The organism is Streptomyces sp. NPDC054932, from assembly GCF_053610205.1.
Genome location: NZ_JBSGXU010000006.1, coordinates 1 through 95,630 on the forward strand (window position 1 = coordinate 1; position 95,630 = coordinate 95,630).

Annotated in this window: 81 protein-coding genes, 1 tRNA gene, 1 pseudogene and 1 riboswitch; of the genes and pseudogenes, 37 read left to right on the forward strand and 46 right to left on the reverse strand. The window is 73.0% G+C overall.

What is annotated here, in order from left to right; all coding sequences use genetic code 11:
- Positions 1-32: 32 nt before the first annotated feature.
- Both ACWGE1_RS02870 and ACWGE1_RS02875 read right to left on the reverse strand, forming a co-directional pair.
- Positions 33-117, reverse strand: a tRNA-Leu gene (locus tag ACWGE1_RS02870).
- A gap of 194 nt (positions 118-311) precedes the next feature.
- Positions 312-1,253 carry a beta-ketoacyl-ACP synthase III gene (locus ACWGE1_RS02875; RefSeq protein ID WP_453418785.1) on the reverse strand — a complete coding sequence of 314 codons (942 nt, stop codon included), beginning with the start codon at positions 1,251-1,253 and terminating at the stop codon, positions 312-314.
- Positions 1,254-1,458: 205 nt separating this feature from the next.
- Here ACWGE1_RS02875 and fdhD point away from each other — a divergent pair, with 205 nt between their 5' ends.
- Positions 1,459-2,286 (forward strand): formate dehydrogenase accessory sulfurtransferase FdhD, encoded by an 828-nt coding sequence (gene fdhD, locus ACWGE1_RS02880; protein WP_453418786.1) that lies wholly within the window; start codon positions 1,459-1,461, stop codon positions 2,284-2,286.
- Positions 2,287-2,296: 10 nt separating this feature from the next.
- Here the strand turns inward: fdhD and ACWGE1_RS02885 are convergent, their stop codons facing one another.
- The 6 genes from ACWGE1_RS02885 to ACWGE1_RS02910 form a co-directional block, all read right to left on the reverse strand.
- Positions 2,297-3,403 (reverse strand): patatin-like phospholipase family protein, encoded by a 1,107-nt coding sequence (locus ACWGE1_RS02885; RefSeq protein ID WP_453418787.1) that lies wholly within the window; start codon positions 3,401-3,403, stop codon positions 2,297-2,299.
- Positions 3,400-4,500 (reverse strand): hypothetical protein, encoded by a 1,101-nt coding sequence (locus ACWGE1_RS02890; RefSeq protein ID WP_453418788.1) that lies wholly within the window; start codon positions 4,498-4,500, stop codon positions 3,400-3,402. Before ACWGE1_RS02890 ends, ACWGE1_RS02885 begins: the two co-directional genes overlap by 4 nt.
- A complete protein-coding gene (locus ACWGE1_RS02895) occupies positions 4,497-5,924 on the reverse strand; it encodes a hypothetical protein (RefSeq protein WP_453418789.1) in 1,428 nt (475 codons plus the stop codon). The genes ACWGE1_RS02890 and ACWGE1_RS02895 overlap by 4 nt, the downstream gene beginning before the upstream one ends.
- Positions 5,914-8,259: a dynamin family protein gene (locus ACWGE1_RS02900; protein WP_453418790.1), complete on the reverse strand. Its 2,346-nt coding sequence runs from the start codon at positions 8,257-8,259 to the stop codon at positions 5,914-5,916. Before ACWGE1_RS02900 ends, ACWGE1_RS02895 begins: the two co-directional genes overlap by 11 nt.
- Before the next feature lie 161 nt (positions 8,260-8,420).
- Positions 8,421-8,849 (reverse strand): (2Fe-2S) ferredoxin domain-containing protein, encoded by a 429-nt coding sequence (locus tag ACWGE1_RS02905; RefSeq protein ID WP_453418791.1) that lies wholly within the window; start codon positions 8,847-8,849, stop codon positions 8,421-8,423.
- 9 nt (positions 8,850-8,858) lie between these two features.
- Complete coding sequence (locus ACWGE1_RS02910; RefSeq protein ID WP_453418792.1) at positions 8,859-9,899, reverse strand: bile acid:sodium symporter family protein; 1,041 nt, start codon at positions 9,897-9,899, stop codon at positions 8,859-8,861.
- 129 nt (positions 9,900-10,028) lie between these two features.
- Here ACWGE1_RS02910 and ACWGE1_RS02915 point away from each other — a divergent pair, with 129 nt between their 5' ends.
- From ACWGE1_RS02915 to ACWGE1_RS02940, 6 genes are all read left to right on the forward strand, one after another.
- Positions 10,029-10,886, forward strand: a complete 858-nt coding sequence (locus ACWGE1_RS02915; RefSeq protein ID WP_453418793.1) for a LysR substrate-binding domain-containing protein — start codon at positions 10,029-10,031, stop codon at positions 10,884-10,886.
- Positions 10,887-10,988: 102 nt separating this feature from the next.
- Positions 10,989-12,812, forward strand: coding sequence for an AMP-dependent synthetase/ligase (locus ACWGE1_RS02920; protein WP_453418794.1), 1,824 nt, complete (start codon positions 10,989-10,991; stop codon positions 12,810-12,812).
- 159 nt (positions 12,813-12,971) lie between these two features.
- Positions 12,972-14,240 (forward strand): ABC transporter substrate-binding protein, encoded by a 1,269-nt coding sequence (locus ACWGE1_RS02925; protein ID WP_453418795.1) that lies wholly within the window; start codon positions 12,972-12,974, stop codon positions 14,238-14,240.
- A 9-nt stretch (positions 14,241-14,249) separates the two neighbouring features.
- On the forward strand, positions 14,250-16,976 hold the full coding sequence (locus ACWGE1_RS02930) for an ABC transporter permease subunit (RefSeq protein ID WP_453418796.1): 2,727 nt from the start codon (positions 14,250-14,252) through the stop codon (positions 16,974-16,976).
- Positions 16,973-17,749: an ABC transporter ATP-binding protein gene (locus ACWGE1_RS02935; RefSeq protein ID WP_453418797.1), complete on the forward strand. Its 777-nt coding sequence runs from the start codon at positions 16,973-16,975 to the stop codon at positions 17,747-17,749. Before ACWGE1_RS02930 ends, ACWGE1_RS02935 begins: the two co-directional genes overlap by 4 nt.
- A 132-nt stretch (positions 17,750-17,881) precedes the next feature.
- Positions 17,882-18,730 carry an aldo/keto reductase gene (locus ACWGE1_RS02940; RefSeq protein WP_453418798.1) on the forward strand — a complete coding sequence of 283 codons (849 nt, stop codon included), beginning with the start codon at positions 17,882-17,884 and terminating at the stop codon, positions 18,728-18,730.
- 28 nt (positions 18,731-18,758) lie between these two features.
- Here ACWGE1_RS02940 and ACWGE1_RS02945 read toward each other — a convergent pair whose 3' ends face one another.
- Together ACWGE1_RS02945 and ACWGE1_RS02950 are read right to left on the reverse strand one after the other, a co-directional pair.
- The gene (locus ACWGE1_RS02945; protein ID WP_453418799.1) at positions 18,759-19,523 is read right to left on the reverse strand and encodes a class I SAM-dependent methyltransferase; all 765 of its coding nucleotides are present in this window, start codon (positions 19,521-19,523) and stop codon (positions 18,759-18,761) included.
- A complete protein-coding gene (locus ACWGE1_RS02950) occupies positions 19,523-19,828 on the reverse strand; it encodes a 4a-hydroxytetrahydrobiopterin dehydratase (RefSeq protein WP_327265290.1) in 306 nt (101 codons plus the stop codon). Before ACWGE1_RS02950 ends, ACWGE1_RS02945 begins: the two co-directional genes overlap by 1 nt.
- A gap of 174 nt (positions 19,829-20,002) precedes the next feature.
- On the opposite strand from ACWGE1_RS02950, the gene ACWGE1_RS02955 reads away from it, so the two are divergent.
- Both ACWGE1_RS02955 and ACWGE1_RS02960 read left to right on the forward strand, forming a co-directional pair.
- A complete protein-coding gene (locus ACWGE1_RS02955; protein WP_453418800.1) occupies positions 20,003-21,790 on the forward strand; it encodes a hydroxysqualene dehydroxylase in 1,788 nt (595 codons plus the stop codon).
- 24 nt (positions 21,791-21,814) lie between these two features.
- On the forward strand, positions 21,815-22,603 hold the full coding sequence (locus ACWGE1_RS02960; RefSeq protein WP_453418801.1) for a helix-turn-helix domain-containing protein: 789 nt from the start codon (positions 21,815-21,817) through the stop codon (positions 22,601-22,603).
- Here ACWGE1_RS02960 and ACWGE1_RS02965 read toward each other — a convergent pair.
- Positions 22,589-23,011, reverse strand: coding sequence for a hypothetical protein (locus tag ACWGE1_RS02965; RefSeq protein ID WP_453418802.1), 423 nt, complete (start codon positions 23,009-23,011; stop codon positions 22,589-22,591). The genes ACWGE1_RS02960 and ACWGE1_RS02965 overlap by 15 nt on opposite strands.
- Before the next feature lie 256 nt (positions 23,012-23,267).
- Between ACWGE1_RS02965 and ACWGE1_RS02970 the strand changes: the two genes are divergently transcribed.
- The gene (locus ACWGE1_RS02970; RefSeq protein ID WP_453418803.1) at positions 23,268-24,290 is read left to right on the forward strand and encodes a hypothetical protein; all 1,023 of its coding nucleotides are present in this window, start codon (positions 23,268-23,270) and stop codon (positions 24,288-24,290) included.
- Between the two features lie 420 nt (positions 24,291-24,710).
- Positions 24,711-26,225 (forward strand): NAD(P)/FAD-dependent oxidoreductase, encoded by a 1,515-nt coding sequence (locus ACWGE1_RS02975; RefSeq protein WP_453418804.1) that lies wholly within the window; start codon positions 24,711-24,713, stop codon positions 26,223-26,225.
- Between the two features lie 74 nt (positions 26,226-26,299).
- Here ACWGE1_RS02975 and ACWGE1_RS02980 read toward each other — a convergent pair whose 3' ends face one another.
- Positions 26,300-27,169 (reverse strand): bifunctional 5,10-methylenetetrahydrofolate dehydrogenase/5,10-methenyltetrahydrofolate cyclohydrolase, encoded by an 870-nt coding sequence (locus ACWGE1_RS02980; RefSeq protein ID WP_453418805.1) that lies wholly within the window; start codon positions 27,167-27,169, stop codon positions 26,300-26,302.
- Positions 27,170-27,196: 27 nt separating this feature from the next.
- Positions 27,197-27,297: riboswitch (ZMP/ZTP riboswitch) on the reverse strand.
- Between the two features lie 57 nt (positions 27,298-27,354).
- Between ACWGE1_RS02980 and ACWGE1_RS02985 the strand changes: the two genes are divergently transcribed.
- Both ACWGE1_RS02985 and ACWGE1_RS02990 read left to right on the forward strand, forming a co-directional pair.
- The gene (locus ACWGE1_RS02985; protein ID WP_453418806.1) at positions 27,355-28,116 is read left to right on the forward strand and encodes a class I SAM-dependent methyltransferase; all 762 of its coding nucleotides are present in this window, start codon (positions 27,355-27,357) and stop codon (positions 28,114-28,116) included.
- 213 nt (positions 28,117-28,329) lie between these two features.
- Positions 28,330-29,916 (forward strand): RNA polymerase sigma factor, encoded by a 1,587-nt coding sequence (locus ACWGE1_RS02990; RefSeq protein ID WP_453418807.1) that lies wholly within the window; start codon positions 28,330-28,332, stop codon positions 29,914-29,916.
- A gap of 74 nt (positions 29,917-29,990) precedes the next feature.
- Here ACWGE1_RS02990 and ACWGE1_RS02995 read toward each other — a convergent pair whose 3' ends face one another.
- From ACWGE1_RS02995 to ACWGE1_RS03020, 6 genes are all read right to left on the reverse strand, one after another.
- Positions 29,991-31,808: a vWA domain-containing protein gene (locus ACWGE1_RS02995; protein ID WP_453418808.1), complete on the reverse strand. Its 1,818-nt coding sequence runs from the start codon at positions 31,806-31,808 to the stop codon at positions 29,991-29,993.
- A complete protein-coding gene (locus ACWGE1_RS03000; RefSeq protein ID WP_453418809.1) occupies positions 31,805-32,866 on the reverse strand; it encodes an ATP-binding protein in 1,062 nt (353 codons plus the stop codon). The genes ACWGE1_RS02995 and ACWGE1_RS03000 overlap by 4 nt, the downstream gene beginning before the upstream one ends.
- Before the next feature lie 114 nt (positions 32,867-32,980).
- Positions 32,981-33,421 (reverse strand): SRPBCC family protein, encoded by a 441-nt coding sequence (locus ACWGE1_RS03005; protein WP_453418810.1) that lies wholly within the window; start codon positions 33,419-33,421, stop codon positions 32,981-32,983.
- Between the two features lie 42 nt (positions 33,422-33,463).
- A complete protein-coding gene (locus tag ACWGE1_RS03010) occupies positions 33,464-34,867 on the reverse strand; it encodes an amino acid permease (RefSeq protein ID WP_453418811.1) in 1,404 nt (467 codons plus the stop codon).
- A gap of 75 nt (positions 34,868-34,942) precedes the next feature.
- Positions 34,943-37,099 (reverse strand): phage holin family protein, encoded by a 2,157-nt coding sequence (locus tag ACWGE1_RS03015; RefSeq protein ID WP_453418812.1) that lies wholly within the window; start codon positions 37,097-37,099, stop codon positions 34,943-34,945.
- 99 nt (positions 37,100-37,198) lie between these two features.
- Positions 37,199-37,603, reverse strand: a complete 405-nt coding sequence (locus tag ACWGE1_RS03020; RefSeq protein ID WP_453418813.1) for a hypothetical protein — start codon at positions 37,601-37,603, stop codon at positions 37,199-37,201.
- Between the two features lie 120 nt (positions 37,604-37,723).
- Between ACWGE1_RS03020 and ACWGE1_RS03025 the strand changes: the two genes are divergently transcribed.
- Both ACWGE1_RS03025 and ACWGE1_RS03030 read left to right on the forward strand, forming a co-directional pair.
- A complete protein-coding gene (locus ACWGE1_RS03025; protein WP_453418814.1) occupies positions 37,724-38,500 on the forward strand; it encodes an MBL fold metallo-hydrolase in 777 nt (258 codons plus the stop codon).
- Positions 38,501-38,580: 80 nt separating this feature from the next.
- Positions 38,581-39,126: a DedA family protein gene (locus tag ACWGE1_RS03030; RefSeq protein ID WP_453418856.1), complete on the forward strand. Its 546-nt coding sequence runs from the start codon at positions 38,581-38,583 to the stop codon at positions 39,124-39,126.
- On the opposite strand, the gene ACWGE1_RS03035 is transcribed toward ACWGE1_RS03030, so the two are convergent.
- Positions 39,115-40,074 (reverse strand): virginiamycin B lyase family protein, encoded by a 960-nt coding sequence (locus tag ACWGE1_RS03035; protein WP_453418857.1) that lies wholly within the window; start codon positions 40,072-40,074, stop codon positions 39,115-39,117. The genes ACWGE1_RS03030 and ACWGE1_RS03035 overlap by 12 nt on opposite strands.
- Positions 40,075-40,231: 157 nt before the next feature.
- Positions 40,232-41,518 (reverse strand): serine hydrolase domain-containing protein, encoded by a 1,287-nt coding sequence (locus tag ACWGE1_RS03040; protein ID WP_453418815.1) that lies wholly within the window; start codon positions 41,516-41,518, stop codon positions 40,232-40,234.
- A 223-nt stretch (positions 41,519-41,741) separates the two neighbouring features.
- On the opposite strand from ACWGE1_RS03040, the gene ACWGE1_RS03045 reads away from it, so the two are divergent.
- Together ACWGE1_RS03045 and ACWGE1_RS03050 are read left to right on the forward strand one after the other, a co-directional pair.
- Positions 41,742-42,203: a MarR family winged helix-turn-helix transcriptional regulator gene (locus ACWGE1_RS03045; protein ID WP_453418816.1), complete on the forward strand. Its 462-nt coding sequence runs from the start codon at positions 41,742-41,744 to the stop codon at positions 42,201-42,203.
- A 129-nt stretch (positions 42,204-42,332) separates the two neighbouring features.
- A complete protein-coding gene (locus tag ACWGE1_RS03050; RefSeq protein WP_453418817.1) occupies positions 42,333-42,911 on the forward strand; it encodes a TIGR03086 family metal-binding protein in 579 nt (192 codons plus the stop codon).
- Between the two features lie 50 nt (positions 42,912-42,961).
- Here the strand turns inward: ACWGE1_RS03050 and ACWGE1_RS03055 are convergent, their stop codons facing one another.
- The 3 genes from ACWGE1_RS03055 to ACWGE1_RS03065 form a co-directional block, all read right to left on the reverse strand.
- Complete coding sequence (locus tag ACWGE1_RS03055) at positions 42,962-44,050, reverse strand: MBL fold metallo-hydrolase (protein ID WP_453418818.1); 1,089 nt, start codon at positions 44,048-44,050, stop codon at positions 42,962-42,964.
- A 30-nt stretch (positions 44,051-44,080) separates the two neighbouring features.
- Positions 44,081-45,298, reverse strand: coding sequence for an aminotransferase class I/II-fold pyridoxal phosphate-dependent enzyme (locus ACWGE1_RS03060; RefSeq protein WP_453418858.1), 1,218 nt, complete (start codon positions 45,296-45,298; stop codon positions 44,081-44,083).
- A gap of 133 nt (positions 45,299-45,431) precedes the next feature.
- Entirely contained in the window at positions 45,432-46,004 is a 573-nt protein-coding gene (locus ACWGE1_RS03065) for a TIGR03086 family metal-binding protein (RefSeq protein WP_453418819.1), read from the reverse strand.
- Between the two features lie 199 nt (positions 46,005-46,203).
- Between ACWGE1_RS03065 and ACWGE1_RS03070 the strand changes: the two genes are divergently transcribed.
- On the forward strand, positions 46,204-47,025 hold the full coding sequence (locus tag ACWGE1_RS03070) for a methyltransferase domain-containing protein (RefSeq protein ID WP_453418820.1): 822 nt from the start codon (positions 46,204-46,206) through the stop codon (positions 47,023-47,025).
- A gap of 49 nt (positions 47,026-47,074) precedes the next feature.
- On the opposite strand, the gene ACWGE1_RS03075 is transcribed toward ACWGE1_RS03070, so the two are convergent.
- From ACWGE1_RS03075 to ACWGE1_RS03105, 7 genes are all read right to left on the reverse strand, one after another.
- Positions 47,075-49,042: a DUF5107 domain-containing protein gene (locus ACWGE1_RS03075; protein ID WP_453418821.1), complete on the reverse strand. Its 1,968-nt coding sequence runs from the start codon at positions 49,040-49,042 to the stop codon at positions 47,075-47,077.
- A gap of 65 nt (positions 49,043-49,107) precedes the next feature.
- Entirely contained in the window at positions 49,108-50,007 is a 900-nt protein-coding gene (locus ACWGE1_RS03080) for an arginase family protein (protein ID WP_453418822.1), read from the reverse strand.
- Positions 50,008-50,011: 4 nt separating this feature from the next.
- Complete coding sequence (locus ACWGE1_RS03085) at positions 50,012-50,590, reverse strand: GNAT family N-acetyltransferase (protein WP_453418823.1); 579 nt, start codon at positions 50,588-50,590, stop codon at positions 50,012-50,014.
- Positions 50,591-50,738: 148 nt separating this feature from the next.
- The gene (locus ACWGE1_RS03090) at positions 50,739-52,757 is read right to left on the reverse strand and encodes a prolyl oligopeptidase family serine peptidase (protein ID WP_453418824.1); all 2,019 of its coding nucleotides are present in this window, start codon (positions 52,755-52,757) and stop codon (positions 50,739-50,741) included.
- Positions 52,758-52,770: 13 nt separating this feature from the next.
- Positions 52,771-54,204, reverse strand: a complete 1,434-nt coding sequence (locus ACWGE1_RS03095; protein WP_453418825.1) for a M20/M25/M40 family metallo-hydrolase — start codon at positions 54,202-54,204, stop codon at positions 52,771-52,773.
- On the reverse strand, positions 54,197-55,030 hold the full coding sequence (locus tag ACWGE1_RS03100; RefSeq protein WP_453418826.1) for a M55 family metallopeptidase: 834 nt from the start codon (positions 55,028-55,030) through the stop codon (positions 54,197-54,199). The genes ACWGE1_RS03095 and ACWGE1_RS03100 overlap by 8 nt, the downstream gene beginning before the upstream one ends.
- Positions 55,031-55,232: 202 nt before the next feature.
- Positions 55,233-55,676 (reverse strand): SRPBCC family protein, encoded by a 444-nt coding sequence (locus ACWGE1_RS03105; protein ID WP_453418827.1) that lies wholly within the window; start codon positions 55,674-55,676, stop codon positions 55,233-55,235.
- A gap of 154 nt (positions 55,677-55,830) precedes the next feature.
- Between ACWGE1_RS03105 and ACWGE1_RS03110 the strand changes: the two genes are divergently transcribed.
- The 3 genes from ACWGE1_RS03110 to ACWGE1_RS03120 all read left to right on the forward strand — a co-directional run bounded on the left by ACWGE1_RS03110 (position 55,831) and on the right by ACWGE1_RS03120 (position 59,005).
- A complete protein-coding gene (locus tag ACWGE1_RS03110; RefSeq protein ID WP_453418828.1) occupies positions 55,831-56,862 on the forward strand; it encodes an Rv2578c family radical SAM protein in 1,032 nt (343 codons plus the stop codon).
- A 112-nt stretch (positions 56,863-56,974) separates the two neighbouring features.
- Entirely contained in the window at positions 56,975-58,555 is a 1,581-nt protein-coding gene (locus tag ACWGE1_RS03115) for an alpha/beta hydrolase (RefSeq protein WP_453418829.1), read from the forward strand.
- 12 nt (positions 58,556-58,567) lie between these two features.
- On the forward strand, positions 58,568-59,005 hold the full coding sequence (locus tag ACWGE1_RS03120; RefSeq protein WP_453418830.1) for a RidA family protein: 438 nt from the start codon (positions 58,568-58,570) through the stop codon (positions 59,003-59,005).
- Between the two features lie 68 nt (positions 59,006-59,073).
- Here ACWGE1_RS03120 and ACWGE1_RS03125 read toward each other — a convergent pair whose 3' ends face one another.
- A complete protein-coding gene (locus ACWGE1_RS03125; protein ID WP_453418831.1) occupies positions 59,074-59,625 on the reverse strand; it encodes a HEAT repeat domain-containing protein in 552 nt (183 codons plus the stop codon).
- A 395-nt stretch (positions 59,626-60,020) separates the two neighbouring features.
- Between ACWGE1_RS03125 and ACWGE1_RS03130 the strand changes: the two genes are divergently transcribed.
- From ACWGE1_RS03130 to ACWGE1_RS03185, 12 genes are all read left to right on the forward strand, one after another.
- Complete coding sequence (locus ACWGE1_RS03130) at positions 60,021-61,820, forward strand: 3-hydroxyacyl-CoA dehydrogenase family protein (protein ID WP_453418832.1); 1,800 nt, start codon at positions 60,021-60,023, stop codon at positions 61,818-61,820.
- Between the two features lie 163 nt (positions 61,821-61,983).
- On the forward strand, positions 61,984-62,796 hold the full coding sequence (locus ACWGE1_RS03135) for a TetR family transcriptional regulator (RefSeq protein ID WP_453418833.1): 813 nt from the start codon (positions 61,984-61,986) through the stop codon (positions 62,794-62,796).
- 404 nt (positions 62,797-63,200) lie between these two features.
- Positions 63,201-64,538 carry a crotonyl-CoA carboxylase/reductase gene (gene ccrA, locus ACWGE1_RS03140; RefSeq protein ID WP_453418834.1) on the forward strand — a complete coding sequence of 446 codons (1,338 nt, stop codon included), beginning with the start codon at positions 63,201-63,203 and terminating at the stop codon, positions 64,536-64,538.
- Between the two features lie 31 nt (positions 64,539-64,569).
- Positions 64,570-66,651, forward strand: coding sequence for a protein meaA (locus ACWGE1_RS03145; protein ID WP_453418835.1), 2,082 nt, complete (start codon positions 64,570-64,572; stop codon positions 66,649-66,651).
- Positions 66,648-67,622, forward strand: coding sequence for an HpcH/HpaI aldolase/citrate lyase family protein (locus tag ACWGE1_RS03150; RefSeq protein ID WP_249768874.1), 975 nt, complete (start codon positions 66,648-66,650; stop codon positions 67,620-67,622). The genes ACWGE1_RS03145 and ACWGE1_RS03150 overlap by 4 nt, the downstream gene beginning before the upstream one ends.
- 5 nt (positions 67,623-67,627) lie before the next feature.
- A complete protein-coding gene (locus tag ACWGE1_RS03155) occupies positions 67,628-68,140 on the forward strand; it encodes a MaoC family dehydratase (protein WP_030010163.1) in 513 nt (170 codons plus the stop codon).
- Positions 68,141-68,142: 2 nt separating this feature from the next.
- Complete coding sequence (locus tag ACWGE1_RS03160) at positions 68,143-69,348, forward strand: acyl-CoA dehydrogenase family protein (RefSeq protein ID WP_189967951.1); 1,206 nt, start codon at positions 68,143-68,145, stop codon at positions 69,346-69,348.
- A 186-nt stretch (positions 69,349-69,534) separates the two neighbouring features.
- Entirely contained in the window at positions 69,535-70,191 is a 657-nt protein-coding gene (locus ACWGE1_RS03165) for a phosphatidylserine decarboxylase (protein WP_030010161.1), read from the forward strand.
- Positions 70,178-71,038, forward strand: coding sequence for a CDP-diacylglycerol--serine O-phosphatidyltransferase (gene pssA / locus ACWGE1_RS03170; protein WP_383193602.1), 861 nt, complete (start codon positions 70,178-70,180; stop codon positions 71,036-71,038). Before ACWGE1_RS03165 ends, pssA begins: the two co-directional genes overlap by 14 nt.
- A 316-nt stretch (positions 71,039-71,354) precedes the next feature.
- Positions 71,355-72,839, forward strand: coding sequence for an AlkA N-terminal domain-containing protein (locus tag ACWGE1_RS03175; RefSeq protein ID WP_453418836.1), 1,485 nt, complete (start codon positions 71,355-71,357; stop codon positions 72,837-72,839).
- Positions 72,840-72,851: 12 nt separating this feature from the next.
- A complete protein-coding gene (locus ACWGE1_RS03180; RefSeq protein WP_453418837.1) occupies positions 72,852-73,361 on the forward strand; it encodes a methylated-DNA--[protein]-cysteine S-methyltransferase in 510 nt (169 codons plus the stop codon).
- An 87-nt stretch (positions 73,362-73,448) separates the two neighbouring features.
- Entirely contained in the window at positions 73,449-73,838 is a 390-nt protein-coding gene (locus tag ACWGE1_RS03185) for an SHOCT domain-containing protein (protein ID WP_453418838.1), read from the forward strand.
- 10 nt (positions 73,839-73,848) lie between these two features.
- On the opposite strand, the gene ACWGE1_RS03190 is transcribed toward ACWGE1_RS03185, so the two are convergent.
- Positions 73,849-74,277: a hypothetical protein gene (locus ACWGE1_RS03190; protein WP_453418839.1), complete on the reverse strand. Its 429-nt coding sequence runs from the start codon at positions 74,275-74,277 to the stop codon at positions 73,849-73,851.
- 35 nt (positions 74,278-74,312) lie between these two features.
- Positions 74,313-74,813 (reverse strand): NUDIX domain-containing protein, encoded by a 501-nt coding sequence (locus tag ACWGE1_RS03195; RefSeq protein WP_453418840.1) that lies wholly within the window; start codon positions 74,811-74,813, stop codon positions 74,313-74,315.
- A gap of 383 nt (positions 74,814-75,196) precedes the next feature.
- On the opposite strand from ACWGE1_RS03195, the gene ACWGE1_RS03200 reads away from it, so the two are divergent.
- Positions 75,197-76,345, forward strand: coding sequence for a glycerate kinase (locus ACWGE1_RS03200; RefSeq protein WP_453418841.1), 1,149 nt, complete (start codon positions 75,197-75,199; stop codon positions 76,343-76,345).
- 222 nt (positions 76,346-76,567) lie between these two features.
- On the opposite strand, the gene ACWGE1_RS03205 is transcribed toward ACWGE1_RS03200, so the two are convergent.
- On the reverse strand, positions 76,568-77,149 hold the full coding sequence (locus ACWGE1_RS03205; RefSeq protein ID WP_453418842.1) for a cysteine hydrolase family protein: 582 nt from the start codon (positions 77,147-77,149) through the stop codon (positions 76,568-76,570).
- A 107-nt stretch (positions 77,150-77,256) separates the two neighbouring features.
- On the opposite strand from ACWGE1_RS03205, the gene ACWGE1_RS03210 reads away from it, so the two are divergent.
- Entirely contained in the window at positions 77,257-78,252 is a 996-nt protein-coding gene (locus ACWGE1_RS03210) for a GlxA family transcriptional regulator (RefSeq protein ID WP_453418843.1), read from the forward strand.
- On the forward strand, positions 78,249-81,077 hold the full coding sequence (locus ACWGE1_RS03215; RefSeq protein ID WP_453418844.1) for a SpoIIE family protein phosphatase: 2,829 nt from the start codon (positions 78,249-78,251) through the stop codon (positions 81,075-81,077). Before ACWGE1_RS03210 ends, ACWGE1_RS03215 begins: the two co-directional genes overlap by 4 nt.
- Positions 81,078-81,114: 37 nt before the next feature.
- Here the strand turns inward: ACWGE1_RS03215 and ACWGE1_RS03220 are convergent, their stop codons facing one another.
- The 4 genes from ACWGE1_RS03220 to ACWGE1_RS03235 form a co-directional block, all read right to left on the reverse strand.
- Positions 81,115-83,181 carry a SpoIIE family protein phosphatase gene (locus ACWGE1_RS03220; protein ID WP_453418845.1) on the reverse strand — a complete coding sequence of 689 codons (2,067 nt, stop codon included), beginning with the start codon at positions 83,179-83,181 and terminating at the stop codon, positions 81,115-81,117.
- 110 nt (positions 83,182-83,291) lie between these two features.
- Complete coding sequence (locus tag ACWGE1_RS03225; protein ID WP_453418846.1) at positions 83,292-84,395, reverse strand: molybdopterin-dependent oxidoreductase; 1,104 nt, start codon at positions 84,393-84,395, stop codon at positions 83,292-83,294.
- Positions 84,396-84,727: 332 nt separating this feature from the next.
- Positions 84,728-85,972, reverse strand: coding sequence for an amino acid aminotransferase (locus ACWGE1_RS03230; protein WP_453418847.1), 1,245 nt, complete (start codon positions 85,970-85,972; stop codon positions 84,728-84,730).
- Positions 85,965-86,942 (reverse strand): DMT family transporter, encoded by a 978-nt coding sequence (locus ACWGE1_RS03235; RefSeq protein WP_453418848.1) that lies wholly within the window; start codon positions 86,940-86,942, stop codon positions 85,965-85,967. The genes ACWGE1_RS03230 and ACWGE1_RS03235 overlap by 8 nt, the downstream gene beginning before the upstream one ends.
- Before the next feature lie 135 nt (positions 86,943-87,077).
- On the opposite strand from ACWGE1_RS03235, the gene ACWGE1_RS03240 reads away from it, so the two are divergent.
- Positions 87,078-87,563 (forward strand): Lrp/AsnC family transcriptional regulator, encoded by a 486-nt coding sequence (locus tag ACWGE1_RS03240; RefSeq protein WP_314252288.1) that lies wholly within the window; start codon positions 87,078-87,080, stop codon positions 87,561-87,563.
- Positions 87,564-87,579: 16 nt separating this feature from the next.
- Here the strand turns inward: ACWGE1_RS03240 and ACWGE1_RS03245 are convergent, their stop codons facing one another.
- From ACWGE1_RS03245 to ACWGE1_RS03280, 8 genes and pseudogenes are all read right to left on the reverse strand, one after another.
- On the reverse strand, positions 87,580-88,098 hold the full coding sequence (locus ACWGE1_RS03245; protein ID WP_453418849.1) for an O-acetyl-ADP-ribose deacetylase: 519 nt from the start codon (positions 88,096-88,098) through the stop codon (positions 87,580-87,582).
- Complete coding sequence (locus ACWGE1_RS03250; protein WP_453418850.1) at positions 88,098-89,516, reverse strand: phytoene desaturase family protein; 1,419 nt, start codon at positions 89,514-89,516, stop codon at positions 88,098-88,100. Before ACWGE1_RS03250 ends, ACWGE1_RS03245 begins: the two co-directional genes overlap by 1 nt.
- 101 nt (positions 89,517-89,617) lie before the next feature.
- Positions 89,618-90,442 (reverse strand): inositol monophosphatase family protein, encoded by an 825-nt coding sequence (locus tag ACWGE1_RS03255; protein WP_453418851.1) that lies wholly within the window; start codon positions 90,440-90,442, stop codon positions 89,618-89,620.
- A gap of 165 nt (positions 90,443-90,607) precedes the next feature.
- Positions 90,608-91,609, reverse strand: coding sequence for a TIGR03842 family LLM class F420-dependent oxidoreductase (locus ACWGE1_RS03260; RefSeq protein ID WP_453418852.1), 1,002 nt, complete (start codon positions 91,607-91,609; stop codon positions 90,608-90,610).
- A gap of 20 nt (positions 91,610-91,629) precedes the next feature.
- A complete protein-coding gene (gene hydA / locus ACWGE1_RS03265) occupies positions 91,630-93,030 on the reverse strand; it encodes a dihydropyrimidinase (protein ID WP_453418853.1) in 1,401 nt (466 codons plus the stop codon).
- Positions 93,031-93,039: 9 nt separating this feature from the next.
- Complete coding sequence (locus ACWGE1_RS03270; protein ID WP_453418854.1) at positions 93,040-94,335, reverse strand: aspartate aminotransferase family protein; 1,296 nt, start codon at positions 94,333-94,335, stop codon at positions 93,040-93,042.
- Entirely contained in the window at positions 94,332-95,174 is an 843-nt protein-coding gene (locus ACWGE1_RS03275; RefSeq protein ID WP_453418855.1) for a nitrilase-related carbon-nitrogen hydrolase, read from the reverse strand. The genes ACWGE1_RS03270 and ACWGE1_RS03275 overlap by 4 nt, the downstream gene beginning before the upstream one ends.
- 176 nt (positions 95,175-95,350) lie before the next feature.
- Positions 95,351-95,630: pseudogene (locus ACWGE1_RS03280) on the reverse strand (hypothetical protein); the annotation flags it as partial.

Sequence of the window (95,630 nt, forward strand, 5' to 3'; positions counted from 1 at the left end):
GAGCCCCACACGATGTGTGGGGCTCTTGCTTGTGTCCGAGGGGGGACTTGAACCCCCACGCCCGATAAAGGGCACTAGCACCTCAAGCTAGCGCGTCTGCCATTCCGCCACCCGGACCAGGTGGTCGGCCCCGGTTTCCCGCGGCGACATGGACAACAATAGCAAAGGATCGGCGGGGTTCCGACCACATATCCGGGCGGGAACCGTCCGCCACGCCGTGCTGACCTGCACGCATGCGCCGACGGCCTTAGCAAGACGGGTCGTCTCGCCGTCGGCGGGCGCGAGCGGGCCGCACGCCACCGCCGCCGCGGTCACGGGCAGTGGATGACCTGGCCCGCGTAGGAGAGGTTGCCGCCGAAGCCGAAGAGGAGGACCGGCGCGCCGGAGGGGATCTCGCCGCGCTGGACCAGCTTCGACAGGGCCATCGGGATGCTGGCGGCCGAGGTGTTGCCCGACTCGATGACATCGCGGGCGACGACGGCGTTGACGGCGCCGATCTTCGCGGCGAGCGGCTCGATGATCCGCAGGTTCGCCTGGTGGAGGACGACCGCGGCCAGTTCCTCCGGGGCGACCCCGGCCTTCTCGCACACCTTGCGGGCGAGCGGCGGGAGCTGGCTGGTGGTCCAGCGGTAGACGGACTGGCCCTCCTGGGCGAAGACCGGCGGCGAGCCCTCGATCCGGACCGCGTTGCCCATCGCCGGGACCGAACCCCACAGCACCGGGCCGATGCCCGGTTCCTCGCAGGCCTCGACGACGGCCGCGCCCGCGCCGTCACCGGTGAGCACGCAGGTGGTGCGGTCGCTCCAGTCGGTGATCTCGGTCATCTTGTCGGCACCGATGACCAGGGCGCGGGTGGCGGAGCCGGCCCGGATGGCGTGGTCGGCGGTGGCCAGGGCGTGGGTGAAGCCCGAGCAGACGACGTTGATGTCCATCACGGCGGGGCCGCCGCCCATGCCCAGCTTGGCGGCGACGCGCGCGGCCATGTTGGGGGAACGGTCGATCGCGGTCGACGTCGCGACCAGGACCAGGTCGATGTCGTCCGGCGTCAGGCCGGCGCCGGCCAGCGCCTTGCCCGCCGCCTGGTAGGCCAGCTCGTCCACCGGTTCGTCCGGGCCCGCCATGTGGCGCGTGCGGATGCCGACGCGGGACCGGATCCACTCGTCGGTGGTGTCGACCATGGCCGCGAGGTCCTCGTTGGTGAGCACTTTCGCGGGCTGGTAGTGCCCTAGCGCCACCACGCGTGAACCGGTCATGGGCGGGGTCCCCCCTTGTACGGAAGTCAGGATCACCCAGCTTTGCCTGCTACTGATGGGTACGTGTGCGTGTGACCCGACAGGATTCCGGCCCCGGATTCTGTAGCTTCCCGAGGATCTTCCTGCCGGGGGCGCCGAGGGAAGCGGAACCGGGACAATGAGGTCGTCGGACACCGGCGAGAACAGAAGGGGTGGGCTGATCACCATGGGACGGGTCACCGAGCGCCGTCGCGTCGTCCGGATCCGGAACGGCACGGCGGGCGTCCGGCCGGACACACTGGTGGCCGAGGAGCCGCTGGAGATACGCCTGAACGGAAAACCGCTGGCCATCACCATGCGGACGCCGGGCGACGACTTCGCCCTGGCGGTGGGATTCCTGGTGAGCGAGGGGGTGCTGGCCGCAGCCTCGGACGTGCGTGCCGTCACCTACTGCGAGGGGGCTGCCGAGGACGGATCGAACACCTACAACGTGGTGAACGTCCAGCTGGCCGCCGGGGTGCCGGTGCCGGACATCACACTGGAGCGGAACGTCTACACCACCTCCTCCTGCGGCCTGTGCGGCAAGGCCAGCCTGGACGCGGTCCGTACGGCGACCCGGTTCCCGGGGATCGACGCCGATCCGGTACGGGTACCCGCCAAGGTCCTCTGCGAGCTCCCGGACCGGCTGCGCGCGGCCCAGAAGGTCTTCGACCGTACGGGCGGACTGCACGCGGCGGGGCTGTTCACGGCGCAGGGCGAACTGCTCGACCTTCGGGAGGACGTGGGCCGGCACAACGCGGTGGACAAGATCGTGGGCCGGGCCCACCAGGACGGCCGGCTCCCGCTGACGGGCTCGGTCCTGCTGGTGTCGGGCCGGGCCTCCTTCGAACTCGTGCAGAAGGCCGTGATGGCGGGCATCCCGGTGCTGGCGGCCGTTTCGGCGCCGTCCTCGCTGGCGGTGGACCTGGCCCTGGAGTCGGGGATGACGCTGGTCGGCTTCCTGCGCGGGCCGGACATGAACATCTACGCGGGCGAGGAGCGGATCACCCTCTGAGGCCCGGGGGTCACCCGGGCTCCCGGTCCTCGTCCTCCAGGCGGGCCACGGCGTCCAGCATGCGGCTCTGTGCGTCTCTCGCCCCTTCCACCGAGGACAGTGCGGCGCGCAGGGGCTCCATGACCCACCGGGCGTCCTCGAAGCCCTGGCTCCGCAGACGTCCGAGGCGTTCCGGGGAGAGGTCGAGCAGGGCCGTCGCGCCGCCGAGCGGGCCGGCCGGGCGGATGCGGCGGCGGGGGCGGATCTCGATGACGCGCAGCGTGGGATGGTCGTGGGCGTCCCACAGCGCCCCGTCGCCGAGGTGGACGACGATCACGATGTCGCACCCGGCGGACCGGGCGAGGGCCCCTGCCGGGGTGTTGTCGGCCATCCCGCCGTCCCGGTAGAGGCGGGTGCCGACGCGGCGGGGCGGGAGCACGACGGGGAGTGCCGCGCTGGCGAGCACCGACCGGTGCCGTTCCTGCCGCGGCAGGGCGTTGACGTGGAGCCACTCGGCGCGCGCCCCCAGGCCGGAGCGCACCACGTCGAGGGTCCAGCTCCAGCCGCGCAGCGAGTCGATCTCCTCGAGCGCCGGGAACACGGAGACCCAGAGCGGGATTCCGGCACCGAGCCGGTCCGGGTCGACGTGGGCGGCGACGAGCTGTTCCAGGGCCGACGGGTCGAGGGCGGGCGCGGCCAGCCGCGGCAGGAGCCGGGCGAGCTGCTCCAGGGTCGTCTCCTGCGGAGGCGAACCGTCCGCCCCGCCCGCCGGTCCGGTGGGGCCGGCCCGCCACGCCACCTCGTCCCACACGGCGGCGAGTGCGGCGGCGCCCTCGGCGGGGGTGCCCGCGGCGGCGAGGACCGCGCCGTTGAGGGCGCCGATGCTGGCCCCGGCGATGGCGTGGACGCTGGTGCCGACCGACGCCAGGTACTCCACCACCCCGACGTGGTAGGCGCCCTTGGCTCCGCCGCCCGACAGCACCAGGCCGATCCTGGGCGGCCGGTCGGCCGCCCGGTCCGTGGCGGGAGCGCGGTCCGGGACGGTCTTCGCCGGCCCGCCGTCGGCGCCTCCGGCGGTGTCCGGCCCGGCGGTGGCCGCCCGGCGGGCGGCGGCGGCGAGGTCCGTGAGGCCGGTCATGCCCGTTCCTGCGGGATCGAGCCCGACCGGCGGCTGCCGCCCGGCCCGGGTGCGTACACGGCCGGCAGGGGCGCGGGGCCCGCGTGGGCCGCCCGTTCGCGCAGGGTACGGGCGGCGGTGGCCTGCTCGGTCACGACCCGTTCGACGAAGTGGCGGGCCGTGCCGGTGCGCGGGGTCCACCAGCCGTGCCGTCGCTGTACGAGGGCGGCGGCGGTCTCGGTCGGGCGCGGCGGGCGGGCCGCTCCCGGCAGGGCCCACAGTTCGACGGCCGTTGCGGCGACGGCGCTGAGCGGGCCGGCCGGTGCGGCGAGCGAGGGCGCCAGACCGCTGCCCAGGATCTCGGCGGCCAGCCGCAGCCGGTCCGGCGCCGCCGTACCGCAGCCCTCGTCGAGCAGGTCCGCGAGGGTGAAGCGGCCCTGGGGAGCATCGGGTCGGGAGACGTTCAGGACGGCGTTGACCAGCCGCTCTCCGTAGGCGTCGCGGCCCGAGCGGAAGTTGTGGGCGCCGGCGGGCCCGGCGGCGATCTCCGCGGAGAGCAGCACCACCTGCACGGACCACGGGAGCCCGCTGTAGGACTGGCCGGCCGTCCAGCGCCCCAACGAGAGTGCGAGGGCCTCCTCCGCCTCGAGCCTCAGCTCCGTGGCCGCCTGGTGCTCCTCGAGGGCGGCGAGGCGGCTCTCCCCCTCGGTGAACCTGATCTCGCACGCCTCGGCGATCCGGGCCACCACGTCGGCGAGCTCGGTCAACCGCGCGGACGTCTGCCCGCTGACCTCCTCGACGCGGCGTCGGGTCGCTCCCAGGCATTCGGCGACGCGCGCCAGTGCCAGGTCCGTTATCCGGGCCTGGCCGGAGAGCTCGGTGGCCCAGGTGACCAGGGAGCGCTGCCCGTCGACCAGGGCCCGGGTCGTCAGCAGCTCGCGCTGTCGTTCCCCGCCGACGATCCGGGCGAGCAGGGCGCCGGAGAAGGACTGCTCACGCCGGTACCTCGTGAGGTCCTCGGCCACCACCATGCTGTTGGCCAGTTCGAGCAGCACCCGGTCGGTCAGCAGGGGCATCTCCAGGGCGAGGCTGCGCAGGTCCTCCGGCAACGGTGTCACCTCCATTCGATCGCCAGGCCGGCGAAGTGGCTCCGGGCGGCGTCGGCCACCCGCCGGCGGCGGTCGGCCAGGACCTCGAGGTCGTCCGCGGGGGTCCGGGGAGCGGTGGTCCGCCCCGGCGGCGGGGGCGGACCCGCGAGCGGGGCGAGCCGGGCCAGCAGCCGTGCCAGCGCCCATCCTCCGGGGGCACGACCGCGGTCGTGGACGAAGGACGCCATCACCGAGGGCATGCCGGAGCGGTCCCAGGCCCGTTGGGCGAGTGCCCGGGTCTGCCGGGCGAGCATCGTGTCCACCCGGTCCTCCCAGTCGAGCGGGAAGAGACCGCGCAGGAGCTCGACGGCCGCCGCGTGCTGCGCCGTGGCGCTCTGCCCGCCGTCCGCCCGCGGCCACAGCACGGATGCCGCGGCGAGCGCCTGGCGGGCGGCGGTCCGGCCGGTACGGTCCGCCGCGCCGTCGGCGGGGACCGCGGGGCCGGTCACCTGTGCGACCTGCTCGGCGGGCACCAGATCCGTCCTGTTCAGCACCGTGAAGGCGGGGGCTCGTCCGGTGCCGGGGGCCGCTTCGGCGAGGAGCCGGTCGACGCCCGCCTCGGCCGTGGCGCCGCGGCGCGTCGCGTCACGGACGACGAGGACCTCGTGGGCGTGGCGGACCTCGTGCGCCACGAAGTGGTTGAGGACACCGGGCAGCAGTTCCTCGTCGGGCCCGGGGGTGTCGACGAGGACCAGCCGACCGCCCTCGGGGGCCGAGGCCAGCCAGGGCACGGGAACGACCGCCTCGGGGGCGCGCAGGGCGAGCACCTCGCGCAGCGCGACCTCCTCGGGGAGTACCAGGAGCGCCAGGCGCAGCAGGTCGTTCAGATGGGCGAGGGCCCGGCGGACGGTGTCCGTCCCTTCGCCGCGCGGGTCGCCGGTGCCCGGAGGGGCGGGCGGCGCGTGGGCGGCGGAGGCGAGCTGGGGATGGCGGTTCACCGCGTCGGCCACCGCCGCGCGGCGCCCGGGTGCGCGGAGCTGCGCGGCGAGGCCGTCGATGCGGGCGGCCGTTTCGGGCGCGAGGGTGAGGACGGGTCCGGGGACGGCGTGGTGGGCGACGGGGACGACCCGCGTGGGCAGCACCGTCATCGCCGGTCCGCGCGAGGGCAGCAGTTCCTGGCAGACGATCGCGTTGAGCAGGGTGGATTTGCCTGCTTTCATCGGGGCGATGAGGGGGACTCGGTAGTCGAGACGTCCGGAAGGCGCCTCGGACAGCTCGGGAAGCAGCGCCCTCAGCTCCCCCGCCGTCGGTTCGGGCAGCGCCGGCCGGCGGCGGTCGTGGGTGCCGAGGGCGCGGACGGCCGCCGCGCTGAGCCCGCTGAGCATCCGGCACAGCTCCCGGGGCAGGGGGGCCGGTGTGGGACGGGTCCTGGTCGGGGTCCCGCTAGACGGCACGGACGTTCTCCACCTCGGCCCGGAGGTCGCGGACGGTGGTCAGGAAGGAGTGCAGGTTCTCCCGGAGTTCGTTCTGCATCAGCTCTTCCAGCTCGTTGTCCTCGGCTGACTGCTGGAGGATCCCCCGGTAGCGCTGGAGGAAGGCTTCGACTCCGTCGTAGTAGTGGTCCACCTGCAGGGTGACCATCTCCCGGACGTGACCGCGCAGGGCTTCCTCGATCTCGTGGACGCACATGTGGAAGGACTGCTGGAGGCTGTCGGCGAGGGCGTCCGCGGCGACGATGTACGCGTGCTCCTCGGTCACTTCGGTGACGGTCTTGAGGTAGGTGGTCCGCCAGAGCCACGCGGTCCGCCAGGAGCGGCCGTAGACCTCCCGTTCGACCTCGACGGTCGTCTGCCGCGTCTCTGCCTCGGGGACGATGGGGGTCTCCGACACGCCGGAACCCTGCAGCTCCAGTTCGGGCACCGTGAAGGTGAGGTCGAACTCGTCCTTGACCCGTGCCGCGGCCCGCTCCACGACGGGCCGCACGAGCTCGCTCTCCTGCTGCACCAGCCGCTGCGCGGAGGCTCCGAGGGACGACTCGATCTGCTTCCGGCTGCGCTCCAGGATGCTGTCCAGGCGTGCTTTCGGCTCCAGGGTCCGGAAGAGGATGAAGTTCCCCGCGTCCTCGGCGGAGGTGAACTCGAAGGCGTCCTCGCCCCTGCGGAAGACCGTCTTGACCGCCCTGTCGATCAGTCCGGTGCTCTCGGAACGCGCGGCCGTCTTCAGGTCGTTGCGGAACCTCTTGACGACCTTGTCCCCGTCCTCCTGCGCGTGGCGCAGCTGCCTGCGCAGGTCACCGGCGAGGCGGTCGGCCAGCTTCGCGGGTGCGGTGACCTGGCTGCGGAATCCGGCGATCTCGGCCATCTCGTCGGTGATCTGCTCCACGGCCCGCGCCAGGTCCTGGGACCTGCGGCCGATCAGGTCCCGGCGCGAGGCGGTGGCGATCTCCAGATCCGCGAGTTCGGAGGCGGCCTTGGTGAGGGCCGCTTCGATGGCGAGGCGCAGGGCGCTGCGGCGCAGATAGGTGACGGCGGAGGCCAGGAACGGCTCGATCCGGCTGTACTCCCAGGCGCGTCGGGCCTTCCCGGCCAGCTGCTTGGTGGTGATGTCCTCCAGCTCTTCCTGCCAGTCCATGGGGAACACGAGCTTCAGCAGCCGGGCGGCGGACTCGTCGAGGGCGGGGACGAAGTCGTCCTGCGCGGCCCTGAGGCTGGTCAGCGTCCGGACGGCGGCGATCGCCCACTCGGCGGAGGTGGTGAAGATGCGTTCCCCGGCCGTGGCGTCGGACAGTCCGAGGTTGGCGGTGACCGACCGGACGATGCCGTCGATGTCGAGGTCGGTCTCGTGGCGCTTCTGATCGATCTTGTTGACCACCGCGAAGAGCTTCTCGGGGCCGATGACGTCCAGCAGCGGCCCCATCAGTTCGCGGATGCGGGCGTCGGACTGTCCGCCCATCTTCGTGTAGTCGAGGACGACGAGCACGATGTGGCTCTCGCTGAGCTGCCGGCTGACGACGTTCCCGAGCATCTCGGACAGGTCGTGCTCGTCCGGGCCGGGCGTGTCCACGACGACCAGGCGGCCCGGGCCGTCGCCCTCGCCCGCGCCGGGCGCCCAGTACGGCGTGTGCACGACGGGGACGTCCGAGAGTTCGACCCGCCATCCCGCGGGCAGGACCCGGCCGGCCAGCCGCATCAGGTCGTTGAGCAGGGTCAGGGCCTCCTGGACCTCACCGCGCCCCTGGTAGCGGTCCCGCGTCGGGGGTAACCGGTCGGCGAGGATGTCCTCGATGAGGGGTACGAGGTGCGGGTACCGCGCCTTTTCCTGCTCGGCCTGGGACGCGGACAGCTGGGTGCGGAGCGCCTTCACCAGCATGTCGAACCGCACCGCGTCCTGCTCGCGCAGTACCAGTACGGGGCAGAACGCCTCGGCGCCCCGCTCCGCGAGCTCCGCCTCGGTCAGGCAGCGGTCGAGCACGATCCGCGTGGGGAGCGTGGTCATCGCCGCCGCTCGGGCGGGCAGGAGTTCGTAACCGGCGATGGCGTTGACGAGGGTGGACTTCCCGGCCTTCATGGGGGCGACCACCGACATGCGGAGCTCTCCGCCGCGGACCGCCTCCGACTCCTGGCGCATGGCGGCCACGGCTCCCGCTTCGCCGTTCACGTGACCGCTCCAGGAGAGGTCCAGGTCCTGGGCCTGCGTGAGCACGTGCACGACCTGGTCGATCAGTTCCATCGCGTCCGTCGCACGGGCCGCTTCCGTGCGCTCGTCCCTGTTTCCTGCAGCGTTCGCCATTGATTCGTTGACGTCCGGCATCCGTACCCCCACGCCCGCACCCCGAGAGACGCCGATCGGGCGCGAGTGAGTCGGCCCGTCGGCAACAACTGGTCGTGACGTTACCGGTCCTACTCGGCCGGGGTGGCCGGTTCGCAGGACTCCCGCGAACCGCTCGGGGATCAGTTCCTGCGGCCCCGGCGGGCAACGGCCTTGGCCGGCTTCGGCGTCGGGGGGTCGATGCGGTGGAGGTCCAGGGTGGGCGGGAGCGGGGTGGCGCCCGGGCCGCCGGATGCCGCCCAGGCGATGATCTCGTCGGTCGCCGTGTCGTCGAGCACCCAGCCGAACCAGGTGGCGCGGGCGCCGCGGCGGCGGGCCTCGGAGGTGGGCTGGACCACGATGACGTTGGCCTGGGCGCACGGGCCGAGGCAGTCGGTCGTACGGACGGCCAGGCGGCCGTCGGAGGCGGCGGCGGCCTCGCGCAGCCGGGCGAGTTGACCGGCGTGGTCGGAGCCCGGGTTCTTGCGGGGGTCGCCGCAGCAGCAGCCGCGGCAGACGACCAGGGTGCAGGGGCGTTCGGCGTGGGCGGCGAGCGGGCGTATCCAGGTCACCACCGAACGTTAACGGGCGCGGGGCGCGGGCCGCCCGGCCCCGGGCGAGACGTCCGCCACATGGCCGGCGGCGGGTTCGGGTACCGGATCCTGCGCGCGGCGCCGGGCGATGACCGCGCAGACCATCAGCTGCATCTGGTGGAAGAGCATCAGCGGGAGCACGGCGAGGGCGGCGTGGGCCCCGAACAGCACGCTGGCCATGGGGAGTCCGGCGGCCAGGCTCTTCTTCGACCCGGCGAACTGGATGGCGATGCGGTCCGCGCGGCCGAAGCCGAGGCGCGCCGCGCCGTACTGGGTGACGAGGAGCATGACGGCGAGGAGTACGGCCTCCACCAGCATCAGGGCGGCGAGTTGCGGGAGGCTCACCCGGTGCCAGATGCCCGCGACCACGCCCGCGCTGAAGGCGGCGTAGACGACGAGCAGGATCGAGCCGCGGTCGACGCGGCCGAGGACCTGCTTGTGGCGCACGAGGAAGCCGCCGACCCGGCGGCGCAGGACCTGGCCGAGGAGGAAGGGCAGCAGGAGCTGGAGGGCGATCTTCAGCAGGGAGTCGGGGGAGAAGCCGCCCGCGTCGCCGCCGAGCAGGGCCGCGGCGAGGAGGGGGGTGAGGAGGATGCCGGCCAGGCTGGAGAAGGAGCCGGCGCAGATCGCGGCGGGGACGTTGCCGCGGGCGATCGAGGTGAAGGCGATCGAGGACTGCACGGTCGAGGGGACCAGGCACAGGAAGAGCAGGCCGCCGTAGAGCGGTGCCGTGAGGAGGCCGGGGACGAGGCCGCGGGCGGCCAGGCCGAGGAGCGGGAAGAGGACGAAGGTGCAGGCGAGCACGGTGAGGTGGAGCCGCCAGTGGCGCAGGCCGTCGAGGGCCTCGCGGGTGGAGAGCCGGGCGCCGTAGAGGAAGAAGAGCAGGGCCACGGCCGCGGTGGAGGCCGCGTCGGCGACGGTGGCGGCCGGGCCGCGGGCCGGCAGGAGGGCGGCGAGGCCGACGGTGCCGAGCAGGGCCAGGATGTACGGGTCCAGGGGCAGCCGGGCGGGCAGGTGCGGGCGGCGCATGCGCAGGGTGCTCACTTGCTCTCGGGGCGGGGGCTCCCTCCATGGTCGGCGGTGGGTGCTCATCGGGAAACCCGCACACTGCACTCACTGTCATCGCGAACCGTGATGAGCACGGTTAGCCTGGGCGGTATGTACGACCCCGTCCAGTTGCGGACGTTCCTCACGGTGGCCCAGACCCTCAGCTTCACGCAGGCCGCGGGGCGGCTCGGGGTGGGACAGTCCACCGTCAGTCAGCACGTGCGGCGGCTGGAGGAGGCGACGGGGCGGCCGCTCTTCGCCCGTGACACGCACAGCGTCGCGCTGACGGAGGACGGCGAGGCGCTGCTCGGCTTCGCGCGGACGATCCTGGAGGCGAACGAGCGGGCGGCGGCCTTCTTCGCGGGGACGCGGCTGCGCGGGAGGCTGCGCTTCGGGGCCTCGGAGGACTTCGTGCTGACGCGGCTTCCGGAGATCCTGGAGGGCTTCCGGCACGAGCACCCGGAGGTGGACCTGGAGCTGTCGGTGGAGCTGTCGGGAACCCTGCACGAGCGGCTGGACGCGGGGCGTCTGGACCTGGTGCTCGCCAAGCGGCGCGGGCCCGGCGACGAGCGGGGCAGGCTCGTCTGGCGGGACCGGATGGTGTGGATCGGCGCGGAAGGGCTGCGGGTGGATCCCGAGCGCCCTGTTCCGCTGATCGTCTTCCCGCCGCCGGGCATCACGCGGGCGCGGGCGCTGGAGGTGCTGGAGCGGGAGGGCCGGGCGTGGCGGATCGCGTGCACGAGCGGCAGTCTGAGCGGCCTGATCGCGGCGGCCCGGGCGGGGCTGGGCGTGATGGCACACACCCGGGGGCTGATCCCGCCGGGCCTGGTGCGCGTCGGCGGGCTGCCCGAGCTGGGACCGGTGGAATTCGCACTGCTGCGCGGGGCGCGCCCTCCGGCCGCGGCCGAGGCGCTGGCCGCGGCCGTGCTGTCCGGCGCGGACCGGCTCAGCCGCACGTCAACGGCGTGAACACGGTGATCACTGGGGAGGTCTTGTGGAGGTATCCCAAGGCCGATCGGCCCCTGTTGACCATGCGGTACGTTCACCGCGGCGCGCGGAGAGGAGCGGGGCTTGCGCGAGATCACCGTCCCACCCGTCGTCACGGGCGCGCCCGTCGGCGGCCTGGCCGACATCGTCTTCCAGCACGCCCGTGAGGAGCCGGACCGGGTGGTGCTCGGCCGGAAGTCCGACGGGGTCTGGCGGGACGTGACCTCCCGGGAGCTGGCGGCCGAGGTGCTCGCGCTCGCCAAGGGCCTGCTGGCCCAGGGGGTGCGCTTCGGGGACCGGGTCGCCGTGATGTCCCGTACCCGGTACGAGTGGACCCTCTTCGACTTCGCGCTGTGGGCGATCGGGGCCCAGCCCGTCCCGGTGTACCCGACGTCCTCCGCCGATCAGGTGCACTGGATCCTCTTCGACACCGACTGCACGGCCTGTGTCGTCGAGGACGAGAACCAGGCCATGACGGTGGGGTCGGTGATCGACCGGCTCCCCCACCTGCGGCGGCTGTGGCAGCTCGACGCCGGGGCCGTGGACGCGCTCGTCGACGACGGGCGCCGGGTCGCCGAGGACGTCGTGCACCGCCACCGAGGCGCCGTGACCCCCGACTCGACCGCCACCGTCATCTACACCTCGGGGACCACCGGCCGGCCCAAGGGGTGCGTGCTCACGCACGGCAACTTCATGTACGAGACCGACACCCTGGTGAGCACGTGGGAGTCGGTGTTCCGGGCCCGGCAGGGCGAGCAGCCGTCCACCCTGCTCTTCCTGCCGCTGGCGCACGTGTTCGGCCGGATGGTGGAGGTGGCCGCGGTCCGGGCCCGGGTCAAGCTCGGGCACCAACCGGTGCTGGCGGCGGCCGAGTTGCTGCCGGATCTCACCGCCTTCCGGCCGACCTTCGTGCTGGGTGTCCCGCACGTCTTCGAGAAGGTCTTCGCGGCCGCCCGCCGCAAGGCGGAGGCGGAGGGGCGTACGAGCGCCTTCGACCGGGCGGTGGAGACGGCCGTGCGGTACGCGGAGGCCCGCGAGCGCAGGGCCTTCGGCACCGGGCCGGGGCCCTCGGCCGCGCTGCGGATGGAGCACCAGCTCTTCGACAGGCTCGTCTACGGGAAGGTCCGCGAGGCGATGGGCGGCCGGGTGCGGCACGCCATGTCGGGCGGGTCGGCGATGTCGCGCCGCCTGGGGCTCTTCCTCGACGGGGCCGGGATCACGGTGTTCGAGGGGTACGGGCTGACGGAGTCGTGCGCGGCGGCCACCGCGAACCCGCCGGGGGCGACCAAGTACGGCACGGTGGGGCGGCCGATCCCGGGCAGTTCGGTGCACATCGCGGACGACGGGGAGGTGTGGCTGCACGGCAGTCACATCTTCTCCGGGTACCTGGGCGACGCGCGTGCCACGGAGGCGGTGCTGCGCGGCGGCTGGCTGGCGACCGGGGATCTGGGCCGGCTGGACGAGGACGGCTACCTCACCATCACCGGGCGCAAGAAGGACATCCTGGTGACGTCCAACGGCAAGAGCGTCGCGCCGGCCGCGCTGGAGGAGCGGGTCCGTTCGCATCCGCTGGTGTCGCAGTGCGTGCTGGTGGGCAACGACCGGCCGTACATCGCGGCGCTGCTCACCCTGGACATGGACGGGATAGCGCACTGGCTGTCGATGCGCGGGCGGCCGCAGCTGCCGGCGGCGGAGCTGGTGGGCGACCCCGAGCTGACGGCGGAGGTCCGCCGGGCGGTGGTGGCCGCGAACACCCTGGTCTCGCAGGCGGAGGCGATCCGCACCTTCCGGGTGCTGGGTGAGCAGTTCACGGAGGAGCGGGGTCTGCTGACCCCCTCGCTGAAGCTCAAGCGCCGGGCGATCGAGAAGGCGTACGCGAAGGAGGTCGCGGCCCTCTACTCCTCCTGACCGGGCTCCCGTGGCGCGGGCCATCGCGGCAGGTCCGGGCGACTTCCCGGCCGGGCACCAACAGAACTGACGGATCGTCATTTCTATCCGCCAGCAATATTGACGATCCGTCAGGTCACGCACAGAATGCGGGGATTCCAACCGGAGGGGATCCCCGACATGTTGCGACCGATCCGCACCCTGGCCGCCGCGGCGGCGGCCCTCGCGCTCGTCTCCGCCTGCAACTCCGCCTCCACCAACGGCACCTCCCCGGGCAAGCCCGGTGACGCGCCGGGGAACTCCCGCGGGGTGACCGCAGAATCGATCAAGGTCGGCGGGATCGTGTCGATGACCAGCGCCAGCGGCTACAGCAAGAAGGACACCGACCTCGGCGCCAGGGCCCGCTATCTCCGGGCCAACGCCGAGGGCGGGATCAACGGACGCAGGATCGACTACCTCGGCGCGGAGGACGACGGCCAGGACCCCGCCAAGAACCTGGCGGCCGCCCGCAAACTCGTCCAGCAGGACAAGGTCTTCGCCGTCTCCCCCATGAGCTCGGTGACCTTCTCCGGAGCCGACTTCCTGGAGCAGGAGAAGGTCCCCACCTTCGGCTGGGGCACCCTGCCCTCCTTCTGCGGACCCAAGCACATCTACGGCTTCAACGGCTGCCTGGTCCCCACCCCCGGCGGCACCCTCAACCAGACCTGGCCCGAGGGCATCGGCCAGATCCTCGGCGGGGCCCGCGGCAAGTCGGTCGCGATCATCGCCAACGACAGCGACGCCGGGAAGTTCGGCATCCGCACCTTCCAGCAGGGCTTCGCCAGCGCCGGCTTCCAGGTCTCCTACGCCAAGGCGTCCGTGCCCGCCACCGCCGTCCCGAGCGACTGGTCCGCGTACGTGAAGGAGATCCTCGACGGCAGCGGCGGCAAGGCCCCGGACGCCGTCGTCTCCGTCATGCAGACCCCCAACAACATCGGACTGTTCACCGCGCTCAAGCGCAGCGGCTACAAGGGGCTGCTCTCCGACCCCACCGACTACGACCCGGGTCTGCTCGCCAAGGACGCCACCAAGCAGGCCCTGGACGGGGTGCACGTGCTGCTGCAGTTCCAGCCCTTCGAGTCGACCGACCCGAAGATGGCGCAGTTCAAGGCCGACATCAAGGCGGCGGCGGGCGGCCAGGAAGTGCCTTTGAACATGCACATGTTGACCGGCTACATGTCGGCCGACCTGTTCGTCTCCATCGCGCAGAAGGCGGGCAAGGAGCTGACCGTCGAGTCCTTCCAGGCCGCCGCGCAGGGCTTCTCCGACACCGGCACGCTCGTCGGCGACCGCGCGGAGCCCAAGGGGCAGAAGGACAGCTTCGGCTGCGGGGCGCTCGTCCAGCTGAAGAACGGCGCGTACGAGGTCTCCGTGCCGTTCAAGTGCTACGAACCCATCCCCTTCAAGTAGGGCCGCGGCATGGGAGATCTGCTCGTCTTCGTACTGAGCGGTCTGGTCTCCGGCGCCCTGTACGCACTGCTCGCCACCGGGCTGGTGCTGTCGTACTCGGCGTCCGGGCTGTTCAACTTCGCGCACGGGGCCACCGCCTACCTGTGCGCGCTCACCTTCTACGAGCTGCACTCGGGGCTGGGCTGGCCGGCCGTCCCGGCCGCCCTGCTGGTGGTCTTCGTACTGGCCCCCGGTCTCGGCTGGGGCCTGGACCGGCTGATGTTCCGGCGGCTCGCCCGGGTCGGCGAGACCGCGCAGATCGTGGCCACCATCGGGCTGCTGGTGGCGCTGCCGGCCGCCGGGCTGTGGGCGGTGGAGCTGCTGGCCGAGGCGGGCGCGCCGGTGAAACCGGCGGAGAACCAGTTCGGGCTGCCGGGCGTGGGGCCCAGCCCCGCGAAGTCCTGGCAGCTCGCGGAGGGCGTCGGCATCGACTCCGACCAGCTGATCACCTGGGTGGTCACCGCGCTGGTGGCGGTGGCCCTGTGGGTGCTGATGCGGCACACGCGGCTGGGGCTGCAGCTTCGGGCCGCCGTGGACAACCGCTCGCTGACCGAGCTGCGCGGCATCAGCGCCGACCGGCTGTCGTCGGTGGCGTGGATGATCGCGTCGGCGCTGGCCGGCCTGGCGGGGGTGCTGGCGACCCCGCTGCTGGGGCTCTCGGCGCACGACTTCACGCTGTTCCTGTTCGTCTCGGCCACGGCCGCGGTCATCGGACGGTTCGCCTCCGTGCCGCTCGCCTTCGCGGGCGGGCTGGGGCTGGGGGTGCTGCAGAACCTGGTGGCCGGGTACGCGTCCTTCGCCGAGTCCATCACCGGCTTCCGCACGGCGGTGCCCTTCCTGATCCTCTTCGGCGGACTGCTGGTGCTGACCCGCAGGGCGCGCGCGGCGGGGGTCGCCGCCGCGGACGCGCCGCCGGTCGACCATCTGGCCGGGGCCTCGTGGTCGCGCCGGTGGGGGGTGTGGGCGGTGGGCGCGGCGCTCCTGTGCGCGGCGTTCTACACCGTGACCACGCCCTTCTGGAGCGGACTGCTCGCGCAGGGGCTGGCCATCGCGCTGGTGTTCATGTCGTTCACGGTGGTGACCGGGCTCGGGGCGATGGTGTCGCTGGCGCAGGGCACCTTCGTGACCTGCGCCGCGCTCGTGGCCGGGCTGCTCATGAGCCGGGGCTGGCCCTTCGTGGCCGCGCTGGCGGTGGGCACGTGCGTGGCGGCGCTGCTGGGGGCGCTCGTCGCGCTGCCGGCGCTGCGGCTGGGCGGCAGGTCCCTGGCCCTCGCCACGCTGGCGCTGGCGTTCCTCGCCGACCAGGTGCTCTTCCAACTGCGCTGGCTGCGCAACGGCGACGCCGGGTGGTCGATACCGCGGCCGGTCCTCGGGCCGGTCGACCTCTCGGACGACCGGGCGCTGGGGGTGGCCCTGGTAGTACTGGTCGCGCTGGTGGCCGCCGGGCTGAGTGCCCTGCGGAACTCCCCGTCGGGGCGGGCGATGCTGGCGGTGCGGTCGGCCCCGGCGGCGGCCGTGGCCTCCGGGGTCTCCGTGCTGCGGACGAAACTGCTGCTGTTCACGCTGTCGGCGGGGCTCGCCGGGTTCGGGGGCGTGCTGTACGCCTCGTACAACACCCGGATCACGGCGACGGACTTCACGGCGATGACCGGGCTGGTGTGGCTGGCGGTGGTCGTGGCGGCGGGGGTGCGCAGGCCGCAGTACGCGGTGGTGGCGGGGCTGGTGTTCGCGGTCGCCCCGCGGGTGCTGGCGGACTACGTGACCGCGTCGGCCCATCTGCCGGTGATCCTGTTCGGGCTGGCGGGGCTGGCCCTGGCCAACGATCCGGACGGGTACTGCGCGGCGGTGCCGGTGCGGCTGGCTCGGCGGCGCGCCGCGGGACCGCCTCCGCCGCGGATCCCGGCGCAGCCGGGGCCGGCAGGAGGGCGCGCCGCCGCTTCCCGGGGCTCCGTCCCGGACCCCGCGCCTCGAACTCCCCCGGCGGGGCTGGATCCGCCCGCCGGAGCCGCCGCACTTGAGCTGCGCGGGGTCACGGCCGGGTACGACGGGGGGCTCGTGCTGCACGGGGTCGATCTGACCGTCCGGGCGGGCGAGATCCTCGCCGTGCTCGGGCCCAACGGGGCCGGGAAGAGCACCGCCTGCCGGGTGGCCGCCGGGCTGCTGCCCGTCGGGGCCGGAGCGGTGTACACGAGCGGACGGGACACCACTCGGGACGGGGCCGTGCGCCGGTCCCGGGCCGGGGTGCTGCTCGCTCCCGAAGGGCGGGGGATCTTCCCCTCGCTCACCATCGAGGAGAACCTGGCCCTGTACCTCAGGGACGCCGGGGCACGGGCCGCCGTCTACGCGCGCTTCCCGCGGCTCGCGGAGCGGCGCGGGATTCCCGCCGGTGCGCTGTCCGGCGGGGAGCAGCAGATGCTGGCCCTGGCGCCGCTGCTGCAGCGGCCGCCCGCGGTCCTGATCGCCGACGAACCGTCCCTCGGGCTCGCCCCGCGCGTGGTGGAGGACGTGTACGCGCTGCTCACCGAGCTCCGCGACGCCGGGACCGCGCTGCTCCTGGTGGAGGAGAAGGCCGCCGAGATCCTGGGGATCGCCGACACCGTGGCCTACCTCTCCCAGGGGCGGGTCTCCTGGTGCGGCCCCCGGGCCGAGGTGGAGGCGGACCGGCTCACCGAGGCCTACCTGGGGATGGCGACATGAGCGGGGGCGGGTACGTGCTGGAGGCGCGCGGGATCGGCGTGCGGTTCGGCGGTGTCAGGGCGCTGACCGGGGTGGACCTCGGGGTCCGCGCGGGCGAGGTGTGCGGACTGATCGGGCCGAACGGTGCCGGGAAGACCACGCTGTTCGACGTCCTGTCCGGGATCCGCCGCCCCGACCGGGGGCGGATGCTGCTGGACGGGGTGGACGTGACCCGCCGCTCCCCCGTCTGGCGGGCCCGGCACGGCATACGCCGGACCTTCCAGCGGCAGCAGCTGTTCGGCCAGCTCAGCGTGGCCGACAACGTGCTGGTGGCGCAGGAGTGGCGGGGCGGCGGGGGCGGTCCGGCCGCCGATCTCCTCGCCCTGCCGGCCCGGCGGGCCCGGGAGCGTGAGCGCCGGGCCCGCGGCGAGCGGGTGCTGGCCGACTGCGGGATCGGCGCGCTCGGGGCCTCGTACGCGGGCGGGCTGCCCGTCGGGCAGGCCCGGATGGTGGAGCTGGCCCGCGCGGTCGCCGATCCGCCGCGGGTGCTGCTGCTGGACGAGCCCGCGTCGGGCATGTCCGCGCCCGAGCGCGAGCGGCTCGCGGAGGTCGTCCGGCGGCTGGCGGACCGGGAGGGCTGTGGAGTGCTGCTGGTCGAGCACAACGTGGCCTTCGTGATGGACCTGTGCACGCGGGTCGTCGTACTGGACCTCGGGACGGTGCTGGCCGAGGGCACCGCGGCCGAGGTGCGGGCGAACCCGCTGGTGCGGGAGGCGTACCTCGGGACGGGGTGAGGGAGCGCGCCGGGTGCGCACGGGATGCGCCCGCGAATGGCGGGAATACGTCGCACGAGAGGCCGGTTGTCGCCCCTCGTACGACGCTGTACCACCGCGCACCCGTGCGCCGACGTGAGGGAACGACCCGACGTGAACCAGGTCCCGGCCATCAGGCTCAACAACGGCACGCTCATGCCCCAGCTCGGCTACGGCGTCTGGCAGGTGCCGGACGCGGAGGCGGAGCGCGCCGTCGGGACCGCCCTGGAGGCCGGTTACCGGAGCATCGACACGGCCGCCATCTACGGCAACGAGGCGGGCACCGGCAAGGCCGTCGCCGCCTCCGGCCTGGCGCGCGAGGAGCTGTTCGTCACCACCAAGCTGTGGAACGGTCCCCGGCAGACGTGGGGGCGCGACGAGGTGCTGCGCGCCTTCGACGACTCGCTGTCGAAGCTGGGTCTGGACCACGTGGACCTGTACCTGATCCACTGGCCGCGTCCGATGCGCGACGACTTCCTCACCATCTGGAAGACCTTCGAGGAGATCGCGGCGAGCGGCCGCGCCGGGGCGGTCGGCGTGTCGAACTTCCGCCCGGCCGATCTGGACCGGATCGCCGCCGAGAGCGAGCTGGTCCCGGCCGTGAACCAGGTCGAGCTGCACCCGCTCTTCCCGCAGGCCGAGCTGCGCGCCCTGCACGCTCAGCGCGGGATCGCCACCGAGGCCTGGTCCCCGCTGGGCCAGGGCAAGGAGCTCCTGACCCTCCCGGCCGTGACGGCGATCGCCGCCCGGTACGGCCGCAGCGCCGCGCAGGTGGTGCTGCGCTGGCACCTGCAGCACGGGAACGTCGTGATCCCGAAGTCCGTGACCCCCGCGCGCATCCGGGAGAACCTGGACGTGTTCGGCTTCGAGCTGGCTGCGGCCGACATGGCCGCCCTGGACGCCCTGGGCGCGGGCGCGGCGGGCCGCCGGATCGGTCCGGACCCGGCCGAATTCGACGTGTGACGGGAGCCGGGGCGGGCCCGCCCGCGGGTCAGACGCGTACGAAGCTCCGTATGCGGTACGTCGGCTCCGCGCGCGGGACGTCCTGGTCCGGCAGCAGTTCCAGGCGGGCCGCCAGCTCCTGCGCGGTGATGCCGCGCGGCACGATCCGCGAGGCGTACCGGCCCGCGAGCAGCGCCTCGGCGGAGCCGCGCGGGGTGCGGCCCTGGCCGTGGCCGGTGAAGCGGGCCTCGCCGACCGGGAGCAGGCCCGCCCGGGCCGCGTAGGCCTCGACCTCCCCGGAGGCGTCCGAGGGGGTCGGGGTCAGGTGCGCGGCGAAGACGGCGTCGATGTCGCTGCCGACGTCGTGCGCCGAGTCCTTGTCCACGGTGGCGAGGAGGACCCCGCCGGGTCGCAGCACCCGCGCGGCCTCGGCGATCACCGCCGGGACCAGCCCCGGCTCCCGCAGCAGGTGCAGCAGCCACACCGCGCTCACCGCGCAGAGCGATCCCGACCGCACCGGCAGCCGGGCCGCGTCGGCGAGGGTCACCGGGACACCGCGCCGCAGGGCCGCCGCGGCCATGCCCCGGGAGGCGTCCGCGCCCAGGACGCGCAGTGCGGGGCGCCGCAGCCGGTCGGTGACGAGGCCCGTGCCGCAGCCGAGGTCGAGGAGGACCTCGGCGTCCGCCGGGAGCAGTCCGAGGACGGCGGCGGCCGCCGCCTCGGCGCGCGGGGTGCCGCCGCGGGTGGCGTCGTAGAACGCGGCCTCGGCGTCGTAGTCGAGCAGGGGTCTCACGGACGGTATGTGCGTGGTCATCAGCTCGCGCCGTGGGCCGGGGCGAGGGCTTCGACGCGTTCGGCGAGGGCGAAGTCCGACTCCGTCACCACGTCGCCGGCGTCATGGCTGTTCACGGAGAGCCGGACCGTGTTGTAGCCGAGTGTCAGGTCGGAGTGGTGGTTCAACTCCTGCTGCACGGAGGCGATGTGGGCGACGAGGGCGCTCGCGGCGAAGTGCGTGCCCAGGCGGTAGGTGCGGAAGATCCGGTCGTCCTCGAAGGCCCAGCCGGGGAGCTCCCGCAACCGGTCCTCGATCTCCTTCTGTGACAGCGGCTCACTCGGCATGCACCGGCTCCTTTTCCCCGTGACGTGTAGTCAAGGTTCCCACAGTGGACGCCGGAACAATCCTTTCGCGCCATAGTGCGCTCGGGTACTCCTACGCCTTCCGCGTCCGTCGCGCCCCCCATATGCTCCTGCGCCGGACAGGCTGTTACCAGCGGTAACGAGGGGGTACTCGCCATGGCGGGCACGGGCAGTTCCAGGCGTACGTTCATCGCGGGCGCGGGCGCGGCGGCCGCCTCCGGGGCGGTCATGACCGGGGCCGCGGCCGCGCCGGCGGCCGCCGCCGCACCCGGCCCTGCCCCGGACGGACGGCGTGTCGCGGTGCTCGGCGGCGGGGTGGCCGGCCTGACCGCGGCACACGAACTCGCCGAGCGCGGCTACGCCGTGACCGTGTACGAGCGCCGGGCGCTCGGCGGCAAGGCCCGCAGCATGGACGTGCCCGGCAGCGCCCGCGGCGGGCGCCGGCCGCTGCCCGCCGAGCACGGCTTCCGCTTCATCCCCGGCATCTACCACAACCTCCCCGACACGATGCGGCGCATCCCCTTCCCCGGGAACGCGGGCGGCGTGTGGGACAACCTCGTCGCCCCGCGCGAGATGATGTTCGCCCGCGCCGCCGGGCGCGAGGACCTGCGCGCGCCCATCCCCTGGCCGGAGCACTCCCCCGCCGAGCTGACGCCCGAGGAGCTCCGGCGCGCGCTCACCGGCATCCTGCAGACACTGGTCCGGCTCCCGCTGCACGAGACGGCGTACTTCGTCGACCGGGTGCTCGTCTTCCTCACCAGCTGCGACGAGCGGCGCGAGGAGGTCTGGGAGCGGACGCCCTGGTGGGACTTCGTCCGGGCGGAACGGATGTCGAACGAGTACCGGCGCATCCTCGCCGTCGGCATCACCCGCAACATCGTGGCGACCAAGGCCGAGGAGGCCTCCACCCGTACGGTCGGCACCCTCGGCGAGGCCTTCGTCTTCAACCTGCTGGGGCGCGGGGCGGACGGCCCGCCCGACCGGATCCTGAACCTGCCGACCAACGAGGCCTGGATCGACCCCTGGGAGGCCCATCTGCGGTCCCTCGGAGTGGAGTTCAGGATCGGCTGGACCGTCCGGGAGGTGCGGTACGCGGGCGGCCGGGTGAGCGGGGTCGCCGTCGAGGGTCCGGACGGGGTCCGGCAGACCGTCACCGCCGACCACTACGTGAGCGCGCTGCCCGTCGAGCACGCCCGCCGCACCTGGAGCGCGGCGCTGCGGGCCGCGGATCCGATGCTGGGGCGCTGCGACCGGCTGCAGACCGACTGGATGACCGGCATCCAGTTCTACCTCACCGAGCGGGCCCCGCTGGTGCACGGTCACCTCAACTGCATCGACTCGCCCTGGTCGTTGACGGCGATCCAGCAGGCCGAGCACTGGCCGTCCCGGGACTTCCCGGCCGACTACGGCGACGGTGCGGCGGTCGACTGCCTGTCGGTGGACATCTCGGAGTGGGACAGGCCGGGGATCCTGTACGGGAAGACGGCCAAGCAGTGCACCCGCGAGGAGGTGGCGCGCGAGGTGTGGGCTCAGCTGAAGGCCTCCCTCAACGACACCGGGAAGATCCTGCTGGCCGACTCCGGGCTGCACTCCTGGTTCCTGGACCCGGGCGTGGACGGGCTCGGCACCCCGCACCCCACCAACCAGGACGAGCTGCTGATCCACCCGGTCGGCACCCTCCACAACCGGCCGAGCGCGGGCACCCGCATCCCGAACTTCTTCCTCAGCGGGGACTACGTCGCCGTCGACATCGACCTGGCGACGATGGAGGGGGCCAACGCCTCGGCCCGTGCGGCCGTCAACGCCCTGCTGGACCGGGACGGTTCGCAGGCCCCGCGGTGCACGGTCCGGCCGATGTACCGGGCCCCGGAGCTGGAATCCGCCAAGCGGCACGACCTGTGGCGCCACCGTCTCGGCCTGCGCAACGTCTTCGACCTGGGCTGAGCCTCCTCGGTTAACGTCGTGTGCATGACGACGACCCACGTGGGCACCCTGCTGCGCGCCTGGCGGGACCGGCGCGGCATCAGCCAGCTGGAACTGGCGGGCCGCGCCGAATCCTCGTCCCGCCACATCAGCTTCATCGAAACGGGCCGGTCCCGGCCGAGCGAGGAGATGGTGCTCCGGCTCGCCGACCATCTGGACGTACCCGTGCGGGAGCGCAATTCCCTGCTCCTGGCCGCCGGTTACGCCCCGCGCTACGCGCACACCGCGCTGGACGACCCGGCGATGGAGACGCTGCGCGAGGGGATCGAGCGCCTGCTGACGGGGTACGAGCCGTATCCCGCGCTGGTGGTGAACTCCATGTACGACGTCGTCGCGGCCAACCGGGGCATCGCGATGCTGCTGGAAGGGCTCCCGGAGCACCTGCTGACCCCGCCGCTGAACGCCATGCGGATCACCCTGCACCCGGAGGGCCTGGCCCCGAGGATCCGCAACCTCAGGGAGTGGCGCGGCCACCTGCTGGCGCAGATGGGCCGGCAGATCGCGCTGGCCCGGTCCGAGCCGCTGCGCGCCCTGTACGAGGAGGTGTCGGCCTATCCGGTCGCCGAGCGCCCGGGCGACAGCGCACCGGACGAGCCCGTCGCGTACATCGCGCTGCCACTGGTCATCGAGCACGACGGGCACGTGCTGTCCTTCGTGTCGTCCATCGCCACCTTCAACACCCCGATGGACGTGACCGTCGCCGAGCTGGCCATCGAGACGATGCTCCCGGCCGACCCGGCGACGGTGAAGTACCTGCGCTCACTGGGAGGCTGAGCCCTGACGCAGGGCCAGCTGCTGGAGCACGGCGAAGCCCGCCACGGTGAGGGCCTGCACCGGGATCCACAGCAGCCCGGCGGCGGTGGGGTGGAACCAGAGCGCCAGTGACACCAGACTCAGTGCGGCCCAGGCGTAATTCGTCTCGATGACGAGCTTCACGGGCAGCACGGGCGGCTGCCGCCGGGAGGCGAGCCAGCCCACCCCGGCCCCGTACACGGCGAGGAGGATCCCGAGTTCCAGCAGCAGCCCGGGCCCGACCCCGAGCAGCCGGCCGAGCGGGGCGGAGAAGGCCGCGTACGCCAGCCCGTTGGTGGTGGTGACCACGGAGTCGAGGGCGAGGAAGCGGCGCAGCGCGGCCTGCGGGACGCGGTTGCGGGCGAAGCCGGCGAGCGGGGTCGCGGACATGGGAATCAGCCTCCATCGAGGTCGAACGGCCAGGTGGGACACGGGTTCCGGGACCGAGTGCGCGGCCCCGGGACCCGCTGCGTCCACTGTGCCGGGGGCCTTGGAACGGGTCGATTACCTCCGAGGTCATGCCAACCCTTTTTGAGCTGTACGGCAGGAAACGTTGGGGTTCCTCTGGTTCGGCCAGGGGCGGGGGGCTAGGCTTCACGAAGCCCGATCACCTCGAACGTCTTGTCGACATATGGAGAATCCGCCGGTGCGAGCCGCCGCCAGACCCGACCTCGCCGCGATCTGGCGTCGCGTCGAGGCACTGTCGCAGGAGAGCGGGCAGGATCCGGCCGAGGTGCTGGCGGCGGAGCGGCTCGGTCACCTGTCCGGGGTCGAACCCGGGCGCATACCCCAGGTGGTGGCGGGCACCGCCGTCGAAGTTCCGCTGGAGCGGCGGGTGCACCAGCGGTTCCTGCTGCTGCGCACCACCCGGCGCGACAAGCACGGCCGGGAATGGCCACTGGCCGCGATAGCCGACGACTTCGATGCCCCCGGCGCCTCCCTCGGGCCCCTCAACGCGGGCACCGGGCTGCCCCGGATGGGTCACGCGGCCGGTGTGCAGCGGTTCTTCGGCGTCCATGCCGGTTTCCTCCTGGCCGACAGCAAGAGCGCGGTGGAACGCGCCCTCGCCCTGTCCGCCACCACCGTCTCGGACGGCAGGGACGACCTGGAGCGCCTGTCGTACCTCACCGGAATGACCCCGCAGGCCGTCCGGCTCACCCTCGACGGCAGCCCGCCCCGGCTGCCGCTGAAGGAGCAGGTGCACCTGCGCTTCGAGCACCTGCGCCGCACCCGCGTACGCGAGGACGGCCAGCCCCACTCACTGGCGGCCATCGCCAGGTCCTTCGACGCGTCGGGGCAGTCGCTGACCCGCCTCGCCCAGGGCGAGGGCCTGCCCAACCTCGCCGCGGCCGCCGGGATCCAGCGTTTCTACGGCGTCGAGGGCGGCTTCCTGCTGGCCGACGACACCGAGGCGCTCTCCACCGCCCTGGCCCTGATCGAGGGGGACCTGGAGTCCGCGGTCCGGGACCGGGAGAACCCGATGCTGGCGGTGATGCGGGCCCACGACGTACGGAGCATCGTCACGCGGGCCGGCCGGCTGTCGCCCCAGGGCTGGAAGTCCCTGGCCGACCACCTGGACGACCTCCTCGCGCGCGAGGGGCAGCTCGGAATCGCGGGCACGAGGGGCGGAGCACCGGCCGAGGGCGCCGCCGAGGGAGAAACACCATGAGGACCACACGGGCCGTGCGCGAGCCGGGCCCCGAACCGCGGGAGGGCGCGCGCCCGGCGCCGCGGGCCCGTCCCGCGGCAATCACCCGGACGCGGTGCGCCGCCTGCGCCCGACACCGGGGCAAAGGGCGGAAGGTCGATTTCCGTATCTCCTGCCACCCGCCCGGCGGGACACCACGGCCACCGCGCGGGCCAGGGGGATCCGGCGGAGATCCGGGCCGGTACCGCCGGCCCGCACCCCGCCGGCATCCCGCGCACCCCTCTGCCGCCGCCCCGGGAGCAGCCGCTCCCCGGGGCGATCGAGCGCCCCACGTCCTCACTCGGTCGGGGAAGCCCCGTGCCACGCCGTGACCCGCACAGCCGGTCGCCGCATTCCTCACGCCGATGCCCTCAGCACGGCCCTGACAGAGAGCCCGCCACGATGACCCAGTCCTCCCCGCCCCGCCACGCCGTCGTCATAGGCGGCAGTCTGGCCGGCCTCCTCGCGGCCGCTGTCCTCGCCGAGCACGCCACGGTCACCGTCATCGACGCCGACCCGCTGCCCGAGGGCCCGGCTCCGCGCCGTGGGCTCCCTCAGGCCCGGCACACCCACCTGCTGTGGTCGGGCGGTGCCCGGGCCATAGAGCGGATCCTGCCGGGCATCACCGACGACTGGACGAAGGCGGGCGCCATCCGCCGCAGCCTGCCCACCGACCTGGTCACCAAGACCGCCCAGGGCTGGATCCCGCGCTGCGGGGAGAAGCAGTTCAACATCTCCTGCAGCCGCGACCTCCTCGACTCGGTGGTCCGCGCCCGGGTGACCGGCCTGCCGGGGGTGTCCACCCTCCAGCAGAGCCGGGTCCGGGGTCTGGAGGGCACGGCGGCCCGCGTCACCGGCGTCCGCGTCGACACCCCCGAGGAGCAGGACCGGCTGGTGACGGCCGATCTCGTGATCGACGCCAGCGGTCGCGGCTCGCGGGCCCGGACCTGGCTCCAGGCACTCGGTGTGAGCGGCATCCGGCAGGCCGAGGTCGACTCCGGTCTCGTCTACGCGACCCGGATCTTCGAGGCCCCCGCCGGGGCGCACGAGATGGGTTTCCCCATCGTCAACGTGCAGTCCGACCCCCGGGTGCCCGTCCCCGGGCAGACGGCCACGATCGTGCCGATCGAGAACGGCCAGTGGCAGGCCACCCTGTCCGGCACCCGCGGAGGCCAGCCGACCGGCGACCCCGACGCGTTCATCCCGTTCGCCAAGGCCGTCCGCGACCCGATCGTCGGCGAGCTCCTGGAGGGCCGCAAGCCCCTGACGGACGTCGCCGTCACCCAGGGCACCGCCAACCGCCGGATCTACTTCGAGAAGGCCGAGCTGCCCGACGGCTTCTTCGCCGTCGGAGACTCGGTCGCCACCTTCAACCCGCTGTACGGGCAGGGCATGACCGTCGCCGCCCAGGGGCTGCTGGCCGTCCGCACCCTGCTTCGGGCGAAGGGCCTGTCCCACCCCGGGATCGGCCGCGAGGCACAGCGCGCGATCGCGCCCCAGGTCAGCACCGCCTGGGAGCTCGCCACGTCGCAGGACATCCTGTATCCGGGGGCCACCGGGATGAAGCCGCGCGCCGGCACCGGTCTGCTCAATGCCTACGTCAACCGGCTGATGACGGGCGCCACCACGGACGAAGCACTCACTGCCGCCCTGTTCAAGGTCCTCACCATGAGCATCGCGCCCACCCACTGGCTCCGCCCGTCGGTGGTCTGGCACGTGCTGCGCGCCTCGAGCCGGGGCGCCCTGAAGGCGCCGCCGCTCACCGCCGCCGAGCGGGCCGTCGCCGGGCTCGACCCGGCGCCCGGCTCCCGTACCGGATCGGGGACCGGGACCGGCCCGGGGACCGCGAGCGGCGGCGCCGCCGGCCCTGCAGCGGACCCGGTCGGCCCCGCCGACCCCGTCGGACAGGCCCGATGAGACGCGGCGCCCCGGGCCAGGGGGTGTCCGGGGCCCGGGGCGTGCGTCGCGCGCGGGATCCGCGCGCGGCGGGATCAGAGCTCCGCGAGGTCCAGCCCGGCCTGCGCGGCGGCCGCCTGCACGGTCTGCTCCAGCAGGACGGCGATGGTCATCGGGCCGACCCCGCCCGGCACCGGGGTGATCAGCGAGGCCCGGGCAGCGGCCGACTCGAAGTGCACGTCGCCGACGTTGCCCTCGTTGTACCCGGCGTCCAGGACCACGGCGCCCGGCTTGATGTCCTCGCCCCGGATGAACTCGGCCTTGCCGACGGCGGCGACCAGCACGTCGGCCTGGCGCACGATCGAGGGAAGGTCCACGGTGCGCGAGTGGCAGTAGGTGACGGTGGCGTTCTGCTCCAGCAGCAGCATCCCGGCGGGCTTGCCCAGGATCGCGCTGCGGCCGACGACGACGGCGTGCTTGCCGGTCAGGTCCACGTCGTAGGCGGCGAGCAGGCGCATGATGCCGCCGGGGGTGCAGGAGACGAAGCCGGGCAGCCCGAAGCCCATGGCGGCGAAGGAGTGCATGGTGACCCCGTCGACGTCCTTGCCCGGGGCGATGGCCTCGAAGGCGGCGCGCTCGTCGATGTGGTGCGGGACGGGGTGCTGGAGCAGGATGCCGCTGATCTCCGGGTCCTCGGAGAGCGCGGTGAGGGTGGCCACCAGTTCCTCGGTGGTGGTCGCGGCGGGCAGCTCGACGTGGCGGGAGGTGATCCCCGCCTTGGCGCAGCGGTTCTGCTTCATGCGTACGTAGGTCACGGAGGCGGGGTCCTCGCCGACCAGCACGGTCGCGAGGCAGGGCGCGGTACCGGTGCGCTCGGTGATCTTCGCCGCGAGGGCGGCGGTCTCCTCGGAGATGCGGCGGGCGAGGGCGGTGCCGTCCATCAGCCGGGCAGTGGCGGTCGTCATGGGGTCTCCTGAACGTCGCTGCGGATCGCGGTTCGCCCAGGCGCGCGGCAGTCGGCGCACCGGGTCCACAGGTACGCCGGGCCGCTCCCCGGTGGTGATCCACCCGAACGCCAGTCACGGCCCGCCGACCACTGTAGTCGACATATCCGGTGGTTGACGGGCGCCCGGCCTGCGACGATCAAGGCATGACGCGTACTTTTGACCATCTTGTCGCAGAGGCCGAGTCCGTCTCCGTCGACGGCTGGGACTTCTCCTGGCTCGACGGCCGGGCCACCGAGCAGCGTCCCTCCTGGGGCTACCAGCGGCTCATGGCCGAGCGCCTGGCCCGGGTCCGGTCCGCCCTGGACATCCAGACGGGCGGCGGCGAGGTCCTGGCCGGGTCCGGTCCGCTGCCGCTGCTGACCGTGGCCACCGAGTCCTGGCCGCCCAACATCGAGAAGGCGACGCGGCTGCTGCACCCGCTGGGCGCGGCCGTGGTCGCGGACTCCGACGAGCCGCCGCTGCCCTTCGGCGACGCGGCCTTCGAGCTGGTGTGCAGCCGGCACCCGGTGACCATCTGGTGGGAGGAGATCGCGCGGGTGCTGACGCCGGGCGGCACCTACCTCTCGCAGCAGGTCGGTCCGGCGAGCGTCTTCGAGCTCGTCGAGTACTTCCTCGGCCCGCAGCCGCAGGAGGTCCGGCGCGCCCGGCACCCCGACGACGCGGTCGCCGACGCCACGGCGGCCGGCCTGGAGGTCGTCGATCTGCGCTCCGAGCGACTGCGCACGGAGTTCCACGACATCGGAGCCGTGATCTACTTTCTGCGGAAGGTGATCTGGATGGTGCCCGGCTTCACGGTCGGGCAGTACCGGGACCGGTTGCGCGAGCTCCACGAACAGATCGAAAACGAAGGTCCGTTCGTCGCGCACACCGCCCGCTTCCTCATCGAGGCCCGTAAAACGGGCTGATGTGAGGGGCGGACGGATCTACGCCGGATCGGTTGCGTGGCCACAGCGTGGCGCAGGTCACTCAATTCAGCGCGTAACGAATCGACTCGGGCATGCGATGAACCGACAGGTGTCCTCGCGCGGCCCGGAATACAGACCCCCCTCGGGTCTGTTTCCCGAGTTCGCGCGATGATGTCCCGCCCACCCTTATCTGTTCGCAACGAGAGGCTCCTTGTGTCGCTCAGCCCGTCCCGTACGTTCCCTCCGGAGATCGCCGAATCCGAGGCCCTGGTCGCGCTCGTCGAGCGCGGCCGCGAGCAGGGTCACATCAACGGTGACGACGTGCGCCAGGCCTTCGAGGCCGGCCGCATCCCGGTGGACCAGTGGAAGCGGGTCCTGCGCAGCCTGAACCAGGTCCTGGACGAGGAGGGTGTCGCCCTTCACGTCAGCGCGGCCCCCGCCACCAAGGCTGCCGCCAAGAAGCCCCGCAAGGCTGCCGCCGCCCCGGCCCGTACCGTGGCCAAGAAGGCCACCCCCGCGCCGCGCCCCATCGGCGCGCGCAAGACGGCCGCCACCGCGGCCACGGCCACCGCCACGGCGATATCCGCTCCGTCGGCCGCCGCCACCGAGGACGAGGTGTCGGCCGAGGCCGCCGCCGAGCCGAAGAAGCGCACGGTCAAGAAGACCGCCGCCAAGAAGACCGCCGTGAAGAAGACCGCCGCGGCGAAGAAGACCAGCGCCAAGGACGCCGACGAGGGCGAGACGCCCGTCGTCGAGGGCGAGGACTGGGCTGCCGAGGACCTCGCCGACGAGGCGGAGGACGAGGCACCCAAGGCCGGCGGTACCCAGGGCTTCGTGCTGTCCGACGACGACGAGGACGACGCTCCGGCGCAGACGGTCATGGTGGCCGGTGCCACCGCCGACCCCGTCAAGGACTACCTGAAGCTGATCGGCAAGGTGCCGCTCCTCAACGCCGAGCAGGAGGTGGAGCTCGCCAAGCGCATCGAGGCGGGCCTGTTCTCCGAGTACAAGCTCGAAGAGGAGGAGGACCACAAGCCCGCCTTCAAGCGCGAGCTGGAGATCCTCGTCGAGGACGGCCGCCGCGCCAAGAACCACCTGCTGGAGGCCAACCTCCGCCTCGTGGTCTCCCTGGCCAAGCGCTACACGGGCCGCGGCATGCTCTTCCTGGACCTGATCCAGGAGGGCAACGTCGGCCTGATCCGCGCCGTGGAGAAGTTCGACTACACCAAGGGCTTCAAGTTCTCCACGTACGCGACGTGGTGGATCCGGCAGGCGATCACGCGCGCCATGGCCGACCAGTCGCGCACCATCCGCATCCCCGTGCACATGGTCGAGATCATCAACAAGCTCGCCCGCGTGCAGCGCCAGATGCTCCAGGACCTGGGCCGTGAGCCCACCCCGGAGGAGCTGGGCAAGGAACTCGACATGACCCCCGAGAAGGTCATCGAGGTCCAGAAGTACGGCCGCGAGCCGATCTCCCTGCACACCCCCCTGGGTGAGGAGGGCGACAGCGAGTTCGGCGACCTCATCGAGGACTCCGAGGCGGTCGTCCCGGCGGACGCGGTCTCCTTCACCTTCCTCCAGGAGCAGCTCCAGTCGATCCTGGGCACGCTCTCGGAGCGCGAGGCGGGCGTGGTCTCCATGCGCTACGGCCTCAACGACGGCCAGCCGAAGACCCTGGACGAGATCGGCCGCGTGTACGGGGTCACCCGTGAGCGCATCCGTCAGATCGAGTCCAAGACCATGTCGAAGCTGCGTCACCCGTCGCGTTCGCAGGTGCTGCGCGACTACCTCGACTGAGCCGTCGGGGACATCCCGCACGGGAAACGCCCCCGACCTGCCCTGCGGCGGGTCGGGGGCGTTTCCCGTGGTGCTCAGGCCAGCCGGAACACGGGCCCCTTGGGGGTGAACGGCAGGCCGGCCCCCTGCGGAATCAGATAGGCGTGCTCGCGCCGGATCCGCAGGGTGTCGCACCACCCGTCCGTGATCACCAGCACCGGGGCCCCGGGCGGGAAGTCCTCCGCCCGCTGCAGCAGGTCGATGCCCGGCTGCAGCTCGGTCCCGCCGCGCCCGCGGACCCGTACCCGGCCCGCGATCTCGGTGGGCGGCAGGTAGCCCGCGTCGTACGGCGCCGCGTCGCAGAAGACCACGCGGGCCGCCGGTACGTCGCGGGCCTGCGCGTACGAGGCGATCGCGCCCAGCGCCTTGCCGAGGAGGGCGGCGTTCATCGACCCCGAGGTGTCGAGCACCACGCCGAAGGTGCAGCGGGCGATCTCCTCGGGCGGGAAGTACCGGCCCGCCCGCGGGATGTCCGGGGTGGACGCCTGGCGGCGGGCCGGGCGCGCGTAGGACCGTACGGCCACGGGGCGCGGCACGAACTCGTCGAACCAGCGGGCGAGCCGGGCGTCCCAGGGCACCGGCGGGTGCGCCAGGGCCCGGATCTCCTGGATCAGCCCGGCGGGCAGCAGGCCGCGCTCCCCGTACGTGTGCAGATCGAAGCCCTGGACCAGGCCGCGCCGGTAGAAGTCGTCCAGGTCCGTGTACGGGAGGCTGCCGGTGTGGGGCAGCGGCTCGCCCAGGATGTCCCCGAGGCCCTTGCCGCGCAGGGTGGCCAGGCGCCGCATCCGGCGCACGTCGGTGACGATGCGGTCGTAGACCTCCTCGACGGACAGGTCCTTCAGCGCCGGGTCGTGGAGCAGCCCGGCCGGCATCTCGCCGACGCCCATCTCCACGAGCCAGCCGTTGACCACGTAGTCGGCGGCCACGTTGTGCAGGTACGGGTCCCGGGCTCCGCGGCGCTCGCCGTGGCGCAGGGCGGCGTGCAGCATCTCGTGGGCCAGGACGAACCGCCATTCCTCGTCCTCGAACGTGCGCAGCGGGTTGATGTAGATCTCCCCGGCCGTGGCACTGACGGCGGCGACGGAGATCCCGTTGGTGCGGGCCAGCTCGACGTCGGCGACGATCTTCAGACCGCTGGCGAGCCCGCCGAGGAGCGGGTACGAGGAGACGAACCAGTTCAGGGCCCGGTCCCACGGGCGCTGCGCCACGCGTTCCCCCGTGACCCGGTCGCGGCGCCCGCCGGCCACCTCCATGGCCGCGGAGACACTGCGGGTCAGGGCGTGCGCGAAGGCGGTCTCCCAGTCGGGGACCGCCGAGCCGTTCCACGCGCGCCAGGTGACCAGGAGCTGGTCGGGACGGTCACCAGCGGTGCCGCAGAGTTCCAGGGCGGCGGGGATGCCGTCGCGGCGCCAGCGGGCCGCGAGCAGTTCCTCGTCGCCGCCGGGGTACTCGGCGGGGAGGTCGTCCGGGGGCCGGACGGTCGGCTGGGTCAGCAGGAAGCGGTTGACGACGGCGCAGCGGGCGGCGAGGTCGAAGCGGTCGGGCTGTACCCGGTCCTCCCGGTCCGCGGCCGGGACGTGGCCGAAGCCGAGGTGGAGCAGGGCGTGGGCGAGGGCCCAGGCCCAGGTGCGGGGCTCGGCGCGCAGTCCGGAGCGGACGTGGAGGACGCCGTTGGAGTCCACGGCGACCAGGCCCGCGGCGGGGGTCGCCGGGCACTTGGGCTGCTGGCACACGCTCCCGCCGACGGCGGCGAGGGCCGGGTTCCGCTTGACCAGGGCGAGCCCCTCGGCGAAGGCCTGGGCGGCGGGATCGGACGGGGTCTTCTTCTGCGGGCGGGGGCGCGCCCCGCTCACCGGCGGGCCTCGACCAGCCGCGGCATGTCCCGGGCGGCCTCGACGAGGAACCAGGAGGGCAGCACGGGGAGGCCGTCGGCGTCGTCGGCGATGACGGTCTGGGCCACCTCCACGGAGATCTCGGCGAGCTGGACCAGCAGTGCCTTGGCGCGGTAGGCGGTCTGGCGCAGGGTGGGCGAGACGTGCTCGCGCTGTGCGGGCAGTTCCTTGATCAGGCGGCCCCGGAAGGCCTCGGCGAGGTAGTAGAGCAGATCGCGGTCGGCGGGGCGGGTGGGCCAGGAGGCGTCGCCCTTCATGATCGCCTCGATGCCGAAGCTGTGCCGGACGATCTTGGCGTAGCCGCAGAAGGAGACGGCGTGCGCGGGGGTGAGGGTGCCGTGCACGATCACTTTGAGGGTCTGCTCGTCCAGGCCGGCGCCGAAGGAGTGCAGGGCGTCGGAGAGCATGTGCCAGGAGCGCGGGGTGGAGAAGGGCTCCTCGGTCTTGGGCGGCTGCGACCAGAGGTGGTCGGGGCGGTCGGTGAGGTAGTCCGTGACCCAGGGGTGGATGCCGTGCTCCCCGGCCCAGACCAGCCAGTCCTGTGCGGACGCCTGGAGGTGGACGTGGGTGAGGCGGTTGACGAGCGCGGAGGCGATCGGCCGGGCCAGCGCGTTGTCGGTGGCCCGGTTGCCCGCGCCGATGACGATGGAGCCCACCGGGAGCTCGTAGGAGCCGATCCGGCGGTCGAGGATCAGCGAGTAGAAGGCCTTCTGGACGTCCGGGCCCGCGGCGTTGAGCTCGTCGAGGAAGAGGCAGTACGGCTCGTCGCGGGCGATGGCCTCCGGCGGGCAGAAGACCGACCGGCCGTCGCGGATCTGCGGTACGCCGATCAGGTCCTCGGGGGCGAGCTGGGTGCCGAGCAGGCTGACGCACTCCAGTCCCAGCGAATCGGCGAACTTCCGTACGAGCGAGGACTTTCCGATACCGGGAGCCCCCCAGAGGAACACGGGCCGCACGGTGGCGAGGCCGAGCAGAAGTTCGGGGATCTGAGCGGGGGTGACGGTGACGGCAGCCTGCACGGGCGTGGATGTCCTCGGGGTGTGACGGGTGTGTGGTGCGGCCAGTCTCGCCGCACCGCACACCCCGGGGCATCCGGTTTTCCCCCGCCCGACCGGTCCGCGACGGCGGGGCGGTCAGGTTTCGAGGAGGTGCTTGAGCTTCGCCTCGCCCCGGGGCATCTCCTTGCGGACCATGGGCCTGACCACGAGGGGTACGAGGGCCCGGCCCAGGCCGTGGCCCTCGAAGTCGACGTCCAGGGTGACGCGTGAGCGGGTGCCGCCCTCGAGGGGTTCGATGGTGCCGCGCACATCGGGCCGTACCGGCCCGTCGATGCCGTGCACGTGCCAGCTCCGGGGCGGGTCGAGCTCCACGAACTCCATGGTCGTGGGGACCCTGCGGCGGCCGATCTGCCGGGTGACGAGGACCCTCGATCCGACGTGGACGGGGAGGTCGCCGATCGGGACGGCCGACACGGCGCTGTCCTGCCATTCCGGCAGGTGCGTGGGGTCCGTCAGGTACGAGTAGACGTCCTCGGGCCTGCGGTCGATGTCGATGCTCTTCCTCATCGCGGACATGGCGACCCCTTGGCGCCCCCCTGGCTGTCCCCTCCCTCCACGCTACCCCGCGGGCGATACAGCGGCGCGGTGCTTCTTCGCAGACATGGCGGCGTACACGAGGACTCCGGCGAAGAGGAACAGCACGCCCTGGTAGACGGCCGCGTGGCCGGAGCCGGCGACCAGCCACATCGAGAAGCCGAAGGCGAGGGCGGCGAGGACGCCGTCGCGGGCCAGGCGGCCGGGGTGGACCCGCTCGCGCTGCCCGGAGAGCAGGAAGTGGATCTGCGCGGCGGTGGCGAGCAGGTAGGGGACGGTCGCCGTGAAGGTGGTGATCAGGACCAGGCTCTCGAAGACTCCCCGGGTGCCCGCCGTGTAGTTGTAGACGGTGAGGGCGGAGGCCAGCGCGACGGTGACGATCACGCCGACGACGGGCACGCCGCGCTTCTTCGTCTCGAAGGCCTTCGGGAAGAGCCCGTCCTTGGCGGCGGCGTACGGGGTCTGCGCGCTGAGCAGGGTCCAGCCGTTGAGGGCCCCGAGCATCGAGATCACGGCGGCGCAGGCGACCACGGTGCCGCCCCAGGTGCCGCCGGCCCCTCCGTCCGCGGAAAACATGGCGTTGACGGCGTCGGTGAAGGGGGCGGTGGAGGAGACCAGCCGGTCGTGGGCGACCAGGCCGAAGACGGCGACGGTGCCGAGCAGGTACACGGTGGCTGCGCCCACGGTGCCCAGGACGGTGGCCCGGCCGACGTTGCGGGCCGGGTCGCGGACCTCGCCGGCGCTGACGGTGGCGGACTCGACGCCGAGGTAGCTGAAGAGCAGGATCGCCGCGGAGGCGGAGACGGCGCCAGCGGCGCTCTGGTCGGTGGCCCGGAAGGGGCCGAGGTTCGCGGCGTCGAAGAAGAACAGCCCGCCCACGGCCACCAGGAGCAGCGGGGCGAACTTCAGTACGGTGGCGACGACTTGCACCGCGCCGACGTAGCGGGTGCCCGCCAGGTTGGCGAGGGCCGGGAGCCACTGGACGGCGAGCGCGGCCAGGCACATGGACCACTTGTGGGCGCCGATGCCGGGGAGGAGCACGGAGAGGTAGCCGACGGCCGCGACGGCCAGGGCGGCGTTCGAGACCCAGGCGGTGATCCAGTAGCTCCAGGCCGCGAGGAAGCCGGCGAAGTCGCCGAAGGCGGCGCGGGCGTAGACGTAGGGGCCGCCGGTCTGCGGGTGGCGCTCGGCGAGCCGGCCGAAGACCAGGGCGAGGGCGATCGCGCCGAGGGTGAGGACGGCGAAGGCGACGAGGCTGATGGTGCCGAAGGGGGCCACCGAGGCGGGCAGCAGGAAGATTCCGCCGCCGATGATGTTGCCCATGACCAGGCAGGTCGCGACGGGCAGCCCGAAGCGGCGCGCGTGGGGGTCGCGACCCTGCTCGGGGGGTGCGGCGGCCTCGGCGGGCAGGGTTGCGGTGCTGGTCATCGGTGGTGCGCCTCTGGGTGTCTCACATGCTGGGCAGGTCAACACATGGTTGACCACCACCAAGGCGCCACAAAATCAGCGGATTTCGTCCCGTGCGACGGTCCCTGCGGAAGGAAAGATTCCGCTGTCGACCCCCTCCGACGGGGAATCCTGCGAGGCCCCGGCGGAAGGCTCGGCGGACTGCCCCGCGAGCGGAGCCACCGGCACCTGCGGACCCTCCGCCTCCCGCAGCCAGCGCCGCAGCACGGCGTGCACCGCCTCCGCGCCGACCAGTTCCCGCCCGGGGCCGAGGTCGGGGTCGGGGTCGGACAGGACCGTGGGCCACATCAGGAACGGCTGCCCCTGTTCCCCGCCCAGCCCGCCGTGCGAGCCGATCTGCTCCTCGAAGGCGTGCACCGCACCCGTCCGCGGGTCGTACGCCGAGTTCACCATGATGTCGGCCACGTGCGGGAACCCGTCGGTCCGGCGCACGGCCTCCGCCGCGCCGGGACCGAAGGGAGCCAGCAGCTCCTCCGCCTCCCCCGGGACGTCCAGCCGGGCCACCCTCCCGTCCCGGCCCATCACCAACCCGTCCACCAACAGGAACCCCACGCCCGGATGGTTCGCCAGGGTCGCCAGCAGGGCGGGGTGCGCGCGTTCGATGCGCGCCCGCGAAGCCCGGCCGGGGATGTCCGGGAAGGAGATCAGGGCGAGGTTGCCCGAGGCCAGCACGACCGGGTCCGAGCCCGGCCCCGGGTGGGCCTCCTCGCCCTCCTCCACCGGCCGGTGCAGCGCCGCGAGCACGGCCGCCCGGGCCTCGGCCCCGCTGCGGGTGCGTCCGGCCCGGCGCGAGACCGGCAGCCCGCAGCCCGCCCGGACCAGGTCCTTCAGGGTCAGCCCGTACCGCCCGAGGAAGGTCTCCCCCGGGCTCTGGCCGTGATCGGAGAGCAGCACGATCCGGTACCGGCGCGGAGCGTGCTCGGCGACCCGGGCGATCAGCGCGAGGCTCCGGTCCAGCCGCTCCAGCACCCGGTCGGTGTCCCGCCCGCGCGGACCCGAGTGGTGCGCGACCTCGTCGTAGGCCACCAGGTCGGCGTAGACCGCAGAACGGCCGGCGAGCATGTCGCCGATCACGGCCGCGACCACCACGTCCCGCTCGACCACCGTCGCGAAGGCCCGGATGAGCGGGTAGAGCCCGCCGCGCGACACCCGCGGCCGGTCCCCGCGGATCCGCGCCCGCAGCGACTGGCCGATCTCGCGGGCCGCCTCGGCCACGAAGGACACGGCCGTGCGGACGGCGTTGGCCGGATCGGAGAAGTACACGAAGTAGCCCGCGCGGGACCGGTTGGCCCGCCCCCGCCGGGCCGACACCGAGAGCACCAGCGCCAGCTGGTCGGCGCCGCCGCTGAACAGATTGCCCCGGCTCGCCCCGTCGAAGGTGAGCAGTCCGCCGTCCCCGGTCCGCTCGACGGCCCGCCGCTGGAGTTCGGCGGCGCTGGTCGGCCGGTTGCAGACCATCACCTCGCCGGTGTCCTTCTCGTACCAGCGGAAGGCGGGCACGTCGAAGTTGGAGCCGTGCAGGATGCCGAGCTGGCTGGCGCCGGTCTGGCTCGACCAGTCCGTACGCCAGGACCGGGCGCGGTGGCTGCGGTCCAGCAGGCCGGCGACGGTGGGCATCAGCCCGCTGCCGCACGCGTGGCGCAGCACCTCGTACCCCACGCCGTCCAGCTGGAGCAGCAGCAGCCCGGGCGGGGCCTCGGCGGCGCGGGCCGGGCCCGCCCTGCCCTGCCTGCGGCGGCGCCGGTCGGCGAGCCGGTAGAGCCGGCGCCGGTACGCCTCGTCGTCGCGCACCGCGAGCGCGGTGGAGGTCGCCGACGCCACCGCGGACATCACGGCGGCGACGACCACCGCGGTCTCAGGGGCCACCTCGCTGCGCCCGGCCGGGATCAGGCTGAGCGCTATCAGCAGGAGGGAGCCGTTGAGGAAGAAGACGAGCAGCCCGAGCACGAGGGCGGGCACCAGCAGCAGGGCCCGGACGAGCACCGGCCAGACCAGTGCGCTGAGCAGGCCGAAGGCGCCGGCACCCCAGGCGGCGGTCAGCCCGATCTGCGTGATGCTGGCTCCGTCGGCGGACTGGAGGCGGAAGTCCGGCAGGATCCCGGCCAGGGCGAGCATGGTGAGGGTGGACACCGACCAGACCAGCAGCACGCGCACCAGGGCGCTGCCCGCGGTCCGCCACCGTCCTCGCCCCACGCCGCCACCTCCCGCGAGCCCGTCCGCCTTCAAGGCTCGCACAGGCCGGCCCGCCCGGTCGGGCAGGACGGACGGCGCACGGGAGTGCGGAGCGGTGGGTCAGGTGCCGTCGTAGCCGGCGGTCGGCATGGACAGCCGGCGGTGCACCTCGGCCTTCATCGCGGCGGTGTAGCGGGGCTCCTCGCCCCCGGCGGTCTCCAGCCGTACGCCGCGCCGATCGCACTCGGCGGTGAACTCCTCGACGGAGCGCAGCGCGCGGGCCAGCACCCGCTGGTTGGCGGCGACGAAGAGGTCGGCCCGGCCGGTGTCGATGGCGGACCAGAGCCCGCAGTGGTCGGCGCGCAGCCCGTACACCAGCAGCTGCTTCGTCACGACGTAACCCCGGTCGGCGGCCCAGCGCGCGCACACGGCGTGCTGGCCGCGGGTGTCCACGGCGAAGGGGTCGGCATCCAGGTCCTCGAGCGGGGCCAGACTGGCGATCGTGGCCACGCGCAACTCTTCCATGCCGCCGGACCCTACTCCGATACTCCGCGGTAGAGGAGGGGGTGGCCGGGATCCGGTTCCGAGCGGCCGCGCGGGGCAGCCTCTAGGCTCGTGAACGGGGTGCGAGGGAGGGAGGACCGGGTGCCGGTGGAGATCACCTGGTGGGGTCATGCCACGTGCACCGTCGAGGACTCCGGGGTCCGGCTGCTGACGGACCCGCTGTTCGCTCGCCGGCTGGCACATCTGCGCAGGCGGCGCGGGGCGGCGCCCCCGCCCGAGGCCGCCGTGGCGGACGCGGTGCTTGTCTCGCACCTGCACGCCGACCACCTGCATCTGCCGTCGCTGGCGCGGCTCGCGCCCGGCACCCGGCTGCTGGTGCCCCGCGGCGCGCGCCGGGCGGTGCCGGGGCTGGCGCGGGTCGCCGGGCTGCGCGGACTGGCGGTGACGGAAGTGGTGCCGGGCGACGAGGTCGCCGTACGGGACGGGGTACGGGTCCGGGCGGTGGCCGCGCGGCACGACGGACGGCGGCTGCCGTTCGGGCCGCACCGCTGCCCGGCGCTCGGGTACGTGGTGCGGGGCGCGGCGCGGACCTACTTCGCCGGGGACACCGGGCTGTTCGACACGATGGCCGAGGAGGTCGGAGCGGTGGACGTGGCCCTGCTGCCGGTGGGCGGCTGGGGTCCGTACCTGGGACCGGGGCACCTGGACGCGGGGCGGGCGGCGCAGGCGCTGGCCCGGCTGGCGCCCGCGGCGGCCGTTCCGGTGCACTACGGAACCTTCTGGCCGGTCGGGATGGACGCGGTGCGGCCGCACGAATTCCACGCGCCGGGCGAGGAGTTCGAGCGGTACGCGCGGCAGCTGGCGCCGAAGGTCACCGTGACCGTGCCGCGCCACGGCGAGCGGGTGCGGCTGCCGTGACGTGGCGCGAGCTCGCGGCGGCGGCCGGCCAGGTGCCGCCTGAGAGCACCCAGCAGGCGGTGGGATATCCGGCGCTGTTCATGCTGGTGGCGCTGGGCGCGCTGGTACCCGTCATCCCGACGGGGGCGCTGGTGAGTTCGGCGGCGGTGGTGGCCTTCCACCACCAGTCGCCGCCCTTCGGGGTGCTGCTGGTGTTCGGGGTGTCGGCGCTGGCGGCGTTCACCGGGGACCTGGCCCTGTACTGGCTCGGGCAGCGCGGGGTGCGGTCGCGGGGCGGCTCGCCCTGGCTGGAGGCGCTGCGCGGCCGGGCCACGCCGGAGCGGCTGGAGCAGGCGCGGACGAAGCTGGACGAGCACGGGGTGCAGGTCCTGGTCCTGTCGCGGCTGGTTCCGGCGGGCCGGATCCCGGTGATGCTGGCCTGCCTCCTGGCGCAGGTGCCGCTGCGCCGCTTCGCGCGCGGCGACGCCCCGGCGTGCCTGGCCTGGGCGGCGACCTACGGCCTGATCGGCATCCTGGGCGGCACCCTCTTCGCGGAGCCCTGGAAGGGCGTGGCCATGGCGGTCGGCCTGGCCCTCGCGATCAGCGCGGGCCCCACGCTGTGGCGGCGCCTGCGGTCACAGCCCTGAGCCGGCCTCCGGGGCGGGCCCGTGCCCCGGCCGCGCGGCCGGCGGCGGGAAGGCGAGACCCGTCGGCGTGTTGAGGCCGGTGAAGGCGAGCGTGACCTGGCCGCCGCCGCTCTCGCGGACCCGCACCACCCGGTTGTTGAAGCCGTCGGCCACGTAGAGGCCGCCGGAGCCGTCGAGCGCGAGCCCCAGCGGGGAGCTCAGGCCGGTGGTGGGCACGGTGCTCTGCGGACCGCTGCCCGCGGCCACCCTCACCACGCGGTTGTTGCCGCTGTCGGCGACGTAGAGGTCACCGGCGGCGTTGAGGGCCAGCCCGGTCGGCTGGGAGAGGCCCGCGGTGGGCACGGTGGTCTGGCCGCTCCCGTCCACGGCGACCTTCACGACGCGGTCGTTGACGAAGTCGGAGACGTACAGGTGCCCGCCGGGCGCCCACGCCAGTCCCCAGGGGTGCAGCAGCCCGGTGGTGGGAACGGTCGACTGGCCCCCGCCGCCTGCGGACACCTTCACGATGCGGTCGTTGAAGCTGTCGGCGATGTAGAGGTTCCCGGCCGGGTCGAGGGCTAGCCCGAGCGGGCGCGACAGGTCGGCCGTGGGAACGACGGACTGCTCCCCGCCGTTCGGGGGCAGGACGAGCACCCGGTTGTTGCCCGTGTCGGAGACGTACAGCCGTCCCGCGGCGTCCCAGGCCATGCCGGTCGGCCGCACCAGCCCGTCGAGGGGGACGGTGCTCTGGTCGCCGCCGTCCGCGGGCAGGGCCACCACCCGGTTGTTGCCGTAGTCGGACACGTACAGGGGCGGGCGGGCGGGCGACGACCGTACGTCACCGGGCTGCGCGGCGCCCGCCGCCGCCACCGGGAGCGCGCAGAGCACCAGCAGCCCCACAGCGGCGGCCAGCCGGCGGGTCCACCGCCGGGCGGCCGGGGGTCCGGTCGTTCGAGACTCGGCCGTCATGCGTTCCACGACTCACCCACCTGATCCGGACGGCCGGCCCGGTGCCGTGCCCCCGACGACCCTAGGAACCGCCGTCGGCCGGTGCGGGAGCCACGCCAACGGCGCGGGCGCCGCCACTCCAATGCCCCGCGTGCGGGCCCGTACGGCGGGCGGACGCTCAGACGGTGGGGAGCTCGAGGCCGGTGTAGATCTGGTTGAGGAGTGTGGGCAGCAGGGCCTGGGCCGTGGTCCGCCCGTCCGGCGACAGCGTCAGGTTCGTCCAGACGACGAGCGTGACGTCGTTGTCGGGGTCGTGGCCGATGAAGGAGTTGAAGCCGGGCAGTTCACCGCCGTGGTAGTACATCGCCGCGTTCGGGCCGAAGCTCTGGTGGGCGATGCCGTAGCCGTACTTCCGGCCGTCGGGCGCGTCCGGGTTCTCGGCCTGCGGGCTGTCCAGCCACTGCCGCTGGGTCGCGGGGTTCAGGACCTCGCCCGTCACCAGCGCCCGGATCCAGGTGACCAGGTCCTGCGCGGTGGAGACGGCTCCGCCCGCGGCGGTGGCGTAGGAGGGGTTCTGGTGGGTGTAGTCGATGGGCGCGAGCTCCCCCGCCTCCGCCGCCTCGCGCACGGCGGCCGGGTAGGGATCGTCGACCAGGGCGTAGCTGGTGTCGCCGTACATGTAGCCGTGGGCGTGGGGCTCGGCGAGGGTCCGGTCGTGGAGGCCCGGCAGTGACGTTCCCGCGAGGCCCAGCGGGGTGAACAGCCGGTCCCGGAACTGCTGGGCGAGGGGGCGGCCGCCGGCCTTCTCGGCGACGAGGCCGAGCAGGGCGTAATTGGTGTTGGAGTACTCGTGGTCGGCGTCGGGTGCGAAGTTCGGCGGCCGCCGGAAGGCGATGGCCAGGACGTCCTGGGGGGAGTACGCCTTCCCCGGGTCTGCGTCCAGGGCGGCGGTGAGTTCGGGGGCGCTGGTGTAGTCGTAGAGCCCGCTGCGCATCCTGAGCAGTTCGGCCACGGTGATGTTCGCGCCGTTCGGCACGCCCTCGACGTACTTGGACACCGGATCGGCCGGCCGGAGCTTCCCGTCCTGGGCGAGGAGCATGATCAGCGCTGCGGTCATGGTCTTGGTGCCGGAGGCGATCCGGAAATGGTCCTGGGGGTCCGGCGGCCGGTGCGCGCCGCGCTCGGCGGTGCCGACGACGGCCCGGAAGGTCCCCTGCGGGGTGCGGAGCAGCACGACCGCGCCGGGCACCATGAGCTTCTTCGCCACGCTTTCGACGGAGGCCCGGAAGGCGGCCGGATCGATGGGCCTCAGCGCCGAGGGGTCGGGGGCCCGGGTGCCCGACGCCGTGGAGGGGGTGGCCGACGGATCGGCGAGGGCCGGGGCGGCCGGCTCGGCGGGAAGGGCGCCACCAGCGACGATGAGGGCCGGGCAGGGCGTCGGCAGCAGGGCTCGGGAGGTCTTCATGCACGCATCACAGCCGTTGCACTCGGCCCCCGAGGCAGGTGGAACCGTCCAATTTTAACGCTTCCGCCCTCGCAGGAGGCGCCGGGAGCCGCCCTTCGGCAACGGCCCGGCAGGGTCGGGATCGGGACAGTCCCCGACCGGGGGATGGACCTCAAGCGCGGTTGAGTTCGTAGGGTCTTGCCCAGCGCACAAACCTGCACGGCACACGGGGAGTTGATCCGTCATGGAGTATTCGCACGACGACGCCGAACTGGTCCGCCAGCCCATCGGCTACTGGAGCTGGGCCGCCTACGACGCGGTCGTCAACCGCACCCGGGGCGCGCTCGCCGAGCTCGGCACCACCCAGCCGCAGTGGTGGATCCTCGCCCGGGTCGCACTGGCCGGCGACGAGGTCCGGACCCGGGACGAGGTGACCGAGACCCTGCGGGGCTACCTCGCGGTGGGCGGTCAGGCACTGGCCGAGGAGATCGACTCGGTCATCGTCCAGGGCTGGATCACCCAGGACGCCGCAGGACGCCTGGAAATGACCCCCGAGGGCCGGGAGTTCTTCGACAGGGCTGCGGCCCTGCAGAAGGAGCTGTGGGACGAGCGGCACGCGGACATCTCCGACGAGGAGTACCTGATCACCCTCAAGGTGCTCCAGCGGTTCATCCACAACGTGGGCGGCAAGGCCTGGCACCACTGAGGGCGCTCCCGCAGGCCCGGCCCGGGGCCGCGGCGGCGGCCGGTTTCCGTTCTCGGCCAAAGACCTGACGCCCGGCCCGGGGCCGACCTATGGTGACGGTTCGATCTTGGAGCTACGGGAGGGCGACGGATGACCGTCGACGGTTTCGAACTGCTCGCCGAGGCGCACGACTACCTGCTGGCCGCCGTGCGCGGCGTCCCCGACGGGGCATGGGGGGATCCGACACCGTGCACGGAGTGGACGGTGCGTCAGGTGCTGAACCACGCGCGCCTGGACCAGCAGGCGCTGGTCATGCAGATCACGGGGGTCGCGCCGGCGACAGACCCGTTCGAGCCCGCGGACGCCACGTCCGACCGTCCGGTCGCGGAGCTGGCGGCGGTGCTGGGGGAGGCCGCCGCGGCATGGGACTCGGGGCGGGACGCCGAGAGCGTGCCCACCCCGATGGGTCCGATGCCGGCCGGCATGGGTGCCGCCGCCGCGGCGCTCGACGCGGGCATCCACGCCTGGGACATCGCCCGGGCCACCGGGCAGGACCTGCCGCTGACCGAGGAGATGGCCGGGGCGCTGGAGGACATCGCGGCGAGGATCGTCGACTTCGTCCGCGACTCGTTCGGGAAGTACGCGCCCCCGCTGGCCACCGCGCAGGGGGCGACCCGCGCCGAGCGGCTCCTCGCGTTCACCGGGCGCGACCCGCACTGGTCCCGCTGACCGTGTGCCGCCGCCGATCCCGCGGCCGGGGCGCCGCCCCGGCCGCGGGATCAGCCGTCGGGCAGCGTCCGGGAGGCGCCGATCGGAAGGTCCCAGAGGTCCTCGCGGGGCAGCCCGGCCCGGGACCAGGCGGCCAGGGTGCGGTGCAGGGGTTCCATGACCGGCTCCGCGGACAGCACGAAGGTGGCCCAGTGCATGGGGGCCATCCGGCGGGCCCCGAGGTCCAGGCAGGCCCGGACGGCCTGCTCCGGGTCGGCGTGGACGTCGCCGAGCCACCAGCGCGGGGCGTAGGCGCCGACGGGCAGGAGGGCGAGGTCGATGCCGGGGTGACGGCGGCCGATCTCGCCGAACCAGTGCCCGTGGCCGGTGTCGCCCGCGAAGTAGACCTTCCGCGGGGCCGCGCTCAGTGTGTCGGTGAGGATCCAGCCGCCCCACAGGGACCGGCAGGTGTCGATCAGCGACCGCTTCGACCAGTGGTGGGCGGGAACGAACTCGAAGCGTACGCCGCCCAGTTCGGCCGATTCCCACCAGTCGAGGTCGGTGACCCGGGTGAAGCCGCGGCGGCGGAACCAGCCCGCCAGGCCGGCCGGTACGAAGAGGGCCGTCTGCCGGGGCAGCCGCTTGAGGGTGGGGGCGTCGAGGTGGTCGTAGTGGTTGTGGCTGATCACCACCGCGTCCACCGGCGGCAGCTCCTCCCAGCGCACCCCGACGGGAGTCATCCGGGCCGGGGTGCCGAGGATCCGCCGGGACCAGACGGGGTCGGTCAGTACCGTCAGCCCGCCGGTCCGCAGCACCCAGCTCGCGTGTCCGGCCCAGGTGACGCAGACGGTGCCGGGGGGCGCGGCGGGCAGCGGGCCCGGCTCGTACGGCAGGTCCGGAATACCGCGCAGCCCCTCGGGTCCGGGCCGGAAGGCGCCCTCACGGGCGAGGCGGGCGAAGGCACGGACCCCGGGGAGCGGGGCGGTCAGCCGGTCCGCGAAGGAGCGCGGCCAGCGGCGGTGCTCACCGAGCGGGCGCGGGGCGGCCGGACGGTCCGGCTCCGGCGGCCGGGGGGCAGGGGCCGGGGCAGGGGCAGAGGAAGCGGGGCCGGCGGCGGCGGGGGCAGCAGCAGGGGCGGCGAGATCCGTCCGGTCCCTCATCGCGAAGTCTCCGTTCACCGGGGTCGGAGGTCAGGCCAGCCCGGCCAGTACTGATCCGAGGAGTGCCAGGGAGTCGCGTACGTGCGGGAGCGCGAGCGGATCGCGGGCGGTGAGCGCGGCCAGCCGCTCCTGCGGGGTGGCGCCCAGCAACGGCCCGGTGGACAACCGCACCCGCAGCGCGCCCAGTTCGTCGGCGAACCGCTGCCCGCCGGGCGTGGGCGCGCCGAGCCGGCCGCCGAGCCAGTCCTCCAGTTCCATGGCGTCGCCGACCCCCTGCCGGGCGAGTCCGGCGCGCAGCGGCGTGAGGTCCGCGTAGAGGTGCCGGCCGGCCTGCGGGGGGCGGGCCAGCGCTCCGGCCTCCAGCAGCCGGCGGTGCGCGGCGGCGGCCACGACCCCGTGCAGGGCCGCGGCGGCGCGAGCCCGTCCGGCGACGGCGTCGGGTTCGTCGAGGGCGTGGGCGGCGGCCCCCGCCACGGGTCCGGCGACCATCGCTCCGGTGGCGGTGAGCACGTCGAGGGTGCGGGCGCGCAGCCAGGTCCCGCGCGGGGTGTCGGGGAAGCGGACGACGGCGGCGGGCCAGCCGGCGGGCAGCAGCGCCCCGGACAGGTCCATGAGGACGGCCGCCTGTTCGGGAAGCATTTCGGCGGGGCTCAGGACCAGGGTGTCGCGGGGGCGGTGGACGGTGTCGCGCCAGCTCTCGTCGCTGACGACGAACAGCCCGGCGGATTCGGCGGCCTCGCACGCCTCGCGCAGCATCTCGGGCGGCGGCACGGTCGCGGTGGGGTCGTCGGCGACCGACAGCAGCAGGACCCGCGGGTCGCCGCCCTCGGCGCGCACCCGCCGCACGGTCTCCAGCAGGGCGTAGGGGTCCGGTACGCCGCCGCACTCGGCCGGGGTCGGCACGTGATAGGCCCGCCGCCCCAGCAGCCGGACCTGCGGGGTCCACCAGGCGGGGCAGGGCCGGGGCAGCATCACGTCGCCCCCGTACGCCCCGATGAGGGCCAGGAGCAGTGCGGGAGCGCCGGGGCCCGCGGCCACGTTCTCCGGTGAGGTGGCCAGTCCGCGCCGCCCCCAGTGCCGGCAGGCGGCCTCCCTCACGGGTTCGCCGCCGCCCGGGGGCTCGGGGGCTGCGCGTCCGGCGGCCGCGGCGAGGACGGAGACAAGCTCGGGGAGCACGGGCAGGCCCGGCTGGGGGGCGGGTGGGCCGTACCGGACCGGTCCGCGGCCCTCCGCCGCCGTGCGCTGCATCCCCACCACCGCTTCCCGCCTTCCGCGCTCGCCCTGCCACGCCCGACGGGCCCCGCGACGCCCCGCCGGATCTGACCTTTATACGATTATTTACGGCTGTATGCCTGTTGTGCGGGATCCCCACCCGTGCGCGTCAACCCTTCCGCCCCACCATCGCGAGGAGCCGGGTCTGCGCGTCGGCCCCCGCCGGGACCTCCACCGGCTCGTCGTACGCACCACTGGCCGCGAGCCCGTCGGCGTACGGCATGATCTCCTTGATCGAGAACTCGACGAGACTGTCGGGCAGCCGGTCCTCGGCGCCGATGCCGCGGGCCAGGTCCCAGGTGTGCACGACGCAGTCGGCGGTCAGCTCCGAGCAGTACGCCGACCCGAGCGCGGGCCCGTACGAGAGGCGCACGGTCCGGTCCATCGCGCCGGACGCGGCGAAGGCGGCGTGCGCGGCGGCCGAGGCCCGGTCCCAGGCCGCGACCGGGTCGTCGCCCAGGACGTCACCGGAGAAGCGGCCCTCCAACTCCTCGACGGTGCGGCCCTCGGCGACCAGCGGCGGGATCCAGAGCTGCTCCGCGGTGACGTGGTTGACCAGCTCGCGCACGTTCCATTCCGTGCACGGGGTCGGCCCGCCCCACTGGCCGCCGGTCACCTCGCGCACCCGCTCGCCGAAGAGCCTCAACGCCTCGGCGTGCCGTTCGAGCAGCGCGTCCGTCATGACCTTCACCGCCCTCCGCCATGGGGATGTGCCCCCTGCAGCAACTCTCCTCGCACCCGCATGACCCTGCCACCGACCAGCCCAACCCCTTTGGCCCACAAGGGTGGCGTCCACATGTCAAAACATATATCTCAGATGGCGAACTGATCACCTACCGTGGGACCAACGCTTCGACGACGAAACGAAGAGGGGTCCGGTCGTGAACGCCGCCAAGGAGACCGCCGTCTACACGCACGGCCACCACGAGTCGGTCCTGCGCTCGCACCGCTGGCGCACCGCCGAGAACTCCGCCGCGTACCTGATCGGCGAGCTGCGCCCCGGCATGCGGGTGCTGGACGTCGGCTGCGGCCCCGGCACGATCACCGCGGACCTGGCGGAACTGGTCGCACCGGGCGGCCGGGTCACCGCCGTCGACGCAGCCGGGGACGTCCTGGAGCAGGCCCGCGCGCACGCTCAGGAGCGCGGCCTGGGCGATGTCGTGTCCTTCGCCGCCGCCGACGTCCATGCGCTGGACTTCCCGGACGATTCCTTCGACGTGGTCCACGCCCACCAGGTGCTGCAGCACGTCGGCGACCCGGTGCAGGCGCTGCGCGAGATGCGGCGGGTCTGTCGGCCGGGCGGGATCGTGGCCGCGCGCGACGCCGACTACGCGGCGATGACCTGGTACCCGGCCGCGCCGGGCCTGGACGACTGGCTGGACCTGTACCGCCGGGTGGCCCGCGCCAACGGCGGTGAACCGGACGCCGGCCGCCACCTGCGGGCCTGGGCCCGGGAGGCCGGCTTCACCGACGTGGCCTCCTCCGCGACGGCCTGGTGCTTCGCCACCCCGGAGGAGACCGCCTGGTGGTCGGCCCTGTGGGCGGACCGCACCCGGGCCTCCGCGTACGCGGCCGTCGCCACCGGCGGCGGCCACACGACGGCCGCGGGCCTGACGGCGGTCGCCGACGCCTGGCGCACGTGGGGCGCGGACCCCGACGCCTGGTTCTCGGTCCTGAACGCCGAGATCCTGTGCCGGGCCTGATCCTGCGCCGGGGCCTGATCCTGACCCGGGCCTGACCCCGGGACCGCCGCTAACCCGGCGGCCGCATGCTGAAGTCGTAGCGGGCGGGCAACGGGCAGTCTGTGAGGGCGGACCAGACCTCGGACAGGGTTTCCTCGCCCTCCCGCAGGTCCGGAAGTTCGAAGCCGTCCTCGAAGACCCGGCGGGCCGCCCGGACGTGGCCCTCCGCCGCGAGCAGCCTGGCCGCCAGCAGGCGGAAGCGGCCCTGCTCGCGCAGGGCCGGCCGGAGCCGGTCCCAGACGGCGCGGGCCTGCGGCAGGCGGCCGGCCGCGAGGAGGGCGGCCATCGCCTCCTGGCCGAGCGCCGACTCCGCGGCCGTCCACTGCTCGCCCCCGCGACTCTCCACGGCCAGGTCCTCGAAGGCCGCCGCGAATCCGTCGGCCGCGCGCTCCGCATCGCCCGCCAGCGCGTCCGCCACCGCCAGGCACCGCAGCAGCGGCCACCGCGAGGGAGCCAGCGCCAGCCCGCGCTCCCAGCTGCGTACCGCCTGGGCCACGTCACCGGCGTGCCACTGGGCCACACCCAGGTGGTACTCCGTCAACGGGTCCGCCGGGGCCGTCTCCAGCATGTCCCGCCAGTGCGCGGCGACCAGGCTCGGCCCCGGCGGGACCACCCGGCGCGGCGCCGGCAGGACGCCCGTGCGCCACACCTGGAGCCACGGCTCCTGCTCCTCGCCGAGCATGGACTCGTCGAAGGGGGTGCCCGGCAGCTCGATCCCGCCGCACAGGACCTCCAGCGCGCCCCAGCCCGTGCCCTCCGCCAGCCGCTCCCCCGGCTCGGTGTCGGCGCAGCCGCGCCACGCCTCGTACGCCGCGTCGACCCGCTCCCGCGGCAGTACGGCCTCCAGCGCCCGCTCGGCCGCGCCGCGGGCCGCGGCCCAGTCCGCGCCGTGCACCTGCCCGGGCTCCGCCGACAGCGGCCCGTACGCCTCCAGCCAGCTGAACTCCGCGCCGCCCTCCAGCCGTACGTGCTCCAGCTGGGTCCGGGCCAGCCCGGCCTGGATCTCCGCATAGCCCCCCGTGCCGGGCTCGGTCAGCCACTCCTGCCAGCGCCGGCCGCCACCGCCCGCGCCCCACACGAACAGCTTGCGGCCGCGCAACTGCGCGGTGGAGGTCTGCACGAGCCCGCGCCCGGCGGCGTCCAGGGAGGCGATCCAGGGCCGGGCCCCGTCCCGGACCTCGTAGAAGTAGTCGGCCGGATACTCGCCGCGCAGCGGGTACGTGCGGTCCGCGCCCGCCCACTCCGGTACCGGGACGCGGCGCAGCGCGCGCTCGTACCCGAAGTGCCAGGCCTCGTCGGCGGGGGCCAGCACCCGGGTGCCCGGCTCCTCCGGAACGGCGATGTTGGACCACCAGTACACCGGGGCGGGCCGCTCGTGCGGATTGCGCACGCGGACGCCGACGTAGAGGAACTCCGAGTCCTGCGGCAGCCACAGGTCCACCTGGAAGGGCAGGTCGCGCAGGCGCTCCCACTCCCACAGCCGGACCATCACGCCCCCGTCCGGGGCCGGGACGAGCGCGGCGTGCAGCGGGGCGCAGGAGAGGGTGGTGTGCCCGGTCGCGCCGGTGTTCCACTCGATGCCGCCGGAGAACCAGGCGCCGTTGAGCGCGAAGTTGGCGGGCTGGAACACGGGGTTGCGGTAGAGGAGCTCCCGCCCGGTCGGCAGGTGCACGAGCGAGTGGACGCGCCCGCCGAGGCCCGGGAGCACGGTGACCCGCAGGTGGTCGTTCTCGATGACGATCGACTCGAACTCCCGCTCCGAGCGCTCCCGCCCGTACCCGTCGCGGATCCGCACGGGCAGCAGGGAGCGCAGCGGCTCGTAGCCGATCTGCCGTGCCATGTCGCGCGGCAGCCCCTCGCGGGCCCGCTCGTCCAGCTCGTGCACGCCGTCGGGTGCGCGCAGGGCGGGCAGTGGGTTGTCCGAGCCCAACGGAGCTGCGGGGAGGGTCAGTACGGCGCGTCGGACGGTGGTGGCCATGAAGGAGATGGAACACGCCACGGCGGCCGGTGCACAGGGGTTCCGCGGAGGACCACCGGTCAGGATTACGCAAAGGCGCCCGCGAGCAGGTCGGCGAGGAGGGCGCCCGCACGCCCGTCCGGGTCCAGGTCCGGGTCGTAGATCGTGACGTTGATCCCGGCGCACCGCGGGGAGCTCACCAGGACCGCGAGCAGTTCGGCCAGTTCGTCGGGGAGCAGGCCGCCGGGGTCGGGACTGTCCACGGCCGGCATGACGGCCGGGTCCAGCACGTCGGCGTCCAGGTGCACCCAGAATCCGGCGGTGTCCGGCGGGTGCAGCCCGTCCAGTGCCGCCCTCGCCACCGGTCCCGCGCCGCGTCGGCGGATCTCCCCGACGGTGGCGACGGAGATCCCGGCCGCGTGGAGCTCGGCGAGGTCCGGATCGCCGTCCCGGAGCCCGAGGAGCCGCACGTCCTCGTCCCGCAGGTACGGGGAGCGCCCCTCCAGGTCCGAGAGGCCGGCCTGGCCGCGTCCGGTGGAGAGGGCCAGCTCCTCGCCGCCGGCGGCGCCCACGGGACCGTTCACGGCCTCGTTGCCGGGGTGGCGGAAGTCGGCGGAGCCGTCGATCGCGGCGAGTCCGTAGCGCCCCAGGCGGCGCATCGCGAGGGCCGCGCCGAGCTGGATGGAGCAGTCACCGCCGAGCACGACGGGGAACTCCCCCGCCCGCAGGTGCCGTTCGATCCGGTCGGCGAGGGTGACGGTGTAGGCGGCGAGGGCCTCGGCGTGGAACACGCCGTCGCCCTCCTTCCAGTCGCCGCGGTCGTAGCGCGGCGGCACCACCACCCCGCCCTCCCGCGCGCCGAGCCGGGCCAGCAGGCCCTGTTCGCGCAGGGCGCCGGCGAGCTTGTAGACGCCCGGTACGACTCCGGGCGCGGGCGGGCGCAGGCCCAGGTTGGAGGGGGCGTCGAGGAGCACGAGGGTTCGCATGTCCTCATCCTGTGCGACGGGGCCCCTCGGGGGGCGGCATTTCGGCGGTGACGGCCCAGCGCTCGTGGTCGCGCCAGGCGCCGTCCACGTACAGGAAGTCCGGGGAGAGCCCCTCCAGACGGAAGCCGCCGCCCCGCACGAGGGCGATCGAGGCGGCGTTGCCGGGCTGGATGTTGGCCTCCAGGCGGTGCAGCCCGAGGCCGCTCTCCGCCTCGGGGGCGAAGGCGTGTGCCCGGACCAGCGCGAGGGCCTCGCGGAAGAGGCCCCGTCCGGCGGCGTGCGCGAAGGCCCCGTAGCCGAGGGCCCCGCACTGGAAGGCACCGCGCACGATGTTGTTGACGTTGACGAAGCCGGCGACGGCCCCGGTCCCCCGCTCGCACACGAGGAACCCGGCGCGGCTCTCGCCCTCGGCCAGCCGGGCCGCGTAGGGCTCGTACTCCTCGATGGTGGCGGGCGGGGAGAGCCAGGGGCGGTGGAGGTCCCGGCTCTCGTGCACGCGCGCGATGAACTCGGGGCCGTCGGCGAGCCGGAAGGGCCGCAGGCCCACGCGCTCGCCCTCCCGGACGTAGCTGGAGAAGGTCATCACCCCAGGCTACGAAGCAATCGACGGCCCGGCCCGCCGGCAGCCCACGCGGTCGGCCCCGTGGCGCCGCATCCCCTCCGCCCGATGCAGTCGCGAAACCGGCTTCCCCCGCACTCCTGGAGGAGCCGGCTCGACGGACAGCGGCCGCTCATGCATCCAGGTCCAGACGCGGGACGTCCGTGCGCTCGATGCCGAAGACCTGTGCGTACAGCGACAGTTCGGCCTCCAGCGCGCGGATCATGGTGTCCGCCCGCCGGAAGCCGTGGCCCTCGCCCTCGAAGGTCACGTACGCGTGCGGCACCGACCGGCCCTCCAGGGCGGCGAGCAGCCGTTCCGCCTGGGCCGGCGGGCAGACCGGGTCCTCCAGCCCCTGGAGCAGGACGAACGGCGCCGTGATCCGGTCGGCACGCGCGACGGGCGAACGCTCCCGGTTGAGTACGGCCAGCGTCTGCGGCGGCCCGGCCAGGCCCTCGATGTACCGGGATTCCAGGTCGTGGGTCTCCTCGGCGAAGCCCGACAGGTCCAGCACCGGATAGATGATCGCGGCGCACGCGTACACGTCGGTGGCGGCCAGTGAGGCCGCCGCCGTCCAGCCGCCCGCGCTGCCGCCGCGGATGGCGAGCCGGGCGGGGTCGGCGGTGCCCTCGGCGGCCAGCGCCCGGGCCACCGCCGCGCAGTCCTCCACGTCCACCACGCCCCACTGCTCGCGCAGCCGCTCCCGGTAGGCACGGCCGTAGCCGGTGGACCCGCCGTAGTTCACCTCGACCACACCGATGCCGCGCGAGGTGAAGTACGCGATGTGCAGGTCGAGTACGGGCGGCACGTGGTCGGTGGGTCCGCCGTGCGCCCAGACCACGTACGGGGGCAGTTCGTCGGCGGCGGCCCGGCAGGCGGGGTGGTGCGGCGGGTAGACGTGCGCGTGGATCTGGCGGTTGTCGGGCCCGAGGAAGGTGCGGCTCTGCGGCTCCGGGTAGTGGGCCGGGTCCACCGGGTCCGGGCGCTGCGCGCCGACCGCCCGGGCGTGCCCGGTGGCGGTGTCCAGCTCGACCACCTCGTAGGCGCTGCGCGGGCTGGCGGCGACCCCGTAGACCCGGGTGCCGTGCACGGCGAGGGTCGGCTGCCAGGCCGTCCACGGCCCGGCGGCGTCCACCAGGTCGCCGCTCTCCGGGTCGAGGATGCCGAGCACCGATGAGCCCTGCCCGTGCAGGACGGCGACGAGCCCGCTCCCCGGGCCCGCGGCGTGCAGGGTGTCCCCGGGGAGCGGTGCGAGCCAGCGGAGCCCCGGCTTCCACAGCGGCCCGCCGAACTCCTCCTCCCGGGGACAGAGGTTGATCGCCCAGCCGGTGCGCGGGTCCACGCCGTACGGGTTCCACCAGCCGCCGCGGTCACTGACCGCGAGCAGGGTCCCCTCGGCCGTCCACTCGACCTGGGCGACGGCCTCGTCGGGGCCTCCGAGTACGGTGCGGGCATCGGCCAGCCGGCCGTCCGCGGTGACCTCGGCCACCCTCAGCTCGGTACCGTCCCAGGGCATCCGGGGGTGGTCCCACACCAGCCAGGCGGCGCGCCGGCCGTCCGGGGAGAGCCGGGGCCCGGTGGTGAACCGGTGGCGGTCGTCCGTCAGTTCCCGCACCGCGGCACGGTCCCCGGCCGCCGAGCCGTCCAGCGGTACGGCGGCCAGCACCCGGCGCACATCGGTCGGCGCGGGCCCGGTGAACTCCTCCAGCACGCACCAGACCTCGCCGTCGCGCAGCACCGGGTCGGCCCAGCGCAGGCCACCGCCGGTGCGGGAGAGCGGGGTGAGGGGCCGGGGGTCGGGGCCGCCGGGCGCGTCGGGTTCGTACGCGTACAGCCGCTGGTCGGCGAAGTGGACGAAGACCAGCAGGGGGCCGCCGACGGGCCGTTCGGCTCCCGCCCAGGGCAGGCCGCCGTATTCGGTGAGGCGGCTGCGCACGTTCCACGGGGCGGGCAGCTCGGTGATCTCGGGCTCGCCGTCGGCCAGTCGGCGGCGCACCAGGGTGCGGCGGCCGGCCTGCTCGGGCCGGGGCTCGGTCCACCACACCTCGGGGCCGACCGTGCCGAGGTACTCGGGCCGTCCGTCGAGCGAGGCCGCGAGGGCGGCGTCGATGGGTGAGGGCCAGCTGCCGTAGGGCCGGGTCGTCGCCGCCATCACCGGGGCCCGCTCACAGGGACCGCAGGGCGCGGTCGAGGACGCGGACGCCGAAGTGCAGGGCCTCGACGGGGACCCGCTCGTCCACGCCGTGGAAGAGGGCCCAGTAGTCGAAGCCGGGCGGCAGCTTCAGCGGGGAGAAGCCGTAGCCGGTGATGCCGAGGCGGGAGAACTGCTTGGCGTCGGTGCCGCCCGCCATGCAGTAGGGGACCACGTGCCCGGCCGGGTCGAACCGTTCGACGGACTCGCGCAGGATCCCGTACGTCCGCCCGTCCACGGGGGCCTGGAGGGCGACCTCCCGGTGGTGGAACTCCCACCGGACGTCGGGGCCGGTGAGGGCGTCGAGGGTGGCGGCGAACTCGGCCTCGCCGCCCGGCACGGTCCGGCCGTCGACGTGGGCGGTGGCGTGCTCGGGGATCACATTGAGCTTGTAACCGGCGCTGAGCATGGTCGGGTTGGCGCTGTTGCGCACGGTCGCCCGGACCAGGGTGCCGGCCGGACCGAGCTCGTCGAGGATCCCGTCGAGGTCGAGGTCCGGCCGTCGCGGATCCACCGACAGGCCCTGCAGGGCGGCGAGTTCGGTGATGCAGGCGGTGACGGTGTCGGTGAGCCGGACCGGCCAGTCGTACTCGCCGATCCGCGCGACGGCGGCGGCGAGCCGGCTGACGGCGTTGGCCCTGTTCGGCTTGGAGCCGTGGCCGGCGGTGCCGTGCGCGGTCAGCTTCAGCCAGGCGGTGCCCCGCTCGCCCGCCGCGATCGGATAGAGGGTGCGGCCGCCGGGGCCGGTGTGCACGGTGAAGGCCCCGGACTCGCTGATGCCCTCGGTGCAGCCCTCGAAGAGGTGCGGGTGGCGGTCGGCGAGGAAGCCGGAGCCGTCGACCGCGCTGTCCTCCTCGTCGGCGGTGTAGGCGATCACGATGTCCCGGCGCGGCCTCACTCCCGCGCGCGCCCAGGCCCGTACGACGGCCAGCACCATCGCGTCCATGTTCTTCATGTCGACGGCGCCGCGCCCCCACACCACGCCGTCCCGGACCTCGCCGGAGAAGGGGTCCACACTCCAGTCGGCGGCCTCGGCCGGGACCACGTCGAGGTGGCCGTGGACCAGGAGGGCCTCGGCCGAGGGGTCGGTGCCCTCGATCCGGGCGACCACGTTGGTGCGGCCCGGGGTCCGCTCCAGCAGGAGCGGCTCCAGACCGGCGGCGGCGAGCCGCTCGGCGACGTACTCGGCGGCGGGGCGCTCGCGGCAGTCGCCGCCGCCCCGGTTGGTGGTGTCGATCCTGATCAGGCCGGAGGTGAACTCGACGGCCTCGTCGAGGGCCACCCCGTCCACCGCCTCCACCGCGCCGACCCGGTCCACCGCACTGACCGCGCCGACCGCATCGACCGCGCCCGGGGCGGCGACGGCAGCGGCGGGGCTCTCGGCGTTGATTGCGCACATGTCAGCCATACTGCTCCTCCACGGCCGCGGAGACGACCGTCGTGACGGTTTTGAAGGCCCGGATCCCCTCGTACATCGTTTCGCTGGTGTACGCGACCCTGCGCTCCCCGCTCCGCTCCACCCCCGGTACCACCGTCGCGGCCATGGCCAGGTGCGCGGCGTCGAACTCCAGCTCCACGGTGAAGGGGCCGCCGCGGACCGGTTCGTGCCGGACGGCGAGGGCGGTGGCCTCCTTGGCGGCGGCCCGGATGTCGGCGGCGGTGCGGGCCGGCGTCCGGCACACGGCGGCGTAGCGCGAGACGTGGTCCTTGACGGCGACGGTCGCCGCGCCGGGGGCGTATCCGGCGGCGTCCACGCAGGTGAGGTCGTCGCCGGTGACCAGGACGACGGGCACTCCGTACTCGGCGACGACATGGGCGTTGAGCAGGCCCTCGCTGGCGCGCGTCCCGTTGACCCAGACCCCGGTGATGGAGTTGGCGAGGTAGGTGTGGGCGAGGACGCCCTCGGAGCCGGCTCCGGTGTGGTAGCCGACGAAGGCGATGCCGTCGACGTCGCCGTGCTGGACCCCCTCGACCATGGAGAGGGTCTTGTGACGACCGGTGAGCATCTCGGCGCGGGCGTCGAGCTTCTCCAGGAGCAGGTTGCGCATGGTCCAGTGCGCCTCGTTGATGACGACCTGGTCGGCTCCGCCGTCGTAGAAGCCGAGTACGGCGGCGTTCACGTCGGAGGTGAACATCGCGCGGCAGCGCTCCCACTGCGGGGTTCCGGGCAGCACGTCCGCGGGCCAGGTGACGCCGGTGGCGCCTTCCATGTCGGCGGAGATGAGGATCTTCATCGGGCCCCCGGGCGGTCGGTTGCGCTCAGGGGCCCACCCTAACCGCCGGGCCCCCTGTCGCCGTGGGACTCGCGCCCCGGCGCGGCGCGGCCCACGGGCACGACCCGCGGACCCGGCCCGCCCACCCGCCGGGCCGCCTGACCGGTCGGGTTCACCCGATCCGGTGAGGCCGCAGCCCCGGCCCCACCGTCAACGCCGTTGCTCAGCGCTCCACTTCGGCGGCCAGCTTCTCCAGCACGCTGTCGTAGATCCGGCCGAGGCCCTTGGGGGCGAAGGTGCGCTCGAAGAAGCCGCCGATGCCGCCGGCGCCGTTCCACACGGTGGTGACCACGGCCCTGGACTTGCCCTCACCGGCAGGGGTGACCACCCAGGTGGTGACCATGGAGGAGTTGCGGTCCTTCTCCACGAGCTGCCCGTCGGTGGGCTCGGTGACCTCGAGCAGGCAGTCGCGCACGCGCTTGCTGGTGGCCTGGAGCTTCCAGTGCACGAGGGTGCCCTCGCCGTCGCCGCCCTCACGCACCTCGTACTCGCTGAAGTGCTCGGGGAGCAGCTTGCTCCGGGTACCGCTGTAGTCCGCCAGCGTGTCGAAGACCGTCTCCGCGTCGGCCCCGATGATGCGCTCCGTGGTGGCCTCGACCTGCGCCATGGCTGTTCCTCCAGCAGTTGTGTCCGCTCGTCACGGCGAAGCCAACCACCTCCGGGGCGGTGGCCCAAATCCGGATCGGACGGGACGACGGACCCGCACGATCATGGGAACGTTTGTTCTATTCTCTCGGCAGAGCTAGCGAGGGAGGCGCACCATGCGCTGGGACAACCTGACCGAGGGACCCACGGGTCCGGCCGCGCTCTTCGGCGCCGACTCCGTCGTGACCCGCACCATCGACACCCCCGAGTTCCGGGGGATCACCTTCCACGAGGTACGGGCCCGCTCGATCGTCAACCGGGTGCCCGGCGCCTCGCGCATGCCGTTCGAATGGACCGTGAACCCGTACCGCGGGTGCAGCCACGCCTGTGTCTACTGCTTCGCCCGCAAGACCCACAGCTACCTGGACCTCGACACCGGCCTCGGCTTCGACTCGCAGATCGTCGTCAAGACCAACGCCCCCGAGCTGCTGCGCCGCGAGCTCGGCCCGCCCCGCTGGTCCGGCGCGCACATCGCCATGGGCACCAACGTCGACTGCTACCAGCGCGCCGAGGGCCGCTACCGACTGATGCCCGGGATCATCGAGGCGCTGCGCGACCACGCCAACCCCTTCTCGATCCTCACCAAGGGCACGCTGATCCTGCGCGACCTCCCCCTCCTGCGGGAGGCCTCCGAGGTCACCGAGGTCGGGATCTCGGTCTCCGTCGGCTTCACCGACACCGGGCTCTGGCGGACCGTCGAGCCGGGCACCCCCTCCCCCGCCGCCCGGCTGGCCGCGGTACGGACCCTCACCGACGCCGGGATCGAGTGCGGGGTGCTGATGGCCCCGGTGATCCCCTTCCTCGGGGACTCCCCGGAGCAGCTGCGGGCGACCGTGCGCGCCGTGGCCGAGTCCGGCGCGACGTCCGTGACACCCCTGGTACTCCATCTGCGGCCCGGGGCGCGCGAGTGGTTCACGGCCTGGCTGGGCACCCACCACCCCCACCTGGTCCCCCGGTACGAGCGGATGTACGCGGGCGGGTCGTACGCACCCACCTGGTACCAGCGCCGGATCACCCGCCAAGTCCACGAACTGGCGGCCGAATTCGGCATCGGTCCGGGCCGGCGGGGCGCGGCTCGCCAGGCCGTCGCACCGGAGCGTCCGGACGGCTCCGCACCCGCCGGGGCCACCCAGCTCAGCCTCCTGTGACGTCCGGCGCCGCCTGAACGGTCATCACATCGGGCCAATCGGCGGCCCAATACCGCCTTCCAGGCATGGTTTCCGGGACGATTCCGCCCAGAACCCTCGGCTGGGAGGCCCCATGCTCCACCCCTTGAAGAAGCGCGCCGCTGTCCTGCTGTCGATCTCCACCGTCGCCGCCGCCCTCGCGAGCCCGGTCCTGGCCTCGCCCGCCGCGCCCGCCGCACCGCCCGGTCCCGCGGCCGCGCAGGCCGCGCTGCGCTGGACCGGCTGCGCCACCCCGCGCAATCCCACGCTGCAGTGCGCGTCCCTCAAGGTGCCCCTCGACCACGCACGGCCGGACGGCCGGCAGATCACCCTCGCCCTGACGCGGGTCCCCCACACCGGCTCCACCTCCCAGGGCCCGCTGCTGGTCAACCCCGGAGGTCCGGGCGGCAGCGGCCGCAGCCTCGCGGGGTACATCGCCTCCGCCCTCCCCAAGGAGGTGGCCGCCCAGTACGACGTGATCGGCTTCGACCCCCGGGGCGTCGGCAAGAGCGAGCCCGCCCTGGACTGCGCGGTCGGTCACTTCAAGGCCGTCCGGCCGGACTCCGTGCCCCTGGACGCGGCGACCGAGCGGGCCAACCTGGACCGGGTCCGGTCCTTCGCCGAGTCCTGCGGCTCCAAGCACGCGGACGTGCTGCCGTACATCGACACCGTCTCGGCCGCCCGGGACATCGAGGCGCTGCGCGGCGCCCTCGGCGCCGAGCGGATCAGCTACTTCGGCTACTCGTACGGGACCTACCTGGGCGCGGTGTACGCCAAGCTCCACCCGGGCCGGGTGCACCGGCTCGTGCTGGACTCCGTGGTCGACCCGGGCGGGGTCTGGTACGAGGACAATCTCGCCCAGGACCACGCCTTCGACGCCCGCCACAAGGCCTTCCTGGCCTGGGTCGCCCAGTACGACGCCACCTACCGGCTCGGGACCGACCCGGCGGCGGTCGAGGAGCGCTGGTACGCGATGCGGGACGCGCTGCGCGAGACCCCGGCGGGCGGCAAGGTGGGCCCGGCGGAGCTGGAGGACACCTTCATGCCCGGCGGCTACTTCAACGGATACTGGCCGAACCTCGCCGAGGCCTTCGCGGCGTACGCGGTGGGCAAGGACCCGAAGCCGCTGGTGGCCGCCTACGAGCGGTTCGGCGCGGTGGAGCCCTCCGCGGGCAACGGCTACAGCGTCTACACGGCGGTCCAGTGCCGGGACTCGGCCTGGCCCAAGGACTGGAACCAGTGGCGCGCGGACATGTGGCGCACCCACGCCGAGGCACCGTTCATGACCTGGAACAACGCCTGGTACAACGCCCCGTGCGCGTTCTGGCCGACGGAGGCGCTGCGGGCTCCGGACGTGACCAACGCGGACCTCCCACCCGCGCTGCTGCTCCAGGCCACGGAGGACGCGGCGACGCCTTTCGAGGGCGCGCTCAGCATGCGGGAGAAGCTGAAGGGATCGGCCCTGCTGGTGGAGGAGGGCGGCGGCAACCACGGCATCGCCCTGAGCGGCAACAAGTGCCTGGACGAGAAGGTCGCGGCCTACCTGACGACGGGCAAGGCATCCGACGCCACCTGCCCGGCCCAGGCGGCCCCCAAGCCGACCACGGCGACCCGGGCCGTACCCGCGTCGGCGGGCGGCGCGGCCCTGCACGGTCTGCTCGGCTTCCGGGGCTGACGTCTCCCCGGCATGATCGTTCCCCTGACCACGACACCGTCGCACAGCAGCCGCATCACCCGTGTCCCGGCGCCGGAGGGGATCGGCCCGGCCGCCCACTGCAGCCACGTCGTCCGGGGCACGGGCCGGTTCGTCGCCGTGTCGGGACAGTGCGCGCTCGACGAGCGGGGCGGGGTCGTGGGCGAGGGCGATCCGGCCGCCCAGGCCCGGCAGGTGTTCGAGAACCTGCGCCGGTGCCTGGCGGCGGCCGGCGTCACCTTCGACGACGTCGTGAAGCTGACGTACTTCGTCACGGACATCGGGTACCTCCCGGCCGTACGGGAGGCCCGCGAGGCGGTGATCCCGGCGGACCGCCTCCCGGCCTCCTCGGCGGTGCAGGTCTCGGCGCTGTTCCGGCCCGAACTCCTGGTCGAGGTGGAGGCCTTCGCGGTCGTTCCGGAGACCCTCTAGGCGTGTCCGGAAAGTCCCGTCCGCTCGGGGCGGACGACGCTGCTTTGCGGACACTCCCCAGGAGGCGGTCAGCCCAGACCGCGCAGCGCCGCCGTCGCCGCCACCGCCAGCCGGGGGTGGGACTGGGCGCGGACGAGTACGTCGCGCGCGCGGGGGTCGGCGAGGGCGCCGAGGCCCTCCACGCAGGCCAGGGCCACCCGCCAGTACGGGTCGTGCGGGGACAGCAGCCGCCCCAGGGTGGCCATCAGGGCCGGTACGGACTCGGGGGCGCGCAGCGCGGTGAGCAGGCGCACGGGCTGCAGGGCGTAGGCCGTGCGCAGGCCGTTGGTCGCGAGGGCGGCCGCCGCGCGGGCGGTGCGCGGGTCGTCCAGGACGGCCAGCGCCTCGGCGGCGGCGGCGCAGCGGGCCGGGTCCCGGTGGTTGAGGAGCAGGACGAGGGATTCGAAGGCGCGGCGGTCTCCCGCGAGGCCGAGCCGGTACGCGGCCAGTTCGCGGGCCCACAGGGGCAGTCCGGCGGAGGTCAGGGAGGCCGCCAGGGCGTCGGGGGCCGCCGCGAGCAGCACCTCGTACTCGGGTGACGGTCCCGCCTCCGCCCGCAGGCGCTCCAGCACGTCGTTCACCCGGCCACCCTAGGTGGACACAGCGGTCGCCGCGCCGGGTTTCGGGACATCGGCGACAGCCGGTTGATCGATGATCGATGATCGGTACATTTCGGCGGTACAGGTCACATCTCCCAGCTATGGCGGACCAGTTACCGGCGAGTTACTGTCGTTGCAACACGTACGAGGGCGGCCTGGTGACGCAGCCGCCTCGTGCCGGTCGGTTCGTTTCTTCACGGTGAGACCCCGGGACAGGGTTCCGCCGTTTCCGCCCCGGGGAGCTGCTCCCTGCGGGCTCATCCTCTCGGGCCCCCTCACCCCGGGCCCTTTCACCGCACGGCTCTTCCGTACGGCATCCGCGCGCGCTGTGCGCCGCGCGCCCCTCAGTCGTCACCCTCTTCCACTGGAGTCCCTCGATGGACCGTCAGTCCAGTCAGCCCGCCCTCCAGACCATCGCCGTCGTCGGACTCGGCACGATGGGCACCGGCATCGCCGAGGTCCTCGCCCGGGCCGGTCGCGAGGTCATCGGCATCGACATCAGCGAGGCCGCCGCCCACCGGGCGACGGCCGCCCTCGCCGCGGCCACCGCGCGCTCCGTCAGCCGGGAACGGCTCACCGAGCAGGAGCGCGCGGACGTGCTCGCCCGCTTCCGCACGTTCTCCGACCTGGGCGCCGCCGCCGAGGCCGATCTCGTCATCGAGGTCGTGCCCGAGTCGTACGAGATCAAGCAGCAGGTTTTCCGCGAGCTCGACGCGATCGTGCGGCCGGACACCATCCTGGCCACCGGCACCAACGCCCTGTCGGTGACGCGCATGGCCGCCGAGTCCCTGCGCCCCGAGCGCGTGCTGGGCCTGCACTTCTTCAACCCGGCCCCGGCGATGAAGCTGGTCGAGATCGTCTCCTGCGTCCTGACCGCGCCGCCGGCCGTCGAGGCGGTCACCGAACTGGCCCGCGAGCTCGGCAAGGAGCCCGTCCCGGTCGGTGACCGGCCCGGCTTCGTCGCCGACGGCCTGCTCTTCGGCTACCTCAACCAGGCCGCCGCCATGTACGAGGCGCGGTACGCCTCCCGCGAGGACATCGACGCGGCGATGCGGCTCGGCTGCGGCCTGCCCATGGGCCCGCTCGCGCTGCTCGACCTGATCGGCGTGGACACCGCCCGCACCGTCCTGGAGGCCATGTACGCCTCCTCCGGCGACCGCCTGCACGCCCCGGCCCCGATCCTGGGCCACCTCGCCGAGGCCGGTCTGACCGGGCAGAAGTCCGGCCGCGGCTTCTACACGTACGAGGCATCGGGCAGCTCGGTGATCGTCCGCGACCTCCAGACCCCGCCCGACGGGTCCCTGGTCGGCGCGGGCCGTCCCGTCAGCTCGGTCGGCGTGGCCGGCTCCGGGACGATGGCGAGCGGCATCGCCCAGGTCTTCGCGCAGGCCGGCTACGACGTGGTGCTCGCCGCCCGCAGCCAGGAGAAGGCCGAGGCCGCCAAGGCCGCGATCGGGAAGTCCTTGGGCCGTGCGGTGTCCAAGGGCCGCCTGACCGAGGAGGGCGCCGCGCAGACCCTGGACCGCATCACCGCGGCCGGTTCGCTGGACGCCTTCGCCGAGGTGGACCTGGCCGTGGAGGCCGTCGCCGAGGACCTGGCGGTCAAGCAGGAGCTGTTCGCGACCCTGGACAAGGTCTGCAAGCCGGGCGCGGTGCTGGCCACCACCACCTCCTCGCTGCCGGTGATCGCGGTCGCCCGCGTGACCTCCCGTCCGCAGGACGTGATCGGCATGCACTTCTTCAACCCGGCCCCGGCGATGAAGCTGGTCGAGGTGGTCCGGACCGTCCTGACGGCCGACGACGTGCACGCCACGGTCCGCGAGATCTGCGTCAAGGTCCGCAAGCACCCGGTGGACTGCGGCGACCGGGCCGGCTTCATCGTGAACGCGCTGCTGTTCCCGTACCTCAACAACGCGATCAAGATGGTCGAGCAGCACTACGCCGACATCGACCAGATCGATGCCGCGATGAAGCTGGGCGGCGGCTACCCGATGGGGCCCTTCGAGCTCCTCGACGTGGTCGGCCTCGATGTCTCGCTGGCCATCGAGAAGGTCCTGCACAAGGAGTTCCGCGACCCGGGCCTGGCCCCGTCCCCGCTGCTGGAGCACCTGGTGGCGGCGGGCTGCCTGGGCCGGAAGACCGGCCGCGGATTCCGTGAGTACGCCGCCCGCCGGTAATCCGTCGGGCCACGAGCCGGATGCGTGGGGAGGGCTGCTCGGGCCCGCCGGACCCTCACGGCGGGCCAACCCTCACGAGCCCAGTGCGGGCTCTCCCCCGCATCCACCCCTCTCCCACCCCCCGCAGGCGCGCTCCCCTGCACGAATGAAGTACTTTCGCTCTATGTCCCAGCCCGCCAAGAACTCGCCCCGCGCCGCCACGACCTCAGACGCCCCGGAGAGTCCGGCCGGCACCAAGGCGGCCGCGCAGCGGCTCAAAATGCGCCGCGAGCTCGCCGCAGCGGCCATGGAGCTCTTCGCGACCAAGGGGTACGAGGCGACGACGGTCGACGAGATCGCGGCGACCGCCGGGGTGGCGCGCCGGACCTTCTTCCGTCACTTCCGTTCCAAGGAAGAGGCGATCTTCCCGGACCACGACGACACCCTGACCCGCGCCGAGGCCGTTCTGGACGTGGCCCCGGCGCACGAGCACCCGCTCGACACGGTGTGCCGCGGGATCAAGGAAGTCATGAAGATGTACGCCGCCTCCCCGGCGGTGTCGGTGGAGCGCTACCGGCTGACCCGTGAGGTGCCGGCGCTGCGGGAGCGGGAGATCGCCTCGGTGGCCCGGTACGAGCGGCTGTTCACCCGCTATCTGCTGGCCCACTTCGACGAGCACGACCACCACGACGGCAACGACGACCCGCTGCTGGCCGAGGTGGCCGCCTCGGCGGTGGTCACCGCCCACAACCACGTACTGCGGCGCTGGCTGCGGGCGGGCGGCCAGGGGGACGTGGAGGCGCAGCTGGACCACGCCTTCTCGATCGTCCGGAAGACCTTCGGTACGGGCATCGGCGCGGGCCGCACGCTCAGCCCGGCGCCGGCCGCGCCGGCGGCCGTGCGCACGCAGGGCGAGGTGCTGGTGGCGGTGGCCCGTACCGACGCCCCTCTGGACGAGGTCATGCGGACCATCGAAGAGGCACTGCGCGCCAAGTAACACTCACGCCCCGGCCACCGCCGGGGTGCTCCCGGTCACAGCGGCCGCTCCCGATCCGGGAGCGGCCGCTTTCGTATGTCCGGCTTGCCCCTACTCGCGGGTAACTCTGATCGATCATCGCTCATCGGTGCAGGTCAATCGGCAAATGAGAGAAAGTTTTGGCACGCGGTGCCTTGCCGGGTGACACGGGGTGCCATACGTTGAAGTCGTCCGGATGTCCCCGCGACCCACGCCCACACGGCACGGATCGCGCCCCGGATGCCTGCGTCACCAGGCACGCCGCACGCCCCACCACGGGCGTCGCGCAGCACCACAGCACCAGCCGGACCGACGGCACACCGCACCCGCACCACGCACCCCGTTTACCTCAGCGCACCCTCATCAGCGCTAGCCGGAGGCTCATCGTGAAGGACATCCTGGACGCGATTCAGTCGCAGTCCGCCACCGCCGCGGACTTCGCGGCCCTGCCGCTGCCCGACTCGTACCGCGCGATCACCGTGCACAAGGACGAGGCGGAGATGTTCGCGGGGCTCACGACGCGCGAGAAGGACCCGCGCAAGTCCCTCCACCTGGACAACGTCCCGGTGCCGGAGCTCGGCCCGGGCGAGGCCCTGGTGGCCGTCATGGCCTCCTCGGTCAACTACAACTCCGTGTGGACCTCGATCTTCGAGCCGGTCTCCACCTTCAGCTTCCTGGAGCGCTACGGGCGCCTGTCGGAGCTCACCAAGCGCCACGACCTGCCGTACCACGTCATCGGTTCCGACCTCGCGGGCGTCGTGCTGCGCACCGGCCCCGGCGTCAACGCCTGGAACCCGGGCGACGAGGTCGTCGCGCACTGTCTGTCCGTCGAGCTGGAGTCCTCCGACGGCCACAACGACACGATGCTCGACCCCGAGCAGCGCATCTGGGGCTTCGAGACCAACTTCGGCGGCCTGGCGGAGATCGCCCTGGTCAAGTCGAACCAGCTGATGCCGAAGCCCGACCACCTGAGCTGGGAGGAGGCCGCCTCCCCCGGCCTGGTCAACTCCACGGCGTACCGCCAGCTGGTCTCCCAGAACGGCGCCGGTATGAAGCAGGGCGACAACGTCCTGATCTGGGGCGCCAGCGGCGGCCTCGGCTCCTACGCCACCCAGTTCGCGCTGGCCGGCGGCGCCAACCCGATCTGCGTGGTCTCCAGCCCCGAGAAGGCGGAGATCTGCCGGTCCATGGGCGCCACGGCGGTCATCGACCGCAACGCCGAGGGCTACAAGTTCTGGAAGGACGAGAACACCCAGGACCCGCGCGAGTGGAAGCGCTTCGGTTCCAAGATCCGCGAGCTGACCGGCGGCGAGGACATCGACATCGTCTTCGAGCACCCGGGCCGCGAGACCTTCGGCGCCTCGGTGTACGTCACCCGCAAGGGCGGCACCATCACCACCTGCGCCTCGACCTCGGGCTACATGCACCAGTACGACAACCGCTACCTGTGGATGTCGCTGAAGCGGATCGTCGGCTCGCACTTCGCCAACTACCGCGAGGCGTGGGAGGCCAACCGCCTGATCGCCAAGGGCAAGATCCACCCCACCCTGTCGAAGGTCTACTCCCTGGAGGAGACCGGCCAGGCCGCCTACGACGTCCACCGCAACCTCCACCAGGGCAAGGTCGGCGTCCTCGCGCTGGCCCCCGAGGAGGGCCTGGGCGTCCGCGACCACGAGATGCGCGCCAAGCACCTCGACGCCATCAACCGCTTCCGCAACGTCTGAGACCGTTCAAAGGCCTAAGGGACAGCCTGAGATGACAGAGCGCCAGAAGGACCGTCCGTGGCTCATGCGGACGTACGCCGGCCACTCCACGGCCGAGGCGTCCAACGAGCTGTACCGCCGCAACCTCGCCAAGGGCCAGACCGGCCTGTCGGTCGCGTTCGACCTGCCGACGCAGACCGGCTACGACCCCGACCACATCCTCGCCCGCGGCGAGGTGGGCCGGGTCGGGGTCCCGGTCTCCCATCTGGGCGACATGCGGCGGCTGTTCCAGGACATACCCCTGGAGCAGATGAACACCTCGATGACGATCAACGCCACCGCCATGTGGCTGCTGGCGCTCTACCAGGTGGCCGCCGAGGAGCAGGGCGCGGACATCGCCCAGCTCCAGGGCACCACCCAGAACGACATCGTCAAGGAGTACCTCTCGCGCGGGACGCACGTCTTCCCGCCGGGGCCGTCCCTGCGGCTGACGACGGACATGATCGCGTACACGGTCAACCACATCCCCAAGTGGAACCCGATCAACATCTGCTCGTACCACCTCCAGGAGGCCGGGGCCACCCCGGTCCAGGAGATCTCGTACGCGATGTCCACGGCGATCGCGGTCCTCGACTCGGTGCGCGACTCGGGCCAGGTGCCCGAGGAGCGCTTCGGCGAGGTCGTCGCCCGGATCTCCTTCTTCGTGAACGCGGGCGTCCGCTTCATCGAGGAGATGTGCAAGATGCGCGCCTTCGGCCGCATCTGGGACAAGGTCACCCAGGAGCGTTACGGCATCGAGAACGCGAAGCAGCGTCGCTTCCGTTACGGCGTCCAGGTCAACTCCCTGGGACTGACCGAGGCACAGCCGGAGAACAACGTCCAGCGCATCGTGCTGGAGATGCTCGCGGTCACCCTCTCCAAGGACGCCCGCGCCCGCGCCGTGCAGCTGCCCGCCTGGAACGAGGCGCTGGGCCTGCCCCGGCCCTGGGACCAGCAGTGGTCGCTGCGCATCCAGCAGGTCCTGGCGCACGAGAGCGACCTGCTGGAGTACGAGGACATCTTCGCCGGATCCCACGTCATCGAGGCCAAAGTCGACTCCCTGGTCGCCGACTGCCTGGCCGAGATCGACCGGATCCAGGAGATGGGCGGCGCCATGGCGGCCGTCGAATCCGGGTACCTGAAGGGCGAGCTGGTCTCCTCGCACGCCGAGCGGCGGGCGCGGATCGAGGCCGGCGAGGACAAGATCGTCGGCGTCAACTGCTACCAGCAGACCGAGGAGAACCCCCTCACCTCCGACCTGGACGGCGCCATCATGACGGTCGACCCGGCAACGGAGGCGCTGACCGTCGAGCGCATCGGCCGCTGGCGCGCCGAGCGGCAGGAGTCCTCGGACCGCCAGGGGAACGGCGACCCGTTCGTCTTCCCCACCACCCAGCAGGCGCTGGAGCGCCTCAAGGAGGCCGCGGCGGGCACCGAGAACCTGATGGAGGCCACGCTGGAGTGCGCCCGTGCGGGTGTCACCACCGGCGAATGGGCCGGCGCCCTGCGCGAGGTGTTCGGCGAGTTCCGCGCCCCCACCGGGGTCTCCTCGGCCCCGGTCGCGGTCACCGCCGAGCCCGGTACGCCGATGCACGAGGTCCGCGAGAAGGTGACCCGCACCGCCGACGAGCTCGGCTCGGGCCGGCTGCGCCTGCTGGTCGGCAAGCCCGGCCTGGACGGACACTCCAACGGCGCCGAGCAGATCGCCGTCCGGGCCCGCGACGCCGGATTCGAGGTGGTCTACCAGGGCATCAGGCTGACGCCGGAGGAGATCTCCTCGGCGGCGCTGGCCGAGGACGTGCACTGCGTGGGACTGTCCATCCTGTCCGGCTCCCACAGCGCTCTGGTCCCGGACGTCCTGGAACGGCTGCGGCTGGCGGGGGCGGGTGACATCCCCGTCATCGTCGGAGGCATCATTCCGAACGCCGACGCCGTGGCGCTCAAGGCAGCGGGTGTCGCCGCCGTCTTCACGCCGAAGGACTTCGGCATCACGGAGATCATCGGCCGTATCGTCGACGAGATCCGCAAGGCCAACAAGCTCGCCCCCCTCGACATCGACAACGCACTCGTTGCAAGCACGGAGGTCCCCGCATGACCACGCCAGTCCACCCGGTGAACCGCCTTCGCCCGCGTCGCTCCTGCCTCGCGGTGCCCGGCTCGAACCCGCGGTTCCTGGAGAAGGCCCAGGGCCTGCCGGCCGACCAGGTCTTCCTGGACCTGGAGGACGCCTGCGCGCCGCTCGCCAAGGAAGGCGCCCGCCACACGATCGTGGACGCGCTGAACAACGGCGACTGGACCGGCAAGACCCGCGTCGTGCGCGTCAACGACTGGACCACGCACTGGACCTACCGTGACGTCATCACGGTGGTGGAGGGCGCCGGCCAGAACCTCGACTGCATCATGCTGCCGAAGGTCCAGGACGCCCAGCAGGTCGTGGCGCTCGACCTCCTGCTGACCCAGATCGAGAAGACCATGGGCTTCGAGGTCGGCAAGATCGGCATCGAGGCGCAGATCGAGAACGCCAAGGGCCTGGTGAACGTCGACGAGATCGCCGCCGCCTCGCCCCGGCTGGAGACCATCATCTTCGGCCCGGCCGACTTCATGGCCTCGATCAACATGAAGTCCCTGGTCGTGGGCATGCAGCCGCCCGGCTACGGCGCGGACGCCTACCACTACATCCTGATGCGGATCCTGATGGCGGCCCGCATGCACAACCTCCAGGCGATCGACGGTCCCTTCCTCCAGATCCGCGACGTGGACGCCTACCGCGAGGTGGCGGGCCGGGCCGCCGCCCTGGGCTTCGACGGCAAGTGGGTGCTGCACCCGGGCCAGGTCGACGCGGCCAACGAGGTCTTCTCCCCCTCGCAGGAGGACTACGACCACGCCGAGCTGATCCTCGACGCGTACGACTGGTGCACCTCGGAGGCCGGCGGCAAGAAGGGCTCCGCGATGCTCGGCGACGAGATGATCGACGAGGCCAGCCGCAAGATGGCCCTGGTCATCGCGGGCAAGGGCCGCGCCGCGGGCATGCAGCGCACCAGCAAGTTCGAGATCCCGGAGGCCTGAGACCCATGCAGTTCGGACGCACGTACGAAGAGTTCGAGGTCGGGGCGGTCTACAAGCACTGGCCCGGGAAGACGGTCACCGAGTACGACGACCACCTCTTCTGTCTGCTGACCATGAACCACCACCCGCTCCACATGGACAGCAATTACGCCGAGAACACCACCGACTTCGGCAAGAACGTGGTCGTGGGCAACTACATCTACTCGCTGCTGCTCGGCATGTCCGTGCCGGACGTCTCCGGGAAGGCCATCGCCAACCTGGAGATCGAGTCCCTGCGGCACGTGGCGCCGACCTTCCACGGCGACACGATCTACGGCGAGACCACGGTCCTCGACAAGACCCCGTCGAAGTCGAAGAACGACCGCGGCATCGTCTACGTGGAGACCAAGGGCTACAAGCAGGACGGCACCCTCGTCTGCGTCTTCCGGCGCAAGGTGATGGTCCCGACCGAGACGTACATCAAGGAGCGCGGCGGCGAGCAGCCCGGCCGCCCCACGCTGAAGGAACAGGGGAAGTAGCCATGGCCCGACTCGCCCAGACCGCCGGGCTGACCGACGTCCAGCGGGAGATCCTCAAGACCGTCCGGGAGTTCGTCGACAAGGAGATCATCCCGGTCGCGACCGAGCTCGAACACCGTGACGAGTACCCGCAGCAGATCGTCGACGGCCTCAAGGAGCTCGGCCTCTTCGGCCTGATGATCCCGGAGGAGTACGGCGGCCTGGGTGAGTCGCTCCTCACCTACGCCCTGTGCGTCGAGGAGATCGCCCGCGGCTGGATGTCCGTCTCGGGCATCATCAACACGCACTTCATCGTGGCGTACATGCTCAAGCAGCACGGCACGCAGGAGCAGAAGGACCACTTCCTGCCCCGCATGGCCCTGGGCGAGGTGCGCGGCGCCTTCTCGATGTCCGAGCCGGCGCTGGGCTCCGATGTGTCCGCCATCAGTTCCAAGGCGGTGAAGGACGGCGACGAGTACGTCCTGAACGGCCAGAAGATGTGGCTGACGAACGGTGGCAGCTCGACCCTGGTGGCCGTTCTCGTCCGGAGTGACGAAGGACACCCGGAGGGCACCGCGCCGCACAAGTCGATGACGACCTTCCTCGTCGAGAAGGAGCCCGGCTTCGGTGAGGTGCGTCCCGGCCTGACCATCCCCGGCAAGATCGACAAGATGGGCTACAAGGGCGTCGACACGACCGAGCTCATCATGGACGGACTGCGCATTCCGGCCAATCGGGTCCTCGGCGGCCAGACCGGCCGAGGGTTTTACCAAATGATGGACGGGGTCGAGGTCGGCCGCGTCAACGTGGCGGCGCGTGGCTGCGGCGTCGCTCAGCGTGCTTTCGAACTGGGTGTCTCCTATGCCCAGCAACGTCACACTTTCGGCAAGCCGATCGCGGAACACCAGGCGATTCAGTTCAAGCTGGCCGAGATGGCTACCAAGGTCGAAGCCGCCCATGCGATGATGGTGAATGCAGCACGCAAAAAGGACTCTGGGGAACGAAACGACCTCGAAGCAGGGATGGCGAAGTACCTCGCCTCCGAATACTGCAAGGAGGTCGTCGAGGACGCCTTCCGTATCCACGGCGGATACGGATTCTCGAAGGAGTACGAGATCGAGCGTCTCTACCGGGAGGCCCCGATGCTGCTGATCGGTGAAGGTACCGCCGAGATCCAGAAAATGATCATCGGGCGACGCCTGCTCGAGGAGTACCGACTCCAGGGCTGAAAGTCCCTTTTACAGCGAATCGTCCATAGGTTCGTTGCGAAAGGATCACTGGCAGTGACTGGCTGACGGTCATCGACTCGGCTTCTGGCTTGCCCAGTTGTTGCGTGCAACCGATAGCATTCCAGTAAAGCCGCCGTCCCGTCCCCCTGTTTGCGGCGCGGCAATCACCCGCTACGAAGGTCATCCATGCCCCACAGCCAAACCTCTGCACCTCGCGACAGCCTCCTTGGCGTACGCCTCGCGCGCGGAGCATCGCCGTGGCTTCTGCCGACCGTCGCCACCGCGGCGCTCAGCCTCACCCGGGCCCGCAAGTCCGGACGCTGGGCCGCGGCGGCCGTGCCCGCCACCGCGCTCGCCGCGGGCATGCTGTGGTTCTTCCGCGACCCCGAGCGTGAGATCGCTCAGGGCCGTGTCATCTCGCCCGCCGACGGTGTGGTGCAGAGCATCATGCCGTGGAAGGACGGACGGACCCGGGTCGCGATCTTCATGAGCCCGCTGAACGTCCACGTCAACCGCGCGCCCCTCGCGGGCACGGTGACGTCCGTGGAGCACATCCCCGGCGGATTCGTCCCGGCGTTCAACAAGGAGAGCGAGAACAACGAACGCGTTGTCTGGCACTTCGACACCGAGCTCGGCGACATCGAGATGGTGCAGATCGCCGGCGCCGTCGCCCGCCGCATCGTCCCGTACCTGCCGGCCGGCACCAAGGTCGAGCAGGGCGAGCGCATCGGTCTGATCCGCTTCGGCTCCCGCGTCGACATCTACCTCCCGGAGGGCGTCGAGGTCGCGGTCGAGGTCGGTCAGGCCACCACCGCGGGGGTGACACGAATTGACCGTGACTGACCCTGAGACTCCGGCCGCAGGCTGGGTTCCCGAACCTGCCGAGGAGGAGTCCGCCGAGGACGACATGCCGCTCTCGCTGCGGCTGTCGATAGCGGACACCCTCACCCTCGGCAACGCGACGTGCGGATTCATGGCGGTGTACTTCACCACCACCGGGATCCTCATTCCGCACCTCACCGGCAGTGGCGAATCGGGCATGGCCCGTAACAGCGCCGCGACGGCAGTGATACTGATGCTGCTCGCCGCGGTCTTCGACCTCTTCGACGGCATCGTGGCCCGCAAGCTGCGCAGCTCGCCGATGGGTGCCGAGCTGGACAACCTGTCCGACCTGATCAGCTTCGGCCTCGCTCCGGCCTACTTCGTGCTCGTCTACGGCATGGTCGCCGTCGACGCGCACCAGAAGATGTCGGCGCTGGCCGCGATCGTCGTGCTGCTCGCCGTGGTGCTCCGGCTTGCGAGATTCAGCTGCGTGACGATGAAGGACGGCATGTTCCAGGGCATGCCGAGCCCCTTCGGCGCGCTGACGGTCGTCTCGATCGTGCTGCTGGAGCTGCCGTTCATCCCGACGCTGCTGGCGATCATCGGGGTGGCCTGGCTGATGGTGAGCCGGGTCGAGTACCCCAAGCCGCGGGGTGTCCTCGCGGTGGCGATGCTCTGCTGGATCATCAGCGCGATGGGGCTGCTGGCGGCCTGGGCGTTCGACGCCCCGGGCGGTCAGCTGCTGCTCCAGACCGGCTGCGCCCTGCAGATCGCGATGGCGGCGACCATTCCGCTGTTCGCGACGACCCGGAAGGCCAACACCTTCCGGCACAACCGCCGCGAAGCCCGCGCCGCGACGCTGCGCTAGCTGTACCGGAGAAGGCCCCGGATGCCGATGGCATCCGGGGCCTTCTGCTGTGCGGGGGCGGAAGCCGCGGAGGCAGGGGCCGGGGTCGGCGGCGGGGCGGGGAGTGTCCGGGGTGTAAAACGTGATTTGTGGCCCTCACTCCCGAGCCCTGTCGCACTCCGCCCGGGGGCCATAAATCATGCCTACCCCGGACGGCCCCCGCCCCGCCGCCGGACCCGGCCCCGCCCCCACCCCGCCCGGCCCCGCCCGGCCCCCGCGTAGCCTTGATGTCGGAAAACCGCCAGCCGTCGTGGATCGCGCCCCGGATCCTGGAGCCATGCACACCGACACCGAGCGCTGCGTAAGGGCCGTGCAGTCGAAGGACGCCCGATTCGACGGCTGGTTCTTCACCGCGGTCCTGACCACCCGGATCTACTGCCGGCCCAGCTGCCCCGCCGTGCCGCCGAAGGTCGAGAACATGACCTTCCTGCCCAGCGCCGCCGCCTGCCAGCAGGCCGGGTTCCGGGCCTGCAAGCGGTGCCGGCCCGATACGAGCCCCGGCTCGCCCGAGTGGAACGCCCGGGCCGACGCCGTCGCACGCGCGATGCGGCTGATCCAGGACGGGGTGGTGGACCGGGAGGGGGTGCCGGGCCTGGCCACCCGGCTGGGCTACTCCACCCGCCAGGTGGAACGGCAGCTGAACGCCGAGCTCGGAGCCGGCCCCCTCGCCCTGGCCCGGGCCCAGCGCGCCCAGACCGCCCGGCTGCTCATCGAGACCTCCGAGCTCCCGATGGGCGACGTGGCCTTCGCCGCCGGGTTCTCCTCCATCCGGACCTTCAACGACACGGTCCGCGAGGTCTTCGCCCTGTCCCCGAGCGCGCTGCGGGAGCGGGCCGTGAAGGCCAGCCGCAACAAGCACGCCCCGCCCCGGATCCCCGGGACGATCAGCCTGCGGCTGCCGTTCCGGGCCCCCCTGAACCCCGACAACCTCTTCGGGCACCTCGCCGCGACGGCCGTCCCCGGCGTCGAGGAATGGCGCGACGGCGCCTACCGCCGCACCCTGCGCCTGCCCCACGGCACCGGTGTGGTCGCCCTGACCCCGCAGTCCGACCACATCGGCTGCCGGCTCGCCCTGACCGACCTGCGCGACCTCACGATCGCCATCAGCCGCTGCCGCTGGATGCTGGACCTGGACGCCGACCCGGAGGCGGTCGACGAGCAGCTGCGCTCCGACCCGCTGCTGGCCCCGCTCGTGGACAGGGCCCCCGGGCGCCGGGTCCCCCGTACGGTCGACGCGGCGGAGTTCGCCGTACGGGCGGTGCTGGGCCAGCAGGTCTCCACCGCGGCGGCGCGCACGCACGCGGGTCGGCTGGTCACCGCGCACGGCGAGTCCGTCGAGGACCCGCTCGGCGGGCTGACCCACCTCTTCCCCTCGCCGCAGGCGCTCGCCGGGCTGGATCCGGAGGCGCTGGCCCTGCCGCGCAGCCGGCGCGCCACCCTCACCACCCTGGTCGGGGCGCTCGCCGACGGTTCGCTGCCGCTCGGCTTCGACAGTGACTGGGAGGCGACGCGGGCGCAGCTCTCGGCGCTGCCCGGCTTCGGTCCGTGGACCACCGAGGTGATCGCGATGCGGGCGCTCGGCGATCCGGACGCGTTCCTGCCGTCCGATCTGGGGGTCCGGCGGGCGGCGCAGGGGCTCGGACTGCCCTCCACCCCCTCGGCCCTGACCGCGCGGGCGGCCGGGTGGCGGCCCTGGCGGGCGTACGCCGTCCAGTACCTGTGGGCCACGGACACCCACGCCATCAACCACCTGCCCGTCTGAGGAGTACCGGCGATGCGATCCACGATGAACAGCAGCAAGCGGCACACCGTCGTCGACAGCCCCTACGGCCCGCTGACACTGGTCGCCACGGACGGGGTCCTCAGCGGCCTCTACATGAGCGGGCAGCGCCACCGGCCGGCCGAGGAGTCCTTCGGGGAGCGGGTGGCCGCCGACGAGGAGCCCTTCCCCGAAGTGGTGCGCCAGCTGGGCGCGTACTTCGCCGGGGAGCTCACCGAGTTCGACCTCCCGCTGCGTCTGGAGGGCACCGATTTCCAGCGCAGCGTCTGGGACCAGCTCGTACGGATCCCCTACGGCGAGACGTGGTCGTACGGGGAGCTCGCGGCCAGGCTGGGCAAGCCCAACGCCTCGCGCGCGGTGGGCCTGGCGAACGGGAAGAACCCGGTCGGCATCATCGTGCCGTGTCATCGGGTGATCGGCGCGTCGGGCGGGATGACGGGTTACGGCGGCGGCGTCGACCGCAAGGTGCGACTGCTGGCCTTCGAGTCCGGAGACGGGGCCTGAGCGCCCTTCCTACCGCCGCCCACTCCGCATGCGGACCTCACGAAGCGGTTGTATGAATGAGATACCGCTACATGATCGGAGTCGGGCATGGACGACTATCCGCTTCTCAACATCTTCTGGACGATGCTGTACCTGTTCCTGTGGATCATGTGGTTCTTCCTGCTCTTCAAGATCATCACGGATATCTTCCGTGACCACAGCCTCGGCGGCTGGGGGAAGGCAGGATGGCTGATCTTCGTCCTCCTGCTGCCCTTCCTGGGCGTGTTCGTCTACCTCATCGCCCGGGGCAGGAGCATGGGCGAGCGGGACCTCAAGCAGGTCCAGGAGAACGAGGCCGCCTTCAAGGAGTACGTCCAGAAGACGGCCGGCTCCGGCGGCGGTGCGGCGGACGAGCTGCACAAGCTCTCCGCGCTCAAGGACAAGGGCGACATCACCCAGGAGGAATTCGACCGCGCCAAGGCCAAACTCCTGGCCTGACCCCGCGGGGTCAGACCACGAGGAGCGGGACGAGCAGCGCGAAGGCGGCTCCCGCCTCGACGGCGTAGGCGTACAGCGAGGGGTGCTGGACCGGGGCGGCGAGCAGGACCACGCTCTGCTGGGTGGTGGCCGCCGCCACCCAGTCGGGGTCGGCGCCGAGGTTGCCCCGGTACCAGCCCTCGCAGGAGCCGGGTCCGGTGACGGCGAGGAGGTCGTCCTCACGGCGGTAGAAGGCCTGCCAGCCGGCGGCCGGAGCGGACCAGCCCTCGAAATCGGTGAACTGCGCCCAGCCGCCCTCGCGTATCGCGGTGTCGAACAACCAGACAGGGGTCCCTTCCTCCGTCACTTCACCACCGGCCTGCTGGTCGGTGGTGAAGTGCACCATGGGAAGGGCGTCGGGCCCGTCGGCCGTGCTGGGCCAGGCGTACATCGTGATCATCTGTTGATTCTGTCCTGGTCGAAGTAAGCGCGGTGTTACGGAGCGTCCGGGCGCCGGCCGTTCTCCAGCTCCACGGTGCCCTCGCCCGACTGCACGACCCGGTAAGCCTCTTGGGTGCGCCGCCCCAGCGATCCGGGCAGGTGGGCGGTGAGTTCACCGGGTTCGACCAGCCGCCAGGAGATCAGTTCCTCCTCCTGGAGCACGATCGAGGCGAGTTGCGCCCCGTTCAGTACGCCGCCGTCGTAGACGTACGCGACCAGCGGCGGGCGGCCGCCGCCCAGCGACCAGTCGACGGCGAGGAGACGGCCGAGGGGCAGGTCGAGGCCGATCTCCTCGGCGCTCTCGCGCCGGGCGGCGGTGCGCGGCGACTCGCCCTGGTCCGACTCGATGGTGCCGCCCGGCAGGGCCCAGCCCTCACGGTAGTTGGGCTCGACGAGCAGCACCCTGCCCTCGGAGTCCCGGTAGAGGGCGGCCGCGCCGGCCAGCACCCGGGGCAGGCTCGCGATGTACGTGGCGAAGTCATCCGTGGTGGTCACCGGGCCACCCTACCGAGATCGGGCGTCGGAACCGCCGGACCCGTCCCGCGGTCCCGCCCCCTGGACTCCGCGACGCGCCGCAGCCGCGGGCGGCGTGCCGTCTCCTGTTCGGTGATGGCCTCCATGACGAGGAAGACGTCGGCAGCGATCACGAACAGCCGGCGGGCGCGCCGTCCGCGGGGCCGTCGGATCCCCCTCGGGGGTGTCCGGACGTGGCTGATCCAGTGATTCCGCGCTCATTGGGCCCCACTATGCAGGCGTATATCCCTATTTAGGGGCATGCCGCGCCGCGTGTGGCCCAGGCCACTCATGGGCATAGGAGGATCCTCCGGATAAGCTCATGGCGGCGCGACTGCACTGTTCGATAGCAAGGGAATAGCAAGGTGACGGACGGAGCAGTAACTGAGACCGCGCGCGTGCTCATCGCCGCGGACAAATTCAAGGGCTCGCTCACGGCCGTGCAGGTCGCGGAACGGGTCACGGCCGGCCTCCGCAGGGCCGTACCGGACGTGGAGATCGAGACCCTCCCCGTCGCGGACGGCGGCGACGGAACGGTCGCGGCAGCGGTGGCGGCCGGTTTCGAACGCCGGGAGGTACGGGTCACCGGACCCCTCGGTGACCAGGTCACGGCCGCTTTCGCGCTGCGCGGGGGCACCGCGGTGGTCGAGATGGCGGAGGCCTCCGGGCTGCAGCTGCTGCCGGCGGGCACCTTCGCCGCGCTGACCGCGACCACGTACGGCTCGGGCGAGCTCCTCAAGGCCGCGCTGGACGCGGGCGCGCGCACGATCGTCTTCGGCGTGGGCGGCAGCGCCACCACCGACGGCGGAGCCGGCATGCTGGCCGCGCTCGGCGCGGTGTTCCTGGATGCGAACGGCGAACCGGTCGGTCCGGGCGGCGGCGCGCTGGCCGAGCTGGCCTCGGCCGACCTGTCCGGCGTCGACGCGCGCTTCGCGGAGGTGGAGTTCGTCCTCGCGAGCGACGTGGACAACCCGCTGACCGGCCCGAAGGGCTGCGCCGCGGTCTACGGCCCGCAGAAGGGGGCGTCGCCCGAGGACGTGGCGACGCTCGACGCGGCGCTGGCGCACTTCGCGGTGGTGCTGGAGAAGTCGATCGGCACGAAGGCCGCCGAGTGCGCGGTGCTCCCGGGTGCGGGTGGCGCGGGAGGCATCGGCTACGGAGCCCTGCTGCTCGGTGCGACGTTCCGTCCCGGCATCGAGCTGATGCTGGAGGTGCTGGGCTTCGCCCCCGCGCTGGAGCGGGCCACGCTGGTCATCACCGGTGAGGGCTCCCTGGACGAGCAGACCCTGCACGGCAAGGCACCCGCGGGCGTCGCGGCCGCGGCGCGGGCCGCGGGCAAGCCGGTGGTGGCGGTCTGCGGTCGGCTGCTGCTGACCCAGGAGGCCCTGGAGGGGGCCGGCATCCGCAAGGCCTACCCGCTCACGGACCTGGAGCCCGACCCGGCCAAGTCCATCCCGGGCGCGGGCCCCCTGCTGGAGCAGGTCGCCGCGAACATCGCCGCCGACGTCCTCTGACGCGGCCGCCTCCTTCGAGGGCCCCGACCCCCTTGTCCCGGGGGCGGGGCCCTCAGCCTTTCCGGCTCCGCCGACCCGACCCTGCCTCGCCGACCCGGCCTCCCCGGCGCTTGAGCAGGGGGCACCCCCCAGCGGTAGCCGGGGGAGGGGTCCGGGCCGAGCGCGGTGCCCGGCGGAGCCGTCCCGGACCCCGCGCCTCGAACGCCGGCGAGGCCGAGACGGCTACGCCGGCAGGAGGTCGGCCGTGGTGACCACGCGGGCGAAGCCGCCGCCCTGGAGGTTCACCGCGGTGGCGGTGGCGAGCTCGTCCGCCGTCAGGGCGAGTCCCGCCGGTCCGGCGAGGTCGAAGGTGTGGGTGGCGTCGAGCGGGACGAGCACGTCGTAGCCCAGGTTCCCCGCCATGCGGGCCGTGGTCTCGACGCACATGTTGGTCTGGATGCCGACCAGCACCAGCTGGCCGATGCCCTGGGCCGTCAGCCAGTCGGCCAGGTCCGGGGTGCCGTAGAAGGACGAGTTCACGGTCTTGGTGATCACCAGGGCCCCCTGGCTCCGCTTCTCGACCAGGTCCTTGAAGGCGTGGCCGGGGTGGTCGGCGGCGAGCACGGAGCCGGGCTGCACGGAGGCGTGCCGGACCAGGACCACCGGGCGGCCGGCCGCCTGCCAGGCATCCATCAGCGCCGCGATGTTGTCCTCCGCCGCCGGATTGTTGCGGGGCCCCCAGAAGGACTCCTCGTCGAAGCCCTTCTGTACGTCGATGACCAGCAGGGCACTGTTGGGGGCGATCTCGATCGCGGTCGTTGTCATGGCTCCATGCTGTCCGCCGGGCCGCGGGCCCGACAGCGGCCGCGGCGCCCCGTACCGATGAGATCCTGCCAGCCTGGCAGTTCCGGCCCGGCTGGCAGACTGACCGGATGCGCCGTGTCGCGATCGTCGTCCAGCCCGGTATCCGCAGCTTCGACCTCGCCGTCATCACCGAGGTCTGGGGCCCCGACCGCAGCCGCGCCGGGGTGCCCGGCTTCGAGCTGCGCCGGTGCGCCGTGGAGCCCGGACCGATCCCGCTGCCCGGCGGGCTGACCCTCTCCCCCGACCGCGGGTTGGACTGGCTGGCCACGGCGGACCTGGTCGTCGTACCGGCGCTGGCCGAGCCGGCCGATCCGACGCCCGAGCCGGTCCTCGCCGCCCTGCGCGCGGCGCACGCCCGGGGCGTGCCGGTCGCCGCCCTGTGCGCCGGGGCGTTCATCCTGGCGGAGGCCGGTCTGCTGGAGGGCCGCCGGGCGGTCACCCACTGGTGGCTGGCCCCGCAGCTCGCCGACCGCTACCCCGGGATCGTGGTGGAGGACGCCCCGCTCTACGTCGAGGACGGCGGGCTGTGGACCTCCGCCGGGGTGGCCTCCGGGATCGACCTGTGTCTGCACCTGGTCCGGGAGGCGCACGGCGCCGAGGCCGCCGCCGCCATCGCCCGCTCCATGGTGACGGGCCCCTTCCGCACCGGGGACCACGCCCAGTACCTGGACCGGCCCGTCCCGGCCGCGGACCGGACCGCCGAGGCGCTGGCCGCCGTACGGGAGCGCGCCCTGCGCTCGCTGCACGAACCCGTGTCCGTGGCCACCATGGCAGGCTGGGCCGGGATGTCCCCGCGTTCCTTCGCCCGGCACTTCGCCGCGGCCACCGGCACCACCCCGCACCGGTGGCTGCTGGGCCACCGGCTGGACGCGGCGCGCAAGCTGCTCGAACGCACCGACCATCCGGTGCCGGAGGTGGCCCGCCGGGCCGGTTTCGCCAGCGAGGTCACCTTCCGCCAGCACTTCACCGCGTACGTCGGCCTCGGCCCCCGCGCGTACCGTGCGGCATCCTCCGCACCGGCAGCCGCACCAAACCCCTCGGACAATGTTAGAAAGGGCTCATGACCGGACGTTTTGGTCGCCAGCCGACCGGGTGGGGCTCGCGCCTGTTCGCGCGGGCGGCCCGGTGGGCGCACAGCGTCGCCGGTCAGGTCTTCGCCCTCCAGGCGGTGATCGTGGTCCTGCTGATCGCCGCCGCCGCGGCGGCCCTGGTGTTCCAGGCCCGGTACGACAGCGAGCGCGACGCCCGCCACCGCTCCCTCGCAGCGGCAGAGGCCTTCGCGCACTCCCCCGGACTCGCGGCGGCGCTGAGCGCGGCGAATCCGACGGCGGTGCTCCAGCCCCTGGCCGAGGACGCCCGCCGGGGCTCCGGCGTCGACTTCATCGCCGTCATGAACACCGCCGGGGTCCGCTACACCGACTCGCGGCCCGAGCTGATCGGCCGGCGGGCCACCGGTGACCTCAGCCGCGCCCTCGCCGGGGTCGCCTTCACCGAGACCTTCAGGGGCGAGCCGAGCGACGCCGTCCGGGCCATCGTCCCGGTACGGAACGCCGACGGCACCATCGTCGGCCTGGTCGGTACCGGCATAGACGTCGAGAACGTCGCCCAGGTGGTGGAGGGCCAGCTCCCGCTCCTGCTCGGCGCCGCGGCGGGTGCCCTGCTGCTCGGCACCGGCGGCGCCGCCCTGGTCAGCGGCCGGCTGCGGCGCCAGACCCGCGGCCTGGGCGCCGCCGAGATGACCCGGATCAATGAGCACCACGAGGCCGTCCTGCACGCCGTGCGCGAGGGTGTCGTCATCATCAGCGCCGACCAGCGGCTCGTCCTGGCCAACGACGAGGCCCGCCGGCTCCTGGCCCTGCCGCCCGAGGCCGAGGGCCGGCCCGTCGACGACCTCGGCCTCGATCCGCGCACCGTGGAGCTGCTCGCCTCCGGCCGGGTCGTGACGGACCACGTGCACCTGGCGGGCGACCGGCTGCTCGCGGTCAACGTACGGCCCACCAAGCAGTACCGGGGCATGTCCACGGGCAGTGTGGTGACCCTGCGCGACTCCACGGAGCTCGCGGCGCTCTCCGGCCGCGCCGAGGTGGCGCGCGGCCGGCTCCAGCTGCTGTACGACGCCGGTGTGCGGATCGGTACGACCCTGGACGTGGTGCGGACGGCCGAGGAGCTGTCGGAGGTCGCAGTCCCCCGGTTCGCGGACTTCGTCACGGTGGAGCTGCTGGAGCCGGTGCTGCGCGGTGACGAGCCGTCGATGGTCACCGGCGTCTACACCGAGATGCGCCGGGCGGCGATCACCGGCGTCCGCACCGATTCGCCGCTGCAGCCGGTGGGCGACATCATCCGCTTCGTCGTGCCGACGGCCCCGATGGCGGCGGCCCTGGACGCGGGGCACGCGGTGCTCGCGCCGGATCTGAACGCGGCCATGGGCTGGCGGGCCCAGGATGCCCAGGGCACCCGCGTGGCCCTCGACTACGGGCTGCACTCGCTGATCTCCGTACCGCTGCGGGCCCGCGGCGTGGTGCTGGGCATGGCCAACTTCTGGCGGGCCGACACCCCGGAGGCCTTCGACGAGGAGGACCGTTCCTTCGCGGCGGAACTGGGTGCGCGCGCTGCCGTCTCCATCGACAACGCCCGCCGGTTCACGCGCGAGCACGCGATGGCCGTGACGCTCCAGCGCAGCCTGCTGCCCCGGGTGCTGCCCGCCCAGAACGCCGTGAACGTGGCCTACCGCTACCTGCCCGCGACGGCGGGGGTGGGCGGGGACTGGTTCGACGTGATCCCGCTGCCGGGCGGCCGGGTGGCCCTGGTCGTCGGCGACGTCGTCGGGCACGGGGTGCACGCCGCGGCCACCATGGGCCGGCTGCGGACCGCGGTGCACAACTTCTCCACCCTGGACCTGCCGCCCGACGAGCTGCTCGGGCACCTGGACGAGCTGATCAACCGGATCGACCAGAACGAGACCGGGAGCGGGATCGCGGGGTGGGACGGGGACGGGGACGCGAGCCCGGGCGGGGAGGCGGACGAGGAGGGTTCGGACGGGTCGGCCGAGCCGGCCGGGGTCACCGGTGCCACGTGCCTCTACGCGGTCTACGACTCGGTCTCCGGGCGGTGTCTGATGGCGAGCGCCGGCCACCCCGGGCCCGCGCTGATCCGCCCCGGCGGGGAGGTCGAGTTCCCCGAGCTGCCGGCCGGGCTGCCCCTGGGCGTCGGCGGCATGCCCTTCGAGGCCGCCGAGTTCCTGCTTCCCGAGGACAGTCGCCTGGTGCTGTTCACCGACGGCCTGGTGGAGGACCGCGACCGGGACTTCGACGCCGGTCTGCGACTGTTGGGCGAGACGCTGGACCGGCCCGGCCGCAGCCCCGACCAGGCCTGCTCGGACGTGCTCGCCGCCATGCTGTTCCCGGTGCCGGGCGACGACATCGCCCTGCTGATCGCCGACACCCGGCGGCTGGAGGCCGACCGGATCGCCGAGTGGGAGGTGCCCGGCGAGCCCTCGGCCGTCTCGCGGGTGCGCAACGCGGGCGCGGCGCAGCTCGCCGCGTGGGGGCTGGAGGACATCTCGTTCAACACCGAGCTGATCCTCAGCGAGCTGATCACCAACGCCATCCGGTACGGGAGCGCGCCCGTGCGGGTGCGTCTGCTGCGCGACCGCAGCCTGATCTGCGAGGTCTCCGACGGCAGCAGCACCTCCCCGCACCTGCGGTACGCGGCCACCACCGACGAGGGCGGCCGCGGGCTGTTCCTCGTCGCCCAGTACTCCGACCGGTGGGGCACCCGCTACACCGATCGCGGCAAGGTCATCTGGGCCGAGCTGCCGCTGACCGGGGGTACGGAGGCGCAGGCGGCCGCGCCGCTGGACCTGGACGCGCTGGAGGACCTGGCCTGGTGAGCCGGACACCGTCCGGGGTCCCCGGGGTTCACGGGGTTCACGTCTGCCGGGCGCGGGCCAGCAGCACGGCCACGTCGTCCTGCTGGGCGGCGGGCAGGAGCAGCCGAAGGATCCCGTCGCACAGTTCCTCCAGGGGCTGCTCCACGCTGCTCAGGGCCCCGGCCAGCTGACTCATCCCCTCGTCGAGGTCGCGGTCGCGGGCCTCGATCAGCCCGTCGGTGTAGAGCACGAGCAGGCTGCCGGGGGGCAGCCGTACCTCCTCCGTTCGGAAGTCCTGCCCGCCCGCGCCCAGCGGGGTCCCGGGCGGGCCGTCGAGGAAGCTGATGCTGCCTTCGGGGGTGACCACGGCGGGCGGCGGGTGGCCGGCGCGGGCGATGACGCAGACGCCGGAGGCCGCGTCGTGGACGGCGTACACACAGGTGGCCATCTCGTCCTCGCCCAGATCGGCCACGACGGCGTCGAGCGAGCGGAGCATCTGCGCCGGGGGGACGTCGTGGCGCGCGAGGGTCCGCACCGCCGTCCGCAGCTGCCCCATGACTGCCGCGGCGTGGATCCCGTGGCCCATGACGTCCCCGATGACCAGCCCGGTCCGGCCGCGGGGCAGCGGGATGGCGTCGAACCAGTCCCCGCCGACGTCGTGGTCGCTGGCGGGCAGGTAGCGGCCGGTCAGCTCGAGGCCGGGGACCTCGGGCAGCGCGCTGTTGGTGAGGCTGCGCTGGAGGGTCAGGGCGGCCTGGCGCTGGAGGGTGTACATGCGGGCGTTGTCGATGTTGAGGGCGGCGCGGGCGACGAGTTCGTCGACGAGGACGCAGTCCTGCTCGTCGAAGGGCTCCCGGTCGCGCGTCCGTGTGACGGCGACGGCGCCCAGCACCGTGCCGCGGGCGACGAGCGGGACCAGCCGGGCCGAGCCGAGCGTGGCGAGGTAGGTGCGCAGGGCCTCGGCGCGCGGGGAGGTGATCAGGGCGGGGATGTCGGCGAGGTAGAGGTTCATGGGCCGCCCGTCGGCGATGACCTGTTCGTAGGTGGTGCCCGTGGGGATCTGGAAGGTCTGGCCGGGGGCGAGTTTCGCGGTGGGGGCGGTCGGGTCGGGAAAGTGGGCCGCCAGCCGGCGCAGGACACCGCGCGTGGAGGCCGCCGCCACCGGGCCCTCGTCGGGGAGCAGGACCGCTTCGAGGAGCTGTACGTCGGCCGAGTCGGCGAGCTGCGGCACCAGCACGTCCACGATCTCCTGGGCGGTCTGGTGGAGGTCCAGGGTGGTACCGATGCGGGTGCCCGCCTCCGCGAGCAGGGCGAACCGGTGCCGGGCCCGTTCGGCGTCGGCCTGGGCCTGCTGGCCCTCGGTGATGTCGATGAGCGAGGCGATCACGCCGAGGGCCCGGCCGGAGCCGTCGAGCAGCGGGGCGTACGAGCAGGACCAGGTCCGGTCGTTCTCCGGGTCGGCGGGGGTCCGTCCGGTGCGGCGGACGTCGACGACGGCGGTGCCGCGCTCGAGGACCTGGCGCATGGTGGCCTCCAGCGCGACGGCGTTGACCCCGGGCACCACCTCGGTGAGCCGTTTTCCGAGGTGCTCGGCGGCGGAGACGCCGTTCATCCGGGCCAGTGCGTCGTTGACCCGCAGGAAGCGCAGGTCGGTGCCGAGGGTGGCGAGGCCGATGGGTGACTGGGTGAAGAGGCTCTGGAGGGCGGCGAGCGAGTCGCGCATGTGGAGCACCTCGGAGGTCTCCACGGCGATGAGCATGGCCCCCGTCCGGCCCTGCGGGTCGACGGCGGGGACGATCCACATCTCCATCGGAACGCGGTGGCCGTCGCGGTGGCGCACGGGCAGGGTGCCGACGACGGTCTCGCCCGACTGGACGCGCCGGGTCAGCCGGTCGGCGAGCTCGCGGTTGGCCTCGGGGACGAGCACGGCGCTGCCGGGGCGGCCGATGATGTCCTCGCGGCGGTGTCCGAGCAGGTCCTGGGCGGCCAGCGACCACTCCACGATGCGCCCGTCGGCGTCCTCCCTCCACAGGGCGATCGGCAGCAGCTCGCGGAGCACGCCCGCGTACCCGACGGCCGCCTCCGGCTGGTCCGGCACCTCGCTCGTCGACTGGTAAGTGTCCAACGCACCGACCTCACCCCGGGGGGCCTGATTCCTACCGATTCACCCTATCCGAGGCATGGGCGCGGGGCTCTGTGTCGGCCGGTCCCGGCGGAAGCGCGGGCCTGCGGGGGTCATACGACCACCACGTCGACGGAGGCCACGGGGTTGCAGCCGTAGCCGCGGGCGTTCCACGGGGCCCGCGGCGGCTGGGTGTCGCCGTGGGCGTCGGTGGCGCGGGACAGCAGCCGGTACGGTCCGGGCCGCTGCGGCGTCCACCGGTACGACCAGCCGCTCCAGCCGTAGGGGCCGGCCGCCGGTTCGAGGACGGCCGCCTGCCAGCCCCGCTCGTGGTGGCTGTCGTCCTCCTCGTACTCGGCCCGCACCTCGACGCTGCGCAGCGGTACTCCGCCGCCCGACCAGGCCCGGCCGCGGACGAGGGTCTCGTGGCCGCGGCGCACGGCCGTGTCCGGTTCGGGCTCGGTGATGAGCGACTTGACCCGCACGCTCGTCACGGGTCCCTCGGGGGTGCCGCGCGAGGCCACGTACATGTACTCGTCGGCCTGGAAGACGCCGGTGAACGGACGTGTCACGGCCCGGGCCCCGACCAGCCACTTCACGTCGGCGACCGCGTAGCGGCCGGGGACCACCAGCCGGACGGGCGCCCCGTGCTCGGGGGCGAGCGGCTCGCCGTTCATGCGGGTGACGAGGAGGGTGTCCGGGTGGAGGGCCACGGCAAGCGGGAGGCTGCGCTCGAAGGCCGTCCGGCGGCCGCGCACCGGGCCGGAGTCGGCTCCGGTGAAGACGATCTCCACGGCCTCGGGTCCGATCAGGGCCCGTGCGGCGAGGGCCCGGAAGGGCACCCCGGCGAAGCGGGCGCAGCCCACCGCCTGCTGGCTCCACGGCAGGCCCGGCGGGAGAGGTGTCATCAGGGAGCGGCCGTTGCCCGCGCACTCCACCACGACGTCGAGTTCCCGGTGCTCCATCGCGAGCAGCTCTTCGTGGCCGATGTCGAAGGGGGCGGCGGCTGCGCCGCCGATCCGCAGCCGCCAGCCGCCGGGTGCGGTCGGCGGGATGCCGAAGTGGTCGCGTACGAAGAAGGCCCCCGCGGGGGTGAGCGGCTCGGCCAGGGCGGCCGCCGGTGTCTGGGCGTTGTACGGGTCGGCGGTGACGGTTTCGGGCGCCCACACCGTGGCACCGGGCCCTCGGGCGGCGTGCGGAACGGGCCATGCGGTCATGGCAGCACCTTTCGTCGGGCTCGTGCCGGGCGCGACGCGGATTTCTTTACAGACTACGTCCGAACAAAGCCTTGACTGGGGGCGAATTGGGAGGAAACTCATCAATACACCGGATAACCGGAAAGAGCCGCACCTCCCTCTGGAGACGTCCTCAGGCCCGCGTGACCCTTGTCCAGGCTCTGGCCAGGCCCCCGGCAGCTCTTGTCGAACCAGGGGAGCCATCGGCGACGGCGGATGGCTCATGGAATCGACGGACTGCCGGGGACTGTCATGTCTCCGGACCGTGATGCCTCCGGACCGTGATGCCTCGGGCCGACCCCGACCGAACCGCGCTACGACAGGACGGCCGCGGCCGGTCCTGACTGCTGCCGCGGGAGCGTCCGGGGCGCCTCGGCCTCGCCGAGGACGCCCGCGATGCCCCGGGCGAGGCAGGGGATCCGGTGGGCGGGGATGCCCGCGATGTTGATCCGCCCCGAGGTGGTGCCGTAGATGGCGTACTGCCTGCGCAGCCGGAGCATCTGCGGCGAGCTCAGCGGCAGCATCGAGAACATCCCCTTCTGCCGGGCCAGCGAGCGGGCCTGCTCCGCGCAGCCGAGCGCGCCGAGGTGGGCGATCAGATCGGCCCGGTTGTCCATGATCCGGCCCCGCATGACGTCCAGCTCGGCCCGCCAGGCGGTGCGCAGCCCGTCGTCCTCCAGGATCGTGGTGACGACGGCCGCGCCGTGCTCGGGCGGCATCGAGTACAGGGTCCGGGCGGCGTTCTGCAGGGCGGTCTCGGCGTGCCGGACGGCCCGGGCCGAGGCGCCGAGCACGATGGCGCAGCCGACGCGGTCGCTGTAGAGGCCGAAGTTCTTGGAGCAGCTGACCGCGATCAGCATTTCCGGGACGCGCGCGGCCAGCATCCGCGTGGCCAGCAGGTCGGCCTCCAGGCCGTCGCCGAGCCCGTGGTAGGCGAGGTCGACGAAGGGCACCCAGCCGCCGCGGACGGCCGATTCGGCGAGCGCCTCCCAGTCGTCCAGCAGCGGGTCCACGCCCGTGGGGTTGTGGCAGCAGCCCTGGAGCAGGACGACGTCGTCGCGCTGCGCGTCCTGCAGTTCCCGCAGCACGCCGTCCGTGTCGAAGCCGCCCTCGGCGTCGCGCCAGCCGTACGTCCGCACGTTCAGCCCGGCGGCCTCCAGGATGGGCCGGTGGTTGACGTAGGCCGGGTCGCTGATCCACACCGTCGTCCCGGGGCGGGTGCGGCAGATCAGGTCGGCCAGCAGCCGCAGCGCTCCGGAGCCCGCGACGGTCTGGACGGCCGCGGCCCGGTCGGTGGGCCCGGCCGGGCCGAGCACGAGGCCGAGCAGGGAGCGGTTGAAGGCGGCGTTGCCGGAGAGCCCGCGGTACTCCTTGGAGTCGGAGCGCTCCGCCAGGCGGATCTCGGCCTCCCGCACGGCGGTCATGACGGGCGTGGTTCCCGTCTGGTCCCGGTAGACGCCGAGGACGAGGTTGAGGCGTTCGGGCCGCTCGTCGCCGCCGAACTCGTAGGTCAGGTCCCACAGCGGGTCGGTGGGCGGCGTGGGGAGGAGCTCAAGCATCTGCGGGAACCTTGGGTCGTGGGCGGCGGTTGGCGAGGACGACGCCGGCGGTGATGAGGGGTACGCCGACGAGTACGGCGAGGGTCGGTGTCTCACCCAGCAGCGGGACGGCGAGCAGGACGACGGCGACGGGGCTGAGGCTGCCCACGACGGAGCTGCGCTCGGCGCCGAGCCGGCGGATGGCGAAGGCGTACAGCAGGCCCGCGCACAGGCCGACCCCCAGCCCCTGCACGACGAGGAACAGCGCGATGTCGCTTCCCGCCGCGTGCGCGATGCCGGTCGGGAGCACCCCGGTGAGGACCAGGGCCCCGATCACGGCGAAGGAGGGCAGGCACAGCAGGCCGATCGAGCCGACGGGATCGAGGTCCACCTCCCGCAGTCCCACGGTGTAGAGGGCCCACAGTCCGCTGGCCACCAGGAGCGTGCCGGCGCCGGCGAGCACGTCGGTGTCCACCGGGACGACGTAGCGCCAGACGAGGGCGGCCACACCGGCCGCGATCAGCGCGAGCCCGACCGCCTGCGTTCCCCGGGGAACGCCGTGGCCGCGGCGGACCATGATCGCGGAGACGAACAGCGGGACCATGCCGGGGACGATGGAGCCGACGAAGGCCGCGGAGGTCAGGGCGCCGCCGTGCATCGCGGCCAGGAAGAAGGGCACCCCGGCGCCGCAGACGATCTTCACGGCGGGGCCCGGCCGCACGGCGGCGATGGCGCGACGGCGCCGCCACAGCGCGGGGAACAGGATGACGAGGGGGACGCCGAACCTCAGCAGCGCCGCGTCGGCGGGCAGCAGGGAGGAACCGCTCAGGGCCCGGGCGCTGAGCGCGAAGGCCGCCCAGATCGACACCGTCACCAGCAGGGCCAGCATGCCCTGGGCCTGCGGGGAGAGCCCGCGCCGGCCGGGGTGTCCGGCCTGCGGGCCCGCCGTTTCGTGAGGCAGGGTCGCCCGGGTGGTGTTCGTCGCGACCAAGGAAGTGCTCCAGCCTCTGGGACGCGGACCGATCCGGTCCGTGCGAGGGCAACGCTAGGGCTTCGGCCGGGGCAGCCGATTGCCAGTTCTGCCGCTCGGACATACGTTTGGGGCAGAATCTGCCAAGGAGTGACCATGGACGCAGTCGATCTGCAGATCATCAGGGAATTGCAGGCCGACGGCCGCCTGTCGAACCAGGACCTCGCCGACCGCGTCCGGCTGTCCCCGTCGCCCTGTCTGCGCCGGGTACGGCGGCTGGAGGAGGCGGGCCTGATCCGCGGCTACACGGCCATGGTCGACCAGGTCGCCTTCGGGCTCCCGGTCACCGTCTTCGTACGGATCCGCCTGGAGCGCCACACGGCGGAGGCGGTGCGGCTGTTCGAGGAGCACGTCGCGGTCATCGAGCACATCCAGGACTGCTACCTGATGGCGGGCAGCAGCGACTACCTGCTCCGGGTCGTCATCGAGGACCTCGAGGCCTACGAATCCCTGGTGCGCCACCGGATCCACGCCATCCCCGGAATCGCCTCGATCGAATCGAGCTTCGCCTTCGGCAGCGTCAAGCAGTCCCGGACCTACCCGCGGCCCGCCCCGGGCGCATCGGGTCGCCCGCCGCGCTGACGCTTCCGCCTACGCCTCAGCCGGAGGCGGCCACCGCGGCCTCGAAGACCTCGAACGCGGCGGCGTCGAAGAGCACGAACCGCACCTCCTGGACCTCGGTGCGGGCCTGACGCACCGTCTCCACCGCGATCCGCGCCCCGTCGTCCATCGGCCAGCCGTAGATGCCGGTGGAGATGGCCGGGAAGGCGACCGTACGGGCGCCCAGCTCGTCGGCGACCCGGAGCGATTCGCGGTAACAGGAGGCCAGCAGCCCGGAGCGGTCCTCGTCGCGCGACCAGACCGGGCCCACCGTGTGGATGACGTGCTCGGCGGCGAGCCTTCCGGCCGTGGTGGCGACGGCCCGGCCCGTCGGCAGGCCCTTGCCGTAGTGCGAACGCCGCAGGTCCTCGCAGGCCGCGAGGATCTCCGGCCCGCCGCGCCGGTGGATGGCGCCGTCGACCCCGCCGCCGCCGAGCAGCGAGGAGTTCGCCGCGTTGACGATGGCGTCCGCCTTCTCGGCGGTGATGTCCCCCTGGACCAGGACAATGCGCACCATCAGGAGTCCTTCCGCAGGTGGCGCCAGACCGCCTTGGCGGCGTTGTGCCCGGACATGCCGTGCACCCCCGGGCCCGGCGGGGTCGCCGAGGAGCAGAGGAAGACCGCCGGGTGGGCCGTCGTGTACGGGGTGAGGGAGATCCTGGGGCGCAGCAGGAGCTGGAGGCCCGCGGCGGATCCGCAGGCGATGTCCCCGCCCACGTAGTTGGGGTTGCGGGCGGCGAGCTGAGGCGGGCCGGCCGTGGCGCGGGCGAGGACCAGGTCGCGGAAGCCCGGGGCGAAGCGCTCCAGTTGGGATTCGACGGCTGCGGTGAGGTCGCCGTCCCAGCCTGCGGGGACGTGTCCGTACGCCCAGAACACGTGCTTGCCCTCGGGAGCCCGGCCGGGGTCGACCAGGCTGGGCTGCGCGGTGATGAGGAAGGGGTTGCGCGGGGCGCGGCCGCCCGAGGCGAGCTGCAGGGCGGCGTCGATGTCCCGGGCGCGCGGGCCGATCTGGACGGTGCCGGCCCGGCGCGGCTCCTCGGCCGTCCACGGAACCGGCCCGTCCAGCGCATAGTCGATCTTGAACACGGAGGCGCCGTACCGGTAGCCGTCGTACGCGCGTCCCAGGCGGGCGATCCGGGCCAGCGCGGTCGGCGAGGTGTCGAAGACGTAGGTGCGGGCGGGCGGGAGGTCGTCGAGCCGCTTGACCTCGAAGCCCGTGTGGATGGTCCCGCCGAGGTCGCGCAGGTAGGCGGCGAGCGCGTCGGAGACGGACTGCGAGCCGCCGCGCGGCATCGGCCAGCCGTTCGCGTGCGCGGCCAGCGCGAAGACCAGGCCGACGGCGCTGGTGGCGATCCCGTCGAGCGGTGCGATGACGTGCGCCACGAGGCCCGCGAACAGCGCCCGCGCCCGTTCGTCGCGGAAGCGGCTCAGGAGCCAGGTGGCGGGCGGCAGCCCGCTGAGCCCGAAACGGGCGAGCGTGAGCGGGTCCCTGGGCAGGGCGGTGCTCGGCAGCGACATGAAGTCCCGGGCCAGGGTGTCCCATTTGCCGAGGAACGGCCCGACCAGCCGCCGGTAGGCCCCCGCGTCGCGCGGCCCGAGGGAGGCCGCCGTCTCCGCGACCGAGTGCGACAGGACGGCGGCCGTGCCGTCGTCGAAGGGGTGCGCCATGGGCAGCGGGGCGTGCAGCCACTCCAGCCCGTAGCGCTTGAGCGGCATCGTGGCGAAGACCGGCGAACCGGCGCCGAGCGGGTGAACCGCCGAGCAGGGGTCGTGCCGGAAGCCGGGAAGGGTGAGCTCCTCGGTCCGGGCGCCGCCGCCGACCGTGTCGGCGGCTTCGAAGACGGCCACGGAGAAGCCACGCCGGGCCAGTTCGACAGCGGCCGTCAGCCCGTTCGGCCCCGCCCCCACCACGACCACATCGAGAATCGACGGCACTTGCGACTCCTTCGTTTCCGGCGGCGCCTGCACCACCAGGATATTCCGCCGCCCGGACCGCCCGGACCCGCTCCGCCCCGCTCCGACCCGACCGGACCCGCTCAGGCGCCCCGGAGCAGCTCCCGGATGCGTACGGCAGTGGCCTCGTCCCGCCCGACCGCGAAGGGCAGCGCATTGTCCCGGTCCACCCGGAAGGGGACCCCGTCGACCGTGCTCTGCGCCCCGCCGGCCTCGGCGACCAGCAGCAGTCCGGCCGCGTGGTCCCAGGCCGAGGGCCAGGTGAAGGCCAGGCCGTCCATCTCGCCGCGGGCCACCTTCAGGTACTCCAGACCCGCCGAGCCGCACGGCCGGGCCGCGACCCCGGGCACGTCGAGCCGGGCCAGGGTCCGCTTGTTCTCGTCGCTGGTGTAGAGCGGGTGGGCGATGGCGACCCGCAGCTCGGCGCCCGGCTCCGGCGAACCGCATTGGATCCGCTCGCCGTTGACGTACGCACCCTGCCCGCGCACGGCGGTGGCCAGCTCCTCGAGCGCCGGGGCGAAGGTCCAGGAGGCGAGGATCTCCCCGCGCAGCGCCAGTGCGACCAGGGTGCAGAAGGCGGGGTCGCCGTTCACGAACTGGCGGGTGCCGTCGACCGGGTCGACGATCCACACCGGGGCGTCGGCGCGCAGCGCCGCATACACCCCTGGGTCGGCGTGCACGGCCTCCTCGCCCACCACGGCGGAGCCGGGCAGCAGCCGCGTCAGGGCGGCCGTGAGGTGCTCCTCGGCCTTGCGGTCGGCCACGGTCACCAGGTCGTGGGGGCCGTTCTTCTCGTCGACCTCGTGCTCGGCGAGCTGCCTGAATCTGGGCATGATCTCGATCGCCGCCGCCTTGCGGACGGCCTCTTCCACATCGGACAGGCCATGGGCCAGGAACTCATCGATCATGCCTCCAGCAAAGCACGCCCGACCGACAAACCCCACCGCCAATTCCGGACGGGCACCCGGACACCGGGTGTCCGCCGGGTGAACCGCCCCGGGAATCCGGCAGGCGGGTACCGGGCTCCGGGCCCGGTACCCGCCTGCCTGCCTGCCGCCGGGCGGGCGAGGGGGTCAGTCGCGCAGCACCGGGATGATGTGCTGGCCGTACGCGTCGATCGTGGCCTCCCGCGCGTCGTGCATGTCGTAGACGGCGAACTGGTCCACCCCCAGGTCGCGCAGGGCCCGCAGCTTCTCGATGTGCGCCTCGGCCGGACCCAGCAGGCAGAACCGGTCGACGATCTCGTCGGGGACGAAGTCGGTGGACGGGTTCCCGGCCCGTCCGTGGTGGCTGTAGTCGTAGCCCTGCCGGGCCTTGATGTACTCGGTGAGCTCGTCGGGGACCATCGAGGAGTGCTCGCCGTAGCGGGTGACGAGGTCGGCGACGTGGTTGCCGACCATGCCGCCGAACCATCGGCACTGGTCACGGGCGTGGGCGAGGTCCTCGCCCACGTATGCGGGGGCCGCCACGCAGATGGTGATCGAGGCGGGATCGCGGCCGGCCTCCACGGCAGCCTGCCGGACGGCCTTGATCATCCACTCGGTGAGGTAGAGGTCCGCGAGCTGGAGGATGAACCCGTCGGCCTTCTCCCCCGCCAGGGCCAGCGCCTTCGGCCCGTACGCCGCCATCCACACGGGCAGCTTCCCGTCGCGGACCCACGGCAGGCGGACCGGGTTGCCGTCCACCAGGGCCTCGCGGCCCTCGGCCAGGTCCCGGATGACGTCGATGGCCTCGCCGAGCCGGGCCAGGGTGTTGGGCTTGCGTCCGGCGACCCGCATGGCCGAGTCCCCGCGTCCGATCCCGCAGACGGTGCGGTTGCCGTACATGTCGTTGAGGGTGGCGAAGGTGGAGGCGGTCACTTCCCAGGTGCGGGTGCCGGGGTTGGTGACCATGGGGCCGATGTGCAGCTTGCGGGTGTGTTCCAGGATCTGGCTGTAGATGACGAACGGCTCCTGCCACAGCACGGCGGAGTCGAAGGTCCAGCCGTAGCGGAAGCCGTTGCGCTCGGCGCGCTTCATGAGGCTGATGACCTGGGAGGCGGGCGGGTCGGTTTGCAGGACGAGGCCGAAGTCCATACGGGCGGCTCCTTGACGCTTTACAGGTACTGGCAGGTGGAACGGGGGATGAAGGCCCCGTGGCCGGCCCTGCCGGTGAATTCGCGCTGGTCGATGACGAGTTCGCCGCGGGAGAGCACGGTGTCGACGCGTCCGGTGATCCGCTTGCCCTCGTACGCCGAGTAGTCCACGTTCATGTGGTGGGTCTCGGCGGAGATGACCTGCTCGGCGTGCGGATCGTAGAGGACGATGTCGGCGTCGGATCCCGGCGCGATGGTGCCCTTCTGCGGGTAGAGGCCGAACATCCGGGCCGGGGTCGCGCAGGCGATCTCGATCCAGCGGCGGCGGCTGATGTGTCCGTCCAGGACGGCCTGGTGGAGGAGGTCCATGCGGTTCTCCACGCCCGGCAGCCCGTTGGGGATCTTGGAGAAGTCCCCGCGGCCCAGCTCCTTCTGGCCCCTGAAGCAGAAGGGGCAGTGGTCGGTGGAGACCACCTGGAGGTCATTGGTCCGCAGACCCCGCCACAGCGCCGCCTGGTGCTCACGGGGGCGCAGCGGGGTGGAGCAGACGTACTTGGCGCCCTGGAAGTCGGGCTCCTCCAGGTTGTCGGTGGACAGGAACAGGTACTGCGGGCAGGTCTCGCCGAAGACGGGCAGGCCCTTGTCGCGGGCGGCCGCCAGCTCGGCGACCGCCTCCTGCGCGGAGACGTGGACCACGTACAGCGGTGCGCCCGCGACCCGCGCCAGCTGGATCGCGCGGTGGGTGGCCTCGGCCTCCAGCAGCACCTTGCGGACCTCGCCGTGGTGGCGGGGGTCGGTCTCCCCGCGGGCGAGGGCCTGTTCGACGAGGACGTCGATGGCGATGCCGTTCTCGGCGTGCATCATGATCAGCCCGCCGTTGGCGGCGCCGCGCTGCATGGCCCGCAGGATCTGCCCGTCGTCGCTGTAGAAGACCCCGGGGTAGGCCATGAACAGCTTGAAGGAGGTGACCCCCTCGCCGACGAGGTGGTCCATCTCCTTGAGCGTTCTCTCGTTGACGTCCGAGAGGATCATGTGGAAGGCGTAGTCGACGGCGCAGTTGCCGTCGGCCTTGGCGTACCAGGTGTCGAGCCCTTCGCGCAGGGAGTGGCCCACGCTCTGCACGGCGAAGTCGACGATGGTGGTGGTGCCGCCCCAGGCGGCGGCTCTGGTACCGGTCTCGAAGGTGTCGGAGGCGGAGGTGCCGCCGAAGGGAAGTTCCATGTGGGTGTGCGCGTCGACCCCGCCCGGGATGACGTACTTCCCGGTCGCGTCGATCGTGCGGTCGACCGTCCAGGCCCCGGCGGCCGCCGAGCCGTGTGCGGCCAGCGCCGCCACGCGGCCGTCCTCGATCAGGACGTCCGCGTGCAGTTCGTCGGCGGCGGTGACGACGAGGCCGCCGCGGATCAGGGTGCGGATGCTCATGTGATCCCCCTACTGGATGCTGCGCAATGCCTGTTCGAGGATCTCGGCGCCCTCTTCCGCCTCGGCGACGGTGAGGGAGAGCGGCGGCGCGATGCGCAGCACGCTGGTGTTGTACCCGCCGCCCTTGCCGAGCAGCAGGCCGCCTTCGCGGGCCGCTTCCAGGACGGCGGCGGCCGCGTCCGGGTCGGCCTCGTCGGTGCCGGGCTTCGTGAGCTCCAGCCCGGCCATCAGTCCCCGGCCGCGGATCTCCCGTACGGCGGGCACGGTGGCGGCGATCCCGCGCAGCCGCTCCAGGAGCAGGCCGCCGACGCGGCGGGCATTGCCCTGGAGGTCGTGCTCCAGCAGGTAGGCGAGGTTGGCGACGCCGGCCGCCATGGTGACCGGGGAGCCGCCGAAGGTGGAGATGGAGTTGGAGTCCAGGCAGTTCATCACCTCGGCGCGGGCCACGACCCCGCCGATGGACATGCCGTTGCCGATGCCCTTGGCGAAGGTGAGGATGTCCGGCGGGCCGTTCTGGGCGTGCGCCTGCCAGCCCCAGAAGTTGTCGCCGGTGCGGCCCCAGCCGGTCTGCACCTCGTCGCTGATCCACAGGATGCCGTGGCGGTCCAGGACCTCGCGGAAGGCTCCGTAGAGGCCGTCGGGCGGGGAGGTGAAGCCGCCGACGCCCTGGATCGGTTCGGCGATGAGGGCGGCCACGCCCCCGCGGGCCTGGCCGAGGACGTCCTCGAGGTCCTCCACGGCGGCGGCGGTGAAGGCGGCGTCGTCCAGGTGGGCGAGGGGGCCACGGGTGCGCACCGCGCCCTGGACGTAGTACGTCTGCAGGGGCGAGAGGCTGGTCGGGGACCAGCCGCGGTTGCCGGTGATCGAGACGGTGGAGAAGGACCGGCCGTGGTAGCTGTTGCGCATCGCCAGGATCTGGTTGGAGCGGCGGTACGTCGTTGCGAGCAGCAGGGCGGTGTCGTTGGCCTCGGTGCCGGAGGTGGTGAAGAAGACCCGGGCGTCGGGGATGCCGGAGAGGGCGGCGACGCGCTCGGCCAGCTCGATCATGGGCCGGTTGAGGTACAGGGTGGAGGAGTGGATGATCCGTCCGGCCTGCTCGGACACGGCCTTGGTGACCTCGGGCAGGGCGTGGGCGGTCATCGTGGTGAGGATGCCGCCGAAGAAGTCGAGGTAGCGGTTGCCGTCGGCGTCCCAGACGTGGCGGCCTTCGCCGTGGGTGAGCTCGATGGGGTGCTTGTAGTAGAGCGCGAGCCAGTCGGGAAGGACGGTGCGGTGGCGGCTGTGGAGCGGGATCGGGTTGGTCACGGCTGTACGAGTCCTCCGTAGGCGTCGGGACGGCGGTCGCGGTAGAAGGCCCACTGGTCGCGGACCTCCTTGATCAGGTCGAAGTCGAGGTCCCTGACGAGGAGTTCCTCGTCCTTGCCGCTGGCGACCTCCCCGACGAACTGACCGCGCGGGTCCACGAAGTAGCTCGTGCCGTAGAAGTCGTTGTCGCCGTACTCCTCCTGGCCGACGCGGTTGATGGCGGCGATGAAGTACTCGTTGGCGACGGCGGAGGCCGGCTGCTCCAGCTGCCACAGGTACGCGGACAGGCCCCGGGAGGTGGCGGAGGGGTTGTAGACCAGCTGGGCTCCGGCCAGGCCCAGCTGGCGCCATCCCTCCGGGAAGTGGCGGTCGTAGCAGATGTAGACGCCGACCCGGCCGACGGCGGTGTCGAAGACGGGCCAGCCGAGGTTGCCCGGACGGAAGTAGTACTTCTCCCAGAAGCCTTTGACCTGGGGGATGTGGTGCTTGCGGTACTTGCCGAGGTAGCTGCCGTCGGCGTCGATGACGGCGGCGGTGTTGTAGTAGAAGCCCTCGCTCTCCAGCTCGAAGACCGGAACGACGATCACCATGCCGGTCTCGCGGGCGAGGTCCTGCATGCGGCGGACGGTCGGACCGTCGGGGACGGCCTCGGCCCAGCCGTAGTGCTCGGGCTCCTGGACCTGACAGAAGTAGGGGGCGTTGAAGACCTCTTGGAAGCCGATGATCTGCGCGCCCTGGGCGGCTGCCTGCCGGGCGTGCTCCTCGTGTTTGGCGATCATCGATTCGGTGTCTCCGGTCCAGGTGGCCTGGACCAGCGCGGCGCGGACGACTTGGGCCATGAGCTGCTCCTCGCGACGGGAACGCCGAGTTCTACGCACGTAGACGGAGTGCGTAGGGAGTAGAACGTAGGCCCCGTCACAGCGTGGGGCAAGACCGCCGTGCGCGGTTGGAGTAGTCGATCACGTTACGTCTCCCCGCGGTCGAATGCGGTCAGGAGACGGGCGGATCAGCACGGCTACGCACCGGCGATGCCTGCCACCCGCAGGGCGTGGACCAGGTCGCGGTGGCGGCTTCCGGGCAGCGCCCGGGCCGCTCGGAGCAGGCGCGGGGCGAACCACTGCGGATCGTGCCGGGCCAGGCCCGCCGCCTCCTCGGCGGTGCGCACCCGGACGAAGGCGCCGAGCAGGGCCTCGGCCTCCCGGATCCGGCCGGCCCCGCCGAGGGCGAGTGCCGCGTCCGCGACCTCGGCCGCGGGGCGGGCGACGCCCTGGCGGAGCAGGGCGTCGCAGTCGGCC

What these genes read in the sequence shown, in the direction of transcription:
- ACWGE1_RS03275 (WP_453418855.1), bottom strand. Translation starts at nt 95,174, where the DNA reads ATGGCCCAAGTCGTCCGCGCCGCGCTGGTCCAGGCCACCTGGACCGGA.
- ACWGE1_RS03180 (WP_453418837.1), top strand. Translation starts at nt 72,852, where the DNA reads ATGCGATCCACGATGAACAGCAGCAAGCGGCACACCGTCGTCGACAGC.
- ACWGE1_RS03045 (WP_453418816.1), top strand. Translation starts at nt 41,742, where the DNA reads ATGGAGTATTCGCACGACGACGCCGAACTGGTCCGCCAGCCCATCGGC.
- ACWGE1_RS03215 (WP_453418844.1), top strand. Translation starts at nt 78,249, where the DNA reads ATGACCGGACGTTTTGGTCGCCAGCCGACCGGGTGGGGCTCGCGCCTG.
- ACWGE1_RS03175 (WP_453418836.1), top strand. Translation starts at nt 71,355, where the DNA reads ATGCACACCGACACCGAGCGCTGCGTAAGGGCCGTGCAGTCGAAGGAC.
- ACWGE1_RS03035 (WP_453418857.1), bottom strand. Translation starts at nt 40,074, where the DNA reads ATGACGGCCGAGTCTCGAACGACCGGACCCCCGGCCGCCCGGCGGTGG.
- fdhD (WP_453418786.1), top strand. Translation starts at nt 1,459, where the DNA reads ATGGGACGGGTCACCGAGCGCCGTCGCGTCGTCCGGATCCGGAACGGC.
- ACWGE1_RS03075 (WP_453418821.1), bottom strand. Translation starts at nt 49,042, where the DNA reads ATGGCCACCACCGTCCGACGCGCCGTACTGACCCTCCCCGCAGCTCCG.
- ACWGE1_RS03155 (WP_030010163.1), top strand. Translation starts at nt 67,628, where the DNA reads ATGCAGTTCGGACGCACGTACGAAGAGTTCGAGGTCGGGGCGGTCTAC.
- ACWGE1_RS03030 (WP_453418856.1), top strand. Translation starts at nt 38,581, where the DNA reads ATGCTGGTGGCGCTGGGCGCGCTGGTACCCGTCATCCCGACGGGGGCG.
- ACWGE1_RS03115 (WP_453418829.1), top strand. Translation starts at nt 56,975, where the DNA reads ATGCTCCACCCCTTGAAGAAGCGCGCCGCTGTCCTGCTGTCGATCTCC.
- ACWGE1_RS03005 (WP_453418810.1), bottom strand. Translation starts at nt 33,421, where the DNA reads ATGTCCGCGATGAGGAAGAGCATCGACATCGACCGCAGGCCCGAGGAC.
- ACWGE1_RS02875 (WP_453418785.1), bottom strand. Translation starts at nt 1,253, where the DNA reads ATGACCGGTTCACGCGTGGTGGCGCTAGGGCACTACCAGCCCGCGAAA.
- ACWGE1_RS03095 (WP_453418825.1), bottom strand. Translation starts at nt 54,204, where the DNA reads ATGGCTGACATGTGCGCAATCAACGCCGAGAGCCCCGCCGCTGCCGTC.
- ACWGE1_RS03165 (WP_030010161.1), top strand. Translation starts at nt 69,535, where the DNA reads ATGCCCCACAGCCAAACCTCTGCACCTCGCGACAGCCTCCTTGGCGTA.
- ACWGE1_RS02930 (WP_453418796.1), top strand. Translation starts at nt 14,250, where the DNA reads ATGGGAGATCTGCTCGTCTTCGTACTGAGCGGTCTGGTCTCCGGCGCC.
- ACWGE1_RS03225 (WP_453418846.1), bottom strand. Translation starts at nt 84,395, where the DNA reads ATGACCGCATGGCCCGTTCCGCACGCCGCCCGAGGGCCCGGTGCCACG.
- ACWGE1_RS03205 (WP_453418842.1), bottom strand. Translation starts at nt 77,149, where the DNA reads ATGACAACGACCGCGATCGAGATCGCCCCCAACAGTGCCCTGCTGGTC.
- ACWGE1_RS03020 (WP_453418813.1), bottom strand. Translation starts at nt 37,603, where the DNA reads ATGGAAGAGTTGCGCGTGGCCACGATCGCCAGTCTGGCCCCGCTCGAG.
- ACWGE1_RS03090 (WP_453418824.1), bottom strand. Translation starts at nt 52,757, where the DNA reads ATGGCGGCGACGACCCGGCCCTACGGCAGCTGGCCCTCACCCATCGAC.
- ACWGE1_RS03110 (WP_453418828.1), top strand. Translation starts at nt 55,831, where the DNA reads ATGCGCTGGGACAACCTGACCGAGGGACCCACGGGTCCGGCCGCGCTC.
- ACWGE1_RS02915 (WP_453418793.1), top strand. Translation starts at nt 10,029, where the DNA reads ATGTACGACCCCGTCCAGTTGCGGACGTTCCTCACGGTGGCCCAGACC.
- ACWGE1_RS03105 (WP_453418827.1), bottom strand. Translation starts at nt 55,676, where the DNA reads ATGGCGCAGGTCGAGGCCACCACGGAGCGCATCATCGGGGCCGACGCG.
- ACWGE1_RS03040 (WP_453418815.1), bottom strand. Translation starts at nt 41,518, where the DNA reads ATGAAGACCTCCCGAGCCCTGCTGCCGACGCCCTGCCCGGCCCTCATC.
- ACWGE1_RS03150 (WP_249768874.1), top strand. Translation starts at nt 66,648, where the DNA reads ATGACCACGCCAGTCCACCCGGTGAACCGCCTTCGCCCGCGTCGCTCC.
- ACWGE1_RS03050 (WP_453418817.1), top strand. Translation starts at nt 42,333, where the DNA reads ATGACCGTCGACGGTTTCGAACTGCTCGCCGAGGCGCACGACTACCTG.
- ACWGE1_RS02950 (WP_327265290.1), bottom strand. Translation starts at nt 19,828, where the DNA reads ATGCCGAGTGAGCCGCTGTCACAGAAGGAGATCGAGGACCGGTTGCGG.
- ACWGE1_RS03060 (WP_453418858.1), bottom strand. Translation starts at nt 45,298, where the DNA reads ATGCAGCGCACGGCGGCGGAGGGCCGCGGACCGGTCCGGTACGGCCCA.
- ACWGE1_RS02960 (WP_453418801.1), top strand. Translation starts at nt 21,815, where the DNA reads ATGACGACGACCCACGTGGGCACCCTGCTGCGCGCCTGGCGGGACCGG.
- ACWGE1_RS03245 (WP_453418849.1), bottom strand. Translation starts at nt 88,098, where the DNA reads ATGGTGCGCATTGTCCTGGTCCAGGGGGACATCACCGCCGAGAAGGCG.
- ACWGE1_RS03120 (WP_453418830.1), top strand. Translation starts at nt 58,568, where the DNA reads ATGATCGTTCCCCTGACCACGACACCGTCGCACAGCAGCCGCATCACC.
- ACWGE1_RS03260 (WP_453418852.1), bottom strand. Translation starts at nt 91,609, where the DNA reads ATGGACTTCGGCCTCGTCCTGCAAACCGACCCGCCCGCCTCCCAGGTC.
- ACWGE1_RS03085 (WP_453418823.1), bottom strand. Translation starts at nt 50,590, where the DNA reads ATGACCTTCTCCAGCTACGTCCGGGAGGGCGAGCGCGTGGGCCTGCGG.
- ACWGE1_RS03145 (WP_453418835.1), top strand. Translation starts at nt 64,570, where the DNA reads ATGACAGAGCGCCAGAAGGACCGTCCGTGGCTCATGCGGACGTACGCC.
- ACWGE1_RS03080 (WP_453418822.1), bottom strand. Translation starts at nt 50,007, where the DNA reads ATGCGAACCCTCGTGCTCCTCGACGCCCCCTCCAACCTGGGCCTGCGC.
- ACWGE1_RS02955 (WP_453418800.1), top strand. Translation starts at nt 20,003, where the DNA reads ATGGCGGGCACGGGCAGTTCCAGGCGTACGTTCATCGCGGGCGCGGGC.
- ACWGE1_RS02885 (WP_453418787.1), bottom strand. Translation starts at nt 3,403, where the DNA reads ATGACCGGCCTCACGGACCTCGCCGCCGCCGCCCGCCGGGCGGCCACC.
- ACWGE1_RS03055 (WP_453418818.1), bottom strand. Translation starts at nt 44,050, where the DNA reads ATGAGGGACCGGACGGATCTCGCCGCCCCTGCTGCTGCCCCCGCCGCC.
- ACWGE1_RS02910 (WP_453418792.1), bottom strand. Translation starts at nt 9,899, where the DNA reads ATGCGCCGCCCGCACCTGCCCGCCCGGCTGCCCCTGGACCCGTACATC.
- ACWGE1_RS03130 (WP_453418832.1), top strand. Translation starts at nt 60,021, where the DNA reads ATGGACCGTCAGTCCAGTCAGCCCGCCCTCCAGACCATCGCCGTCGTC.
- ACWGE1_RS03010 (WP_453418811.1), bottom strand. Translation starts at nt 34,867, where the DNA reads ATGACCAGCACCGCAACCCTGCCCGCCGAGGCCGCCGCACCCCCCGAG.
- ACWGE1_RS02925 (WP_453418795.1), top strand. Translation starts at nt 12,972, where the DNA reads ATGTTGCGACCGATCCGCACCCTGGCCGCCGCGGCGGCGGCCCTCGCG.
- ACWGE1_RS02975 (WP_453418804.1), top strand. Translation starts at nt 24,711, where the DNA reads ATGACCCAGTCCTCCCCGCCCCGCCACGCCGTCGTCATAGGCGGCAGT.
- ACWGE1_RS02980 (WP_453418805.1), bottom strand. Translation starts at nt 27,169, where the DNA reads ATGACGACCGCCACTGCCCGGCTGATGGACGGCACCGCCCTCGCCCGC.
- ACWGE1_RS02900 (WP_453418790.1), bottom strand. Translation starts at nt 8,259, where the DNA reads ATGGCGAACGCTGCAGGAAACAGGGACGAGCGCACGGAAGCGGCCCGT.
- ACWGE1_RS03135 (WP_453418833.1), top strand. Translation starts at nt 61,984, where the DNA reads ATGTCCCAGCCCGCCAAGAACTCGCCCCGCGCCGCCACGACCTCAGAC.
- ACWGE1_RS03210 (WP_453418843.1), top strand. Translation starts at nt 77,257, where the DNA reads ATGCGCCGTGTCGCGATCGTCGTCCAGCCCGGTATCCGCAGCTTCGAC.
- ACWGE1_RS03240 (WP_314252288.1), top strand. Translation starts at nt 87,078, where the DNA reads ATGGACGCAGTCGATCTGCAGATCATCAGGGAATTGCAGGCCGACGGC.
- hydA (WP_453418853.1), bottom strand. Translation starts at nt 93,030, where the DNA reads ATGAGCATCCGCACCCTGATCCGCGGCGGCCTCGTCGTCACCGCCGCC.
- ACWGE1_RS03100 (WP_453418826.1), bottom strand. Translation starts at nt 55,030, where the DNA reads ATGAAGATCCTCATCTCCGCCGACATGGAAGGCGCCACCGGCGTCACC.
- ACWGE1_RS03255 (WP_453418851.1), bottom strand. Translation starts at nt 90,442, where the DNA reads ATGATCGATGAGTTCCTGGCCCATGGCCTGTCCGATGTGGAAGAGGCC.
- ACWGE1_RS02965 (WP_453418802.1), bottom strand. Translation starts at nt 23,011, where the DNA reads ATGTCCGCGACCCCGCTCGCCGGCTTCGCCCGCAACCGCGTCCCGCAG.
- ACWGE1_RS03160 (WP_189967951.1), top strand. Translation starts at nt 68,143, where the DNA reads ATGGCCCGACTCGCCCAGACCGCCGGGCTGACCGACGTCCAGCGGGAG.
- ACWGE1_RS02985 (WP_453418806.1), top strand. Translation starts at nt 27,355, where the DNA reads ATGACGCGTACTTTTGACCATCTTGTCGCAGAGGCCGAGTCCGTCTCC.
- ACWGE1_RS03065 (WP_453418819.1), bottom strand. Translation starts at nt 46,004, where the DNA reads ATGACGGACGCGCTGCTCGAACGGCACGCCGAGGCGTTGAGGCTCTTC.
- ACWGE1_RS02935 (WP_453418797.1), top strand. Translation starts at nt 16,973, where the DNA reads ATGAGCGGGGGCGGGTACGTGCTGGAGGCGCGCGGGATCGGCGTGCGG.
- ACWGE1_RS03230 (WP_453418847.1), bottom strand. Translation starts at nt 85,972, where the DNA reads ATGCTTGAGCTCCTCCCCACGCCGCCCACCGACCCGCTGTGGGACCTG.
- ACWGE1_RS02945 (WP_453418799.1), bottom strand. Translation starts at nt 19,523, where the DNA reads ATGACCACGCACATACCGTCCGTGAGACCCCTGCTCGACTACGACGCC.
- ACWGE1_RS03190 (WP_453418839.1), bottom strand. Translation starts at nt 74,277, where the DNA reads ATGATCACGATGTACGCCTGGCCCAGCACGGCCGACGGGCCCGACGCC.
- ACWGE1_RS03185 (WP_453418838.1), top strand. Translation starts at nt 73,449, where the DNA reads ATGGACGACTATCCGCTTCTCAACATCTTCTGGACGATGCTGTACCTG.